We start from the raw sequence: 115,098 nt of genomic DNA on the forward strand, positions 1-115,098 counted from the left end.
ACGGCCGGGACCCTTCACCTACCGCTGGCCCTGGCACGTCCGACGTTGTCACTCGTTACCCGTTCACTACCTGACTGCTGTGGCAGCGCGTCCACGGCCTGGACCCTTCAACCGCTCGACCCTGGCACGTCCGACCTTCTGCCTGTGTACTCCTTGCCGCAGCTGCTTTGTCCACGGCCGGGACCCTTCACCTACCGCTGGCCCTGGCACGTCCGACGTTGTCACTCGTTACCCGTTCACTACCTGACTGCTGTGGCAGCGCGTCCACGGCCGGGACCCTTCAACCGCTCGGCCCTGGCACGTCCGACCTTCTGCCCCTCTTCACTGCGTCGTCTTTGTCTCCAGCTATCCACGCTCGTCCGGGCAGTTCGTCGTGATGCCTACGTCCTGCTCTGCCCTGGTGGATTCGTTCCTTGCGATGTCAGGAACACTACTGCCACCCGTCACGGATGTCTACTTCAGCCACTACAGATTTTCGGTGCCGGGGACGTGAAGGGTTGAGTGTTAGGTCGTCGGGAGCAGCTCGGCGAGGTCGAACCTCCCATCGACGGGTACACGCTCCGGCTGCTCACCAGGCAGAACGCGCGCTGCCCGCTCTGCGGAGACCACCTGCTGACCGCCGAGTCCCGGGCCGTGTCGCGGGGGCGGGGCCCAAGGAGAGGTCAGGTGGTTTATTTCCCCCGGGCGGCGGAGGGTTGGCGGAGGCCGTCGAAGGCTATTTTGCTGATGGTTTCGGCGAGGGCGTCGGCGCCCAGGCCGCCGCGGGGTTTGTACCACTCGGTGAGCGAGTTGACCAGGCCGAACAGCAGGCGGCTCGCGATGGCGGGGTCCACGTCGGGACGGACGTCCCCCTCGGCCTCGGCCTGCCGCACCAGCTCGCTCACCATGTGGTCGAACTCGCGGCGGCGAGCCAGCGCCCGGCGCTCCACCTTGGTGTTGCCCCGCACCCGCAGCAGCAGCGTGACGAACGGGAGGCGCTCGACCAGCACGTGCACGCTGCGGCGCACGAGGTGCTCGAGCCTGTCGATGGCGCGGCCCTCCATGGCGGCGGTCTCCCGCGCCGCCTCGGACAGGCCGTCGAGCGCGCGGTCGACGGCCAGGCGGAGCAACTCGTCCTTGCCCGAGACATGGTGGTAGATCGCCGACTTGGTGATGCCGAGCCTGCGGGAGAGGTCTTCCATGCTGGTGGCCTCGTACCCTCGCTCGTTGAACACCTTGACCGCGACGGCCAGCAGCGACTCGAGGTCGTAGCCGGGACGGCCCCGGCGGGGCGGCGTGACGCGGGCGGTGGTCATCGCTGGAAGTATCTCAGAAGGCCGCGCCTCGGCCCTTCCCGTCGTCAGGCTTGAGCGCGTCCGACGGCGCGGTGTTCTCGTGGCGGCGGTCGAACACGCGGCGCAGCTTGCCGACCGAGCGTTCCAGGGTCTCGGGGTCGACCACCGCGCACTCCACGCCGACGCCGATGGTGTTCCGTACGGTCGCCACCACCTCGGCGGCCGCGAGGTCGCGGCGCTCGGCCGGGCAGTCGGGACGGGCCTCGACCCGCACGGTCATGTGGTCCAGGCGGCCCCGGCGGGTGAGCAGGAGCTGGAAGTGCGGGGACAGCCCCGGGACGCGCAGGACGATCTCCTCGATCTGGGTCGGGAAGACGTTCACCCCCCGCAGGATGATCATGTCGTCGCTGCGGCCGGTGACCTTCTCCATCCGCCGGAACGGCCGCGCGGTGCCGGGCAGCAGCCGGGTCAGGTCGCGGGTGCGGTAGCGGATGATCGGCAGGGCCTCCTTGGTGAGGGAGGTGAACAGCAGCTCGCCCTTCTCGCCGTCCGGCAGCGCCTCGTCGGTGAACGGGTCGACCACCTCGGGGTAGAAGTGGTCCTCCCAGATGTGCAGGCCGTCCTTGGTCTCCACGCACTCCTGGGAGACGCCGGGACCCATGACCTCCGACAGTCCGTAGATGTCCAGCGCGTCGATGTCCAGGCGCTCTTCGATCTCCTGGCGCATCCGCTCGGTCCACGGCTCGGCGCCGAACAGCCCGATGCGCAGCGAGGTGGAACGCGGGTCGACGCCTTGCCGTTCGAACTCGTCGACCAGGGCCAGCATGTAGCTGGGCGTGACCATGATGACGCCGGGTTCGAAGTCCATGATCAGCTGCACCTGGCGGGCCGTCATGCCGCCCGACACCGGCACCACCGTGCAGCCGAGTCGTTCGGCCCCGTAGTGCGCGCCGAGGCCGCCGGTGAACAGCCCGTACCCATAGGCGACGTGGACGATGTCGCCGGGCCGGCCGCCGGCGGCGCGTATCGAGCGGGCGACGAGGTCGGCCCAGGTGGACAGGTCGCGTTCGGTGTAGCCGACCACCGTCGGACGGCCGGTCGTGCCGCTGGAGGCGTGGATGCGCCGCACCTGCTCACGGGGGACGGCGAACATGCCGAAGGGGTAGTTGTCCCGCAGGTCGTGCTTGGTGGTCATCGGGAATCGGGCGAGGTCGGCCAGTGTGCGGCAGTCCTCCGGGCGCACCCCGGCGCGGTCGAACGAGCGGCGGTAGAACGGCACGTTGTCGTAGGCGTGCCGGAGCGTGCACCGGAGGCGTTCCAGCTGGAGCGCGCGCAGCTCGTCCTGGCCGATGCGCTCGACCGGCTCCAGGCGTCCGGGGTCGTCGGGGCCCGCCGTGTGTCGAAGGCTGCTCACCGAGCCCGCTCCGTTCGTCCGTTCGTCCGGTCGCCACCGTGTCGAAGGTTCCCGGCCGCCCGGAGCGTCCTGTGGGCGCCGCCGTCCTGCGGGCGCCGCGAGCCGTCACCGCCCACGGTACTGACCGAATGGCCGGTTGATGCGGATTTGTCGTCAGTTAAGGGTTACAGCTCACCTGCTGTCAAGAGTGTCGTGCGGCTCGGAGAGTGGGTAGGAGCCCATGGGTCGCCGTGCCGTCACGGCTCCCTGCGCCCGGGCGGCGCGGGGTTACCATCCTGGCGAACGGCCCGCATGGTGTTCCTCGATGGGGAGGTCGGCTATGGCCCCGCTCAGCAGCTATGTCACCGGTTCCTGGCACGTCTCGCGCGACGAGGGGGCCCCGCTGCACGACGCGGTCACCGGGGAGGAGGTCGCCAGGATCTCCTCGGCGGGCGTCGACTTCCGCGCCGCGCTGGAGTACGGACGCCGCACGGGCGGCCCCGCCCTGCGCGAGCTGACCTTCCATCAGCGCGCCGCGCTGCTCAAGGCGCTGGCCTCCCACCTGCGCGGACACCGGGACGAGCTGTACGCGCTGTCGCTGCGCACGGGCGCGACGCTGAACGACTCCCGCTTCGACGTGGACGGCGGCATCGGCGCGCTGTTCTCCTATTCGAGCAAGGGCCGCCGCGAGCTGCCCAACGCGACCGTCCACCTGGACGGCGGCGTCGAGCCGCTGAGCAAGGGCGGGTCGTTCGCAGGCCAGCACGTCTACACGCCCTTGCGAGGGGTGGCCGTGCAGATCAACGCCTTCAACTTCCCCGTCTGGGGGCCGCTGGAGAAGCTCGCTCCCGCGTTCGTGGCCGGCATGCCGTCGCTGGTCAAGCCGGCCGGGCAGACCGCCTACGTCACCGCGCGGCTGGTGGAGCTGATCATCGCCTCCGGCATCCTGCCCGAGGGCGCGCTGCAACTGGTGTGCGGCAGCGCGGGCGACCTGTTCGAGCACCTGACCGAGCAGGACGTGGTCGCCTTCACCGGCTCGGCGTCCACCGCCCAGAAGCTGCGCACCCACCCGGTCGTCGCCGCCCGGTCGGTCCGCTTCAACGCCGAGGCCGACTCGCTGAACTGCTCGATCCTGGGCCCGGACGCCGCGCCGGGCGGCGCCGAGTTCGACCTGTTCGTCGAGCAGCTCGTGACCGAGATGACCGTCAAGGCCGGGCAGAAGTGCACGGCCATCCGGCGCGCCCTCGTCCCGGCCGAGTCGCTGGACGCGGTGGCCGAGGCCGTCGCCGCGCGGCTGGCGAAGGTCACGGTCGGCGACCCGGCCGACCCGTCGGTGCGCATGGGCGCGCTCGCGAGCGTCGGACAGCGCGAGGAGGTCCGCCGCGCGCTCAAGGCCCTGATCCCGGCCGGCTCGGTGGTGTACGGCGATCCCGAGCGGGTGGAGGTCGTCGGCGCGGACGCCGAGCGGGGGGCGTTCATCTCGCCGCTGCTGCTGCGGGTGGACGACGCCGACCGCCCCGAGCCGCACGAGGTGGAGGCGTTCGGCCCGGTCAGCACGCTCATGCCCTATGACTCGGCCGCGCGGGCGGTCGAGCTGGCCGCGCGGGGCCAGGGCAGCCTGGTCGGCTCGGTGGTGACCGGCGACCGCGACTTCGCCCGCGAGGTGGTGCTCGGCGCCGCCCCCTGGCACGGACGCCTGCTCGTGCTGGACGCCGAGGCCGCCAAGGAGTCCACCGGGCACGGGTCCCCGCTGCCGGTGCTGGTCCACGGAGGCCCCGGGCGGGCCGGCGGCGGCGAGGAGATGGGCGGCGTCCGCGGGGTGCTGCACCACATGAACCGCACCGCCGTCCAGGCGAGCCCGTCCATGCTCGGCGCGATCACCGGCCGCTGGGTGCCCGGCGGCGAGCGCACGGTGACCGACGTCCACCCGTTTCGCAAGCACCTTGAGGACCTGCGCCCCGGCGACACGGTGGTCGCGGGGCCGCGCCGCGTGGACCTGGCCGACATCGAGCACTTCGCCGAGTTCACCGGCGACACCTTCTACGCCCACATGGACGAGGAGGCCGCCAGGGCCAACCCGTTCTTCGACGGCAGGGTCGCCCACGGGTACCTGATCGTCTCGCTGGCCGCGGGCCTGTTCGTCGACCCCGACCCCGGGCCGGTGCTGGCCAACTACGGGCTGGAGAACCTGCGCTTCCTCACCCCGGTCTATCCCGGGGACGAGCTGACGGTCACCCTGACCGCCAAGCAGATCGACCCGCGCGAGGGCGCCGGGCACGGCGAGGTGCGCTGGGACGCCGACGTGACCAAGCAGGACGGCTCGTCGGTGGCCAAGTACGACGTGCTCACGCTGGTCGCCCGGCGCGATGGCTGATCGCCTGCCGGTGCCGGGCATGCCCGCCCCGAGGTGCGGCCTTGCGCGTGACGGATCGCTGAGCGAGACTGATAACTGACCGAATGTTCGGTAAAGGGGTGGCGGTAGATGGCTGACCTCCAACGGCATTTCGACCGGACGATCGAGCAGGACCGCCGCGTCGAGCCGCGCGACTGGATGCCCGACGGCTACCGCGCGACCATGATCCGGCAGATCGCCCAGCACGCCCACTCGGAGATCATCGGCATGCAGCCCGAGGGCGAGTGGATCACCCGCGCGCCGACGCTGCGGCGCAAGGCCATCCTGCTCGCCAAGGTGCAGGACGAGGCCGGGCACGGGCTCTACCTTTACTCCGCCGCCGAGACGCTCGGCGCCGACCGCTCCGAGCTGACCGCGATGCTCATCGAGGGGCGGCAGAAGTACTCCTCGATCTTCAACTACCCGACGCTGGGCTACGCCGACGTCGGGGTGATCGGCTGGCTGGTCGACGGCGCGGCCATCTGCAACCAGGTGCCGCTGTGCCGCAGCTCGTACGGCCCCTACGCGCGGGCCATGATCCGCATCTGCAAGGAGGAGTCCTTCCACCAGAGGCAGGGATACGAGCTGCTGCTCACCATGATGAAGGGCACCCCCGCCCAGCGCGACATGGTGCAGGACGCGGTGGACCGGTGGTGGTGGCCGTCCCTGATGATGTTCGGGCCGCCGGACGACGCCTCGCCCAACACCGCGCGGTCCATGGCCTGGAAGATCAAGCGGCACACCAACGACGAGCTGCGCCAGAGGTTCGTCGACATGACCGTGCCCCAGGCCGAGGTGCTCGGCGTCACCCTGCCCGACCCCGAGCTGCGCTGGAACCCCGAGCGGGGCCACCACGACTTCGGTCCGGTCGACTGGTCGGAGCTCAAGCGGGTGATCAGCGGCGACGGGCCCTGCAACGCGCGGCGCGTCGCCGTACGCCGCTCCGCGCACGAGGACGGCGCCTGGGTCCGCGAGGCCGCCGTCGCCCACGCCCGCAAGACCGCACGCCGCACCGCCCCGGACGCCGGGACGACGAGCGCGGACGCCGGGACGGCCGCGGGGGCGGAGGCGAGGGCATGAGCGACTGGCCGCTGTACGAGGTGTTCGTGCGCAGCAAGCGAGGGCTCAACCACGTCCACGTCGGCTCGCTGCACGCCGCCGACGACGAGACGGCGCTGCGCCACGCCCGCGACCTCTACACCCGCCGCAACGAGGGCGTGAGCATCTGGGTCGTCCGGTCCGACCACATCGCCGCCACCAGCCCCGACGAGAAGGACCCGTTCTTCGCGCCGAGCGGCGACAAGGTCTACCGGCATCCGACCTTCTACACCCTGCCCGACGACGTCCCGCACATGTGAGGCCACGATGTCCTCCGAAGCCTCCGCCACGCCGGACCCTCGTGGATCCGCCACGCCGGACCCTCGTGAACCCTCCGCGCCCGACGTCCGCGTCCCGTCCGCGTCCGATGTGCGCGTCCCGTCCGTGTCCGATGTGCGCGTCCCGTCGTCGGCGGACGTCCGCGCTCCGTCGTCGGCCGGCGTTCACGAGCCGTTTCCGGGCGATCCTCGCGAGCCGTCCCTGGCCGACGCCTATGAGGCGATCAACGACGCGGACGACCCCCGCTGGGCGTACGGGACCGGGTTCGCCGACCCGCTGGCCGGTGTGGACACCCGGCTGCCCGGCGGTGTGGACGCCGGCGACCTGTCGGCCTACTGCCTGATGCTCGGCGACGACGCGCTGGTCATGTCGCACCGGCTCCAGGAGTGGTGCACGCACGCCCCCGAGCTGGAGGAGGAGGTGGCGCTGGCCAACATCGCGCTGGACCTCCTCGGGCAGGCCCGCCTGCTGCTGTCCCGCGCGGGCGCCGCCGACGGCTCCGGACGCGACGAGGACGCGCTGGCCTTCCTGCGCGGCCCGGAGGAGTTCCGCAACGTCCGGCTCGCCGAGGCGGAGAACGGCGACTTCGGGCAGGAGATGGCCCGCCTGCTGGTCTTCGCGACCTGGCGGCTGGCGTTGCTCGACCGGCTCGCGAGCTCTCGCGACCCGGTGCTGGCCGCGGTCGCCGCCAAGGGCGTGAAGGAGGTCGCCTACCACCGCGACTACGCCGCCGGCTGGGTGGTCAGGCTCGGCGACGGCACGCCGTACTCCCGCGAGCGCGTCACCGAGGGGCTCGCGGCCGTGTGGCCGGATGTGGCGGAGCTGTTCGTCCCGCACGAGGTCGAGGCGCGGCTCGCGCGGGCGGGCGCCGGCGTCGACCCCGCCACCCTCCGCGAGGAGTTCGACGACGTCATCGGCCAGGTCCTCACGGCCGCCACCCTCACCCGGCCCTCCACCACGGTCGCAGGTTCCGGGCTCGGGCGGGGGCGCGACGGAGATCACACTCCGGCCCTGACCCGCCTGCTCGACGAACTGCAGAGCGTCGCCCGCGCCCACCAGGGGGCGACATGGTGAGCCCGCGAGCCAGGTCAGGGGCGCCGGGACGGGGAGCGCCGAGCGCGTGGGAGGTCGCGCGGGCCGTTCTGGACCCGGAGCTGCCCATGCTCACTCTGGACGACCTCGGCATCCTGCGCGGCGTCGATGAGACCGGTGACGGAAGCGTCGTCGTCACCGTCACCCCCACCTACAGCGGCTGCCCGGCGATGGCGGCCATCAGGGCCGACCTGTCCGCCGCTCTGCGCGCCGCCGGATACGCCGATGTCGAGGTGCGCACCGTCCTCACCCCGGCCTGGACCACCGACTGGATCACCGAGGAGGGCAGGCGCAGGCTCGCCGACGCGGGCGTCGCGCCGCCCGGCCAGGCCCCTGCGCGGCGGAGCGGGCCGGTGCCGCTGACCCTCGGCCCGGTCCGGCGGCGCGTCGGCTGCCCGCGCTGCGGGTCCGGCGACACCGAGGAGGTGTCCCGGTTCGGGTCCACCGCCTGCAAGGACCTGTGGCGGTGCCGCACGTGCCGGGAGCCCTTCGAGCACGTCAAGGAGCTGTGACATGCCCGGCAGCGGAGCGGCCGGAGACGGCGGGCGGCGGCGGCGCAGGGGGCGGTTCGCCGCTTTGCGGGTGGCACGGGTGGATCGCTTGTGCGAGGACGCCGCCGCGATCACCTTCGACGTGCCCGGCGAACTGGCGGAGGAGTTCGCCTTCCTCCCCGGCCAGTCCCTCACGCTGCGCGCGTTCGTGGACGGACGCGAGGAGCGGCGTTCGTACTCCATCTGCGCGCCGGCGGGCGGCCCGCTGCGCATAGGGGTCAGGGAGATCCCCGACGGGCTGTTCTCCACCCGGCTGGTGCGCCGCCTGAGGCCGGGGGAACAGGTGGAGGTGCTGCCGCCCACCGGGGGCTTCACCGCCGACCTGTCCCGCCCGGCGGACCACGTGTTCGTCGCCGCCGGTTCCGGGATCACCCCCGTGCTGTCGATCGCGTCGTCCGTGCTCACGGTGCCTGGGTCGTCGGTGACGCTGTTCTACGGGAACCGCACGACGCGAACGGTGATGTTCGGGGAGGAACTGGCCGATCTGAAGGACTCCGCGCCCGCCCGCGTCCAGGTCGTGCACGTCCTGTCCAGGGAGCCCAGAGAGCCCGAGCTGTTCACCGGCCGCCTGGACCGTCCGAAGCTCCGCCTGCTGCTCCCCGCCCTGACCGACGTGCCGGCCGTCGCCCACTGGTGGCTCTGCGGCCCGTACGGGCTGGTCAAGGACGCCAAGGCGGTGCTCGCCGAGCTGGGCGTCGCTCCGGAGCGCGTCCACCACGAGCTGTTCTACGTGGACGAGCCGCCGCCACCGCCGGCCCGCCGGGTCGCGGGGGTCCCCGAGGAGGCGGTCGCCAAGGTGACGGTCGTCCTGGGCGGCCGGGCCACGTCCATGCCGCTGCCGCCGGGCCTCACCGTGCTGGAGGGGGCGCAGCGCGTCCGGCCCGACCTGCCGTTCGCCTGCAAGGGAGGCGTGTGCGGCACCTGCCGCGCCAAGGTGACCGACGGGACGGTGGAGATGCGCCGTAACTTCGCCCTCGAACCCGCCGAGGTGGCGGCAGGCTACGTGCTGACCTGCCAGTCCATCCCGCTGTCCCCCGACGTCACCGTCGACTTCGACGCTTGAGTCCGCGCGGCGCCTGGGGATTTCCACGGATCGCGGGGTGGGCTGAGGCGGCCGTTCGGGAGGTGGGGCGGTGCGGTCTGTCAGGCCGGGCGGGGGAGGCGGAGGCGCCAGCGGCCGGCGTGGGAGGTGAGGCGGACGCTGGTGAGCGGCTCGGCGTCGATGCGCCAGAACGTCTCCGGGGGCGCGCCGAGCACGTGCACGAGGGCGGCCCTGATCACGTCCGGATGGGTGACCGCGATGATCCTCCCGCCGCCGCCATCACCGCCACCGCCACCGCCATCACCGCCACCGCCATCACCGCCAGCGCCACCGCCCTCGCCGTGCGCCGTGCGCAGCCAGGCGGTGACCCGCTCGATCAGGGCGAGCACCGATTCCCCGTCGTGCGGGGCGGCGGCGGGGTCGGTCAGCCAGGCCACCAGTTCCTCGGGCTCCCGGGCCTGGATCTCGGCCAGCGTCCGCCCCGCCCACCGGCCGGCGTCACGGTCGCGCAGCCCGTGGTCGACCACGGCGGTCAGGCCGAGCCCGGCCGCCGTCTGCCGGCACCGCACCGCCGGGCCGCACAGCACGACGTCCCGCCGGCGTGCCGCAGGGCCGCGCAGGGGAGCGGTCGTGCCCGGGACGGCCTCGGTGGTCGTGCCCGAACTGCTCTCGGTGGTCGCGCCCGAAAGCCTCTCGGTGGTCGCCCCTGAGGCCGTATCAGAGGTGACCTCGATGGCTGTGCCCGGGGCGGCTCCGGCGGTCGTGCCCGGGACGGTCCCGGGGGTCGTACCTGGGGCGATCCCGGCGGCGTCGCTCGGGTTGGGGAGGGTGCCGGTCTGGGTGAGGAGGGGGACGGCGCGGGTCACTTCCTGTCGTCCGCGGGCGTTGAGTTCCTCGTCGTCGAGAGGGAACGCGGCTCGCTGGAGCGAGTCCGTGAAACCATGACAAATCAGGATAAGTCGGGATGACACTGCATCCTCTCTGTGGCATAAGAGGGGCGATTGTCACTCTTCGCCCCATTGACGGGACCATGGTTCACGCGTAGCGTCCAACCGACATTGTTGACGGTGTGGGGAAGCCAGCGAGACTCTGGCACGGCCGCGCCACTGTGACCGGTCCCTTCGGGCCGGGAGTCAGACCCTCCGTCGTCACCGCCACCCCGCATGGGACGCGTGATCCCGAGGAGGCACGACAAATGGCTCAGGCCGTTTCGCATTCCCCGTCCGCTCCGCTGAGCATCCCCGTTCGCATTCCCCTCCGGGAGTTGCTGCCGTGGGCCGTCTTCGCCGGAGTGCTCGCCCTCGCCCTGCTGTACTTCGTCGGCGCGGAGCAGGGGGCCACCTCCCTGATCTCCGGCAACACCGTCCACGAGTTCGTGCACGACGGTCGTCACCTGCTCGGCTTCCCCTGCCACTGACACGGGAACCGGCAACGGCATGGTGAAGAACCTGCTGGTCCGCGGCATGCTCGCGGGCCTCGTCGCCGCCGCCCTCGCCCTGGTGTTCGCCTGGATCTTCGGCGAGCCCCAGGTGGGGGCCGCGGTCGCCCTGGAGGGGCACGCCCACGCGGGTCAGGCCGGCCACGCGCTCGCGCCGGCCGCCGGAGCCCTCCCCGCGCCGGACCTCGCTCCGCACGCGCACGCCGATGCGGCCGGGGACACCGACCACGGAGAACCGTTCAGCCGGGCCGTCCAGTCGACCGTGGGCCTGGCCACGGCGGTCGGCGTCTACGGCCTGGCCGTCGGAGGCGTCTTCGCGCTCGTGTTCGCCTTCGCCTACGGACGGCTCGGGGCGTTCACGCCCAGGGTCACGGCCGGTCTGCTGGCCGCGGCCGGGTTCGTCGCGGTCGAGCTGGTCCCGTTCCTGAAGTACCCGGCGAACCCGCCGGCCGTCGGCGATCCCGCCACCATCGGGCGACGTACCGCGCTGTACTTCGTGTTCGTCCTGATCGCCGTGCTCCTCGCGGTCGCGGCGGTGTCGCTGGGCCGGAGGCTGGCCCCTCGCTTCGGGAACGGCGACGCGACGGTGCTGGCCGTGGTCGCCTTCCTGGTCGCGGTCACCGCCGCCGGACTGCTGATGCCCGGGGTCGAGGAGGTGCCCGCTGACTTCCCCGCCGTGTTGCTGTGGAGGTTCCGGCTGGCGTCCGTCGGCATCCAGGCCGTCCTGTGGAGCGGCCTCGGGCTCGCGTTCGGCCTGCTCGCCGACCGGGTGCTCGCTCCGCGTCGCGCGCCCGCGCTGTAGTCGACGAGAACGACAAGCGCCGACCCGAGCCGGCGGCCCGCTGGGGCGCGCCGCCGAAAGGACACCGACACATGCCGGACCGGCCCATGACGGCCGAGGGACTCCTCCACTACCCGTTCACCGCGGTCGTGGGGCACGAGGACCTCAAGCTGGCCCTGATCCTCAACGCGGTGTCCCCGCGCACGGGCGGCGTGCTCATCCGCGGGGAGAAGGGGACGGCCAAGTCCACGATCGTGCGGGCCCTGGCGGCGCTGCTGCCCCCGGTCGCGGTCGTCGCGGGATGCCGCTTCTCCTGCGACCCGGCCGCGCCTGACCCCGGCTGCCCCGACGGGCCGCACGACACCGACCGGCCGCACGACACAGAAGGAGTGCATGACACCGAAGGGCCGCGCGACGACGGGGGGCACGACGACGAAGGGCCGCGCGACAACGGGCGGCGCGACGACGAAGGGACGCCGGACGTCGAAGGGCCGGGCGCGCTCGTGCGGGCCGCCCGGCTCGCGGAGCTGCCGGTCGGCGCCTCCGAGGACCGGCTCGTCGGATCGCTGGACCTCGAACGCGCGCTGACCGAAGGGGTGAAGGCATTCGACCCGGGCCTGCTCGCGACGGCGCACCGGGGCGTCCTGTACGTCGACGAGGTCAACCTGCTGCACGACCACCTCGTGGACCTGCTGCTGGACGCCGCGGCGCTCGGCACCTGCTACGTCGAGCGCGACACCGTGTCGGTCCGGCACGCGGCCCGGTTCATCCTCGTCGGCACGATGAACCCGGAGGAGGGGGAACTGCGTCCCCAGCTTCTCGACCGGTTCGGACTGACCGTTGAGGTCGTGGCCTCCCGGGACCCGGCCGAGCGGGCCGAGGTGGTGCGCCGGCGGCTGGCGTACGAGGAGGACCCCGAGGGCTTCGCCGCACGATGGCGGGAGGCGGAGCGGGCGCTCGCCGCGCGCGTCGCCGAGGCCCGCGACCGCCTGGGGCGGGTCACGCTCACCGATGCCGCTCTGCGGAGGATCGCCACCGTCTGCGCCGGCCTGGAAGTGGACGGGATGCGCGCCGACCTGATCACCGCCCACGCCGCCGTGGCGCACGCGGCCTGGCGGGGGGACACCCGGGTCACCGAGCAGGACATCCGGCAGGCCGCGCGGCTCGCCCTGCCGCACCGCCGCCGGCGCGACCCGTTCGACGCTCCCGGCCTGGACGAGGCCGAACTCGACGACCTGCTCCGCCGCGCGGCGGCCGCCGACGCGGACCCCGACCCGAATCCGGACCCGGACCCGGACCGCGATCCCGACCCGGGCTCCGCGTTCGATCCCGACTCCGACCCGGACCTCGACCCCGATCCCGGCGCCGGCCCGGATGGCGGCTCCGGCCCGGATCCCGCCGCCCGTCCGGACGGCGACTACGGCCCGGATCCCGGCGCCGGACCGGCTCACCGTGCCGATCCCCGCCAGGACGGCTACGGCGCCGACCACGCGTCCCGTCCCGACCAGGGATCGGGGTTCGACCGGGAGACCGCCTCCGACCTCGATGACTCGGGGCGGCAGGACGTCAGTACCGGAATGGCCGGTACGGGGTCCGCCTCCGAGCACCCGGACGGGCAGGAAGCGCCTGGGCGGTCCGGACGCGGTGCGACCGGAGAGCAGCGGACGACGCCGGCGGGTGAGCCGTACCGGGTACGGGCGCTGACCGTGCCGGGCCTCGGCACAGGCGCTCCCGGACGCCGGTCCCGCGCCCGCACATCGCACGGACGCGTCACCGGATCGCGCGCGCCGTCCGGCCGGCTCGGCACGCCGCACCTGACGGCGACCCTCCGCGCCGCGGCGCCCTACCAGCGGGAACGCGGCAGGACCGGGCCGGGTCTGGTCGTGCGGCCCGCCGACCTGCGCGAGGTGGTGCGCGAGGGCCGCGAGGGCAATCTCGTGCTGTTCGTCGTGGACGCGAGCGGCTCGATGGCCGCCCGCCGCCGTATGGGCGCGGTCAAGGGAGCCGTGCTCAGCCTGCTGCTGGACGCCTACCAGCGCCGCGACAAGGTCGGCCTGGTCACCTTCCGCGGCGCCGGAGCCGAGCTCGTGCTGCCCCCGACCTCGTCGGTGGAGGCCGGGGCGGCCCGCCTGCGCGATCTGCCGACCGGGGGACGCACCCCGCTCGGCGCAGGGCTGCGCCGGGCCGCCGGAGTGGTGCGCGCCGAACGACTGCGCGACCCCTCGCGCCGGCCGCTGCTGGTGATCGTCACCGACGGCCGGGCCACCAGCGGCACGGACGCCGACGTGCGGCGGTCCGCGGCGCTGCTCAAGGGCGTCGCCGCCGTGGTGGTGGACTGCGAGACCGGCCCGGTGCGGCTCGGGCTCGCCGTGCGCCTCGCGGGGCTGCTCGGCGGCGAGGCCGTACGGCTGGAGGACCTGGCGGCCGGAGGGCTGCGGGATCTGGTCCGTGAACGACGCAGGGCCGCCTGACATGCGGCGCCGGGCAAGCGGCGGGCGGGCGGAGAACACCCGCTCCGTGGCCGCGACGACCGTGGCCGCGACGGCCGGAAAGGTGGCATGAGGTGCCTCAGGGGAAGCCGGAGCGCGTGCCGGACGACGGCCTGACCACGCGGCAGCGCCGCGCCCGGCCGCTCGTGCTCCTCCACACCGGCCCCGGCAAGGGGAAGTCCACGGCCGCCTTCGGGCTGGCACTGCGGGCATGGAACCAGGGCTGGCCGATCGGCGTGTTCCAGTTCGTCAAGTCCGCCAAGTGGCGCGTCGGGGAGGAGCGCGCCCTGACGGTGCTCGGCGCCTCCGGCGAGGGCGGCACGGTGGCGTGGCACAAGATGGGCGACGGCTGGTCCTGGGTCAGAAAGCCCGGCGCCGAGGAGGACCACGCCGCCGACGCCCGCGAGGGTTGGGAGCAGATCAAACGGGATCTCGCCGCCGAGACCTACCGGCTGTACGTGCTGGACGAGTTCACCTACCCGCTCACGTGGGGCTGGATCGACGCCGAGGACGTCGCCGCCGCGCTCGCCGCGCGGCCGGGCACGCAGCACGTCGTGATCACCGGCAGGAACGCCCATCCGCGCCTGGTGGAGATCGCCGACCTGGTCACCGAGATGGGCAAGGTCCGGCACCCGATGGACGCGGGACAGAAGGGCCAGAAGGGCATCGAATGGTGACCGCGCTCCCGCGTCTGGTGATCGGGGCTCCGTCCTCGGGCGCGGGCAAGACCACGGTGGCGACCGGGCTGATGGCGGCGTTCACCGCCAAGGGCCTGGTGGTCTCCCCGCACAAGGTCGGACCTGACTACATCGACCCCGGCTACCACGCCCTCGCGGCGGGGCGGCCCGGGCGCAACCTGGACCCGTGGCTGGTGGGGGAGGACCTGATCGCCCCTCTGCTGCTCCACGGGGCCGCCGGGGCGGACATCGCCGTCATCGAAGGCGTGATGGGCCTGTTCGACGGCTCCGCCACACCCGGCGCCGGCCCTGCCACTCCCGGCGCCGGCACGGCCACCGCCACGGGTACGGGTGTGGGCACGGCCACAGGCCTGGGAACGGGTGTGGGCACGGCCACAGGTGTGGGAACTGGCGCAGGCACGGGCGCGGGCACGGATCTCATGACCGGCGTGGGCGGTGGGAGGGGCCCTATGGCCGTGGCCGGCGCGGATACGGATCTGGCGTCGACGGCGCATGTCGCCCGGCTGCTGGACGCGCCGGTCGTGCTGGTGGTGGACGTGTCCGGGCAGGGCAGGTCCGTCGCGGCGCTGGTCCACGGCTTCATGTCCTTCGACACGCGGGTGCGGGTCGGCGGGGTGGTACTCAACCGGGTCGGCTCCCCGCGCCACGAGCGGATCTGCCGGGACGCGCTCGCCGAGACCGGCGTGGAGGTGTTCGGGGCCATCCCGCGCACCGGCGTGGTGGCGACGCCCGCGCGGCACCTCGGCCTGATCCCCCCGGCCGAACGGGCCGGCGCCGCCACCGAGGCCGTGGCCGCGATGGGCGAACTGGTCGCCGCCACCTGCGACCTCGCCGCGCTGGTCCGCCTCGCCCACACCGCGCCCCGGCTCACCGCCTCCCCATGGAACCCCCACGAAGCTCTCGCCGCGAACCTCCACGAAGCGCTCGCCGCACGACCTCATCCCTCGCACGTGGACGCGTCCCGGGACGTGATCCGCGACGTGGCATCAGCGCGGGGCGGGGTGCGCGACGTGGACGGGGTGCCGGGCGTAGCGGGCGGCCTGCACGGGGTGCCGGCGCCGGGCGTCATGCGCGGCCAGGACGGGGCGCCGGCCCCGGAGGTGGTGGTCGCGGTGGCCGGGGGGAAGGCGTTCACGTTCGGGTACGCCGAGCAGGCGGAGCTGGTCCAGGCGGCGGGCGGCATCGTCGTCCCCTTCGACCCGTTGCGTGACGAGCGCCTGCCGGCGGGCACGCGGGCGGTGCTGCTGCCCGGCGGCTTCCCCGAGGTGTACGCGGCGGAGCTGTCGGCCAACGAGCCGCTCCGGCGCGCGATCTCCGCGTTCGCCGGGCCCATCGTCGCCGAGTGCGCGGGGCTGCTCTACCTGTGCCGCGAACTGGACGGGCGTCCCATGTGCGGGCTGGTGGACGCGACCGCCGCGATGACCGACCGGCTGACGCTCGGCTACCGCGCCGCCGTGGCCGTGCGGGACTCGGTGGTGACCCGCGAGGGCGAACGCTACCGGGGGCACGAGTTCCACCGCACACGGATCACCCCCGCCGCCGGCCCGGTGACCTCGGCGGACTCCTCCCCGAAGGGGGCGACGCCCACCCCTCTCTCCGGGATGGCGTCCGCGCCTCTCCCCGGCGCGGCGCGCGAGCCCTTGTTCCGGTGGCGGGGTGGCGCCGACGGGTACGGCGGTCCCCGGCTGGCGGCCTCCTACCTGCACCTGCACTGGGCCGGCAGTCCGTACCTGGCCGCGAGGCTGGTGGCCGGTGCCCGCCGCTAGCGTGCCGCCGGTCGTCGTGGTGGGCGTCGGCGCCGACGGCTGGGACGGGCTGTCACCCGCCGCGCGGGCCGAGGTGGCCGCCGCCGAAGTGCTCATCGGCAGCGTCCGGCAGCTCGCGCTCATCCCGGACACCGGCGCCGAGCGCGTCGCCTGGCCCTCGCCGATGCTGCCCGCCGTTCCTGGGGTCCTGTCGCGGCGCGCCGGCCGGAAGGTGTGCGTGCTGGCCAGCGGCGATCCGATGTTCCACGGGGTCGGCACGACGCTCGTCCGGCTGCTCGGCGCCGGCCGGGTGCGCGTGCTGCCGCATCCCTCGTCGGTCTCGCTGGCCTGCGCCCGGATGGGCTGGCCGGTCGAGGACACCGGTGTCGTCAGCCTCGTCGGCCGGCCGGTGGAGTCGCTGAACCGCTCTTTGTGGCCGGGCGGGCGCGTGCTGGTGCTCAGCGCGGACGGGGCGACCCCGCGCCTGGTCGCGCGCCTGCTCCGCGACCGCGGGTACGGCGCGACCGTGATGACCGTCCTCGAACGGCTCGGCGGTCCCGCGGAGCGCACCCTCACCGGCACAGCGACCGAGGCAGCCGGCGCGGGCGGGTGGTGCACCGTCGTGGACGCGCTGAACATCGTCGCTCTAGAAGTACGAGCCGATCCGGACGCGGCCCCGCCGGTGCCCCTCTCCCCGGTCGCCGGCCTGCCCGACGAGGCGTACGAGCACGATGGGCAGCTCACCAAGCGGGAGGTCCGCGCGGTGACGCTGGCGCTGCTCGCCCCGCTGCCGGGACGGCTGCTCTGGGACGTGGGCGCGGGCGCGGGCAGCGTGGCGATCGAGTGGAGCCGCGCCGCCCCAGGCTGCGAGGCCGTCGCGGTGGAGGCCCGGGCCGACCGTGCCGCGCGCATCGCGCGCAACGCCGCGTCGCTGGGCGTGCCCGGCCTGCGGATCGTCACCGGCACGGCGCCGGCCGCCCTGGCAGGGCTCGACCCGCCGGACGCGGTGTTCGTCGGCGGCGGCGCGACCGTCCCGGGCATGGTCGAGACGTGCTGGGCCGCGCTGCGTCCCGGCGGGCGGATCGTGGTCACCGCGGTGACCGTCGAGTCGGAGGCGGTGGTGGCGTCCTGGCACGCGAAGGTGGGCGGCGAGCTGACGCGCATCGCCGTCCAGCGCGCCGGGGGGCTCGGCGGATTCACCGCCTGGCGGCCCGCCCTCCCGGTCACCCTGTGGACGGCCGTCCGCCCATGACCGCGCGAGGGGGCGTGGCCGCGGGTGGGGAGCCACGGGCGACGGCCGGCGGCCGGGCGAGGAAGAGCGCGAAGACCACACAGATGTCCGGCTCCGGCCGGGAAGGAAAGGAAACGACGGCGTGACGGTGCATTTCATCGGAGCCGGGCCCGGTGCGGCCGACCTCATCACCGTGCGCGGGCGCGACCTGATCGCCGCTTCACCGGTGTGCCTGTACGCCGGTTCCCTGGTGCCCAAGGAGCTCCTCGCGTACGCGCCCACCGGGGCCCGGCTGGTCGACACGGCCCGGCTCACGCTGGACGACATCGTGGCCGAGATGCTGAGCGCCCACGCGGCGGGACTGGACGTCGCGAGGTTGCAGTCGGGCGATCCGTCGATCTACAGCGCGATGGCCGAGCAGATGCGCCGCCTGGACGCCGCGGGCGTGCCGTACGACGTGACCCCCGGCGTCCCCGCGTTCGCCGCCGCCGCCGCTTCGCTCAGGCGCGAGCTGACGGTGCCCGGCGTCGGGCAGACGATCGTGCTGACCCGCACGTCCGCCCGCGCGACCCCGATGCCCGAAGGGGAGGATCTGGCCACCCTGGGGCGCAGCCGCGCCACGATGGTGCTGCACCTCGCCGTCCAGCGGATCGCCGCCGTGGTGGAGGAGCTGATCCCCGCCTACGGCGCCGCCTGCCCGGTGGCCGTGGTCGCCCGGGCGAGCCGCGACGACGAACTCGTCCTGCGCGGCACCCTGGTCGATATCGCCGCGAAGGTGACCGAAGCGGGGGTCGTCCGCACCGCCGTGATCGTCGTGGGCGGTGTCCTGACCGCCTCCGAGTTCCCCGACAGCCACCTGTACTCCGCCGGCCGCGACCGCGGCCCGGAGCACGGCGACGCCGACCGGCACGCTGACGGCGGCCCGTCCGACAGCCGAAGCGAGAGCAGGGACGAAAAGGGAAATAGCGCCCCATACGCGCACGTAAACGGGAAGGGCAGCTCGGACGGGGATGGGAACGGCGGCCCGGGCGCGGACGGTGGGGGTCGGTCGTGATCGAGTATGTGCGGGACGGGGCCGAGATCTACCGGCGGTCGTTCGCGACGATCCGGGCGGAGGCCCGCCTGGCCGGACTGCCCGGGGACGTCGCCCGCGTGGCCGTCCGCATGATCCACGCCTGCGGCATGGTCGATCTGGTCGACGACCTGGCCTGGTCCCCGGGCGTCGTGGCCCGCGCCAGGGCGGCCCTGCTCGCCGGGGCGCCGGTGCTGTGCGACGCCGCCATGGTGGCCTCCGGGGTGACCCGCCGGCGCCTGCCCGCCGGCAACGAGGTGATCTGCACGCTCGGCGACGCCCGGGTGCCTGAACTGGCCGTTCGGCTCGGCACCACGCGCAGTGCCGCGGCACTGGAGCTGTGGCGCGACCGGCTCGACGGCGCCGTGGTGGCCGTCGGCAACGCTCCGACGGCGCTGTTCCGGCTGCTCGAACTGCTGCGGGAGGGGGCGGGCCGGCCCGCCGCCGTGCTCGGCGTCCCCGTCGGGTTCATCGGCGCGGCCGAGTCCAAACAGGCCCTGACGGAGTACGGCGGCGACCTCGCGTACCTGGTCGTGCACGGCCGCAGGGGTGGAAGCGCGATGGCGGCGGCCGCCGTCAACGCGATCGCGAGCAAGGAAGAGTGAGCTGCGCATGAACGACTCCGGCCCATCGCGGGACGCCGCACCGGCGGCACCCGGGCGCCTGTGGGGCGTGGGGCTCGGCCCCGGCGACCCTGAGCTGGTGACGGTGAAGGCCGCCCGGCTGGTGCGCGAGGCCGACGTGGTCGCCTACCACAGCGCGCGCCACGGCCGCAGCATCGCCCGCGGCGTCGCCGAGCCGTACCTGCGCGGCGACCAGGTCGAGGAACCGCTGATCTACCCGGTCACCACCGAGACCACCGACCACCCCGGCGGCTACCGGGGCGCCATCGACGACTTCTACGCCGTCTGCGCCGAACGGCTGGCTGCGCACCTCGACGCGGGACGCGACGTCGTCGTCCTGTGCGAGGGCGACCCGCTCTTCTACGGCTCCTACATGCACCTGCACAAGCGGCTGGCCCACCGTTACCTCACCGAGGTGGTCCCCGGCGTGACGTCGATGAGCGGGGCGGCGGCGGCGCTCGGCCGTCCGCTGGTCGAGGGGGAGGAGGCCCTGACCGTCCTGCCGGGCACCCTGCCGCCGGACGTCCTCGCCGAGCGGCTCGCCGCCAGCGAGTCGGCCGCGATCCTCAAGCTCGGGCGCACCTTCCCCGCCGTGCGTGAGGCGCTCGACCGGGCCGGGCGGCTGGGCGAGGCCTGGTACGTCGAGCGGGCCAGCACCGACCGGCAGCGGATCGCTCCGCTCGCCGAGGTGGATCCGGCCGAGGTGCCCTACTTCTCCATCGCCGTCATCCCCAGCCGCGCCAGCGCCTCCCTCACCCGGACCACCGAACGGGGCCACACCGTGAGCCCGGGCACCGGTACCCATGCTCGCGCCGCCGGAGCGTCCGCGCCAGAGGCGCCCCATGGGGAGGCGGTTCGCGGAGAGGTGGTCGTGGTCGGGCTGGGGCCGGCGGGACGGTCGTGGCTGACGCCGGAGGCGCAGGACGCGCTGGCCACCGCGGACGACCTGGTCGGCTACGGCCCCTACCTGGACCGCGTCCCGCCGAACCCGCGCCAGCGCCGTCACCCCACCGACAACCGTGCCGAGGCCGAACGCGCCGCGCACGCCCTGGAGATGGCGCGGTCCGGCGCCCGGGTCGCGGTGGTGTCCTCCGGCGACCCCGGCGTGTTCGCCATGGCGAGCGCGGTGCTGGAGGTGGCGTGCGAACCCCGGTTCGCGGGGGTGCGGGTGCGCGTGGTCCCCGGGCTGACGGCCGCGCAGGCGGTCGCCGCCAGGGCCGGCGCGCCGCTCGGGCACGACTACTGCGTGCTCTCGCTTTCCGACCGGCTCAAGCCGTGGGAGGTGATCGCCGGGCGCGTCACCGCCGCGGCGCGCGCCGATCTGGTGCTGGCGATCTACAACCCGGCCTCGCGCAGCCGCACCTGGCAGGTGGGCGCGGCCCGCGACCTGCTGCTGGAGCACCGCGCGCCCGACACCCCCGTGGTGGTCGGGCGGGACGTCGGCGGGCCTGGCGAGAGCCTGCGCGTCACCACGCTGGCCAAACTGGACCCGGCCGACGTCGACATGCGCTGCCTGCTGGTGGTCGGCTCCTCCACCACCCGGATCGCCGAGCGGGACGGTCGCCCGGTGGTGTTCACCCCACGCCGCTACCCCGCCTGAGCCGGGAAGCCGGAGCCGGAGCGGACAGCCGGGCGGGTGCGGTCCGGTCCGGGTCACTTCTCGGTGTCACTCGGCCTGAGCTCCTGAGCCAGCGGCGAGGAGGGGGGCGAGCGTCGTCGTCGCGGGGTGGTCAGTGTTCGGTTTCACCCGGACCGGGATCGGGGAGGTCGTCGAGCCAGGTCATGGCCTCTTCCACGGTCCCGGTGACCTGCGTGTCACCGGCCGGGAGGGGCAGGGGAGGGCGCCGTACCACGACGACGGGCAACCGCAGTTCGCGGGCGGCCGCGAGCTTGGCCATGGTCATGGTCCCCCCGCTGTCCTTGGTGACCAGGACCTCGACGCGGTGGGCGCGCATCAGGGAGAGCTCGCCGTCCAGGCTGTAGGGGCCGCGGTCGAGCAGGAGGTGATGGTGGCGGGGGAGCGGCGGCTCGGGCGGGTCCACGGTGCGGATGAGGAACCACAGCTCGTCCAGGCCCGCGAAGGCCGGCAACCCCTGCCGGCCCGAGGTGAGGAAGACGCGCCCGCCGAGGGCCGGCAGCGTCCCGGCCGCTTCCTCCAGCGACGCCACCCAGTGCCAGTCGTCCCCCGGGCCCTCGATCCATCCCGGACGCCGGAGCACCAGCAGCGGCACGCCCGCCGCCGCGCATGCCTGAACGGCCGAGGCGGTGATCCGGGCGGCGAACGGGTGCGTGGCGTCCACCACGGCGCCGATCCGCCGCTCGCGCAGCCAGGCGGCCATGCGCTCGGGTCCGCCGAACCCACCGACCCGCACCTCGCCCTCGGGCAGCTTGGGATCGCTCACGCGTCCGGCCAGGGACGACACCACCCGCGTCCCCGGCCTGCCGGCCAGTTCGGCCGCCAGCCCCCGCGCCTCCCCGGTCCCGCCCAGGACCAGCACCGTCGGCCCCCCATGCCCGCGTCCACCGTCCACCGGCCGTCCCCTCCCTCACCCGAAGACCATTGTCGGCCCCGCGACGCGACGCCCTCGTCAGGCCTCTCGGACGGCGTCCTTGGGCGGGTTCCTCTTGTCACGCGGAGACCATTTCGGCTCCGCGACGCGACGTCCGTGTCAGGCGTCTCGGAGGGCGTTTGTGGGTGGGTTCCTCTCGTCGCGCGGAGACCGTTGTCGGTCCGGCGACAGGACGTTGACGTCACGCTTCTTCGGGGGCGTCCTGTTGCCAGATCCAGTTCCGCCGGTGATAGACCGGCCGCAGCCCGGCGCGCAGCATGTTGTTCAGGGAGGGGTTGCTCTCGCCCTCTCCAGGACGTCCGGCTTCGGCGATCAGCCATCGGCAGCCGGCGGCCGCGGCCTGCTCGGCGCGGGCCGCCATCAGGGCCGACTGCGCTCCCCGGCCGCGGTACTCCGGCAGCGTCGCCCCGGCGTTGAGCGCGCCGACGTCGCCGTGCAGGTAGAGGTTCGCGCCCGCGACGACGCGGTCGCCGTCCCACACTGCGAACGGCCGGAAGCGCGGGTGCCCGACCGTGGCCGTCATCATCCGCATCAACCCTTGGTCGAGCATGCCGAACACCGACAGCACGACCGTGGCCCATTCTTCCGCGTCCTGCGGGCCGACCGGCCCGACCCGCAGTTGTGTGCTTCCGGGGACGAAGGCGTCGACCGGTCCGCACACCTTGACGATTTCGCCTCCCGGGCGCAGGCCGTGCCGGGCGCGGATGTCCTCCCAGTCCGGCGGCAGCACGGACGGAGCGATCTGCAGCACCGCACGGCCGGCGCCCTCGCCGCGGTAGAAGTCCAGCACGCGGCCGATGAGCTCGTCGGTGACCGGCTCCTCGAAGCCGAATCCGAGCGCCTTGCTCCAGTATCCTGACCGATCGCCGCGCATCGACAGCACGACGCCGCCCCCGATGCGGGCCGTCGCGACGTGCAGCGTCGCGCTCGCGTCCGCCGGCGTGCCCACCTCGTACTGGTACATGAACTCCGCCTCGGCGGCTTCCAGCACGGCGGCCGGCGGTGTGTTCGACATGATCTTTCCTTGCTGGTGACATAGGTGCCGACATGGGTGCTGACATTGCAGAAGGACACGAGATCGTGCCCCGATGACGCTGATAATCACCAAACGCATCGATCATGCGCTTTTGTTCAGATCTGTGGAGAAGTACCGCTTGGATGCCGCGGCGGCCCGGCAGATGCATGCGCCCAATTCAGGCCGGTACGGAAACGAGGGCCCGCTTCGGCCGCGCGCACCCCGGCGGGCACTGTGCGGGATGGCGGGCATCGTGCGGGACGGCGGGGCATCTGACACGCACCGCGCCAGGGGGCGCGAGCGGTGCGGGACCGGGGGCGCAGGAGGCGGAACGCAAAATATGGGGGCTTCGCCCCCATGTCGGGTGCCGGGCGGGGAAGCGATACTCGGGCGCTGTGACCCCTATGAGCCCGTCCGTCGCCGCGCCGCCCCGGACCCGCGCCGTGGTTCACGGGCAGACGCCTCCCGCTCCCTCGGCTCCGGAGGCCGTCGCCCGCGTACCGGGCGGCTCCACGGGGCCGGCCGCCAGCCTGTCCGACGCCGTACAGCCGCTCGTCCGCCGCGCGGCGGACCGGCTGGTGGCCGGCGGATCGCACATCGAGGGCATCGAGGGCAGCAAGGGCGGCCGAAGCGCCGATGGCGCCGGACTCGTCCTCGCCTCGATCCGCGAACGGTTCGCGGCCGACCTGACGGCCGCGCTGACGCGCATCGCGGCCCGCGTCCTGGTGTACGAGCTGAACGCGCGGCGCGCCGGGGGTCGGCTGCCGGGCGGCACGCCGGCCGAGCGGTTCGCCGGCTTCGTGCGCCAGGTGGGCACCGGGGACGGGCTGGCGGCACTGCTGAAGGACTACCCCGTGCTGGCTCGCCTCCTGGACCAGGCCGCCGACCAGGCGGTGGAGACCGGGCTGGAACTGCTGACCCGCTACACCGGGGACGGCGCGCACCTGCGGGAACTCCTGGGAGGCGATCCGGGCGGCCTGGTGGAGTTCTCCGCGGCGGGCGACGGCCATGCCGGCGGTCGCGCGGTCGCCCTGGTGACGCTGGCCGGCGGAGCGAAGGTCGTCTACCGTCCGCGACCGGTCGAGGCGCACGTCTGTTTCGGCGAGGTGGCCGGCTGGCTCAACGAACGCGTGCCCGGCCTCGGCCTGCGCACGCCGCGAGTGGCGTGCCGGGACGGCTACGGCTGGACCGAGTTCGTGCCCGCCGAGCCGTGCGCCGACGCCGCCGAGGTGGAGCGGTTCTACGTGCGGGCCGGCGCGCTGCTGGCCCTGCTGTACGCGCTGAACGCCGTGGACGTCCACTACGAGAACCTCATCGCCTGCGGAGGGCAGCCGGTGCTGGTCGACGTCGAGACGCTGTTCCATCCGGCGCTGCCGGTGGAGGCGTCCGCCGACCCGGCGCTGCACGCGCTGCGGGACTCGGTGCAGCGCACCGCCCTGCTGCCGAAGCTGATGGTCGGCGAGCTCGGCGCCCTGGACATCTCCGGGCTGGGCGGCGACAAGGACGAGGTGTACCCCTTCCTGGCCGCCCAGTGGGAGGAGGCCGGGACCGACACCATGCGGCTGGTGCGCGGCGTCGCCCGATTCGCCGGGGCGGCCAACCGTCCCCGTCTGGACGGGGTGGACGCCGACCCGGCCGACCACGTGCCGAGCCTGCTCGCCGGATTCCGTCGGGCCTACGACGCCATCGCGGCCGGGCGCGACGATCTGCTCCGCGGGCCGCTGTCGCGGTTCGGCCGGGCCCAGGTGCGCGTGCTGCTGCGGCCGACGCGGTTCTACGGCGAACTGATGATCGAGTCGACCCACCCGGACGTGGTCAGGACGGCCGCCGACAGGGACGAGGTGTTCGGCCTGCTGGAGACCGTGTCCGCCGGCGATCCGGCGCGCACGGCGGCGGTGCCGTCCGAGCGTGCCGACCTGTGGGCGGGGGACATCCCCTACTTCAGCGCGGTCCCGGGTTCACCGGAGATCCGCGACAGCCGGGGCGAACCGTTGTCGTGGCGGCCGGCGGAGTGCGGGTTGGACACCGTGGCTGCCAAGCTGTCCCGGCTCGGCACGGCCGACCGGGAGAACCAGGAATGGCTCATCGAGGCCTCGATGGCGGCCCGGTCGGCCGCCGGACCACGCGTGCCAGTGGACGGGACGACGGGCGGATCGCCGGAGCCGGGGAACGAGGCGTCCACGACACGGCGAGCGCAGGGAGACGGCACGGCTCACGCGCGACGAGCGCCCGAGGACGGCATGGCTCACGGGCGTCGAGCGTCCGAGGAGGGTATGGCTCATGCGCGGCCGGGGCCGGGGAGCCGGGGGGCCGGTGGGCGGCACGTGCCGGGGGAGTCGCCGGGGGCGCCGTCCCAGGCGATGGTGCCCCATCCTGAGGCGCTCGTCGCCGCGGCGCGCGGCATCGCGGACCGCCTGTGCGCGACCGCCCACCGCGACGGCGGCACGGTGAACTGGCTCGGCCTGGAGCCCGTCGAAGACGGCCGCTGGATGGTCATGCCGCTGGGCGGCGGGCTGGCCGGCGGTTACCTCGGCGTCGCGCTGTTCCTGGCCGAGGCGAGCCGCGCGACCGGGATCTCCCGCTACATGGACGTCGCCCGGATGGCGGTGCGTCCCATCCCGCGGCTGCTGGAGCAGATCGGCGCGAACCCGGAGCTGCTCCGGGCGGTGGGGTGCGGCGGTTTCGGCGGGCTCGGCGGCATCGCGTTCGGCCTGTCACAGCTCGGCCTCCTGCTCGGCGACTCCGAGGTGACGAGCTGGGTCGCGCCCGCGGTGGAGGCCGCTGGTGCGGCGGTCACCGACGAGGCGCCGCTGGACGTCCACGACGGCCTGGCGGGATGCCTGGCCGCGATGCTCGCCGTCCGGCAGACCACGGGTTCGACGTCGGCCGACCGCGTGGCGGCGGCGTGCGCCGAGCGCCTGACCTCGGCGGCGCCCTCGGCGGACCTGCCGCCCGGGTTCGCCTTCGGCGCCGCCGGCGTCGGATGGGCGCTGGCCAGGTACGGGCGCGGCGATGCGGGGGGCAAGGTGGGGGCTCGCCTGCTCGCGGACGCCCGGGCACGGGCGCCCGAAGAGAACACCTGGTGCCACGGCGCGGCGGGTGTGCGCCTCGCCCTGGCGGACACCGCCGACACCCCGGACATCCCGGCGGATGCCGCGGAGGCCGCGCCCACCACGCTCACCACGGTCACCGCGGACGCCGCTCTCGCGGGCGGCTCCCCATCCCCCATGGGCGCGGGGGTCTCGCCGGGCGGGCGCACAGGCGCCGGCGTCCCGGCGGGCGGCCCCTCAAGGTCGGCCGGGAGGACGCTGGGCGGCCATGGTCTGTGCCATGGCGAGACGGGGCGGTTGGAGACGTTGAGTGCGCCGGCGCGGCGGGGAGACGCTTCGGCGCGGCGTGAGCTGCGCCGGGACGCCGGCAGGTTGCTGGCCTCGCTGGACACTCATGGAGCGCGGTGCGGCACTCCCCGCCACGCTCCGACCCCGGGCCTGCTCGACGGCCTGGCCGGCATCGGCCATGGACTGCTCAGGCTGGCCCTTCCGGAAACAACGACGTCGGTGCTGCTGCTGCGGCCCGCTGATGTAGGAGAGATCCGTGGAATGTGACAACCGTGAGACCGTCGGGGGGCCGGCCGTGTCCTGGCAGGAGCGGGTGGGCCGTCCGGCCGGCTCGATCATGATCAGGCTGGCGGGGGTCTCCCCGGTGACCCGTGCTCTGGTGCTGGCCGGGCTGACGGCCGGGACGACGCTCGTGCTGGGCTCGCCCGACACCGCGGCGGGCGTCGTGCTGGCCGCCGGCGGGGACGACACCGTCCTCCCGGTCACCGTCAGCACCTGCTAAAAGCCCATATTTCGTGACATGGCGGCAGATAACCTGTCGTCATGTCATTCACCTCCCCCATTCTGGTCGGGCGTGAGCGCGAAACCGAACAACTCGACCGGTGCCTGTCCGCCGCCCGTCAGGGCCGGGGCGGCGCGGTCTTTCTGCTCGGCGACCCCGGGATAGGCAAATCCCGCCTCTCCGCCGAATGCGCGTATCGCGCATTCGACACCGGAATGACAGTGTTACGGGGACGCGGCGGGAACGTCAGCGCGGACATCCCGTTCAAACCGTTATGCGAGGCGCTGCTCTCCTACAGCAGGACCAACCCCCCGCCCGACGACCCCGCGCTGGCGCCCTACCTGCCGGCGCTGACCCGGCTGGTCCCGGAGTGGCGGCGGGCGGGGATCGCCGGCCACCTGGAGTCGGTGGTGGTCCTGGCCGAGGCCATCCTGCGCCTGCTGGCGGTGATCGGGCGGGACGGCGGCTGCCTGCTCATCCTGGAGGACCTGCACGAGGCGGACGCCGACACGCTCGCCGTCGTGGAGTACCTGGCCGACAACCTCGCCGAGACGCCCGCCCTCCTGCTGGCCAACCTGCGCAGCCACGCGGGACCCGCCCGCGCCGTCGCGGAGTCGTGCCACCTGCGGCGCACCGCGGGCCTCATCGACCTGGCGCCGCTGCCGCCCGACCAGCTCGCACGCCTGACGGCCGCCTGCCTGGACGTCTCGCCGGAGGACCTGCCCCGCCAGTTGGTCGGTCGTTTGGAACGTGACACCGCGGGCGTCCCGTTCATCGTCGAGGAACTGCTCGCCGCCATGGCCGGCGTCGGCGCCCTGGAGCGCGACGGCCGGCGCTGGCGGCTGAACGGCGACCCCGCGATCGACGTGCCGACCACGCTGGTCCGCAGCATCACGCTGCGCGCCGCGCACCTGGGCCCCTCGGCCCGGGATCTGCTGCACACGGCGGCGATCTTCGGCTCCCGCTTCCCGGTCCCGGTGATCCAGGAGGCCGCCGGCCTGGACGACCGCGAGGTCATGGCCTTCCTGCGGTCGGCGACCGACGCGCGGCTCATCACACCGGACGACTCCGCCAGCGACTGGTACGCCTTCCGCCACGCGCTGATGGCCGAGGCCCTGCTGTCCGCGCTGATCCCGGCCGAGCGCAAGCTGATCGCGCGCGGCGCGGCCGACGCGCTGGAGCGTCTGCACCCCGGGCTGCCCGGGGAGTGGTGCCAGATGGCGGCCACCCTGCGCCTGAGCGCGGGAGACGCGCTCGGCGCGGCCGGTCTGCTGGCCGACGCCGGTCGCCGCCTGCTGGGCGACGGCGCCGCCGATCTCGCCGTCACGCTGCTGGACCGCGCCTACGGCATGCTCGGCTCCGCCCCCGCCGACCTGCGGGCGAGCGCCATCCAGGGGTTGCTGCACGCGCTGACCGAGAGCGGGGAGGCCGACCGCGCCTACGCGCTCGCCAAGGACCTGCCGATCACCGGCGACCTGGCGATGACCATCCCGCACGAGATCGACCTGCGCACCAAGCTGGCGTGGGTGGCCGCCGAGATCGGCCAGACCGCCGACGGCCTCGCGCACGTCGCCGCGGTCCGCAGGCTGCTCGACATCGGCCCCGACGAGGCCAGGGCCGCCGCCATCGACGTGATCGAGGCCCAGCTCATCGTCCCCGACCACGGCGTGCTGCAGCAGAGCCCCCAGCGGATGGCCGCCGCGGAGACCCTCGTGCGGCGGGCGGCCGAGGTCGCCGAGCGCGTCCCGCTCCCCGAGGTGGCCTGCCAGGCGTGGGAGCGGATGGCGCTGTTCTCCCGGGTCCGCGGGTTCGACGAGCCCGACCGGTGCCTGACCCGGGTGCTGACCATCGCCGACGCCCACGGGCTGAGGCTGTGGAAGCTGCGGGCGATGGTGCGCCTGGCCGCCAACCACGCCCTGCGCACCGGCGAACGGGACCGGCTGGAGGAGGTCGGCAGGGCGGCGGAGCGGGCCGGCGCGATCAGCCTGGTCCACACCGCCCAGGCCTCCCTGGTGATGATGGCGGTCCTGCGCGGCGAGTACGGCGAGGCCCACGAGCTGGCCGTGCCGTGCGTCGAGACGACCATCCGCCTCGGCCACACCGCCTACACCCAGTACCTTCTGCTCGCCCAGGCCACGCTCGCCGCCCATCAGGCCAAGCGCGCGGACATGGAGCTGGCGCTGGAGCGGTTCCGCCGGTGGGGAGGGGAGAACAGCCTGCACATGCCGGTCGTCCACGGCCTGTGCCAGGCCACGTGCGCCCTGCTGGAAGAGGACCGCGACCTGTGCGCCGAGATGCTGGCCAAGGCGCGGGACTGGGAGGAGCGCAACCCCACCGTCTACTACCTGACCGGCAGGTACGGCATCGGCGTGCTCATGGAGGTGCTGGCCGGGCGGGCGGGCCGCGCCGAATGGCGGGCCGCGGACGTCACCTCGGCCGCCGAGCTGGCCTGGAACCGGCACTTCCTCCACCTGGCGGACGCGGTGCTGCTGGGCCGCGACGGCGACGCGGACGGCGCGCTCGCCGCGTTCGCGGCGGCCGCGGAGAACGGCCGGCCGTTCCCGCTCGCCCGGCACCTCGGGCTGCGGCTGGTCGCCGAGGCCGCCCTGGCCGACGGCTGGGGAGAGCCGCTGGTCTGGCTGCGCACCGCCGAGGAGTACTTCCACCAGGCCGGCATCCCCGCCGTCACCGGGGCCTGCCGGGCCATGTTGCGCCAGGCGGGGGCAGCGGTGTCGCAGCGTCGCACCGGACGCGAGCAGGTGCCGAGCCGGCTGCGCGGCCAGGGCGTCAGCGTGCGGGAGTACCAGGTGCTGACCCTGCTCGCCGAACGGCGCGGCAACGTCGACATCGGCAAGCGGCTGTTCATCTCACCCCGGACGGTGGAGAAGCACGTCGCGAGCCTGCTGCACAAGACGGGCCTGCCCGACCGCGCCGCCCTGTACGAGCACGCCGCCGAGCTGATGCGCCGAGCTGATGCGCCGAGCTGATGCGCCGAGCTGACGCGGCCGACGCCCCCATGACGCCCCCGTGAGCCCCCACCGCGCCCCCATGAGGCCCCGGGAATTTGGGGGCGCCGCCCGCATGTGACGCGCGCCGCGGATCGGCACAGTGCTTGTCATGAGCGGACACGGAAAGACGTCGCGGGCGGCGCCCGCCGGGCTCGGCCCGGCGTGGTGGGCGGACGGCCTGACGCTGGCGGAGCGGCTGGACCAGGACGGCGGGCACCTCCCCGCCGGCCGGCCACCGGAGACGACGGGGGAGACCGCGCGCTGGCGGCTGCGGGAGTGGCGCGACGCCCACGGGCCGCTGGACGACGGACGGTTCGAGCGGCGGCTGGCCGCGGCCGGGCTGAGCGTCGAGGAGCTGGCCGCGCTGCTCGACGAGGAGCCCGCCGCGCTGGCGGGCCGCGCCGGCCGTCCCGCCTGGGCCGGGCAGGCCGCCGAGGCGGTCGCCGCCGCGGACACGGCGCCGGCCGGGGAGGGGTTCACGGCGGTCGTGGCGCCGTTCGCCGAGAGCGCGCTGCGGCACTTGGCCGCCGCGCTGGCCCAATGCGGACCGGCCGTCGAAGCCGAGGCCCTGCTGGCGGGCTGGGGCGGGGAGCTGCGGCAGCGGCTGGCCGCGCTGGCGGCGCGGACGCTGGTCCTGGAGCTCAACGTCATGCGCGTCGCCCGGCGACTGTCGGGTGAGACGCCCGAGGAGCGGTTCGCCGGGTTCGTCCGGCACTTCCGGCGGCCCGAGGCGCTGGCGGCGCTGTGCGAGGAGTACCCGGTGCTGGCCAGGCTGCTGGCCGAGACCGCCGACCGGTTCGCCGCCACCCGCGGCGAGATGCTCGCACGCTTCGCGGCCGACCGCGACGAGATCGTCCGCACGCTGCTGGGCGGGGCCGACCCCGGCCCGCTGACCACGGCCGCCGCCGGCGGTGACACCCACCAGGGCGGCCGGTCGGTGAGCGTCCTGGGCTTCGACGGCGGCGCGCGGGTGGTGTACAAGCCGCGCCCGCAGGCCGTCCACCGCCACTTCAACGACGCGCTGGGCCGGCTCAACGAACGCGTCGCCGGCCTCGGCCTCACCCGCCTGGCGGTGCTGGACCGCGGCGCGTACGGCTGGGTGGAGTTCGCACCGCACCTGCCGTGCCGCGACCAGGAGGAGGTCGGCCGCTACTACCACCGGCTCGGCGCGCTGCTCGCGCTGCTGCACGCGCTGGACGGCGCCGACTTCCACTGCGAGAACCTGATCGCATGCGGGGACCAGCCCGTGCTGGTCGACCTGGAGGCGCTGCTGCACCCCGTGGTGCCGGGCGCGGGATTCGACGGCCTGATGGCGGACCCGGCGGCGCGGGCACTGGAGGCCTCGGTGAGCCGCAGCGGCCTGCTACCGGACCTGATGCTCGGCGAGAACGGCGTGATCGACCTGTCCGGGATGGGCGGCGACAAGGACGCCACCATGCCCGTCAAGAGCCCCGCGTGGGCAGGCCAGGGCACCGACGAGATGCGGCTGGTCCGCGACCACGCGACCTTCCCGGGAGTGAGCAACCGCCCGCGCGTCGGCGACGACGAGGCCGACCCCGCCGACCACGTCGAGGACATCCTGGCCGGGTTCGGGCGGGCCTACGAGGCCATCGTCGCGGACGCCGACGGCCTGACCGGGCTGCTGGCCGTCTTCGCCGACGACGAGGTGCGGGTCGTCCCGCGCGCCACCCGGACCTACGGCAAGCTGATGATGGAGTCCACCCACCCGGACGTGCTGCGTCACGGCCTCGACCGCGACCGCGTCCTGGACCACCTCTGGGCGCTGTCCGGCGGCGACCCGCTCCGCGAGCGGATGACCGAGTACGAGACCGCGGACCTCTGGGCCGGCGACATCCCGATCTTCACGACCCGGCCCGGCGGCCGCGACCTGTGGACCTCCGGCGGCGTCCGGCTCCGCGGCGTGCTGCCCGAGTCCGGCCTGAGCCGCGCCGTCCGCAAGATCCAAGGCATGGGCGAGGCCGACCGGCGCCGTCAGGAATGGGTGATCCGCGCGTCGATGGCCTCCCGCGACCGCACCGGCCTGGCCGGCGTCATCACCGGCGTCGTCACCGGGGCTGCGTCCGCGGCGCCCGCCGGCGGTGGTCCGGAGGACCGGGACCGGCTGGTCGCCGCCGCCCAGGACATCGCCGACCTGATCGACCGGCACGCCTGCGCCGACGACGGCCGGGTCAACTGGCTCGGGCTGGACCTGGTGGAGGACAAGTACTGGATGCCCCGGCCGCTGTCCTTCGAGCTGTACGGCGGCTACACGGGGGTGGCGCTGTTCCTGGCGCAGTGCGCCGCCGTCACCGGCCGGGAGCGGTACGCCGGCCTGGCCCGCCGCGCGGTCGTCCCCCTCGCCCGGCTCGCGCAGGACCCGCCGGAACAGGGCGTCATGGGGGCGTTCACCGGGCTGGGCGGCGTGGCGTACGCGTTGCTGCACCTTGCCGGCCTGCTCGGCGAGCCCGGCCTGGCGGGGCCGGTGGAGGACCTGGTGGAGGCGTGCGCCAAGGCGGCCGGCCACGACGAGGTCCTGGACGTCATCGGCGGCGCCGCCGGCACCCTGGCGACGATGCTCGCGATCCACCGGGCCACCGGATCGGACGCGGCCTGGCGGACGGCGGAGGCGTGCGCCGAGCGCCTGCTCACCACCGCGATCCCCATCGGAGCGGGCATGGCCTGGCGGACGCCCATGTGCGGCGACCTGCCGCTGACCGGCTTCTCGCACGGCGCGGCCGGCATCGGGTGGGCGCTGTGCCGCTACGCCGAGGCGGGCGGCGACCCGCGCGCCCGCGAGATGGCCCTGGCCGCCTTCGCCTACGAGAGCGAGCACTACCGGCCGGACCTGCGGGGCTGGCCCGACTTCCGCACGGGGCAGGGCCCCGGCGACACCCTCCACGCCTGGTGCCACGGCGCCCCCGGCATCGGCCTGTCCCGGACGTCCGCCTTGACCCCCGCCGCCCGGGCGTTCTCCGACCTGACGTCCACCGACCTGACGTCCACCGACCTGACGTCCACCGACCTGACGTCCACCGGCCTGACGTCCACCGGCCTGACGACCACCGGCCTGACGACCGCCGGCCGGGTGCCCGCCGATCCGACGCACGTCGATCAGGTGCGGGCCGACCTCGGCCTCGCGCTGGCCGCCGAGGCGGCGCACGGGCCCATGGCCAACCACAGCCTCTGCCACGGCGAGCTGGGCAACCTCGAACTGCTGATCCGGACCCGCGACCGGCCGGAGGTGGCCGGCCTGCTGACGGCCCGCACGGCTCGCGTGCTCGACGACCTGGAGCGCCACGGCCCGCGCTGCGGCGCGCCCGGCCCGCACACGCCCGGCCTGATGAACGGGCTGGCCGGCATCGGGCACGGGCTGCTCCGGCTCGCCCTGCCCGACCAGATCCCCTCCGTGCTCCTGTTCGAGGCCCCCGCCGGAAAGGACCAGCGATGACCAGGTCGCCGTACGAGGCGCCCCGCCGGGAGCGGGCGCCGATGGCCGGGGCGCCGTGCGAACCGCCGGTCGGGAGGGATCGCTGATGGCCAGGGTTCCGCTGCGACACCAGCTCACCTCGACCGAATGCGCCGCGGCCTGCCTGGCCATGATCGCCAGCTTCCACGGCCGCGACACCAGGGTCGCCGAATGCCGTGAACTGCTCGGCATCGGCCGCGACGGGGTGTCGGCCGCCCACCTGATCGCCGCCGCCCCCCGCATGGGCCTGCACGCGCGGACCGAGCGGGTGGCGCACCTGGACGGCACCGACGAGCCGGTCATCGCCTACCTCGCCGACCACCACTTCGTCGTCGTCGAACGGGTCACCGCGCGGCGCGTCCGCATCGCCGACCCCGGAGCCGGCCGCCTCTGGCAGAGCATGGAGGACTTCGACCGGCGCTACGGCGGCGTGCTGGTCCGCGTGACGCCGGGACCGGACTTCACGCGGCGGCGCACGCCCATGCGCGAGTGGCTCATGCTGCGCTACCTGCGCGACTTCGTGGCGCTGCCCGGCAGCCGCGGCCTGCTCGGCGTCGTGCTGGCCTGCGCGGTCGTGCTCAAGACGCTCGCGCTGGTGCTGCCGATCGCCACCCAGCAGGTCGTCGACACCTTCGTCCCCGACCGGCGGGCCGACATCCTGCCCGTGTTCGCCATCGTGGTGGCCGGCACCACGGTCCTGGCCGGCGCCATGACCCTGCTGCGCGAGCTGGTGGTGCTCGGCCTGCGCGTCCGGGCCGAGGCGACGCTCGGGCGGCGGCTGATCCGCCACATGCTGCGGCTGCCGCTGTCGTTCTTCATCCAGCGCCGCAGGGGCGACCTGCTCGCCCGGCTCGGCAGCGTCTCCACCACGCGCGAGACCGTCACCCAGCGGCTGCTGACGATGGTGCTGGACGCCGCGCTGCTCACCGGCTACCTGATCGGCCTGGCCGTGCTCGCCCCCGGGTACGTGCCGGTCGTCGTCGTGCTGGGCGGCGTCCACGTGCTGCTGGTGGTGCGGCTCTCCCCGCGGACGGCGGCGGTGTACCAGCGCGAACTGTCGGCCAAGGCCGAGGAGCAGAGCTACCTCACCGAGACGCTGGAGGCCGTGATCCCGGTCAAGGCCAACGGGGTGGAGGAGCGGGCCGAGCAGCACTGGGCCGGCCTGTTCGACCGGTACCGCGCGGCCCTGGCCGTCCGCGGCCGGATCACCGCCGGCCTGGAGGCCCTGCACCAGGCCCTCACCACCGCGGCCCCCCTGCTCCTGCTGCTCACCGGGCTGGCGCTGGTCCTGAACGGGTCCATGACCATCGGCACGGCGCTCGCCGCCAGTACGGTGGCGCTCGCGGTGCTGGCCCCGATCCAGGGACTGGCCGGCGCCGGCCAGAGCTATCCGATGCTGCGCAGCCAGATCGAGCGGGTGTACGACATCGTCGACGCCGACGAGGAGCCCAGCGGTCAGGTGCGCCTTGCGCCGGACGCCCCGAGCGGCGTTGAGGTCGAGGGGCTGGTCTTCCACTACCAGTCCGACGGCCCGCCGGTCCTGTCCGGCCTCGCCTTCGCCGTCCAGCCCGGCGACAAGCTCGGCATCGTCGGCCGCACGGGGTCGGGCAAGAGCACCATCGCTTTGCTGGTCCTCGGCCTGCTGCGCCCCACCGCGGGCACGGTGCGCCACGGCGGGCACGACCTTTCCGACCTGGACGTCCACGACCTGCGATCACGCTGCGGCGCCGTCCTGCAGGACCTCAACCTCTTCAACGGCTCGATCAGGGAGAACCTCACCCTGGGCCGGGAGGACGCCACCGAGGCGGAGGTGGTGCGCGCCGCCCGCATCGCGGGACTGCACGACGACGTGGTCGCCATGCCCATGGGATACGGCACGCTCGTCGGCGAGGCCGGAGCCGCGCTGTCGGCCGGGCAGCGGCAGCGGGTCGCCCTGGCCCGCGCCCTGGTCCACAAGCCCCGTCTGCTCATCCTCGACGAGGCCACCAGCCACCTCGACCCCGAGACCGAACGCCGCGTCGACGCGGCGCTGTCCGGGCTCGAGGTCACGCGGATCGTCATCTCGCACCGCCTGAGCGCGATCCGCGACGCCCACCAGATCCTCGTGCTCGACCGCGGCCGCGTCGTCGAGCGCGGCAGGCACGAGGAGCTCATCGCACGAGAGGGGACCTACCGGGAGCTGTTCGCACTGGACGCCGAGCCCCGTCCGCGGGTCGAGGCCCTGAACGCGTGAAGCGCGTCGGATGGCCCCGGCGCGCCCGTACACACACCAACGAACTGGAGAGTACGTCATGTCCGACAACGAGCTGATCCGTCAGTGGAAGAACCCGCAGGCCCGCACCGCCGGCCTCGACCACCCGGCCGGGGAGATCGCCCTCACCGAGGAGCAGGTGGTCGGCGGCCGGCCGCCGGTGACCGAGTGGATCGCCTCCCTGGGCTGCTGCCCCACCGGTCTGTGGTGCGGCGGAATCTGAGCCGCCCCTGGGCCCGCGGCACCGCGGGCCCGTCCCGCCGGCACCGTCCGGCGCGGTCCCCCTCCACCGAAATCTGAACGAAGGAGTCACACCATGTCCGACAACGAGCTGATCCGTCAGTGGAAGAACCCGCAGGCCCGCGTCGCCGGCCTCGTCCACCCCGCCGGGGAGATCGCCCTGGACGACACCCGCGTGGTCGGCGGCCGGCCGCCGAGGACCGAGTACGCCTTCTCCCTCGGCTGCTGCCCCACCGACGCATTCTGCGCCGGCGGCTTCTGATCGCCACGACGTAGCCGAAGGAGTCATGAGATGTCCGGCAACGAGCTGATCCGTCAGTGGAAGAACCCGCAGGCCCGTACCGGCGACCTGGTCCACCCCGCGGGTGAGATCAGCCTGGACGAGCTGGTCGGCGGCATGCCGCCCGCGACGGAGGCGATCGCCTCCTGGGGCTGCTGCCCCACCGGCGTCTACTGCGGCTGATCCGAGTACCGAAGGAGTCGCGCGATGTCGTCCGACGACGAACTGATCCGTCAGTGGAAGGACCCCCGGGTCCGCACCAGGGGGATCGCGCACCCGGCCGGTGAGATCGACGTCGACGAGGGCCTCGCGCACGTCGTCGGCGGCATGCCGCAGGAGACCTGGCCGCCGGTGATCTCCCACAAATGCTGCACCGTGGACCTCTGCTAGCAGGCCCACACCCCGTTCATCCCCACCGATTCATCGACAAGGAGTTCCCTCATGTCCGACAACGAGCTGATCCGTCAGTGGAAGAACCCGCAGGACCGCGTCGCAGGCCTCGACCACCCGGCCGGTGAGATCGCCCTGCAGGAGGAGGTGGTCGGCGGGATGCCTCCGCAGACCGAGTTCTTCATCAGCATCGGCTGCTGCGCCACCCGCACTCTCTCCTGCCCGGTGTAGGCGTCACCGCATCTCGGCCTCGTCATCGAAGGAGTCATGAAATGTCCGACAACGAGCTGATCCGTCAGTGGAAGAACCCGCAGGCCCGCGTCGCCGGTCTCGATCACCCGGCCGGCGAGATCACGCTGGACGAGCGGATCGTCGGCGGCCGGGAACCCGCCACCGAGGGCGCGTTCACCTGGGGCTGCTGCAAGCCGACCTGGGGCTTCTGCATCTGACCCAGCCCTGTGCCGATCCCGCCCGGTCCGCTCACCGGGCGGGATCCGGCATGTGCCCTGGCGAACCGGGAGAAGCCGGCCCGGCTGGCCCTGCGCGGCGGGCCCGTTCGCGGGATGTGCATTCTTGACCCATGAGCACTGGGCTGCGGTACGGGTGGACGACCGGCGCGTGCGCGACGGCGGCGGTCACCGCCGCCTACACCGCACTGCTCACCGGGACGTTCCCCGACCCGGTGGAGATCGTCCTGCCCCGAGGGCAGCGCCCGTCGTTCGCGCTGGCCACCGAGGAACTCATCCCCGCTCACGTGACACCCCCGCAGGACGGACATCCCCCGCAGCACGGCGAGGCGGCCAGACGGGGCGGGACCGCCGCCCCTGGGGAGACGGCGGAGCGACGTGGGACCGCCGGCCTTGAGGAGGCGACGGGGCAACATGGGCCCGCCGCCCCTGGGGAGGCGACGGGGCGACGTGGGACCGCCGGCCTTGGAGAGACGGCGGGGCGACAGGGGACGGCGGAGCCTCGACGGACCGCGGGGGGGCTGGATGCCCGGCCGTATCGGGAGGCCAGGGCCGGGGTGGTCAAGGACGCGGGGGACGACCCGGACGTCACGCACGGCGCGCTGATCCGCGCCGCCGTGCGGCGAGGCGCCCCCGGAACCGGGGTCACCTTCCGCGCGGGGCCGGGCGTCGGCACCGTGACCAAGCCGGGCCTTCCGCTGGAGGTGGGCGAGCCCGCCATCAACCCGGTGCCCCGCGAGATGATGCGCGCCCACGTGGCGCGCGTCGCCGCCGCGCACGGAGTCGCTGGCGACGTGGTCGTCGAGATCTCCGTGGACGGCGGCGAGGAGCTTGCGCGCCGCACCTGGAACCCCCGGCTCGGCATCCTCGGTGGCCTGTCCATCCTCGGCACCACGGGCGTCGTGGTGCCCTACTCGTGCTCGGCGTGGATCGACAGCATCCGGCGCGGCGTGGACGTCGCCCGCGCCGCAGGGCACCGCCACGTGGCGGCGTGCACCGGCAGCACCTCCGAGCGGGTCGCCGCCGAGCTGTACGGGCTGCCGGAGGACGCGCTGCTCGACATGGGCGACTTCGCGGGCGCCGTCCTGAAGTACCTGCGCCGCCACCCCGTCCCCCGGCTCACCGTGGCCGGGGGCGTCGGCAAACTGTCCAAGCTCGCCGACGGGCATCTCGACCTGCACTCGGGCCGCTCGCAGGTCAGCACCGAGGCGCTGGCGGCGATGGTGCTCGGCGCGGGCGGCGACGAGGCGCTGGCGGCCCGGGTGCGGGACGCCAACACCGCCCTCCAGGCCCTCACCCTCTGCCGGGAGGCGGGGGTGCCCCTCGGCGACCTGATCGCCGCCCGCGCCCGCGCCACCGCCCTGGACGTCCTGCGCGGCGCCCCGGTGGAGGTCGACGTCATCGTCATCGACAGAGCCGGCACCATCGTCGGCCGCACCTAGGCGTCACCTCTGTCACGTGCTATCGATGGTCGCCGGTGCGTGCTCCGGCGACCGCGGTGGCCGTGGCCGGGAGGGTGGTGTGGTGTTCGGCCGTGCCTGGGGACTCGACGTGGTAGCCGTCGGGGGTGGCGGTCACCAGTACGGCCGGGCCGGCGGGGCGTCCGCAGTGGCGCTCGCATCCCGCCCAGTGCACGGGGAGCGGCCGGTGTCCGGTCAGGGCCGGTCCGGTGGCGGGGTGCGGGTGCGAGGTGGCCTGGGTCGCGTCGGACCGGACGTCGGCGAGCGATTTGGCGCAGCCCGGCAGGCCCGTGCAGGCCGTGACTCCGGCCCATGGGGATGCCGCGTCGGTCACCAGCCCGGCGGCCGCCAGGCGGGATGTCCACGCCGCGGCCTCGGCAGGCGCGATGCCGGGGATCACGAGGGTGCGCCACGGGGTCAGCCGGACCTCCGCGCTTCCCGCGTCGGCCGCCTCGGCCACCGCGTGCGCCTGGGCGGCGGTGAGCCGGCCCAGCGCGGCCAGGACGACCAGCGCCACCCGCCCGTCCGCCATGGCGACGATCCCGGGAGATTTCCCGGTGTCCGTACGCCCGGCCGTATCCGTCGTCGCGGCGTCCGGGCCGGTGCGGATGGCGGAGAAGACCTGGGGAGTGCCGGTGGTGAGCCGGGCGGTGATCGCGGCGGGGCCGTCGGTGAGTTCGGCGACGCGCCATGCGCCGGTGCCCTGGGCGGTCCGCTCGGCCAGGAACGCCTCGGCGGCGGCCACCATCACGGGCACCGCGTCGGCAAGGGGGAACCGCAGCCCGGTGTCCTGCCCGGCGAGTAGCAGCACGCATCCGGCGATGCCCGCCCCGTGCCCCGGGTCCCGGGCCTCTATGGACCCGCCCGGACCGGGTTCGTTCCCGGCCCCTGTGTAGCCGGCGACGGGGGAGGGCCGGGTGGGAAGGAGGGTGAGGTCGGCGTGGAGGGGGAGCAGGTCGTGGCGGCCGTCGTCGAGGGCGAAAAGGAAACGGCCCGGCAGCTCCGCGAGGGCGGGCCGGGCGAGCACGGCGTCGTCCAGCGCGCGGACGAGGGGGATGACGTCGGCGAGGCCGCGCCCGTCGAGGCCGGACAGCGGGCCGGCGACGATGTTGCGCACCCGCTCGTGGGTGGCCGAGGGCAGCAGCCCGGCGGCGGCCATCCGGTCCGCGAACGCCTGGCCGTCCGCCTCGCCGAGCCCGCGCACCTGCACGTTCGCACGGGAGGTCAGTTCGATCACGCCCGATCCCCACGTGGTGGCGGCGTCCGCGATGACGCGCAGCCGGTCGGGGGTGAGCAGGCCGCCCGGCGTCCGGAGGCGGGCGACCGCGCCGTCCGCCGCCGTGTGGGTCTGCAGGGCCCCGGGGCATGCGTCCGGCCGCGACCGGGCCGGGGAGCCGGCGCCGCCGATCGACCGGGACGGGGAAGCGGCGCCGCCGTCCGGGCGGGCAGGGGGGACGGCGCTGTCGGTCGGGCGGGCCGGGGAACCGGCGCCGCCGGGAGGGACTTGGCCAGGCGGGCGGGTTGTTTCGTTCGCGCTCGCGGGGGTGGAGAAGTCGGCGGCGGCCACGGTGAGGATGGTAACCCCGGCTGATCGCAATAACGACATCTCGCAATAAGTCGGACGACATGATCTGATGGAGGGCGACGGTACTGGAGGAAGCCGGTGTGAGTCCGGCGCGGTCCCGCCACTGTCACCGGGGAGTCAACCCCACCAAGGCCACGGCCCGGCAACGGGCGGGAAGGCCGGGGTGATGCGTCGATCCGGAAGCCAGGAGACTCCAGGCCGCCGTGTGGACCCACGACCCGGGGCGCGGACCCCGAGTGAGGATGTGCCGTGCGCCATCTCCCCCTGCTCCTGCTGTCGACCTCCGACACCGACCTGCTCAGCGCCCGCGCGTGCGGCCTGCCGTACCGGCTCGGCAACCCCGCCCGGCTCACCGCCGCCGGCCTCCCCGAGCTGCTGGACGGCGTGGAACTGGTCGTCGTCCGCCTGCTCGGCGGGCGGCGGGTCTGGCAGGAGGGCCTGGACGCCCTGCTCGCCGGCCCCCGCCCGGTGGTGGTGCTCGGCGGCGAGCAGGCCCCCGACGCCGAGCTGATGGAGCTGTCCACCGTCCCCGGAGGAGTGTGCGCCGAGGCGCACGCCTACCTGGCGCACGGCGGTCCGGCGAACCTGGCCGAGCTGCACCGCTTCCTGTGCGACACCGTGCTGCTCACCGGCCACGGCTTCGCCCCGCCCGAGGCCACCCCCGCCTGGGGCGTCCTGGAACGCCCGGAGCCCGAACCTCCGGCGGGGCAGGACGCAGGCACGGGCGGGGAGGTGACCGCCGATCCTCCCGTCGAGGGGAGGCGGGAGGCGGCCGGTATCCCGGCCACGAACGGGGACCAGAGCGCCCCGGTCACGATCGCGGACGGACGGACCGGCGCGCGGCCGGTGGTGGGGGTGTTGTACTACCGCGCCCACCACGTCGCGGGGAACACCGGGTTCGTGCACGCGCTGTGCGACGCCATCGAGGACGCCGGAGGCCGCCCGCTGCCCGTCTACTGCGCCTCGCTGCGCACGGCGGAGCCGGAACTGCTCCAAGTGCTCGGCGAGGTGGACGCGCTGGTCGTCACCGTGCTCGCCGCCGGAGGGACGCGCCCGGCGACCGCCTCGGCCGGCGGGGACGACGAGGCGTGGGACGTGGGCGCGCTGGCCGGGCTCGACGTGCCGATCCTGCAGGGCCTGTGCCTGACGAGCGGCCGGCGGGCGTGGGAGGAGAGCGACGAGGGCCTTTCCCCGCTGGACGCGGCCTCCCAGGTGGCCATCCCCGAGTTCGACGGCCGGATCATCACCGTCCCGTTCTCCTTCAAGGAGGTCGACCAGGACGGGCTGACGGTCTACGTCGCCGACCCCGAGCGCGCCGCCCGCGTCGCCGGGATCGCCGTGCGGCACGCCGTCCTGCGGCACGTACCCCGCGAGGAGCGGCGGATCGTCGTGATGCTGTCGGCCTACCCGACCAAGCACGCCCGGGTCGGCAACGCGGTCGGCCTGGACACCCCGGCCAGCGTCGTCCGTCTCCTGGCCGCTCTGCGCGCGGACGGGTACGACATCGGCCCCGACGGCGAGGACGGGCTTCCCGGCGTGGCCGACCTGGACGGTGACGCGCTGATCCACGCGCTGATCGCCGCCGGCGGCCAGGACCAGGACTGGCTCACCGAGGAGCAGCTCGCCGGCAACCCGGTGCGGATCTCCGCCGCCCGCTACCGTGCCTGGTACGCGACCCTCCCGGGGGACCTGCGCGCCCGCGTCGAGCGGCACTGGGGCCCGCCGCCCGGCGAGCTGTTCGTCGACCGCTCCCGCGACCCAGGCGGGGAGATCGTGCTGGCGGCGCTGCGCGCGGGCAACGTCGTGGTGATGGTCCAGCCGCCGCGCGGGTTCGGCGAGAACCCGATCGCGATCTACCACGACCCGGACCTGCCGCCGAGCCACCACTACCTGGCCGCCTACCGCTGGCTGCGGGACGAGGAGGGTTTCGGCGCGCACGCCGTCGTGCACGTCGGCAAGCACGGCAACCTGGAGTGGCTGCCCGGCAAGTCGGCCGGGATGTCGGCCTCCTGCGGCCCGGACGCCGCGCTCGGCGACCTGCCGCTGATCTACCCGTTCCTGGTGAACGACCCCGGGGAGGGCACCCAGGCCAAGCGCCGCGCCCACGCCACCCTGGTGGACCACCTGGTGCCGCCGATGGCGCGGGCCGACACCTACGGCGACATGGCCCGGCTGGAGCAGTTGCTGGACGAGCACGCCTCGATCGCCGCCATGGACCCGGCCAAGCTGCCCGCGATCCGCGCGCAGATCTGGACGCTCATCCAGGCCGCCCGGCTGGACCACGACCTCGGCGTCGCCGACCGGCCGCACGACGCCGAGTTCGACGACTTCCTGCTGCACGTGGACGGCTGGCTGTGCGAGGTCAAGGACGTGCAGATCCGCGACGGCCTGCACGTGCTGGGCCAGGCACCCAGGGGACGGGCCCGGGTGGACCTGGTGCTGGCGATGCTGCGCGCCCGGCAGATGTGGGCGGGCGACCAGGCGCTGCCGGGCCTGCGCGAGGCGCTTGGCCTGGCCGAGGACGGCACCGCCGGGCGCACGGACACCGACGAGGCCGAGGAGATCGCCGCCGCGCTCGTCGAAGGCATGGAGGCCCGCGACTGGGACCCGGCCGCCGTCCCGGAGGTCTGCGCCGCCGTCTTCGCCGCCCGCCCGGCGCCCGCGACGACCGTCGGCACAGCGGACGGGGCGGCCGACGTCCCCCAGGACTCCCGAGCCGAACCGCCGGCGCTGCCGGAGGACGCCGGACGACCGGAGGCGGGGAAGCCCGAGGCCGAGGCGGCGATGGCCGAGGGGGCGGAGGCCGAGGAGGCGGAGACCGGGAAGCCGGAGGCCGAGGAGGCGGAGGCCGGGAAGGCCGCGGTCAGAGGGCCGGAGGCCGGACGACCGGCGGCCGGAGGAGCGGAGGCCAGGCAGGTGGCGGTGCCGCCGATGGTGGCGTCGATCCTGGGGTTCGCGGCCACGGAGATCGTGCCGCGGCTGGACAGGACGGGGGACGAGATCGGCGCCGTCCTGCACGCCCTGGACGGCGGGTACGTCCCGGCCGGGCCGAGCGGCTCGCCGCTGCGCGGGCTGGTCAACGTGCTGCCGACCGGCCGGAACTTCTACTCGGTGGACCCCAAGGCGGTGCCGAGCCGCCTGGCCTGGGAGACCGGCCAGGCGATGGCCGCCTCGCTGCTCGCCCGCTACCGGGCCGACACCGGCGACTGGCCCCGCTCGGTGGGCCTGTCGATCTGGGGCACCAGCGCCATGCGGACGGCCGGGGACGACGTGGCCGAGGTGCTCGCCCTGCTGGGCGTCCGCCCGGTGTGGGACGAGGCGTCCCGCCGGGTCACCGGGCTCGCGCCGATCGCTCCCGACGAGCTGGGACGGCCCCGCGTGGACGTCACCGTCCGCATCAGCGGCTTCTTCCGCGACGCCTTCCCGCACGTCGTGGTCATGCTGGACGACGCGGTGCGACTGGTCGCCGCGCTGGAGGAGCCCGAGGAGGTGAACTACGTCCGGGCGCACGCCCAGGCCGACCTCGCCGCGCACGGGGACGAGCGGCGGGCCACCATGCGCGTGTTCGGCTCGCGGCCGGGCGCCTACGGGGCGGGGCTGCTGCCGCTGATCGACAGCCGCGACTGGCGCGACGACGCCGACCTCGCGGAGGTGTACGCGGTGTGGGGCGGCTTCGCCTACGGCAGGGACCTGGACGGCACGCCCGCCCGGGCCGACATGGAGGCCGCCTACCGGCGCATCGCCGTGGCCGCCAAGAACGTCGACACCCGCGAGCACGACATCGCCGACTCCGACGACTACTTCCAGTACCACGGCGGCATGGTCGCCACCGTGCGGGCCCTGACCGGCCGCGCCCCCGCGGCCTACATCGGCGACAGCACGCGGCCTGACGCGGTGCGCACCCGCAGCCTGGCGGAGGAGACGGCGCGCGTCTTCCGCGCCCGGGTGGTGAACCCGCGCTGGGTGGAGGCCATGCGGCGCCACGGCTACAAGGGCGCGTTCGAGCTGGCCGCGACCGTGGACTACCTGTTCGGCTACGACGCGACGACCGGCGTGGTGGCCGACTGGATGTACGACACGCTGGCCGCGACGTACGTGCTGGACCCGGAGAACCGCCGTTTCCTCGCCGAGTCCAACCCGTGGGCGCTGCACGGCATGGCCGAACGCCTGCTGGAGGCCGCGAGCCGCGGCATGTGGGCCCGCCCCGACCCCGCGGTGCTGAACGCCCTGCAGGAGATCTACCTGAAGGTGGAGGGCGACATCGAGGCCGGCGCGGAGGACGGCTGATCGCTCGCCTCGCCCCGATGCGGGTATGGGCCTAGAAGCGAGGCCACCGGGGAGGGCCAGAAGCGAGGCCACCGGGGAGGGGCGGTGTGAGGCGACCATGACGAGGACACCCATCGCCGGATACGCGCTGCTGTCGGACCGGCACTCGGCCGCGCTGGTCGGCACGGGCGGATCGGTGGACTGGCTGTGCCTGCCCCGGTTCGACAGCCCGTCGCTGTTCGCGGCGATGCTCGACGACCGGGCGGGGTCGTGGTCGATCCGCCCGGCCGGCCCGTACGCGGTGACGCGCCGTTACCTGCCGCAGACCATGGTGCTGGAGACGACGTTCGAGACCGCCACCGGCGTCCTGGTGCTCACCGACGCGCTCCTGGTCGGCGAGGACCCCGACGTCCACCGGCTCGGCGCCGACGCCCCGCACGTGCTGGCACGGTGCGCCACGTGCGCGCGCGGGTCGGTCGAGCTGGAGGTCCGCTGCGTGCCGAGGCCGGAGTACGGGCTGGTCATGCCGCTGCTGACGGCCGTGCCCGGCGGCGTGCGCGCCCGGGGCGGGCCCGACCAGGTCGCGCTGTCCACGCCGATCTCGCACTCGGTCATGGCCGAGGAGGCTGCCGGCGCGGCGACGCTGGAGGAGGGCACGACGCTGCGCTTCGCCCTGCACTGGAGCATGGCGTCGGAGCCGCCGCCCGACCTGTGGGACGACCAGCGCATCGCCGCGGGCATGGAGACCACCGTTGCCCGCTGGCGGGAGTGGTCGCGGGCCCACCAGGCCTACGAGGGGCCGTACCGCGAACTGGTCGCGCACTCCGGCAGGGTGCTGTACGCGCTGTCCTACCAGCCCACCGGCGCGGTGGTGGCGGCGCCCACCACCTCGCTGCCGGAGGCGCCCGGCGGGGAGCGCAACTGGGACTACCGCTACTCGTGGGTGCGGGACGCGAGCTTCACGATGAACGCGCTGTGGGTCGCGGCCTGCCCGGACGAGGCCGACCAGTTCCTCGCCTGCATGACGACCGCCGCCGCGACCTACGAGCCGGCGCGGGCGTTGCAGATCGTCTTCGGCGTCGGCTGCGAGCACGACCTGTCCGAGCGGGAGCTCCCGCATCTGAGCGGATGGCGCGGCAGCCGGCCGGTCCGGGTGGGCAACGACGCGTGGCGGCAGCAGCAGGTCGACGTCTACGGGGAACTGCTGGACGCCGTCCATTGCGTTTCCAGTCAGCTCGGGGACTTCGACCGGCCGGTGCGCGCGTTCCTGACCGCGCTGGCCGACGCGGCGATCGCGCAGTGGCGCGAGCCCGACCACGGCATCTGGGAGATCCGGGGCGAGCGCCGGCACTACCTGCATTCCAAGGCGATGTGCTGGGTCGCGGTCGACCGCGCCATCAGGCTGGCCGGGCGCCTCGGGGCCCGGCACCGCGTCGGCGAGTGGCGGGCGGCGGCCGAGGAGATCAGGGACACCATCCTGCGCGAGGGGTGGAGCCGGAAGGCCGGCGCCTACACCCAGGCGTTCGGCTCCGCCGACCTGGACGCCTCGGTGCTGATGCTGCCGATCATCGGGCTGGTGCCGGCGGACCATCCGCGGATGCTCGCCACCATCGACGCCATCGCCGAGCGGCTGGTCGACGAGCACGGGCTGGTCTACCGCTATCTGATGGACGACGGGCTGCCGGGGGACGAGGGGGCGTTCCTGCTGTGCACGTTCTGGCTGGCGCAGGCCCAGGCGCTGGCCGGACGGCACGAGGAAGCGCGGGCCGTCTTCGAGCGGGCGGGGACCTACATCAACGATGTCGGGCTGATGGCCGAGGAGGTCTGCCCGCGCACCGGGGAGTTCCTCGGCAACTTTCCTCAGGCGTTCAGTCACATCGGACTGATCAACGCCGCTTGGGCGCTGTCCCAGACCGAGCACGGCGGCCGCTTCGAGCCTGCCTGCCGATAGGGGCCCCTGAGTTCGCGAAGACTCCCACGGTGACGCTCCGCGCACGCGAAGATGACGGGCATGATGCGCCGGGAGACGCCGTGGGGCACATGGGACCCCGCGCCGTTGTCTGAAGTCGTGAACCTCTTCTCCGCCGCGGACGGCCGCTGGTGGATCGCCGGAGGCTACGCCATAGAACTCGCCGTGGGATACGGCTTCCGCGAGCACGGGGACATCGACGTCCTGCTGCTCCGCGACGACCAGCTCGCCGCCCAGCGGATCCTGCCCACCTGGGAGTGGTGGTGCGCCGACCCCCCGGGAGTGCTGCGCCCCTGGAAGCGGGAGGAGATCCTTCCCTCGACGGTGCACGACATCTGGTGCCGTCCCGGGGCCGACGCGCCGTGGCGCATCCAGGTCATGCTGGACGAGTCCGACGGCCCCGAGTGGGTGTCGCGGCGCGACTCCCGGGTGCGCCGCCCCGTGGAGCGGCTGGGGCTGGTGTCGCCGCGGGGCGTCCCCTACCTGCGCCCGGAGATCCAGCTGTTCTACAAGGCCAAACGCCCCCGCGCCAAGGACGAGCAGGACTTCGAGGAGGTCCTGCCGAAGCTGGGCGGCGACGAGCGGCGCTGGCTGGCCCGCACCATCGGCTTGGTGTACGGCGACCACCCGTGGCCTGACCGCCTGCTCGACGGAGAGCCCCGGAACGGCGGCTGACCGCGGGACGGCGGGCGGCCGAGCGGAGGGCGGACCGGGCGGCTGACCGGCGGAGGGCGGGCGGCCGACCGGCCGGTCGAGGGCGTCCAGGTCAGGAGCCGGAGGGGTCGTTGCGGTGGGCGGGGCCGTGCGGGTCGGCGCAGTGCGCCTCGGCCTGGCCGATGGTCAGCAGCTCGGGCGTCGCGTGGTCGACCTGCAGAGTGGTGTGGCCGATGTCGTACTCGTCGCGGACCAGGCGCTCGGCGGCCACCCGCACGGCGTGACAGTCGGCGCCCGGGGCCACCAGGATGTGCGCCGACAGCGCCGCGTACCCGGAGGTGACCTCCCAGATGTGCAGGTCGTGCACCTCCACGACGTGCTCCAGCGCGGCGGTCTTCCTGCCGATCTCCGCCGGGTTCATCCCGGCGGGGGCCGCCTCCATGAAGACCCTGCCGGAGTCGCGGACCAGCCCCCAGCCGGCCTTGAGCATCAGGCCGGCAACCACGAGCGCGGCGAGCGCGTCTGCGCGGTTCCAGCCGGTCAGCCAGATCACCAGTCCGGCGATCGTGGTGGCGACGAACGCGTAGAGGTCGCTGAGGATGTGCTGGAAGGCACCCTCGACGTTCAGGCTCGTCCGGTTCGCCTTGCTGAGCAACCACGTCGCGGCGAGGTTGACGGCGATGCCGGCCACGCCGGTGGCGACGACGAAAGCCCCGTGCACGACCGGCGGCGCGATGAGCCGGCCGACGCCCTCGTAGATGAAGTAGGCGCTCAGCAGCAGCAGCGTGATGCCGTTGATCTGGGCTGAGATGATCTCGGCGCGCTTGAGCCCGTAGGTGAACCCGCCCTGCGGGGGACGCTGGGCGATGCGCATGGCCACCAGGGCGAACACGATGGCGATGGCGTCGGTCAGCATGTGCCCGGCGTCCGACACCAGGGCCAGCGAGCGGGCGAGGAAGCCGATGACCACCTCGACGGCCATGAACCCGACGATCAGCGCGAGCGCCCCGGTGAGGTAGCGGCGGTCGGCCTCGGCGGCGACCGCGCCGTGGCCGTGACCGTGACCATGGCCGTGCCCGGCGCGCTCACCCATCGCCCAGCCCTCCTTCGGTGTGCCCGGCGTGGGCGATCGCCAGGTCGAACAGCATGCGCACGTGGGAGTCGGCGAGCTGGTAGTAGGCCATGCGCCCCGACCTGCGCACCTTGACCACCCGCCGCATCCGCAGCAACCGCAGGGCGTGCGAGGCCCCGGACATGCTCTGGCCGGTGGCGGCGGCCAGGTCGCACACGCACATCTCGCCCCCCTCCAGCAGCGCCGCCACCATGCGAAGCCGCCCCGGGTCGGCGAGCAGGCCGAACACCTGGGCCAGGTCCTCGATGGTGTCCTCGGAGGGCAGGGACCGGCGCACCGCGGAGACCCGTTCGGCGTCGACCATCGGCACCGAGCAGCCGTGGGGGTCGATCACGGCGACACTTGAACGATCCTTCATACATTGAAGTGTAGGAGGCTGGACCGGTCGCTGTCGACACCCGGGACCTGGCCGGTGGGCGGCGGAGGCCGCGATCGGACGGACTCCCGCCCACCGGCCCGTCATGGACGTGCCCGGCCGGAACCGGTCACGGGGCACCTGGTGGCGCGGGGGCTCAAAGGGGGGTGAAGGCGCCGGTGTCGGGCCGGTAGTTCGACACCACGCCGGTCTGGACCTCGTAGAACCAGCCGTGCAGGCGCAGGCGCCCGGCGGCCACCCGCCGGGCCACCCGGGGGTAGCGGCGCAGCTTGTCGAGCTGGGCGATCAGGTGGGCCCGCGCGGCGTCCTCGTCGGCGAGCACGGGGGCGTCCCGCCAGCGGTGGGTCTGCAGCAGCCACCACCGCGTGGTCGGCGCCGACCGCAGCGTCCAGGAACGCACCCGGCCCTGGACGGCGCCGCAGCGGGTGTGCCCGCACACGATGACGTCCTGGACGCCGAGGATGTTCACGGCGTACTCGATGGTGGCGGCCTCGGCCGTGAGCCGGCCCAGACGGTAGGGCGGGATGACGTTGCCCGCCGTGCGCAGCTCGAACAGCTCGCCCGGGCGGGCGCCGGTGATCAGGGACGGGATGACCTGCGCGTCGGAGCAGGTGACGAACATGGCCTGCGGCGAGACCCCGTCGCCCGGGCCGGCCGCCTGTTCTCGGCCGCCGCTGACCTTCTGGTGGAACGTGCGGGCATGGTCGATCAACGATTGCATGGGTGTGACTCCTTCGTGCTGATGAGGGCATGGAGCGTCGGCCGGGCGCGCGGTGCGCGGCCCGGTACCGGCGACCGGTGATCAGCAACGGAAGACGGGCAGCCGCGGCCCCGAGGGCCGCGTCCATCGCAGGGCGGAGGCTCCCGCTGCGGGAGCGCCCGCCCGAAACGCCGTCTCGGTGACGGCCTTCGGCCGCTGCGACGGATGCCCGCCGTGACGGGACGGCGGGAGGGGAGGCTTGACCCAGCCGGCGGCGCAGGGGTTCTCCCACGGTCTGGGACACCCGTCGTGGTCGGCGTCCTCGGGGCCCGGCATGGGAGCGGCCTCGGCCCGCGTCTCCGCGGCCGGGGCAACGACCGGGGTCGCGGTGATCGCGGGCAGGGCGGGCGGGCTCTCGTGGGAGCCGACGCCGGTGACGAGCAGGATGACGGCGGCCGTGGCAAGGAAGAGGTGAACGGCCGCCCGCACCGCCGATCGTCGCTCCGTCAACGCATCGCCCCACTACCTGTAGCATGCAGTCGATTACCGATAGTAGTCGAGGTGTGCTGTCCAGTACATGGGGAGTTTGGCAAAGATGCTGGTCACGCCATGGAGATGGGAGATCTATGACGCGCGGCGCCTCCACCGCCGGGGTTCGCGCCCCGGCGCCGCCCCGCTCACAACCTGGGCACCCGCGGGTCATCCGGTGTTGTGCCCCGATTAATCGGGCATCCCTAACGTGACGGCCATGAGAAAAACCATGATCGGGTTGGGCGCCGTCGCGGTGGCGCTGAGCCTTTCCGCCCCCGCCCTCGCCGACGGGCACGACGGCCACGGCGGCCACCAGTCCCACGACGGCGGGTACGGCCGGGCGACGCTCACCGGATGGGCCTCCCTTCCCGCGCAGACCTACGTGCCGGGCAGCGAGCCGTCGGGCGCCCAGCTCGGCACGGATCCGATCAACGGCGTCACCCCGCCGTTCCCGGGCCAGCCCGTGCAGGGCTTCAGCGGCGTCGCCCGCCGCCGCGACGGCAGCTATGACGTGCTGTCCGACAACGGCTACGGCAACAAGGCCAACAGCGGCGACTTCCTGCTGCGCATCCAGCGCGTCAAGCCCGACCTGCGCTCCGGCGTGGTCACGGCCGTGGGCGGGGTGGACCTGAGCGACCCGTTCAAGCGCGTGCCCTTCCCGCTGACCCGCGCCGACCGCAGGCTCACCGGCGCCGACTTCGACGTCGAGTCGATCGTCCGCCGGCCCGACGGCACCTACTGGATCGGCGACGAGTTCGGCCCGTGGCTGCTGCACTTCTCGGCCACCGGCGCGCTGCTGGACAAGCCGGTCGCACTGCCCGGCGTCCAGGCGCCCGAGAACCCCTACCTCAACGGCGGCACGCCGAACCTGGGCAGCAGCAAGGGCTTCGAGGGCATGGCGAGCGGGCTCGACGGCCGCCACCTGTACCCGATGCTGGAGGGCACCGTCGCCGGCGACCCCGCGGGCACCCTGCGCATCAACGAGTTCGACCTGCGCGACCGCGCCTACACCGGCCGCCGCTGGACCTACAAGCTCGAGGCGCCGGGCAACTCCATCGGCGACATGGTCTCGGTGGACCGCGACCGGTTCCTGATCATCGAGCGCGACAACGAGCAGGGCGACGCGGCCAAGCTCAAGCGCGTCTACCTGGCCGACACGCGCGACCGCGACAAGGACGGCGCCGTGGACAAGACGCAGGTGGCCGACCTGCTGGACCTGGCCGACCCCAAGGGCCTGGGCGGCTTCGGCCCGACGTTCAGGTTCCCGTTCCAGACGATCGAGGACGTCGTGATCCTTGACGACTCGACGATCGCCCTGCTGAACGACAACAACTTCCCCTTCTCCGCGGGCCGCACCCCGGGCAGGCCGGACAACGACGAGTTCATCACCGTGCGGCTGTCGCGTCCCCTGGACGCCGACCCGCGCGCCTACCGCCGCTACTGATCCGGCGCCGGCCGGTACCACCCGGCCGGCATCGCCGGACTCCGCCACCCCGTCGCGTGCCGATACGGGCACGTGGCACGCCGCGCCCCGGCGACCGGACGGTCGCCGGGGCGCGGCGGCTTCGTCAAGCCACCGGCACGGTCGAAGGCGGCGGCCTCATCTCGGGGTCAGGTGGCCGGCGCCGATGACGGCCCGGCTGCCGCGCAGGAACGAGGCGGCGACGGTCGCCGGCCGGTCGAGGTATCCGGCGACCATGGCGCCGTCGCGGATCAGCATCAGGTCGTCGGCGACCTCGCCGGAATTGCTGATGCCGAGCGGGGCGATGAGCTGCTCGAAGGTCGTCTTGTTCCACTGGCGATGCGCCTCGACGGCCTTGCGGACCCGGCTGCCGGGGTCGGGGTACTCGGCCGCGGCGTTGATGAAGGGGCAGCCGCGGAAGCCGGGTGCGCAGGCGATGACCCCGACCGCCTCGGAGATCACCCGCAGGGTGGCGTCGACATCGCCGTCGCCCTGCTTGATCGCCGCGCCGATGCCGTCCCGCTCGAGCGCGGCGCGGCGTTCGAGGTAGGCGAGGACGAGGTCGTCCTTGCTCTTGAAGTGGCGGTAGAACGTCACCTTCGTCGTGCCGGCGAGGTCGATGACCTTGTCGACGCTCACCGCACGCAGCCCCTGCGCGTAGAACAGCTCGGTCGCCGCCTCAAGGACGCGCTCACGCATGGGGCTGCTCATGCTCGAGATCATACGCGTCCCTCCTGTTCACCCCTTGCGCCCGACTTCCTCGCGGGGCTACTGTCAGCCTCGGTAGAGTTACTAGTCATTCTACCTACATCCCCGCCGAGAAGAGGCAGACAATGACCACCGTCGCTGATCTGAACGCCGGTCGCACCGCCGTGGCGTTGCGGAACCTGTACCTGGTGCGCTTCGCGTTCGCCGTCATCTGGGCGGTCCTGCTGTTCCTGGCCGGGGGCACCCCCGGCCCGGTGCGCGTGGCACTGCTCGTGATCTACCCGCTGTTCGACGTCGCCGCGGCCGTCGTCGACCTGCGCTCCTCGCGGACCGCGCGCCCCGCCGCGGCCCTGTACGTCAACCTGGCCCTCAGCCTGCTCGCCGCCGTCGGCCTGGCCGCCACGGCCGCCTCGGGCGTGCCCGCGGCGCTGCGCGTCTGGGGCGCCTGGGCGATCACCGCCGGAATCGTGCAGCTCATCGTGGCCGTCAGCCGCCGCCGGCTCGGCGGCCAATGGGCGATGATCTTCAGTGGGGGGCTCTCCGCGGTCGCCGGGACGGCGTTCGTCCTCCAGGCCGGCACGCCGGCCGCATCGCTGACCAACCTCGCCGGGTACGCGACCGTCGGCGGCGTCTTCTTCCTCATCTCCGCCCTGCGTCTGCGGCGCACCGCGAAGAGCACCCGCGTCCCGGCCACCGCCGGGACCGCCGGTCGCTGACCGCGATGTTTCCCGAACGGCGTGGCTGGGACGCTCAGGCCGGAGGGGTCTTCCCCCGGACGGCGCGGCCGGGACGCTCAGGCCGGAGCGGTGTTCCCCGTACGGCGCGGCCGAGGCGCGCGCTCAGGCGGGAGGAGTGGCGGTGACGCGGGTCCACTCGACGCGGGCCGCCGCGGCGTTGCCGCCCGCCGTGCCGGTCACCCAGTGCGCCACCTGCGGGCTATCCCGGCTGTCCTGCACGACCCAGGTCGCCCCGGTGTCGGCGCCGTCGCGCCACAGCCGCGCCACCCCCGCGCTGTCCACCGTCACCCGCCACGTGGAGAGGGCCGCCGCAGTGGCCGAGGAGTAGACCTTCTCCCACACCGCCGACCCCTTGCGCATCGTCCACACCCCGCTCTTCTGGACGGCCAGCATCAGCCGGCGCTGCCCGTTGGCCACCTTGGCGCCCAGGCTGACGCCGTCGCCGGTGGCCGGGTTCAGGGCGCTGTCGTCCTCCACCCGCCCGCGGAACTCCAGGGTGAAGTCGCAGCCGCGGGTGACGTCCAGGCCGAGCGAGGCGCTGGAGGCCCGGCGGGAGGCGCTGCGGAGCAGCAGGGCCCCTCCGGACAGCAGGGCAGTGCCGCCCGCCCCGTCGAGCGTCCAGTCGCCGAAGGCGTCCCAGGTGCTGCCGGCGACGTCGTCGACCACCTCCAGCAGGTCCACCACGGCCTCGGCGGGGGCGGCGACCGTTCCCGAACACCACAGCGCCACCTGCGGCGCCTCGCCGGAGGCGGCGACGACCCACGAGGCCCCGGTCTCGGCGCCGTCGAGCATGAGCGTCGCGGCGCCGTGCGTGCCGACGGCCACCCGCCACACATGGGCGGTCGCCGTGTCGCCGGGCGCGGGGTGCACCCGGGTCCACCCGCCCCTGCCCTGGACGAAGGAGTACACGCCGTCCGGCTGGAGCGCCAGCATGAGCCGCATGGTGCCGGTGGCGACCTTCAGCGCCAGGCCGGCGCCCGCCCCGGTGCCCGGATCCAGCCGGGAGTGGGCGGCCACCCTGGCCCCGAGGGTGACGACGAACCCGCCGGACGGGCCGTTGCGCTGGGTGACCCCGGAGAAGCCGGGCGGGCTCCCCGGGGTGGCGTCGGTGAGGCGCAGCCGGCCCGAGGCGTCGACCTCCACCGTGCCGTCGCCGGCCGTCACCGTCCACGCCGACAGATCGCCCCACCCGCCGCCGACCCCGGTGAACGACCGGGAGAGGTCCAGTTCGGCGACCTTGATGGCGATCTGGTTGTGCTCCCAGACCACGAAGAACCGGCCGGGCGCGTACTCGTCGGCGCTCGCGTACACGTCCCAGCCGCGGGCCGCGCCCTCGGTCAGCCGCGCGCCGTCGGCGAACAGCCGGCCCGGGCCCCACGGCGCGCCCGGCCGCTTGACCTTGTAGCACAGGACCTCGCGGTACTGGTCGGGCTTGCTCGCGCCCGAGCCGGTGAACGGCCCGGCGAGGGTGTTGTAGATCGTCAGATACCGCCCGCCGGAGTCCTTGGCGAACAGGCCCTTGACGTAGTAGTTCGGCAGCGCCGGGTCCAGTCGCATGGCCGACCAGGTCAGGCCGCCGTCGGTGCTGGCCGCCGTCGCGGCGTGGGCGGCGTGGGTGCGGTAGTAGGCGTCGCGGGCGGCGGCGGAGGCGCCCCCGGTGAGGTCGAGGGTGCGGGCCACCAGCACCAGCGTGCCGGGGTCGGCCTGCGAGACGGCGAGCTGCGGTTCCTCGATCGACACGCCGGACGGGTTGGCGGCCAGGGCTCCGGGCGTCCAGGTGGACAGGTCGGACGAGCGGAGCACCCCCGCCTTGGTGGTGCCGCCGGAGGCCTGCCAGTAGGGGAGCAGCCAGACCCCTTCGTGCTTCAGCGGCTTGCCCGCGACGACCACGCCCCTGCTGTTGGCCGGGACGTTCACGGTGACCGGAAAGTCGGTCCAGGTGCGCCCGGCGTCGGTGCTGCGCCTGGCCACCATCGCCACCGGGAAGCCGTCCACCTCGCCCGCGCCGTCGCGGTCGGCGGAGACGGTGATCCGGCCGAGGAAGGCGTACAGCGTGCCGCCGTCGTTCAGGAAGATCACGTAGTGGTAGCGGTGCGTCGCGGTCGCCGCGGCCAGCGTGCGGGTCGTCCAGGTGGCTCCTGCGTCGGCGGAGGTGGCGCACATGATCGACCCCTGGTCGGTCGGCGCGGGGTCGCGGTCGTCGCGCGCCCCGGCACGCCAGCCCACCACCAGCCGGCGCGCGTCGAGCGCGGCGATGTCCGGCACGCGGTTGCCCTCGTGCGCCAGCTCTCCCCGCGCGTCCAGCTCGACCGTGCGGTAGACGGTCACGGGGGTGCCGACGGCGGCTCCGACGACGTCCGCCTGCGGCCAGGTGCGGACGCGGTCCGGGGTGGGGCTCATGGTCGAAGCGAACACGAGCGGGGCCCGCGCGCGCAGCCGATCCTCCGTCCCTTCACCCGGTGTTCATCCCGGGCGCCGCGGCGGCCCGGCGCCCGGTGACCCGCGTACGCCTCGCCGCCCGGACAGGGGAGCCTGTACGGCGAATGGGCGGCGCCGCGCCGCCGGCCTTCCGGCCGGTGCGCGCCGCCGCCCAGGGCAGTCGCCGTTACCCTCGATCGCCGCCGAGGTGTCCGGTCAGGTGCTGGTGCAGGTCAGCGTCGGGCTGCCCGGCGAGCCTTGCGCCACGTATCCGAAGGTCGTGGAGGCGTTGGCTCCGAGGCTGCCGTTGTAGTTGGCGTTCTTCACCGTGATGTTCGACCCGCTCACGGTGTAGGTGCCGCTCCACAGGCTGTTGATGGTCGTGCCGCTCTGCAGCGCCCAGTTGACCGTCCAGCTGTTGATCGCGCTGGAGCCGGAGTTGCGCACGGTCACCTCGGCCTGGTAGCCGCCGTTCCAGGTGCTGGTGGTGTGGAAGCTCGCGGCGCAGCCGCCGGGGCCGCTGCTCGGCGTCGGCGTCGGCGTCGGGGTGGGCTTCGGCGTGGGGGTCGGCGTCGGCGTCTGGTTGCCGGTCGGGGTGGGGGTCGGGGTCGGGGTCGGGTCGCCGCCGCCACCCTCGCCGACGCCGGTCACCTGGCCGTTGCCGCCGTCGAAGACGACGTCGGAGCAGTTGTAGAAGGTCTCCTGGCTGTCGGACCGCTGCCACACCGAGTAGATGATGTGCCGGCCGCTCTTGCCGGACGGGAGCGTCGCATTCCAGTAGTAGTAGGAGTCGGCGTTACCCGGGCTGCCGACGCTCGGCGGGTCCTGGGCGGTGTAGAACGGGGTGCTCTCCAGGTCGCTCCAGGCGAGCGCGCGGGTGGGGCTCCAGCTGTCCTTGGTGATGTAGGTGCGGAACGACCCGGGGTGCGCGGCCCACTTGTTGTACCGGAACTGGATGTTCGCCCCGGAGGTCAGGTGGGTCACCGGCCAGTCGTTGCGGGCCAGGTCGAAGCCGCTGAAGTTGTACACGACGGCGCCGCCGCTGCACAGCTTGCCGTCCGGGATGAAGCCGGAGGTGCGGCCGCCGCCGTCCGAGCGCAGCACGGCGAACCAGTTGTAGATCGAGTTGGTGCCGCTCTGGGCGATCGCGGCGGCGCAGGCGGGGTTGTGCGGGGTGACGGCGCCGGTGGTGCCGACGCTGTCCTTCCAGCAGAGGTAGGTTCGGCTGCCGGGGATCATCATCGCGCCGTGGGCCGATGCCGACCCGGGCAGCAACGCGACCAACATGAGGGTCGCGATCGCGGCGGCGGCGCCGGCGATCGAGATCTTACGTCGCTTTCTCATGAAACACCTTTCGAGGGGTTACGACGTAGGTCCTCGGCGCAGCCGGGACGTCCATCGCGGCAGCGCGTCCGGCACGCTCGAGCACGGCACGGACGCTATGCACGTCAAGGAGTCACCAAGGACCTGGTGAAGTAACCGGTCGTCGCCGTGGGGCGAACAGCCGTCGACTGCCGACCAGCATGCGAAAGCGCTTACGCGTCAAGAACTGTAGGTCGCGGGCGCCGAGCTGGGAAACGCCCGAAAGTATCGGCCGGACCCCTACCTGATGATCACCTGTCCTGTCGCAGGTGGCGGCCATGACCGCGTGGGCGGGCGGCGGGCGGCCCGATGAAACACGATGAAACTTTCGCCTACTTCCGCGCGCCGTCCGCGGACCGGCCCGGCCGTCGCGGGGTCAGGTCGCGGCCCGGCGTCGGCGAGGATGAGGGGATGGACGTACGCCCCATCTCACCCTCGGCTCTGGTGGAGGAGCTCGCCGACCGCATCGCCGGCGCCCCCAGGTCCTCCTGGGTGCGCGTGGCCCTGGACGGCGCCCCGGCGGCGCGGCCGGGTGAGCTGGCCGACGCGCTGGCCGGCCCGCTGCGCCTGCGCGGACGCGAGGTTCTGCGGGTCCCGGCCGGCGGCTTCCTGCGCCCGGCCTCGCTCCGCTACGAGTACGGCCGCACCGACCCCGACGCCTTCTACGACGGCTGGCTGGACTACGGGGCGCTGTCGCGCGAGGTGCTCGCCCCCCTGGACCCGGGCGGGCCGGGGAAGGTGTTGCCCAACCTGTGGGACGCCGCCACCGACCGCGCCACGCGCGCCCCGTACGTGACCCTGCCGCCGGGCGCGGTGGTGCTCATGGACGGCGCCCTGCTGCTCGGCCGCTGGCTGCCGTTCGAGTTCACCGTGCACCTGTGGCTGTCGCCCGGCGCGCTCGCCCGCCGCACCGCCGAGGAGTGGCGGTGGACCCTGCCCGCCTACGCCCGGTACGAGGAGGAGGTCGCGCCGCGCGAGACCGCCGATGTCGTGGTCCGCGTGGACGACCCCCGCCACCCGGCGATCATCGCCGCCCTCGGCGCCTGATCATCGGCCATCGGGTCGGCGGGATCGCACGAGAGGCGACATCGCTCCTGTGGCCGCGGACGCCATGGGGTGTGCGTCGGAGGAGCGTGTCCGCGCGCCACGGAGCGCGTCAGCGGTAGGGGGGCGGGGCACACCCACCTTACGAGGGCATATGTGCCGGCCAGCGGCCGTTGACCTGGGAGAAATGCCGTTCTCTGCTGGGGGCAGGCGGGCGGTGTTACCCGATTCTGCTTCCGGTGAGACGTGGGGGCGTCGAGATGTGTGGAATCTGCGGATGGGTGGACTTCGAGGGTGACCTTCGGGAGTCACGCGACACGCTCAGTGACATGACCGAGACGATGGCCTGCCGCGGGCCCGACGACGAAGGGATGTGGATCTCCGAGCACGGGGCCCTGGGGCACCGGCGGCTGGCGATCATCGACCTCGCGGGAGGCCGCCAGCCCATGGTCGCGGACGAGGACGGCGAGGTGCTCGCCGCGCTCACCTACAGCGGGGAGGTCTACAACTTCCAGGAGCTGCGCGCCGAGCTCGCCGCCCGGGGCCACCGGTTCCGCACGCGCAGCGACACCGAGGTGGTGCTGCGCGCCTACCTCGAATGGGGCGAGGACCTCGCCGAACGCCTGAACGGCATGTACGCCTTCGGCATCTGGGACGCCCGCCGCGAAGAGCTCGTCCTCGTGCGCGACCGCCTCGGCATCAAGCCGCTCTACTACTACCCGACGCCGACGGGCGTGCTGTTCGGCTCCGAACCCAAGGCGATCCTCGCCAACCCCGTGCTGTCGGACCGCGCGGTGGACGCCGACGGCCTTCGTGAGCTGCTGGTGTTCGTCAAGACCCCCGAGTGCGGCATCTTCCGGGGCATGCACGAGGTGCGCCCCGGCGGCATCGTCAGGGTCGGCAGGGAGGGGATCACCAAGCGCCGGTACTGGCAGCTCGAGTCCCACGAGCACCCCGACGACCTGCCCACCACCATCCGCACCGTCCGCGACCTGCTGGACGACATCATCCAGCGCCAGCTGATCTCGGACGTGCCGCTGTGCACCCTGCTGTCCGGCGGCCTGGACTCCAGCGCGGTCACCGCCCTGGCCGGGGAGGCCCTGCGACGGCACGGTGAGGGCAAGCTGCGGTCGTTCGCCGTGGACTTCACCGGCTACACCGAGCACTTCAGTCCCGACGCGATGCGCGACACCCCCGACGCCCCCTTCGTCCGTGATCTCGTCCGGCACCTGGAGCACCTGGGCGTCGAGCACAACGACATCGTGCTGGACTCGGCCGACCTGATGGACCCCGCGGTCCGCGCCGCGGTGCTGCGGGCGCGCGACCTGCCGACCGGGATCGGCGACATGGACACCTCGCTGTACCTGCTGTTCCGGGCCGTGCGGGCACACTCGACGGTCGCGCTGTCGGGGGAGTCGGCCGACGAGGTCTTCGGCGGGTACCGGTGGTTCCACGACCCCGCCGCCGTCAACGCCGGCACCTTCCCCTGGCTGGCCTCCGGCACCCGCCTGGTCGCCCTGGACCAGGTGCTGGCCCCCGACCTGCTGCGCCTGCTGGACGTCCCCGGGTACCGCGACGAGCGCTACCGGCAGGCCCTGGACGAGGTGCCGCGCCTGCCGGGCGAGACCGGCATGGAGGCCCGCATGCGCGAGGTGAGCTATCTGCACCTCACCCGGTTCGTGCAGATGCTCCTCGACCGCAAGGACCGCATGAGCATGGCCGTGGGACTGGAGGTGCGGGTGCCGTTCTGCGACCACCGGCTGGTGGAGTACGTGTTCAACGCGCCCTGGTCGATGAAGACCTTCGACGGGCGGGAGAAGAGCCTGCTGCGCGCCGCCGCCGCCGACGTGCTCCCCGAGTCGGTGCTGGCCCGCAGGAAGAGCCCCTACCCCTCCACGCAGGACCCCGCCTACGAGAAGGCGCTCAGGGACGAGACCGCCCGGCTGCTCGACAGCGCCGAGTTCCCGGCCGCGTCCATGATCGACGTCCCCAAGGTGCGGGAGATGATCGACCAGCCGCAGGAGACGGTCAGCCGCCACGACGTGCGCGCCGCGCTGGAGGGCCTGCTCCAGTTCAACGCCTGGCTGGACCGCTACCGGGTGCGGGTCGTCCTGTAGGCCGTCAGCTGTTCGCGGAGGCGCAGGGCGGGCACACGCCGAAGATCTCGACGGTGTGGTCGACGTCGACGAACCCGGCCTCGGCCGCGACGCGCTCGGCCCACCGCTCGACGTCCCTGCCCTCCACCTCGACGCTGCGCCCGCACGCACGGCAGGTGACGTGGTGGTGGTGCCCGCCGGTGGCGCAGCGGCGGTACAGCGTCTCGCCGCTCTCGTCGCGGATGGCGTCGACCGCCTCGTCCTGGCTGAGCACCTGCAGGTGGCGGTAGACCGTGGTCAGGCCGACGCGTTCTCCGCGGCGGCGCAGCTCGGCGTGGATCTCCTGGGCGCTGTGGAACCCCGACAGCGTGCCGAGCACGGCCATCAGCGCCTCGGCCTGCCGGGTGCCCCGGACGCGCGTGCCCCGGGACGGGGGCCGGTCGAGATGCGAGGACGGCTCGGCCGATCGCGACGTCATGCTGGACCCTCCCCGTCTCGGCGTCCCCCGCGCACGGCCGCCTTCCCGTCACCACGAAGACTAGCAACCGGCACGCCCGCCGCCCGCCTCATGCGCCACCCGCGTCCGCCGCCCGCCCATGCGGTGCACGGCTGGTGCGCCACTCGCGTCCGCCGCCCGCCTCATGCGGCGCCCGCGTTGGGCGCGCATAATTGCCTGGCCCGCTGATTGCCCGCCCGTGCGGCCGGCAGGCCCCGACACAGGGGGCCGTGGCCGGACGCCGGGCCCCGACGAAGGAGCCGACGAGCGTGTCCTGGCGTCACCTGCCCAAGCCCGCGCGTGCCGTCGCCGAGGCGGCCGAGGGGGCGGTGGAGGCCGCCCGCGCCCGCGACCTGCCGGCCTTCGAGCGCGCCGCCGCGGCGCAGGCCGCGCTGGACTCCGAGCACGTCGCCCTGGTGCTCGGCACCGTGACGCGGACGCTGCTGGAAGACCTGCACCCGGGCGGGCTCACCGCCGACGACGTGCGGGCGCTGGTCGGGCGCTGCGCGCGGGAGGCGGCGGGGTGGTTCCCCGCCGTGGACGCCGATGTCCTGGTGATGCTGGTGGCCGGCGCCCTGGGCGTCCACCAGCCGCAGGCGGAGGCGTTCCCGCTGGACGGGGAGGTCGTCGCGCGGCACGCCACGCTGCTGGTCACCGATCTGCTCGCGGTGTCCGGCCATCCGCTCGGCGCGTGCCTGGAGGCCGCGTTCGCAGACATCGCCCTGGTCCAGATCGCGGACACGCCATAGGCGGGGGGCTCAGTACGGCAGGGCCCAATACGGGCGGTTCCGTACGGCAGGCTGTACGGATGGGCTCCATACGGTATGGCTCAGTATGGGCGGTTTTCTACGGCAGGCAGTCCGGCCTCTACGTCCTGGACCGCGCCGACCCGGTCGGCCTGCCGTACGGCAGGGCTCGGTAGGGGCGGCCGAGGTTCGGGCGGGCTCAGTAGAGGTGCGCGGCCGAGCCGGCGAACGCGGGGTGGCGCAGGTGCTCGCGGGTGACCCGCACCCCGGTGGCGCGTTCGGCCAGGGCCATCACGGTGAGGATGGGGTCGTAGTCGTCATCGTCGAGCGCGGCGTCGGCCTCCTCATCCTTGGTGGGCATGCCCAGGTCGAGCATCTGGGGGAGCAGGCGGTCGGGGTCGTCGCCCCAGCGCTCGTCGGAGCCGTCGGGCTCGAAGCCGGTGACCAGACGGCCGTCGGCGGCGAAGACGAACTGCTGGTCGGCGTTGACGTTGAGGAACACCGCGGCCATGACCGTGCCGGGGGAGAGGCGGCGGACCACCTCGGCCAGCGTTCCGGCGAAGCCGTTGTACTCCAGCAGGGCGGTGCCGCCGATGGCGGGGCAGGCGGCGATCGGGAAGTCGGACATCTCTTCGAGATCCATCCCAGGGAGAGGGGTGACGCCGATGCGGCGTAACGCCTCCTCGGGGTCGACGTCCTTCACCAGGGTCAGGCAGAAGGGCCACCCCTCGTACTCCTCGTCGAACCAGGCATAGTCGGCCGCCGTCGCACCGCTCATCGGGGGGTCCTCTCCAGTGCCGTTCCAGGAACATGATCTTGCCAGCGGGCACCGACAGAATCGGGGTTCTCCACAGACTTGGACGGACTGGGACCGGGTTTTCCACAGACCCGGAGTGACTGGCACGGGGTGCCGCGTGCGTCCGGGACAATGGAGGCGTCAGGCTTTCACGGAAGGAAGTACCGATCGTGGCTATGAGCGCTGAGGCCGACTGGGTCTCACGGTTCGCGGACGAGGTCATCGCCGAGGCTGAGCGTCGCGCGCCCGGCAAAGCGATCGTCTGCGCGTCGGGCCTCAGCCCTTCGGGCCCCATCCACCTGGGCAACCTGCGCGAGGTCATGACGCCCCACCTGGTCGCCGACGAGATTCGCCGGCGCGGCCACGAGGCCGTCCACATCATCTCCTGGGACGACTACGACCGCTTCCGCAAGGTGCCCGCGGGCATCGACTCCTCCTGGTCGGAGCACATCGGCAAGCCGCTGACCTCGGTGCCCGCGCCGCCCGGCAGCGAGCACCCCAACTGGGCCGAGCACTTCAAGGCGCAGATGATCGCCGCGCTGGCCGAGCTCGGCGTGGAGTACCGCGGCATCAGCCAGACCGCGCAGTACACCTCGGGCGTCTACCGCGAGCAGATCCTGCTGGCGATGCGCGAGCGCGCCCGCATCGACGCGATCCTCGACCGCCACCGCACCAAGGGCAAGACCGCCAAGGCCCTCAAGCAGCAGGGCTCCCTGGACGAGGCCGACGCCGCGGCGGCGGAGGCCGCGGCCGAGGGCTCGGGCGCCGCCTCCGAGGACGACGGCTCGGCCGCGGGCGGCTACTTCCCCTACAAGCCCTACTGCTCGGTCTGCGAACGCGACACCACCACGGTCACCGCCTACGACGACGCCACCACCGAGCTGACCTACACCTGCGCGTGCGGCCACACCGAGACGGTGCTGCTGTCGGAGCACAACCAGGGCAAGCTGGTCTGGAAGGTCGACTGGCCGATGCGCTGGGCCTTCGAAGGGGTGATCTTCGAGCCGTCGGGCGTCGACCACCAGTCGCCCGGCTCGTCCTGGACGGTGGGCGCCCCCATCGTCAAGGAGGTCTTCGGCGCCGAGCGCCCGATCGGGCCGATGTACGCCTTCGTCGGCATCAGCGGCATGGCCAAGATGAGCAGCTCCAAGGGCGCCGTGCCCACCCCGTCGGACGCCCTGGAGATCATGGAGGCGCCGCTGCTGCGCTGGCTGTACGCGCGGCGCAAGCCGAACCAGTCGTTCAAGGTCGCCTTCGACCAGGAGATCCAGCGGCTCTACGACGAGTGGGACGCCCTCGAGCGCAAGATCGACGACGGCACGGCGCTGCCCGCCGACGTCGCCGCCTACACCCGGGCGGTCGGCACCGCCTCCGGCGCGCTGCCCGAGACCCCGCGCCCGCTGCCCTACCGCACGCTGGCCTCGATCGTCGACATCACCACCGGGCACGACGAGCAGACGCTGCGCATCCTGCGCGATCTCGACCCCGGCCACCCGATCACCTCGCTGGAGGAGGCCCGGCCGCGGCTCGACCGCGCGGCGCGGTGGGTCACCACGCAGGTCCCGGCCGAGCAGCGCACCCGCGTCCGCGACGAGCCGGACACCGCACTGCTGGCCTCGCTGAGCGAGCGCGACCGCGAGTCGCTGCGGCTGATGCTCGACGGCCTTTCCGAGCAGTGGTCGCTCGACGGGCTCACCACGCTGGTGTACGGCGTGCCGAAGGTTCAGGCAGGGCTGGCGCCGGACGCCAAGCCGACCCCCGAGCTGAAGGTCGCCCAGCGCGAGTTCTTCGCCCTGCTCTACACCCTGCTGGTCGGCCGGGACACCGGCCCGCGCCTGCCCACGCTGCTGCTCGCCGTGGGGGTCGACCGCGTCCGCAAGCTGCTGGGAGGCTGACCGCCGGCGCACCCGCCCCGCCCCCGCCGCCACGATCGGCGTCCGGCCGCTTGACCTCGTCACCACCGGTCGCCGCCGATCGGCGTCCCGGTTGCCCGTCCTGGTCGCCGGCAGTCGGCGTCCCGGTCGCCTGACCTTGTCACCCCCGGTGGCCACCGGTCGGCGTCCCGCTCGCCCGTCCTGGTCGCCGGCAGTCGGCGTCCCGGGCGTCTGACCTCGTCACCGCCGGTCGGTGTCCTGATCGCTGAGGGGCGCCTGTCCTGGTCGTCGGCGGCCGCCGTTCCGCCTGGGGACGGCGGGCCCGAGATCGCCTACCATCCTGAGCAGGACGAGTGAGCGGCAAGGAGCGGTGTGAGCGATATCAAGGCGCCAACGGGGGTCGATCCGTCGATCCCCAGCGTCGCGCGGATCTACGACTACTACCTGGGCGGCAAGGACAACTTCGCCTCCGACCGCGCGGCCGCCGAGAAGATCATCGAGCTTCTGCCCAACGTGCGCGACGTCGCCAGGGAGAACCGCGAGTTCCTGGTCCGCACGGTGACGCATCTCACCCGCCAGGGTGTGCGCCAGTTCCTCGACATCGGCGCGGGCCTGCCGACGCAGCGCAACGTGCACCAGGTCGCGCAGGAGCTCGCGCCCGAGTCGCGGGTGGTGTACGTCGACAACGACCCCATCGTGATGGCCCACGCCCGGGCGCTGCTCGCCGAGAACGACCGCGTGATCGCCGTCGGCGCCGACATGCGCGACACCAAGGCGCTCCTCGACCGCCTGGAGATCGTCGAGCATCTCGACTTCTCCCGGCCGGTGGCGATCCTGATGCTCGGCGTCCTGCACTTCATCCCGGACGACGACGAGGCCATGAAGATCGTCACGGTGCTGCGGTCGGCGCTCGTGCCGGGCGGTCATCTGGTCATCTCGCACGGTTCGGTGGGCGAGGTCGACGAGGACAAGGCCCGCGAGGGGCAGCGGGTGTTCAGCCGCACCGCCGCGCCCGGCGTCACCTCCAGGTCGCCCGAGCAGGTGCGGGCCTTCTTCGACGGCCTGGAGCTGGCCGAGCCCGGAGTGGTGCCGCTGCGCGAGTGGCGGCCGGAGCAGGAGCCGGTGCTCGCGCTTCCGGGGGAGGCAGGGGCGGTCGGCGGCGTGGGCCGCGTGCGCTGACCCCGGCAGGAAGCGACCCCGGCAGGAAGCGACCCCGGCGGGAAGCGGCACAGGCACAGGGACGCCATGGAGCGCGCGGCGACGTAGAGAGTGTCACAGGGGACGTACAGAGGGACACAGGGACGTAGGGAGGGCCCCGGCGTGACGCCGGGGCCCTCTCGCATGTCATGGGGTGCCCCTGCGGAAGTATCCGCAGGTAGAAGGGGGGTTAAAAAGAAACTTCATGCTAACCTGCATGGAGGAAAAAAATCGACCACCCTGCCCTCGAGCCCGTATGGTCCTGGCAATCGGGCCCCTGGAGACCACTACATGAAGCGACTCGCAGCGATCGCCGCCGTCGCGGCCCTCGCCGCCGTCACCGCCTGCGGCACTACGGAGACGGCCGGCACGGCCGGGGCGGGCGGTGTCTACACCACGATCGACGGTGCCAAGCAGATCGACGCCACCGCGCCGATCAATCCCTTCAACCCGCAGGGAAGCACGTTCGTCGGGTACGACGCCATGTCGCTGGCCTGGCCGAAGAACAGCCTGACCGATCCCAACCAGTTCTATCCGGGCATCGCCCGCAGCTGGACCGCCACGCCCGACCAGGGCGAGGTCGTGGTTCACCTGCAGCCGCAGGCCCGCTGGTCGGACGGTAAGCCCGTCACCAGCGAGGACATCCGCACCTCGATCGGCCTGGCCTACACCCAGGGCGGCAGCGCCTACACCGTCAACGCCGGCGCGGCGGGCGCGGCGGCCGACATCACGATCGTCGACGCCAAGACCGTCAAGGTCACCCAGGGGGCCAACCGCAGCAACGTGTTCCTGCGCAACGTCCTTTCCACGGTGGTCGTCCCCGCGCACGTCTACGGCAAGCTGCTCCCCGCCGACTTCTGGACGACCCTCCAGGCCGCCAGGGGTACCGGCCCGGCCGCCGACAAGGCCAAGGCCGCGATCACCGGGCTGTCGCAGAAAGTCATCACCTTCGCCCCGCCCGAGGACGTCTCCGCCGGGCCGTTCGTCCTGGAAAGGGTCAACCCCGGCGCGGCGCTGCTGAAGAAGAACCCGTACTTCTACGACGCGGCCCGCATCGCGCCCGACAAGGTCAAGGTGCTCAACTACACCGGCAACGAGCAGATCTGGAACTACCTGGTCACCGGCACGCTGGACAGCGCGCCGTTCACCGCCGTGCCCGCCGCGGTCATGCGCAAGATCAAGCAGACCCCGGGCAATGCGATCCGCAAGGGTTACTCTCCGGTGGCGGCGTCGATGGCGTTCAACCAGGCGCGCAAGCCCTACGACAACGTGCACGTGCGCCGCGCGCTCGCCTACCTCGTCGACCGCGCCCAGGTCACCAAGATCGCCTCACCGGAGGCGGGGACGCCGTCGCTCACCACCACCGGCATCCACGGCGACTCGGCCAAGGCGTGGCTCGGCGACCGGCTCGCCGCGCTGGACCCCTACAAGGTTGACCCGGCCAAGGCGGACGCCGAGCTCAAGGCCGCCGGCATGGTCAAGAAGGGCGGCGTGTGGGCGATGCCGGACGGCAGCCCGTGGAAGGTGGAGGTTCACGTGCCCGCGTCGTTCTCCGACTGGGTCGCCGCGGCGAAGTCGATCACCAGTCAGCTCAACGACCACGGCATCGAGGCGAGCGTCACCACTTCGGCGGACTACATCCTCTACCTCGACGAGCTGGCCTCGGGCAAGTTCGACATCGGCTTCTGGCTGATGGCGCTCGGGCCCTCGCCGTACAACATCTACCAGCGCCTGTACGGCTCGGCCAACGGCTGGTCGCTGCTCGCCGGGCGGCTGACGCACTCTCCGCCGGGCAAGGACGGAAACTGGATGGGGGGCCCCGAGACGATCGGCGGGGTGAACCCCGGCGAGCTCACCAACCGGCTCAATTTGGCCGCCCCGGACGAACAGAAGCGCATCGTCGCCACGCTGGCCACGCTGACCAACCAGCAGCTGCCGGTGATCCAGATCTACGACTACGTCAACACCCAGTTCATCAACACCGACCGCTACACCGGCTGGCCGCCGGCCGGGAGCGAGGCGCTGCGCCTGCCCGCGGGAGTGTGGATGCAACTCGGGATGATCAAGAAGAAGTAGCCTATGACGACTCTCACGACCCGGCGGACTCCCCGGGTGAACGCAGTGACACGACGGCTCACCGGGCACGTCGTCCGCGGCCTCGTCATGATCTGGGTGGTCACCACCATCAGCTTCGTGATCATCCGCAACATCCCCGGCAACCCGGTGCTCGGCCAGTACGAGACGCTGATCGAGAAGGGCATGTCGCCCGACCAGGCCGAGCGGGCCACCGCCGCCCTGTACGGGTTCCTGCCCACGGGCAGCCTCTGGGAGCAGTACACCGGATACATGAAGGCGCTGCTGCACCTGGACCTCGGCCAGTCGATCAGCACGCCCGGCACCGAGGTGACGACCCTGCTCACCTCGGCCGCCAAGTGGACCATCCTGCCGGTGCTCGGCGGCACGCTGCTGAGCTTCCTGCTCGGCGTCACGCTCGGGGTGTACGCGGGCATCAAGCGGTCGGGCAAGCTCGGCGACCTGCTGTCGATCTCGGGCTCGCTGCTGCACGGCGTGCCGCAGTACGTCATCGGCCTGCTCATGCTGGCGATCTTCACGACGCTGTGGCCGATCCTGCCGGCGGGCGGCCCGGTCGACGTCGAGTTCGTCCCCGGGCTCAACGCCGGCTACCTGGCCTCGCTGGTCCAGCACGCCACGCTGCCGGTGCTGACCTACGCCCTGGCCAGCTACGGCGGCTGGGTGCTGGCGATGAAGTCCAGCGTGGCGACCGTGCTCGGCGACGACTTCATCCTCGCCGCCGAACTGCGAGGCCTCACCCGGGGTGTGCTGTTCCGCTACATCGCCCGCAACGCGATTCTGCCGTTGTTCACGATCCTCGCGCTGTCGCTCGGCATGCTGTTCGGCGGCGCCATCTTCATCGAGCGGATCTTCAACTATCCGGGGCTCGGGCTGCTGCTGGTCAACAGCATCGGCGCCCGCGACTACGCGCTCATGGGAGGAACGTTCCTGGTGACCACGGTGGCCATCATCGTCGCCAACATCGCGGCCGACCTGCTGTACACCGTGATCGACCCGCGGGTGCGGACGGGAGGCGCGGCATGAGCGTAACGGTTCCCCAGACGGCGCTCGGCGACACCCGGGCGGCCCTGCGGCGCAACTTCTGGCGGGGCGTCGCGCGCGTGCTGCGCCGCAAGCCGAGCCGCCTGGCCGGCGTGGTGATCGTCGCCATGTTCCTGCTCATGGCGGCGTTCGGGCCGATGCTGTACCCGGCGCACCTGCCGCGCGACGACAACGCCCTCTACGCCCCGCCGAGCTTCGCCCACCCGTTCGGCACCGACTTCGAGGGCACCGACGTGCTCGCGCTGGTGGTCACCGGCGCCCGGTACGTCATCCTCACCGGCCTGGCCACGGCGGTCATCACCGTCGCGGCGGGCACGGTGCTCGGCCTGCTCGCCGGGTTCCACCGGGGACGGTGGGACACCGTGCTCATGCGGATCACCGACCTGCAGCTCACCATCCCCGGCCTGCCGCTGCTGCTGGTGCTGTCGACGGTCTGGAAGTTCCAGGGGCCGCTGGAGATGGGCCTGGTGCTCGGCCTGCTGGGCTGGGGCGGCATCGCCCGCGCCGTGCGCTCGCAGACGCTGTCCCTGCGCGAACGGGGGTTCATCGAGGCGGCCCGGGGGCTCGGGCTGTCCACCGCCCACATCGTCGGGCGCGAGCTGCTGCCCAGCATGGCGCCCTACATCGCGATGAACATGCTCATCGCCGTCACCGGCGCCATCTACGCCCAGGTCGGCCTGTTCTTCCTCGGCGTGCTGCCCTTCGACTCCAACAACTGGGGTGTGATGCTCAACCTGGCCGTCTTCGGCGGCGGGGCGCTGACCAGCACCGCCGCGCTGCCGTACCTGCTGGCGCCGCTGCTGGCGATCCTGCTGCTCACGCTCGGCATCGTGCTCATCGTCGACGCGATGGACGAGATCTTCAACCCGCGCTTGCGTGAGGAGTAACCGGTGACCACCATCTCCCACGGGGTCGGGGAGTCTCCCCGCCCCGAGTCATCCGCCGTCCCCGGCCTGGTCGTGGGCACCGCCGCGGCGACGGCGCCCGGGGTGCGGGTCCGCGACCTCACGGTGGTCTACCGGACGCCGCTCGGGGAGCTGCCCGCCATCGGCGGCGTCAGCCTCACGATCGAGCCGGGCACCATCACCGGCATCGTGGGGGAGTCCGGCTCCGGCAAGTCCACGCTGGCGCTCTCGCTGCTCAACGCCGTCCAGCCGCCCGGCCGCATCGCCGGCGGCAGCGTGGAGATCGACGGGCTCGGCGACGTCGTGGACCTGGCGGGCGACCGGCTGCGCCGGGCGCGCGGCCGGCACCTCGGGTACGTGTTCCAGGCCGCCCAGAACTCCCTGAACCCGCTCAAGACGATCGGCAAGCAGCTGCTGGACCTCGGCCGTTCGCACGACGTGGACGACCTTCCCGCCCTCGTGCGGGACGCCAAGAGCCTGCTGGAGCGGATGGGCCTGGACGGCGCCCGCGTGCTGGACTCCCACCAGCACGAGCTGTCCGGCGGCATGCGCCAGCGGGTGGGCATCATGCTCGCGCTGGTGCTCAACGCCCGGCTGGTCATCCTCGACGAGCCCACCACCGCGCTCGACATGATCACCCAGGCGACCATCCTGCGCATCGTCCGCGAGATCCACCAGGAGCGCGGGCTGACCACGCTGATGGTCACCCACGACATGGGCGTGGCCGCCGAGGTCACCGACCGGCTCGCCGTCATGTACGGCGGGCGGGTGGTGGAGCACGGCCCGACCATGGAGGTGCTCGGCTCGCCCCGCCACCCCTACACCCGCGGGCTGATCCAGGCGATCCCCCGCCTGTCGGGCGACATCACCCAGTCGCGCGCGCTGCCCGGACGCCCGCCCACGCTCGGCACCGTGCCCAAGCGGGGATGCGTCTTCCAGGAGCGCTGCCCGCTCCGCATGGAGGTCTGCGAGACCGTGGAACCGCCGTCCGTCATCGAGAACGGCAGGACCGTCGCCTGTCACGCCGCCGAGGCGGCCAGGCCCGCCGAACGCCGCAAGGAGCATGCGTGATCACCGGGACCGGCATCACCAGGACCTACAAACAGCGCGGCGACGTCCTCGGCGCTCGCGAGGTCAAGGCGCTGCGCGGCATCGACTTCACCGTCCCCAAGGGCGGCGCGGTGTCGTTCATCGGCGAGTCCGGATGCGGCAAGACCACTCTCGGCCGCATCGTCGCCGGGCTGGAGACCTACGACTCCGGCGAGATCGTCATCGACGGCACGCCGATGACGCCGCTCAGCCCGCGCCGCCGCCGGCCGTACTTCCGGCGCATCCAGCTCATCCACCAGGACCCCTACTCCGCGCTCAACCCGACCCGCACGATCCACCAGACCCTGCGGGCGCCGCTCGCGCTGCGCGCCTCGCAGACCGGCCGCCCCTCGTCCTGGATCGACGCCCGCGCGGAGGAACTGCTCGCGCTGGTGGGCATCGACCCGGGCTACGTGCTCGGCCGCTACCCCCACCAGCTCTCGGGCGGCATGCGCCAGCGCGTCGTCATCGCCCGCGCGCTCACCGTGGACCCCGAGATGCTGGTCGCCGACGAGTCGGTCTCCATGATCGACGTGTCGATGCGGCTGAGCATCCTCGCCCTGCTCAAGGACCTGCGCGAGCGGCTCGGGGTGAGCCTGCTGTTCATCACCCACGACATCGCCACCGCCCGGTACATCGGCGGCCAGGGGGAGCTGTACGTGCTCTACCGGGGGCAGGTGGTGGAGCGCGGGCTCACCGAGACCGTCATCACCGGGCCCGTCCACCCCTACACCCAGGCGCTGCTGTCGGCGATCCCCGTGCTGCACGGGCTGGAGCGGCCCGGGCACGAGCGCGTCGTGCCGACCGAGGCGCTGAACGAGCGCCACGCCGACGAGGGGTGCCTGTTCGCTCCCCGGTGCCCGTTCCGCACCGAGCGGTGTGAGAAGGAACGGCCGATCCTGGCCGGCTGCGTGGAGAGCACGCACGAGCACGCCTGCTTCCACCCGCAGCGCCGCGAGGTCATCCCCGTGGAGGCCGTGGCGTGAGCGGCGTCCCCGAGAGCCCCGGCCCCCAGAACGGCCCCCAGAACGGCCCCCCGAACAGTTCCGAGAACGGCTCTGTGCCCGGCTCCCCGGTCGCGGGTCTCGCGGGCGGCTTCGAGGGCGCCGAGCTCGCGAACGGCCTGCACGGGGCCGGGCCCGCGCACGGGCCCGCGGGCGTCCGTCCTGTGCTGCCGACCGAGCTGGCGATCGTCGGGGAGGTGGCCCGCGAGGCGCTCGTCTTCGACGCCGAGGACGCGTCGCTGATCGTGTCCCGGCTGGCCGCGCCGCCCGAGGGCCGCGAGTGGACGGCGCTCACCCTGCCGTGCCTGGACGGGGTCGTGTTCGTCTCGTTGTCGACCACCGAGGGGGTCGGGCACGTGGACCTGCTGGCCGTGCGGCCCGCGGCGCGGGGACGCGGGCTCGGCAGGACTCTGCTGCGCGCCGCCGAGGAGTGGCTGCGCGAGCGCGGCGTGCGGGAGGTCCGGCTGGCCGGCAACCCGCCCTGCTACGCCTGGCCGGGCATCGACGTGCGCTACACCCCGGCGGTCTGCCTGGCCGAGAGCCTGGGCTATGAGCGTCACCGCACCGCCTGGAACATGACCGCCGACCTGGCGCCGTTCGCGCCCGGCGCCACACAGGACCAGGAGGCCGGGCGGCTCGCGGCGGCCGGGGTCGCGGTGCGCACGGCCGCTCCGGGGGAGCGGGGCGAGGTGGCCGCGTTCGTCCGGCGGCACTGGAACGACGCCTGGGCCTGGGAGGTCGAGCAGGCGACCGGCTGCCACTACGCCGTCCGCGACGGCGAGATCCTCGGCTTCGCCGCCTGGGGCGCCCGGCCCGGGTGGTTCGGCCCGATGGGCACCGACGAAGCGGCCCGCGGGCTCGGCGTCGGCCGCGTCCTGCTGCGGCGCTGCCTGGCAGAACAGGCCGCCGCCGGCCTGCGCACCACACAGATCGGCTGGGTGGGCCCGGTCCGCTTCTACGCCAGGGCCGTCGGCGCGCGCGTGGAGCGGGTGTTCTGGCTCTACCACCGCCACCTCGACTGAACCCGCCGCGCCCGGGCCGCGGCCCCGGCGAGCATCAGCACGACCCCCGGAAGATGAGGAGAGCCACGATGCGACCATTCGCCCCGCCGGCCACGACGGAGCAGATAGATCCGCGCTACCGCCAGATCGACCGCCTGCCGACCGACGAGATCGCGCGGCTGATGAACGCGGCCGACTCCACGGTGCCGGCGGCGGTGGCCAGGGCTGTGCCGGAGATCTCCGCCGCGATCGACGGCATCGTCGCCCGCATGCGCGGCGGCGGGCGGCTGCTGTACGTGGGCGCGGGGACCTCGGGGCGGCTCGCGGTGCTGGACGCCTCGGAGTGCCCGCCGACGTTCGGCACCGATCCCGGGACGGTGCGCGGGATCATCGCCGGCGGGACGCCCGCGCTGACCCGGTCGGTCGAGGGGGCCGAGGACGACGCGGAGGCGGGCGCCGCCGCCATGCGCGAGCACGGCGTCGGTCCGGCGGACGCGGTGGTGGGCCTGTCCGCCAGCGGGCGCGCGCCGTTCGTCGTCGCCGCCGTCGCGCAGGCCCGCCGGCTGGGCGCGCTGACGGCGGGGCTGTCGTGCAACGTCGGCACGCCGCTGTCGGAGGCGGCCGACCACGCGATCGAGGTCATCGTCGGCCCCGAGGTGGTGGCCGGCTCGACGCGCCTGAAGGCCGGCACGGCGCAGAAGCTCGTGCTCAACATGATCTCGACCATCTCCATGATCAAGTGCGGCCGGACCTTCGGGAACTACATGGTCGAGGTGTCGGCGAGCAACACCAAGCTCGTCGCGCGGGCGGCGCGCATCGTCGCCGAGATCACCGGCGCCGACATCGCCGTGGCCCGCCGGGCTCTGGAGGAGGCCGGGCACCAGGTCAAGACCGCCGTCGTCATGGTGCGCCGCGGCCTGGCCGCCGACGAGGCCCGCCTGCTGCTGGCCGCCTACGACGACCGCCTCGACCTCGTCCTGGACGCCCGCCCCGCGTGACCTCTCCGCACGCGGGCAGCCCGCGGAGGCCGGGCGCGACAGGGCGCGGCGGCCGCCCGGGTAAGGCCCGCGAAGCCCCGGTCCGGCCGGTCTCGCCGGGCTGCCGCGGGGCTGTCCGGGGTGGATGGGCATAATTCACAGACATGTCTCCCCGCATCGACCTGACCTGGCCGTCCGTGCCCGACGACGCGCTCCTCGAACAGGTGCACCGCGTGATCCATGCGGTCGTGGCGGCCGGCGGCGCGGTCGGTTACCTCACCCCGCCCGGCAGGCGGGAGACCGACCTGCTGGTGGAGGAGGTCCTCGCCGACGCCCGGCACGGCCGGGCGGCCCTGGCCCTGGCCCGGGTGGACGGCGTGGTCCAGGCGATGGGCCTGTGGAAGCGCGCCTCCGCCCAGGTGTTCGCGCACTCCGGCGAGATCGGCAAGGTCATGGCGCACCCGGCGGCGCGCGGCCTCGGCCTCGGCCGCCTGGTCCTCGCCGGCCTGGTCGACAGCGCGCGTGCCGCCGGGCTGGAGACCCTGACCCTCGGGGCGCGCGGCAACAACCACGGGGCCATCGAACTGTACGAGGAGATGGGCTTTCGCGAGTGGGGACGGCTGCCGAACGTCATCGAGGTCGGCATGGAGCGCTTCGACGAGGTCCGGATGTACCTCGACCTGGGCACCCGCGATCCCCGGGTCGTGCTGCGCGGCTCGCCTCCCGGCGGCGCGGGCTCCTCACCGCGGCGGCGGCTGCGCGCCGGCGGCCGGGGTGAGGGCCACAGAAACGGGCATATCTCCCAGTGACCCGCGGTCGGCCCGGACGTCCTCCGGGCATCCGGCCGAGCTCCGGCGATGGGAGGGCGCGGATGCCGGTACAGGTGCGCCGCGTCTACGACGCCCCGGACCCCGAGGACGGCGCCCGCCTGCTGGTGGACCGCCTGTGGCCGCGCGGCGTGGCCAAGGAGGCGGCCCACGTGGACGAGTGGCTCAAGGACGTGGCGCCGTCCGGCGAGCTGCGCACGTGGTACGGCCACGATCCCGCGAAGTTCGATGCCTTCCGCGACCGCTACCTCACCGAGCTGGACGACCCGGCCCGCCGCCGCGCCCTGGACCGCATCGCGGAGCTGGCGCGGGAAGGCCCGGTGACGCTGCTGACCGCCACCCGGGACGCCGGGCGCAGCCACGCCGCCGTCCTGGCCGGCCTGCTCGGCGAGGCCAGGAGCGGCGCGAAGGCGCCCAGGTGAGGGACGGGCCGGCTCAACGGGTACACCCGTCCCTCACGTCGGGCGGCCACAGGCCGTCAGGTGTGCTGGGCACCTGACGGCCTCGGGGGCCGTCAGGGGGTGAGCAGGACCTTCACGGCGCCGTCCCGCTTCTTCTGGAAGATCTCGTACCCGTGCGGGGCCTGGTCCAGCGGCAGGCGGTGGGTGGCCAGGTCCATGACGCCCAGCGGGTCGGTGTCGTCGCTCACCAGCGGCAGCACGTCGTCGATCCAGCGCCTGACGTGGGCCTGTCCCATGCGCAGGGTCACGCCCTTGTCGAACAGGCGCAGCATCGGCATCGGGTCGGCCATGCCTCCGTAGACGCCGGAGATCGAGATGGTCCCGGCGCGCCGCACGGTCTCGATGGCCTGGTTCAGCGCGGCCAGCCGGTCGACGCCCGCGTTGCGCATGAACGGGGCGGCCACCGCGTCGGGCAGCAGCCCGGTGGCGCTCTGGGCCAGCTTGGCCAGTGGCGAGCCGTGCGCCTCCATGCCGACCGCGTCGATCACCGAGTCGGTGCCCCGCCCGCCGGTCAGCTCGCGGACCGCCTCGGGGACGTCGTCGCACTCGCGCGCGTCGATGACCTCGACGCCGTGGCGGCGGGCCATCGCCAGGCGCTCGGGCACGCCGTCCACCGCGATCACCCGGTGCCCGAGGTGCCGGGCCACGCGCGCGGACATCTGCCCGATCGGCCCGAGGCCGAACACCGTGACGCTGCCCCCTTCAGGGATGTCCGCCCAGGCCACGGCCTGCCAGGCCGTGGGCAGCACGTCCGACAGATAGACGAACCGCTCGTCGGGCGGGCCCTGCGGCACCTTGATCGGGCCGAACTGCGCCTGCGGCACCCGGAGGTACTCGGCCTGCCCGCCGGGCACCTGGCCGTACAGCTTGGTGTAGCCGAACAGCGCGGCGCCGGTGCCGTGCTCGCGCACCTGCGTCGTCTCACACTGCGCGTACAGCTTCATGCCGCACATGTGGCAGTGGCCGCAGGAGATGTTGAAGGGGATGACCACGCGGTCGCCGGGGGCGATGTGGGTCACCTCGGCGCCGACCTCCTGGACGATGCCCATGGGCTCATGGCCGAGGATGTCGCCCTCGGTCATGAACGGGCCCATGATCTCGTACAGGTGCAGGTCGGAGCCGCAGATGCCGGTGGAGGTCACCTTGATGACCGCGTCGGTCGGTTCCTTGATCGCCGGGTCGGGGACCTCCTCGACCCGTACGTCGCGCTTGCCGTGCCAGGTGACGGCTTTCATGGTCTGCTTCCTCCACCCCGATGGTCCCAGTTGCTGTCGGTTCTGTCATGGCCGCCCGTGGCGGCCGGTCCGCCGGCGGCCGTTCCGCGAAAGCCGTCCGCGATGCCCGCCGGGGCCGTCACAACCGGCCGGCGGTGACCGACCGGCGGCCGAGCGCGAAGCCCAGCGCGATCATGCCGAGGCCGAGGAGCAGGTGCAGCCAGTTGTCGGCGCCGTTGACCGGGACGAAGTTGGCCGCGGTGTCGTGGCCGACGAGCATGCCGTACACCCACAGCAGCAGGTAGATCGCGCCGCCGCCGATGAGGAAGGCGCGCGCGCCCTGCCACGTGCGGGCCAGGACGATGCCGGCGACGCCGAACAGCAGGTGCACGATGTTGTGCAGGATCGACACCTCGAAGACGCCGAGGAGCATCGCGTCCGAGTGATGGCCCGCGAACTGCAGGTCGTCCAGGTTCGTGGTGACACCGGGGATGAAGCCCAGCACGCCGACGACGAGGAACACCACTCCCACCACGAGCGAGGCCGTCTGCAGCGGCGTGCGCGCGGTTCGCGTGTGGATCGCGTTCATGGGCCCTCCAGTTGCAATACACGGGCGTGGTCGCCCAGACCCCCGCTACCCCTGTCCGCCGTGCCTATACAAGGTCGTTCACCTGACGCTGACTTCGGCGGTCGCGGAGCCCGCGAATATCCTGCAAAAGGGCCTTTTATTTTTTGCGAATTCTTTTCCCGGCGCCGGGTCGCCCGGCCGCCCCGCATCTTCCGTCGAGGTCAGGGCGCATGCGGCGGGCGCCGGGCCGGGAAAGGGCGGTTCGCGCGCGCGCGACGGGGTACATGCCGCGGTCCACATCGAAAGGACACGTCAATGAACCTGGAACGCGGCAGTGACAAGCACGGTCCGCGCCTCGATGAGGAGATCAAGCACGAGACCGCCGGCCTCACGCGAGGGGGCGTCACCGGGCACGCCGAGGAATGGCGGGAGCCCGAGCCGGTGAGCGACGCCGAGGACGACCTGCGCCCGCAGGGGTACGCGCCCGGCCACGAGCCCGGGGTCGCGCCCGGGATGACGCAGAACGACGTCGACCAGCGCAGCAACCTCGCCCGATGGCTCGTCGAGGTCCACTACCCGGCCGGCCGCGACGAGATCCTCGCCCACGCGGAGGGGAACCCGGCGGTGCCGGACGCGGTGGTGCGGGCGCTGCGCGACCTGCCCGACGGCTCCTTCCGCAACATCGCGGACATGGCCGAGGCGCTGGGGCTGGGACGGGAGCGCCGCTCCGGCGACTAGGGGGGCGCCCGTCCACCCGCGTTCTCCATGGCCACGGCGGTTTCCCGTCGCCCGCACCGGGTAACCGCCGACGACATCGGCAGAGTTCGGTGCAGTGCGAGGAGGAAGCATGATGAAGCACGGCGGTGACGCGATCACCGTCCTCACCATGGACCATCGGGAGGTGGAGGAGACCTTCGCGGAGCTGGAGCGCCTGCGCGGCACGGGACAGGACGACCGCCGCAGGGAGCTGACCGAGAAGGTGATCATCGAGCTGGTCGGGCACTCGGTCGCCGAGGAGGCGTACCTGTACCCGGCCGCCCGCGCGTTCATCCCGGACGGCGACCGGCTGGCCGACCGCGAGATCGCCGAGCACGCCCAGGCCGAGCGCCTGATGAAGCAGCTGGAGAAGGCACTTGACGACGGGGTCGCCGACCCGGCCTTCGAGGGTCTGCTCGACGACCTGATGGCCACCATCAGGGAGCACATCAAGGACGAGGAGGCGCACCTGTTCCCCGAGCTGGTGCGGTACGCCGACGCGGAGGAACTGGCCGCCCTGGGCAAGAAGATCACGATGATGAAGAAGCTCGCCCCTACCCGGCCGCATCCCGCCGCGCCGGACCGGCCGCCGGCCAACAAGCTGCTGGCTCCCGGCGCCGGCCTGGTGGACCGCATCCACGACCTGTTCACCGGCCGGGGCAAGACCTGACCCAACCGGGTCAAATGCCTGTCCCAACCGGGTCAGATGATCGCGTCTGCCCGCGTTTGGGCCGGTAGGGCGGGGGCAGCAGCGTTCTATGAGAGTCATCGTGGTGGGCGCGACCGGCAATGTCGGAACGAGCGTGATGTCCGCGCTCGAGTCGGATCCCGACGTCACCTCGATCGTCGGGGTCGCCCGGCGGCTGCCCGCCCGCCGCCCCGGCGCCGGCGCGGACGTGCCGGGCAGGATTCAGTGGCGCTCGGCCGACATCACCACGAGCGACCTCACCGGCCTGTTCGCCCGCGCCGACGCCGTGGTCAACCTCGCCTGGCTGTTCCAGCCGACCCGTGACCCGGTCACGACGTGGCGGGCGAACGTCCTGGGAGGCATGCGCCTCTTCCGCGCCGTGGCCGAGGCGGGGGCGCAGATCCTGGTGCACGCCTCCTCGGTCGGCGCGTACTCGCCGGGGCCGAAGGACGGCGCGGTGGACGAGAGCTGGCCGACCCACGGATGGCCGGGCGCCGCCTACTCGCGGGAGAAGGCCTACCTGGAGCGGGTCCTCGACGTGTTCGAGAACGACCACCCGAGCATCCGCGTCGTGCGGATGCGCCCGGGGTTCATCTTCAAGCGGGGAGCGGCCGCCGAGCAGCGCCGTCTGTTCGCCGGCCCCTTCCTGCCCGGCCGGCTGCTGCGCGCGGGCCGGATCCCGTTCGTGCCGGACATCCCGGGCCTGCGCGTGCAGGCGCTGCACTCCCTGGACGTGGGGCGGGCCTACCGGCTGGCCGTGACCCGCTCGGTCGTCGGCGCGTTCAACCTCGCCGCCGAGCCGGTGCTGGACGCCGCCGCCCTTGCCAGGCTGCTCGGCGCGCGCCTGGTGCCGGTCTCGCCGATGATGGCGCGGACCGCGGTCGCGGCGGCCTGGCATCTGCGCCTGATCCCCGCCTCTCCCGGGCTGATGGAGATGGCGCTGCGCATCCCGGTCATGGACACCACGCGGGCGCGCACCGTCCTCGGCTGGCGGCCGGAACACACCGCGATCGAGGCGGTCGGCGATCTGCTGGAGGGCCTGCGCACCGGGGCGGGCATGCCGACCCCCGTGCTGGACGCCCACGCCGGCGGCCCCGCCCGGGTCGGCGAACTCGCGACCGGCGTCGGCCGGCGTCCCTGACGCCCTCCGGCGGGGCTCCGCCTTCGCCGACGGCACGCTCGGCGGCTCGTAGCGGCGACCGGCCGCATTCCTGACGGTGACCGGCCGCCCGCTTCCTGAGGGGGGCGCGTGGGGGCCGGTCAGCGGGGGACGTGGTTGCGCAGCCCCAGTTCGTCCGGGTAGAGCGAGAAGTAGGTCTGCTCGGCCAGGTACGCCATGCCCGTGCCCTTGACGTGGTGGCGCAGCAAGGCGAGCGGCACGCTGAGGGCGACCCGGTGCGCCCGGTAGGCGTCGATCACCTCCACCAGGTCGGCGCGCCGCGCCCCGTCCAGGTCGTCGCTCACCATGCCGAGGCAGTGCTGCAGCACGTTGACGTTGCGGCCGACGCTCGCCCGGGTGGCCAGGGCCACGCGGAAGGCCCGGCCGTAGGCGGAGGCGAGCCGTTCCGGCGCGTTGGTGCCCGCCTCGGCGACCAGCCGGCCCATCCGGCGGTACTCCGCCGGGTCGTGCGCGAGGATCTGCATCTTGTGCCGGGAGTGGAACGCCACCAGGTCACCCGCCCGCCACTGGCCCTCCAGCAGCGCCCGGAGGCGGGCGTGGGCGAAGATCCGTTCCACGAACGCCTCGCGCAGCACGTCGTCGTGCAGCCGGCCCTCGTCCTCCACCGGCAGCAGCGGATGCGCCGCGATCATCGCCTCCGCGTACAGCCCCCGCCCGCGCCGTCCCGAGCCGTGCACGGGGACGCCGTGCAGGCCGCAGGTCGGGCTCTTGGCCTTGAAGACGTAGCCGTCCACCCGCAGCGCCGCCGCGCGCGCCTTGGCCAGCGCGGTCATCGGCTCGGTGAGGTCCCTGCGCGAGGCGCGGGTCATCAGGCGCGTCCCGCCGGGCGCCGCCTCCAGGCGGAGCGTTTCGCGGGGGGCGCCCAGGCCGATCTCGATCTCCGGGCAGATCGGTATCCAGTCGACCCAGGGGGCCAGGGCGCCGGACACGAAGCGGTCGCGGCTGTGGCCGCCGTTGAACCGCACGGGCTCCCCGAGCAGGCAGCTCGACACCGCGATCCGCGGCCGTGGCCGCCGCTCGGCGTTCACCGGAGGATTTGCGTTGTCTGTTGGCATTGGTCCGATCGATCCTTTGGCGAGTGCCGTGTCCCTTACTGTCCCTTCGGCAGCGCTCCCCTCCGCGGATGCGTCCGACGCATGTGGACGAGGTGTCCACATGTGGATAGGCTGGCCCCACTAACTGGACATGGTGTCCGGTTGAAGGGGACGGATCGTCATGAGCCATCTGCTGCACCTGGACGCCAGTGCCCGGAACACCTCGGTCTCCCGAGACCTCTCCCGGGCGTTCGCCGAGGTCTGGCGCGCGGCCCACCCGGAGGGCCGCTACACCTACCGCGACCTGGCGGCCGACCCCGTCCCGCACATCGGGCAGCCGTGGACCGAGCTGTGCGACTACGTGCTGGCACACGGGATCACCGACATCGCCCGCTACCGGGAGGCCGTGCGCACCCCCGCCCAGCAGGAGGCGTGGGCGACCCTCGCCCCGCTGCTGGGAGAGCTGACCGCCGCCGACGTGGTGCTGATCGGGACGCCGATGTACAACTTCTCCATCCCCTCGGCGCTCAAAGCCTGGCTCGACCAGGTGACCTTCCCCAAGATGTCGCTGGCCGGCCGCCGGTTCGTGGTCACCGGCGCCCGTGGCGGCGCGTACGGGCCGGGCACTCCGCGCGAGCCGTTCGACCACCAGGAGCGCTATCTGCGCGACTTCTTCGCGGGCCACTTCGGTGTCGAGGACGTCACCTTCGTCCACGCCGAGCTGACCAACGCGCGGGTCGACCCAGGCCTGGCGCACCTGCGCGAGCGGCAGGCCGCCTCCCTGGCCGCGGCCCGCTCACGCGTCCTCGCCGAGGCGGAGCGCTGACCGGCCGGGCGGACCGCCGGCCCTCCGGTCCGCCCTCCGGTGCGCCCTCCGCGGTCCGCCCTCCGCGGTCCGCCCTCCGCGGTGCGCGCCGCCGCGGACCGCGGGGTCGGCCGCGACGGGGGTGGCCACCCGCGCCAGAACCGAGCGGTTCACGGCCGCCGGCGCAGCGCCTTGTCCGCCAGGGCCGGCGGCACGTAGTAGCTGTCCGCCCGGTTGAGGTCGGTGCCCGGCGGCACGATCTCGTCGATCCGGTCCAGCATGTCCTCGGTCAGCACCGTGTCCGCGCCGGCCAGCAGGTCGTCGAGCTGCTCCATGGTGCGCGGGCCGATGATCACCGAGGTGATCGCCGGGTGGGCCAGGACGAACCCGACCGCCATGTGCGCCAGCGACAGGCCGGCCCCCGCCGCGAGCTTCGACAGCTCGCCGACGGCCTGGAGCTTGGCCGCGTTCCCGGGCAGCGAGGGGTCGAACTTGTGCCGTTCGACGGCCGCGCGGCCGGTGCTCGCCAGGTCGATGTCCGCGGCCTGGGTGTAGCGGCCGGACAGCCAGCCCGCCGACAGCGGACCCCAGCTCAGCACGCCCATCCCGTACTTCTGCGCCGTCGGCAGCACCGCCGCCTCCACGCCGCGCGCCAGGATCGAGTACGGCGGCTGCTCGGTGCGGAAGCGGACGTGGCCGCGCCGCTCGGAGACCCACTGCGCCTCCACGATCTGCTCCGCCGGGAAGGTGGAGCTGCCCACGGCCAGCACCTTGCCCGCCCGCACCAGGTCGGTGAGCGCGGAGAGGGTCTCGTCGATGTCGGTGGCCGGGTCGGGCCGGTGGATCTGGTAGAGGTCGATGTGGTCGGTGCCCAGCCGGCGCAGGCTGTTCTCGACCTCACGGACGAGCCAGCGCCTGGAGTTCCCGCCGTGGTTGGCGTCCGGGCCCATCAAGCCGTGGGCCTTGGTCGCCAGGACGACGTCGTCGCGGCGTCCCTTGAGCGCCTTGCCGACGATCTCCTCCGACTCTCCCTGCGAGTAGATGTCGGCGGTGTCGACGAAGTTGACGCCGGCGTCGAGGGCGCGGTGGATGATGCGCACGCAGTCGTCGACGTCCTTGTTGGCGAGGGCGCCGAACATCATCGCGCCGAGTGCGTACCGGCTGACCGAGATGCCGGTCCCACCGAGGGTGCTGCGCTTCACGAGGTACCGCCTCCTGCGGATCGTTGCTGTTGACACGTCGTCTCGTGCCCACATCCTTCGCGGACACGTCGTTCCGCGGATACGGAGTCCAGTCTCCGTTTCGCGCCGGGACGGCGCCAGGTCAGGCGCAACCTGGGTCCGGCAGAACCCCCCAGCGACCCGGCCGCCGCATAATGACTGGCATGGGGCATGCCGAGGACGAGATCACTCCATTTCTGAAGGCACGACGGGCCGCGCTGGACGCCGCGTCCCTGGGGCTGCCCGACGGCCTCGCACGGCGGCGGGTGCGCGGACTGCGCCGCGAGGAGGTCGCACGGCTCGCCGGGGTGAGCGTCGACTACTACACGCGCATCGAACAGGGGCGGGCGCACGCCGTCTCCGACGCGGTGATCGACGCGATCGCGCGGGCGCTGCGGCTGACCCCCGACGAGCACGCCTTCCTGCGCAACATCTCCCACGGCCGACGGGGCGCCCACACCGAGGTCTGCGACGCCGGCGCCGGCCCGCGCCCGCGCGTACGGCCGCAGCTCCTGGAACTGCTGGAGGCCATGGGGGACACCGTCCCCGCCGTCGTCTACGGCCCCGGCACCGACCTGCTGGCCTGGAACACGATCATCGGCCGCATCTGGTTCGACCTCGACGCGCTCCCGGAGGCAGAGCTCAACGGCGCCCGGCTGATGTTCCTGCACCCCGACGCCAAGGCGCTGCATCCCGACTGGGAGGCGGAGGCGGAGGAGACCGTCGCGAGCCTGCGGGCGCAGATCGGCCGCCGCGAGGCCGAGGCCCGGGTGCAGCGGGTCGTCTGCGACCTGCGGGAACAGAGCGAGGAGTTCCGGCACTACTGGGACGTCCAGGCGGTCAGAGAACGAACCCAGGGCATCAAGCGCATCCTCCACCCGCAGGTGGGCGAACTGGTGCTGACCTACGAGGCGTTCTCCCTGCCGACCGACCCCGGCCAGCGCCTGTGCACCTACACGGCCCCCAAAGGCTCCCCCACAGCGGCCAAACTTCGCACCCTCGCCGAACCCGCCACCGCGACCGCCTGATCCCCGTCACCTTCCGGGGCAGGAGCGTGCCCGGAACTCGGCTCGTGTCCTCGTCGTTGATCGACCGACCATTTCCTTTCGACCTGGCGAGGACGACGTGACCAAGTCACGATTAGCCCGCACGGCGACCTCGATATTGGCGGTCGCCGCATGCGCCGCGTCGGCATGCAGTCCGGCCCGTAGTGAGTCCCCGTCTGCGTTCGACTCGCAGCCGGTTCCGGGAAGGCAATATGACGAACCCGATGACACCGAGGCGGTCACGGGCCACATAGAGATCTGCGTCACCACGAAGACGCGGACGCGGGTCGATTACCGGGGGTGCGACGACGCGCAGCCCACGGTCACCTGGTACTACCTCCCGCTGAGCGCCAGGGTGCCGGCCGTCGGCTCGACGGCCGAGCGCGGCTCGTCCAAGCGGCCGAAGGGCGACCTCTACCGGGCGCCCGCGAAAGGCGGCGTCGGCACGAAGGTGATGATCGCCGACGTCGAGGATCGTGTCGAGATATGCGTACTGAGGAGCACCCGGATCCGGGTCTCCGAGATCAGGTGCGACGACGGCGAGAAGGGCTACGGCTGGTACTACATCCGGATCGACGGCCGGGTGCCGCGGGTGGGGAAGAAGGCCGAGGACGGTTCCTTCCGCAAGCCGTACGGCGACACCTACCGCGCCCGCAGAAGGGGCGGGGACGCGGCCGAGGCGGCGATCGACTACGAGGACCCGGACGCGATCGAGACCGACGACGGCGAAGAAGAGGAGGAGAACTGCACTATGACGATCACTGGGGAGTGCGTGGCCGCCAGCGATTGCACGGAGACGGTGAACGGCGTCTGCACCGATGACGACGACGATTCCTGGGGATCATCCAACTCCGAGACCTGCCATCAGACCTACATGCACAAACGATGGATCCGCCGCTGCCACTGACCATCGGCCACGCCGGATCCGGCTGGGCGGGGAACGCGTCGAGTGGGTCAGGGACATCGTAAGTGACAGGGCGAAAGGGGAGCGAGAGGAACACGTAGTGGGTCAGGCAATTCGCCCAGCCGATGGTCACACTTATGGAGGCGTGATATGGACCCTCTTGTAGGGCTCGTTTGATCGACTTCCTCCGTGGGGGAGCCGGTCGACTGGAGGCGACGGGTGGCTGATGTTCCGTAGGATCGCGCGAGCTTATTACTTGTCCGGCCAGAACCAGCAGCAGGCAGCCGAAGAGGACGCGTGTGCTTACGGAACTCTGCTGCTGCAGGAAACCCGCGAGGAGTTGAACCGGGCCGATACCAAGGCGCAGGTACTCCTCGGGATCGTGGGAATCGGGCTCGGCGCCATCGCGGGCGGTCTGCTGGCCGGGAGCTGGTCGCCGTTCAGTTTGTCCAACGCCATTGAGTGGCTGTGGTGGGCAGGAGCGGCCACTGCTCTGACATCGGTGGTGGTGCTCGCCCGTGCGGTGTATCCGCGTCTGGATCGCAGGAAGGAGAGCGGCGCTGTCATGTACTACGCCGATGTGCTCCGCTTCGGGTCCGCTGTGGCCGTCTCCGGGGCGCTGATCCGTTCATCGACGCTGGACCTGGAACGCGTCGCCGATCAGCTCTACAGGATCAGCCGGATCGTCGGCCAGAAGTACCGCCTCATCCGGTGGGGGTTCTGGCTCCTGCTCGGCGGGATGTCCGCCACCCTGGCGGCGGTCCTGATCAATGTCGTGCTCAGCGCGCCTCCTCCATGAGCGGGAAGGGGGAGTCGGGATCCGGCTCTGGCAACGGGACGCCCAACCGCTCGAACGCGGCCCGCAACGCCGACTCGCTGGCGATGACCAGCTCGAAGGCGTTCGCGTGCCGTTGTGCGTCCACGACCTTGGCCAAGGTCGCAAGGAGTCGCTCGGCCTTCTTCTCCCGTTCGTCGAGCATGCTGTCGGTGATGTCCGCCACCTTCTCGACCGCTTGTGTGAGCCGTACCGCATGCCGCGCCGTCGCGGTGTCCATCGCTTCGGTCAGGAATTGCTCGCAGAGCGTGCGGGACGCGCGCAGCTTGTTCACCTGGAGTGAGATCTCAGCGGCCTTCGCCTCGACCCGGAACAGCTCGCTTTCGTGCGCGCGACGAAGTCTCCTGACCTCCTCGGGTACGTCGACTTCGATGGTCGCGCGCCAGGTGCCCGTCACCGAGCCGGACGGTGGCTCCCTGAGCCAGCGCTGGAAGTGGTCGTTCGCGGCCTGCTCCGCCGCTGCCGCATCGAAGATGCTGTACTGTCGCAGCAAGTCACGGACGATCTCTCTCACGTAATCCTTGATCGAGTGTTCCTGGTCCTCTCTCAGCTCCTTCCAGGGACGGAAGACGAGGGAACCGGTCGCCGAACGCCGCCAGAGCCACGCGCTCACCATGAACTTGAAGCCATCACCTCGGGACGGCGTGGTGAAGACATAAGAGGCGGGATCCTCGCGGGTCGCCACCGGCTCTTGCCCCGTCGCCGGATCGCCATTGGCCTTGGTCCCACCCGGAAGCCTCGTCCAGCGCTGTACGAGCATGGGTCGTCTGATGCATTTCGCGAACGGCATTGTCATCCTTCCTTGACCAGCCGGATATACCTGGTGAACTGGGCGACTGTGATAGACCGCCGCTGGCGCCACAGGTGGAGATGGAAGACCCAGGAGGGCCGAAGCCGCTTCGTGGCTCCGGAGAGAACCTGCTCAAGGACGGCGCCTGCCGCCGGCACGGTCGCCGCTTGTTCCGCCCATTCGGCCATGAGGAGCCAGGCGGACGGCGTGTAGGCGGGCACTCGTGCGTCTCTGCGTGCCACGGACAGGCCGCAGTTGAGTGCATTGGTCCATAGCGCCGACAGGTCGCGAACCGTCCCGTGGCGCCATAGAGGCGGGTGGGAGTCATCTTTCTGCCCGGCGGTCGCCAGGCGCACGAATGCCAGAGCGGCGGCCACTTGTTCTCCCGCATGTTCTCCGGTCGCCCAACGCGCCAGCTCCCGCAGCACGGCCGGGGCTGTCTGCGGGGTGTAGACCTCGGCTACCGAACGGGCGACGCCGTCACAGGTGTCCAAGATCACCGTCGCCGCCGCGACGGTGTGCAGAGTGCTGAGTGCCTCATCGATGTGCCGGACGCCGAGGGCGGAGCCATAGCCCATCGCCGCGGAGAGACGCTGCAGGTAGGTGCCCGTCGTCCATTCCTTCAGTCGTCCGCGCACCAGCTTCCCCACATCGGGATCGGCGAGCGCGGCTGATTCCAGAGCCCATCCGAGGACCTTCGCCCGGCCTTTCTCTCTGCTCCAGCGTGTGAAGAACTGTTTGTCGATGACTCGGAAATCGCAGGTCGCGAGCCTGCCCACCGCATAGGCTGCTTTGAGTCGGACGCGCCAGTCGTCATGGCGGACGAGATCGGCGAGCCAGTCATAGAGCGCCGGTCGGACGGCGGGTAGCTGCTCCCAGATCGTGGTCAAAAGCCGATCGGCCATGCCGGGTCTCACCTCGATGCGCTGGCCCTCCCCGCCCCGGGGCGCTGCTGTCGCGTTCAGTCCCGGATGGTCGACCCACTCGCTGAGCCGCTCCCACACCGGCAGGCCTTGGTCTTCCTCGTCCACCGAATCCCGCTGCTCGTCCTGCCTGATCCGATGGGCAAGGGACAGCGCGGCCTCGGACACGACGGCTTCGGGAAGCCCATAAAGCACTGCGCTGCTGACCAGGAAGTGCCGGCTGAGGGCCGGATCCTCCTTCTTCGGGCTCATCGACAGCCGGGAAAGCGCCGTGTAGGGCAGCTCGTTGATCATGGAGGCAAGGGATCTTCCCTGCCGGCGGCCCTCCGCGAGTTGCCGGGCCGCGTCGACGGCCTCCCACGGGCGGCACCCGATAACGTGTTCGTCGAGTGATTCCCCTGCGGTGTCGAGCTCCTGCTCGACCCCGGGGGAGAGGTGGACGAGCCAACGGCGGATGATCTCGCTTGCCGTGGGGGCTTGGTGCGTGACGACGAACTTCGTGGTCGCGCTGTCGTGCGGGACCACCGCGACGATCATGCTCCCGCTGTCGCGAGCCACGGAGCAGAGCTGGTCCAGCACCGCCTCGGGACTACGAGGCCAGGGCTCGTCCTCAACGCGCAGCACGTAACCGTTGCCGGGTCGCAGATCGTCCGACCGGAGCTTCCTCGGATCTTTGAGTCGCAGGTGGTTGCAGATAAGGCCAAGTTGTAGCAACGCGTGCAGCGCCGTGGTGCCCCGTCCGGTGTGCGGGTCACCTCTCAACAGGGCCACGGGGGCATTCGCCAGCCGGGCCACCAGCTCCCGCTGTGACGATGTCTCGATCAAGCACAAGCGGGCCTCTTCGATCCTCTCGATGGAGACGGGGTGTGTGTGGACCGGAGGTTCTTCGCCGCCGAAATACTGAATGATGTCGCGCCCGGCCCCATTGAGCGTCCCGCCCTTGTCGACCTGGTAGGTCGAGCCGCCATACCAGTTCCGGCCCACGTCGATGATCTCGGAGCGTAGTCGGCGTTCCTTCCGCTCCTGTTCGATGCGCTCGGTCAAGGGCGGCGCCGGCTGCGGAGCCTCGTCCGTCCCGGATGCGTCGTCGCCGCTCGCGGCCGCGGGGATGCGGTAAGGCATCTCTTCGGTCATGGTCGGCGCTTCCGCCGGGTCTGGTCGATGGTGAGGTCGCGGCCGGCGAAGTTGTTGCCGTCTCCTGAGACCTGATAGTCGTTGCCGCCGTACCAGTCCCCGCCGACGCTGATCCGGCGGTCGGGAGTCCCTTCTGCCTCGGTCTTCTGGTGATCGCCTTCGGCATCGAAGTCACCCAGTTGCGGGATGGCGTGCACGTTGTGTCCTGGCAGATGGACGTACGCGATGTACTCCTGCTGTTTGACCTTGGCTTTGACGCGCCGGAACTGGTCGGCGGGCGGCCCTCCGTAACCTTGACCGACGTAGTCGTCGTAGAAGGTGTCGGAGACGATCACACCGAGGCTCGCCTTCTTGACGGCTCGAAGAGCGGTCCGCAAGGCGTCGGCGTTGACCAGTCTTCCGCTCTCCACGGCACGCCTGCCCGGCGATCCGGCGGGCCCGTCCACGTGGATCGGGCCCGCGTGGACGGCCAGGCGCAGACGCAGGTGTGGCTGCGGGGAGGTGTTGTGAGCGTCGATGGCCTGGCTCAGCGTGTCCGTGAAGGAGCCGAGCAGCCGTGCGGGGTGGACGGCGGGTGGAAGGACGACGAATTCCCCATCGCCCTGTGGCTGCCGCTTCCACTCCAGCAGGCCCAGTCCGGCCGATCCGGCGGCAAGATCTAGTAGCCGGATCATGGCCGACTGCAGCGCGTACTGTTCGGTGTTGTTGCGAGTGCTGTAGTCCTCGATGTCGTAGGTCAACATCGCTCGGTACTGCGGGGTGTCGTGCATCTCGCTCCTGTCGTCGCCGTACGACAACGTTCGCGGGCCACGTCAGAGGACGACCGGGATTTTTATGGGTTTCGCCGAACGCAATCGGCGAACTTCGCCAGCCCGTCCAAGTCCTGGATGACCACACGGCGAGGGCCGCGTAAGACCAGGCCACGCGCCGCCAGTGAGCGCAGGGCCTTCTGTGCCGTGGGTTCCTTGGCGCCGATCAGACTGCCGAGTTCCGCCCGTGTCAGTGCGACTCCGATGTCCGTGCCCTCTCGTACGGTGCGGCCGTGCGTTGTGGCGAGCGCGAGGATGATTCTGGCGAGGCAGACCTCCGCGTCGTACCCGGCGAATTCGAGGCGTCGCTGGTTGGCCCACTGCAACCGGTCGCTGAGGAGCCCGGAAAGTGCCAATGCGGCGTTCGGATGGCGCTGTAAGTAGCCAGTGAAGGCATTGCCTTTGATCGCGCACAACGTGGTTCGACCACAGGTCGTGACGTCTGCGCTTCGCCTGCCTTCCCGCAGGATCGCCATCTCTCCGATGACGTCGCCGCTGACCCGAACGGCGAGGAGCGCCTGCTCACCGTTCTCCGCCCATGTGGTGATCTTCACCAGTCCATGGAGAATGAGATAGACCAGCGTGCCCGGTTCGCCCTGCCGAATGAGTCGTGTGTCACCCGACACGGTGAGCATGGTGCCGAGTTCGATGAGCTGGGCGGGCATTGTCCCGGGCAGTCGAGCAAGGAACGTTCCCATCGGCCACTTCGCCACCGGAAGCCTCCAGTGACCGGTTCGATTTACTCCACTCGCAATATGACACCGATCACGAGGCGAGCCAACCGCCTCGTGGACATTCCTCTATCTCGGACCTTGTGCCGGGCACGCGAGGTAGCTGAAGATTCGGGCTTTGTCCGCTACACGCCACTCTCGACCGGCGCTAGTGGGCGCGGATTCACTGTCCGGTCGCCGTGGCGCCCCCGGGGCGGTGGTGGGCGTTAGAAAAATTTTCAGACATTTGGATCTTGATGAAGGGAACTTTCAGGGTTATGTTCATGATCGTCCCGTCCTTCTCTACAGGCGGTGAGATGTCGAGGCGTTTCCCTGACGGCGGTCTTCTTCGTGCGCCGAGGTCGAACTCGGTGTCGCCGGCGTAGTCCCGCCGCACGCTCATCGACATCAGGGAACCGGGCGTTTCGCCGTAACCCCCCGTACGCACCTGTTCAGAGAGGTGAGCATGCCCGTTCCCGGCAGGCCGACCTGGCCGAAGACCCTCAGATCCGCGCTCACTGCCCTCGTGGTCACCCTCGCGGCGGCGTCGCTTCCGCAGGCGGCCTCGGCGCAGGGCTCAAGCGTCCTGGCCCTGTCCCACAAGAGCCCGTTCAACTGCGGCAAGACCTTCTACGCCAACAACTGGTCCCCCGGCCACAGCCCGTCGGGCGCCATCGACTGGCAGGACTACGGGGGCGACGACATCAACGGTGAGACCGTGCGCGCCACCGCCGCGGGCACCGCGTACTTCAACGACGCGGGGAGCACGAGCTACGGCAAGTGGGTGGAGGTCCGGCACAGCGACGGCACCAGCACCCGCTACGCCCACCTGTCGACCATGGTGAAGGCGGCCGGCGGCTCCCTGAGCGTCAGCCAGGGCACCACGATCGGGACCGTCGGCTCGACGGGCGGCTCCACGGCCCCGCACCTGCACTACGAACAGCGGACCTCCGGCGGTGCGGTGGACACCAGCCCGACCGTGGAGGGCGTGACCGTGTCCCTAGGCCAGAAGAAGGCCATAACCAGCACCAACACCTGCGGCGGAAGCAGCAACCCCTACACCCCCGAGGAGGTCTGCGGCAGCGGTTACGCGGTCATCGACTCGGCGGCCCTCACCGGTGGCCGCACCTACCTGCTCTACAACTCCGGCAACGGCTACAACTGCGTCACCACGCTGAAGACCACGAACCTCGGCTCGGCGTCGGCGGTGTCGGCCTTCCTGGAGCCGCAGGGCGAGAGCCGGACCACCGACTCGGGCAGCTACGGCTACTACGCGGGCCCCGTCAAACGCGACGCGGCGGCACAGTGCGTCAGGTGGGGCGGCTCGGTCGGCAGCAGCTCCTACACCAGCCCCTTCGAACACTGCGGCTGACCCGGCCGCGATCGCCGCGGCCCGGCCGGTGAGAAGCCTGGACGGCGCCACTTCACCGACCGGTCCTCCCGGCACGGCACGACGTCGAAGGCCGCCACCCGTCACGGGAGGCGGCCTTCGGCCTCGCCGCGCCGGAGGCCCCCCGGTGGGCCGGTCAGGAAACGCCGACGACGGGCGCCTCCCGCGGCGGAAGGGCCTGCCGGCCGGGCAGGCCCTCCTGGCCGGGCACGACGCTCTGGCCGGCCGGGGTGTTCGCATGCTGGGGGAGCAGGGCGTCGAACACCGCGGCGCGGTCGAAGCGCATCGCCCGGGCGCGGGCGCGATGCTCCAGGTCCTGCCGCTCGGCGGCGGACATGTCCAGAACCACCCGGTCCACCGTCGCGGCCAGGCCGGCGACGTCCCCGGCCTCGACGATGACGGCGGTGTCGCCCACCGCCTCCGACGTCCCGCCCGTCAGGGTGGTGACGATCGGCCCGCCACCGGCCAGCATCTTCTCGGCCAGCGCGATGCCGAACGTCTCGACGAAGTCGGGCTCGGGCTTGGTGGGCAGGACGTAGGCGGCGCAGCCGCGCATGAGCAGCGGCTTCTCGTTGTCGTCGACATCGGTGAGGAAGACCACCCGCTCGTCCTGCCGGGCCATCTCCCGCACCTGCTCCAGCGCCGGTCCCGTCCCGGCGACCACCAGTTTCACCCGTGACCGGCAGCGCATCTTCCCGAAGGCGTCCAGCAGATCGTGGATCCCCTTGGCCGCGGTCACCCGGGACAGGAACAGGATGTACCCGTCGCGCTCCAGGCCGCGGCGCGCGAGCGCGGCGTCCACCTGCGCCGGATCCAGGTCGAGGAAGGCGGCGGAGTCGATCGGCGGGTAGCTGACCGTCACGCGGCGCCGGCACTGTTCGGCGAACGTGGTGCCGCAGTGGGCGTCCACCTGCTCGGCCGAGGCGATGATCTCCTCGCGGGTGTACTCGGAGACCGCGACGACCTCGTCGCCCGACAGGAACGTGGTGAACAGCACGGTCGCCGCGCCGAACCGCCCTTCCCGCAGACACGACCGGATCACGTTGGTCACGTCCGACCCGACCGCCTTGGCGATGGTGTGCACGTCCGGCGCGAACCCGGCCGCCCGCGCGGCGGCGACCGCGTCCATCACCACCGTGGTGTGCGGGACGAGGTACATCGACAGGCAGGTCGTGGGGACCGGTTCGGCGAGCAGTTCGACCAGGCGGCCGGTGAGGCCGGCCTGGTGGCGGCCGTCCGGCACCCGGTAGTCCCCGACCGGCTCCGGCCGTTCCACGGTGATGCCGGGGCTGTAGGGCAGCAGCCGGTCCAGCGGCTTCAGCGGCAGCCCGGCCGCCTGCAGCGCCGGAATCGGCCAGGTCAGCAGCCGTACGTCGTCGAAGCCGCGGGTCAGCGCCACCTCGGCGAGGTTGCGGGCCTCGCCTGAGTGCCCGCAGATGACCGGGTCGGCCCTGACCACGATGACGAGACGGCGACGGGGATGGGTCATCATGCTTCCTCTGGTGTCTCGGGACGATCGGAACAGAACGGCCTGCAGATCGGAACAGAACGGCTGGCAGATCGGGACGGGACGGGCCGGCGGATCGTCAGGGGGGCGGGACCGCGGATCGGACGGGATGGAACGACGGATCAACTACGGGCAATCGGGCGGATCGGCTGGGAACGAACGGGCGGTGCAGCTGGGGACGGCGGGCGGATCGGCGGGTGACGGCGGGGGATCAGCCGGGCGAGGGCGGCCGATCAGAGCGGGACTCCGGGCGGATCGGACAGCGACGGCGGGCGGATCCTGCGCCCCCACGCCGAGGGCTCCGGGCCCAGCCGCAGGTGCAACCGGCCGCCGCGGTGCACGGTGGCGGCGCTCAGGTGCGTCGCGTGCAGCGGTTCACCGTTGAGGGTGGCCGACTGGACGTACTGCGCCGGCGGCTCACGATCGACGCCGTCGACGCCGATCGGCGTCTCGCGGTGCCCACTGGTCTCGATGACGAACTCCCCGCCGCCGGCCCGGAGAACGGCCCGGGGGAACGCGGGCGCGTTGACCAGGAACAGGTTCTGCCCGGCGATCGGGAACAGCCCGAGCGACGCCCACACGTACCACGAGCTGAGGCCGCCGGAGTCGTCGTTGCCCGGCAGCCCGCCAGGGCCGGTGCCGAACTGCCAGGTCAGCGCCGCGTGCACCACCTCGGAGGTGCGGTCGGGCCGGCCCGCGTAGTGGTAGGCCCACGGGGCCTCCATGTCGGGCTCGTTGTTCAACCCCTCGAACCGGTTCAGGGCGTATCCGGCCGCCATCTCGGCCGCCCGAGGGCGGCGGCCGGGCTGCGTCACCGGGGCGGCGTCGAAGCCGAAGAACCTGTCCAGCTTGCCGGCGAAGGCCGCGTCACCGCCGGCCAGGGCGATGCGCGCGGCCATGTCGTGCAGCAGCCGAAAGGAGTAGTTCCACTTGCCGCCCTCGTAGAACTCCGAGTCGCGCAGCAGTCCGGTGCTGGAGTCGAAGGCGTTGGACCACTGGCGGCCGCGGTCCTCCAGGTCCTCGGCCAGATGCCGGTCGTTCAGCGCCCGGGCGACCTGCGCCGTGCAGTGGTGGGCGTAGGCCAGGTCCAGGGTGTGGGTGATCGGGTGCACCACCCCGTGCTCGAAGAAGTCCTCGCCGTACAGGCGGCGCAGGTCGTCGACCATGTGCACCAGCGCCCAGTTCCAGTCCAGGCCCGTGCGGCCCAGAGCGTGGGCGTCCGCCAGCGCGGTGTGCGCGAGCGCGCTGGCCTGGCGGAAGAACCGGTCGGCGCCGCGGGCCATCCGGTACCCGATCGGGAAGTTGCCCTCCTCCTCGCACACCCGGATCAGCGACTCCAGCAGGTCCATGGCCCGGTCCGGCGCGATGACCGCGAGCAGCGGCAACTGCGTCTTGTAGATGTCCCACATGGTGCACACGTCGAACGCGTACGGCCCAGGAGTCGGCCAGAACGGGCTCTCGTCGTCGGCGAAGCACGGCTTGATCAGTGAATGGTAGAGCGCCGTCGCGAACACGGTGCGGCGCGCCGGCGTGCCCCCCTCGACCTGGACCCGGTCGAGGTGATCGCCCCAGCGGGCCCGAGTGCGCGAACGCACCTCGTCGAACGCCGGCTGCCCGTGCCCGCACTCGCGCTCCAGGTTCTCCCGCGCCTGGTCGCACCCGCGCAGCGAGAACCCCAGCCGCACCTCGATGGTCTGCCCCGCGGCGGCCGGGCCCATGAAGAGCATGCCGAAGGGCCGCAGCGTGGTGTGCCGGATGCTGTCGAAGTCCAGGCGGGTGCCGCCGTCGATGAGCCGCCGGTCGTACCACAGCATCTGCCGCCAGCCTGGACTGTCCACCTCCAGGTGCACCGACAGCGGGACGCCCTCCATCACGACCGTGCCCTGCGCCCGGCCGTGGCCGATGCTCTCGACCTGCGCCCGCAAGGGCACGGTGCGACCCAGCTCGATGGCCAGGCCGCCGCAGGACAGATCGACCACGACGCGGGCGCTGCGGTGCTCGGGGAAGGTGTACCGGTGCACGGCCACCTTGGCCCCCACGGTGAGCTCGCAGCGGACCCCGGTGTCCAGGGTGGCCGCGTAGTACCCGGCCTCCGCCACCTCCTCGCGCAGCCCCCAGGCCTCGCCGAGCGCGTCCAGCGGCTGCACCATCGGCGTGACCCGGACGTAGTTGTAGTACTTACGGATCGCCCCGGTGCCCGACTGCTGGAAGTGGGTGAACCCGGACGCCTCCAGCCGTTCGAACATCTCCTCGGGCACGCCCTCGGTGTTCTTCGCGTATCGCCCGTAGCCGGTCGGATACGCGCCGGAGTAGGCGCAGGCCGACACCATGCCGAGCGGTGAGGTGGCCCCCGGGTGGGTGTTGCCCACCTGCGGTTTCGGCCACCACCAAGTAGCGGCCAGACCGTGCCCTCGAGGCAGGTCGGTCGCCGCGGTGCCGATGAAGGGGTCGATGTCGTCGAGGATGGCCGGACTCTATCCGGCCAGCCCCCACCTGCGGGTTTCGCGGAGATGAACTGCTTGTTCCAGACGTGTCAACCTGATCGCGGCGGCGCGCTCAGAAGCGGTACGACCCCACGATGGCCGCCTCGGTCCGTGCGAGGGTGCCGGGAACCACGCGCTCGCCGATGCCTCGCTGGAATGCCTTGAACGCGGTGGAGTGCGCCAGCGGCTCGCGGTCGTCCTCACTGACCACGATGTGGACGAAGCTCACCCCGTCGCCGAGCCGGAACGCGGCGTAGCGCAGCCCGCCCGGATCGTCGTGCGCGAGCTCGGACATGACGTCCTCGACCAGCCGCTGGTTCTCGTCAGCGGATTCGGGACGGGTCTCGTACTGTACGATCACTACCTTGCTCATCGTGCCTCCTATTTGCTGGAGATGGATTTTCGCTTCGCTTGGACCTGTCGGCGCCATGACGGCGCCTGGGCCGCCTATCCGGCGGCGTCGAGCCGCGTCGCGCGGCGCACGGTGCGGGCGAGGGCGATCCCGCCGATGACGCCGGCGAGGCTCAGCGCCGCCATCCACTCCGCCGCCGTGGACATCGCGTGCGCCGACACGTGCTCCCGCAACGGCGGAAGCGACGGTAACGGCGTGGCCTGGGAAAGGTAGACGGCGCCGAACACGGCGACCCCGACGACCTGCCCGAGTTGCATCGTGGTGGTGAGCAGGCCGCTCGCGTCCGCCGCCCTGGCGGGCGGCACGTGGACCAGTGCCTGGGAGAGCAGCGGGCTGAGGGTCAGGCCCATCCCGGCCCCGCAGACGACCAGAGCCGTCCACATCAGCGGGCCGCCCTGAGTACCGTCCTGGAGTCCGGCGGCGATACCCAGGTAGGCGAGAGCGGAGATCACCATGCCGGCCGGCGGCAGTAGGTGGTGGACGCGTGCGGGCAGCCTCCGCCAGAAGAAGCCGGCCACCCCGAACACCCCCGCGAGCGGGGCGAAGGTCAGCCCGGCACGCAGCGCGCCGTCGCCCAGTCCCTGCTGCAGGTGCAGCGCGAGGGTGAACATCAGCCCGCCGTAGGCGACCTGCATGCAGATCAGAGTGCCGATGCCCGACGCCGTCCCCGGGGCCCGCAGCACCGCCAGGTCGAGCAACGGGTCGCCCCCGCGGGCCGCGACACCCCGTTCGACCAGGACGAAGACCCCGGCCAGCACGATCCCGGCGGCGACGCACCCGAACGTCCAGGCCGGCCGGCCGGTTTCGTGTCCGAGCACCAGCGGCAGCACGACCAGGACCACCGCCGGCACCGCGACGACCAGGCCGGCGAAGTCGAGCCGCCGGGTACCGCGCGGCTCGTCCGCCGGCACCAGCCGGGGGACCAGCGCCACCAGCAAGATCCCCAGGGGCACGTTGACCAGGAAGACCGGCCGCCACGAGGCGCCCGCCAAGTTCGCCTCGACCAGCACGCCGCCCAGGACCAGCCCCGCCAGCGCCCCCACCGACAGGACGACCCCGTAGGCCGACAGCGCCTTGGCCCGCGCCGCGCCCCTGGAACCGCGTCTGGATGACGCTCATGATCTGTGGCACCATCACCGCCGCTCCGGCCCCCTGTACGGAACGGGCGATGACCAGCGTCGCGCCGTCCGGCGCGATACCGCAGACCAGCGAGGCCAGGGTGAAGACGACGGCGCCGAGCAGATACATGCGCCGCCGGCCATGGAGATCACCGAGCCGGGCCCCGGTGATCAGCAGCATCGCGTACGCGACCGTGTACCCGCCGGCCACCAGTTGCAGGGACGCTCCGGAGGCGTGCAGGTCCGCCCCGATCGACGGCAGTGCCACGTTGACGATGGTGACGTCGAGCAGGCCCATGAACTGACCGAGCAACAGCACGGCCAGCATCAGCCAGAGCCGCCCTCCCCGCCGGTCCGCCGAGCCTGCCGGCCTGGTCCTGACGTCCGGACTGACCATGTCGGTTCCTTTCGGCACCTTCGCCGCCCGGGAAGGGGAGCGTCGATGCGATAGCGCTGAGCCGTGCCGAGCCGAGGCCGTCCATCACGACGCCTCTCCGGACCACGGCGACATCCCGGCCGCGCGACCTGGGACGATCGTGCGCGGTCACCGGTACAGATCCGGCCGGCCACCGTAACTCATCGGCCGGTCATCCAGACCTCAGGTACGCGGTGGTGCCGCGGGCCGGTCCCGCCTGGACGCCACGCCGGCGACCGCTGATTTCCGGCCCCTGCCGGGATCTGTACAGGTGAAGGGTGACGCGGGTGCGACACACTTGTCCGACGACGGTTGGGAGAAGGCGATGGACCGCGAGGAGCCGATGACCTCGGGCGGCGAGGACTTCGCCCGTCTCACCGACCCGTTCCGTCACGAACTGCTGGCCTACTGCTATCGCATGTCCGGTTCGGTGCACGATGCCGAGGACCTCGTGCAGGAGACCCTGCTCCGTGCATGGCGCTCGTACTCCGGCTTCCAGGGCCGGGCGTCGCTGCGTACCTGGCTGTACCGGATCGCGACCAACGTGTGCCTGAGAGCGCTCGAGAACCGCGGCCGGCGTCCACTCCCGTCCGGCCTGAACGGCCCGGCCGAAGATCTGGACACGCCTGTGGCCGTCGCGTCGCCCGAAGTGGCGTGGTTGCAGCCGATGCCCGACGTGCTGTTCGTCAGCGCGGCACCCGACCCCGCCTCGGTCGTCGCCTCCCGCGCGGGGATGCGCCTGGCCCTGATCGCCGCCCTGCAGTACCTCCCCGCCAGGCAACGCGCCGTGCTGATCCTGCGCGACGTGCTGGGGTGGCGGGCGTCCGAGGTCGCCGAGCTGTTCGAGGTCTCGATCGCGGCGGTCAACAGCCTGCTGCAACGCGCCCGGGTACGCCTCGAACAGGACACGCCGGGCGAGGACGAGCTCTTCGAGCCGACCGATCCCGGCCGGCGCGCGCTGCTCGACCGGTACGCCACCGCGTTCCAGAACGCCGACATCGCCGAGCTCATGCGACTCCTCACGGCCGACGCGGTGTTCGAGATGCCCCCGATCCCCACCTGGTTCGCCGGCCGCCGGACGATCGGGCGCTTCCTCGCCACCCGCGTACCCGCGACGCCCGCGGACCTCCGCATGGTCCCGGCCGCCGCCAACGGGCAGCCGGCGCTGGCCACCTACCGGCGCCACGATGACGGACTGCACCACGCGCACTCGATCCAGGTCTTCACCCTCGCCGAGGCATACATCGCCCGAGTGACCTCTTTTCATGACCTGACCCTTTTCGCGACGTTCGGCCTGCCCGGCGCCTTGCCCGAAGCGGGTCCTGTCGCGCCGACCGGGGCCGGGAACCGGACGAGCAGCCGCCCGGTGCGGCCGTGCGTCATCGCTTCGTCAGAGCGCCGACGCTGAGCAGGAAGTCTCCGCCGTTCTCGTCGGCTCCGGCCATGACCGACGCCTGGCGCAGGCCGTCGCTCGCGATCGCCCAGAAGGTGAGTTGGACGGTTCCCCGCGCGGTCCGGCAGGTCTGGACGGCCGGGTCGAGCTCGGCGGTGTTGCCGCGTGCAGTCAGCGTCCAGTCGCACCCGTCGGCGGTGCGGGCCGTCACGGTGTTCCTTCGGCCGCTCGTGAACGTGACGAGCCCCTGCTGCGGTGTCTGCACGGATCGCACCTGGCCGTCGGGGTCGGTGTAGCGCGTGGTGAGGACGTTCACGCGCGACCGCGGGTCGGACGCGTCGTACTGCCAGGATCCCGGGAAGACCTTCCGCGCCTGCGCCCACGCGTGGCCTGCGACCTTGGTACGGCTGCCCTGGTCGAGGCGGAACTCGTAGTCGCCGGTCGGCTGGTGGCTGACGGCCACGATGCTCTCCCGCTCACGGTCCCCGGACAGGGAGACCGACCACTTGGTGATGGTGTACGCCGAGCCGATGACGTGGTTGAAGCAGTACTGGGACGGGGAGTCGAGCTCCAGCGAGGTGGGGAGCACCGCGAACGTCCACGTGCACCCCTGGTCGGTGTGGCCCGTGATCCTGCCGTCGGCCGCCTTGAAGAACACGATGGTCCCGATCTGCGGGACCTGGATCGCCGGGCCCGGACGGCAGGTCGTGCTCGTGTCCGGGCAGCTGATGACCGCGATGTTCCGCATGCTCTCGCGTACGGGCTGGTCGTAGTTCCACGTTCCCAGGTACTCGCGCCCGCTCCGCGCCTGCGCCTGTGTCTGTGCCTGTGTTTGTGCTTGTGCCGGCCCGGGTGCCGCCACGCCGATCGCGGTCCATGTCGCCAAGCCCAGGGCCATCAGCGGTGCCAGGGCGGTGAAACGCCTGATGAGCATGATTTCCTCCTCTGTGTTGAGGCTGCTGTGTTCGAGGCTGCTGTGTTCGGGGCTGCCCAGGAACCTACGGCCGGCCGGTGATGTGCTTCGTCGCCCCTGCGTCCCCTTCGGAGCTACTCCCGGCGTCGTAGATCCGCCGATCCTCATCCCCGCGACGTACGCACCCGCCGAGCCTGGCCCGCCGTCACCGGGGGCATCCGCCGATCCTCATCCCCGGGACGTACGGACCTGCCGTCGCCCGTGGCCATCCGCTACTTTGGGAGGCGGACCGATTCGTCGATGGCCCGGGCGTGCCGCTGAAAGCGCCCATCGTGATGTGCCTTCATCTCCTCCGCGCCGGAGCGCCCCGCACCCTGCGGTGAGCGGGCGCGCCGTACGGGTCCGCACCCGTGAAGACCTGCGAACCGAGCGGCGGCGACGCCCGCCGCGCTGCCTGGGACACCTGACCGCCGCGCCCCTCTGGCCGCTGCACGGGGTCAATCTCGGGACCCTGCTCCGCACGTGTGACGCCGTCGGCGCCTGCCTGGCCGTACCGCGTCTGCCATGGGTGCCGGAGGCGCTCCGCCGCGGGAACACGCTGCGCCACCCGGCCTGCGTGCACTGGGTGGGCGACCCGCTGGACTGGCTCGCCCGGCAGCGGTCGGCCGGAACCCGAGTGCTCGGTGTCGAACTGGCCGAAGACGCGATACGGCTGGCGGATCTGCCCATGTCACGTCAGCCGACCATCGCGCTCCTCGGCCACGAGAGCGACGGCATCCCGCCTGAGGCCCTCGACCTCCTCGACCAGGTGGTGGAGATCCCGATGATCGGCACCGGAGCCAGCCTCAACGTCGCGGTCGCCGCCTCCCTCGTCCTGTACAAACTGGCCGGCTTCGCCTGACACGCCCGATCGGTTCGTCTGGTGGTCGGCGCCGGCTCGTCAGCGTCGAATCTCGCGGACCCGTTGAAGGGAGAAGGCGGGCTGACCAGGGGTTTTGTCACATATCTCGGCGCTGTCCGGTCTGAGCTGGTGCACGGCCGGAACGAGCCGGCCACCGTCACGCGAAGGAAGCCTGATGAGCACCGATCACGCCCACGCCCACCACCTCGAGAACCCCGACAAGAGCGGGCCGCCGCCGAAGATCGACGTGGTCGCCGCCGTGCCGGGGGCGCCGCCCGCGCCGGAGGGGGCCGAGGCGATGACCATCCTGGTCACGTTGCCGCCGAACAGCCCCGGCGCGCCGCCGCACCGGCACTCCGGGCCCGCCTTCGGATACGTGGTCAAGGGAGCCATCAATTTCGAGCTCGAAGGCGAGCCCGTGCGGGTCGTCCCGGCCGGCGAGGCGTTCTGGGAGCCCGGCGGAGACGTGATCCACTACCAGGACGGCAACCACCTCGCCGACGAGGAGTCGGCGTTCGTGGTGACGATGTTCTGCGCGCCCGGGCAGCCGATGCTGACCGTGGTCGAGCCGGAGGAACTGGAAGCCCGGCGCGACCGCCGCGCGCCGCGGTCATGACGAAGATCTCGCTCAACGCGGTCGTCCGCGACCTGCTCACCCACGCCCGTGCGGCCGGCAGCGGTCGCGACGCCACCACCGTCCACGGCGGGCGCGACCGTTCGCTGCGGCAGACCGTCATCGCACTGCGGCAGGGCGAGCACATCCACGAGCACGAGCATCCCGGCGAGGTCACCGTGCACGTGCTGTACGGATGGGCGCGGCTCGTGGCCGGGCCCATCTCGTGGGACGGGCAGCCGGGCGACCTGCTGGTCATGCCCCGACGCCGCCACCGCGTGGAGGCCGTACAGGACTGCGCGCTCCTGTTCACCACCGCACGCTGAACCTGGCGTCAAAGGCGGGAACCGGTCTCGGTTCCCGCCTCGGTGTTCCCGAGCGGTCAGGCCCTCGGCGGCGGCGTGAGGCAGAGGATGATCAGCGCGCGAGCCACTCCCGGTAGGTGGTCGTGGTGATCACGGCGCCGTCCTTGGCGAGGAGGGCGTCGCCACGCGCGGCGGCGTACATGCCGGCGCTGTCATCGATGACGACGGCGCGGCGGTCGCCGCGGGCGGCGAGGGCGATCCGGCCCAGCTCGTCGAGCGGGAAGACCTCCGGGCCGGCGATGTCCCGGGTGCCGCGCAGCGGGGCGTTCACGCTGACGTCGGCCACGACCCGGGCGACGTCGTCCGCGGCGATGGGCTGCATGAGCGTGGCGGGCAGGCGGACGGTGTGCTCGTCGGAGGTCCAGGACATCACCGTGTCGATGAACTCGAAGAACTGCGTGGCACGCACGATCGAGTACGGCACGGGGCCGGCCTTCAGGATCTCCTCCTCCAGCACCTTCGCCTGGTAGTAGACCAAGTCGGGCACCAGGTCGACGCCCACGATGGACAGGATGACCGCGTGCCCGGCACCGGCCGCCTCGGCCGCCTTCAGCAGGTTGCCCATGGTCGTCTCGAAGAAGGCGGGGGAGGCGTCGCCGAAGGTCCGCGGCTTGGTCAGGTTGACCACGACGTCAGCGCCGGCCAGCGCCTCCGGCAGGCCCTGCCCGCTGAGCAGGTCCACCCCGCTGGACCTCGCGTGCGACACCGCCTCATGCCCGTCCGCGTTCAGGATCTTGACCACCCGGGCCCCGATGAGGCCGGTCCCCCCGATGACAGCGATCTTCATTTCCCCCGGCCTTCCTCTGGCTCTCGAACTTCTCGTACCCAACTGCCCGCGCCGGCTCGCGTACGCGCTCGAACCCGAAGTGCTCCTGTTACCCGATGACCCCCGTCGGATCCGCGTACGCGATCGTCCGCGAAGTGCTCCTGGTAGCCGACGACCCCACGGCCGACCCGCGTACGCGCTCGGACGTGCAGGGTCGTCCCGTCCGCGGAATCGGACGTGCAGTGCCGTCTCGCCCGCGGAATCGGACGTGCAGTGCCGTCTCGCCCGCGGAATCGGACGTGCAGGATCGTCTCGTCCCCTCAACCGGACGATCACGCGGTCGGTAACGGTTTCGAGCTAGTATCAATCGATACCGTATCGAACGAACAGATGCCAGGTAGTGTTCTCCCATGGCCGCCGACAAGCCCCACGGTCCCACCGCCCCGCGTGCCACCGGCCGTCCTGGGGACGCCTCGCCTTTCGCCCTCGGCCTGGTGCTGCGCCGTGCGCACTGGCGCGCCGCCGTGGCGGCCACGGAGGCGCTCCGGCCGCTCGGCATCGAGCTGCGGCATTTCGCCGTCCTGCTGGTGCTGGTCGACCACGGCCCCACCCTGCAGAAGGACCTGGTGACGGCGACCGGCTCGGACAAGGCGGGCATCATGCGCGTGGTGGACGACCTTGAGCAAAGGGGGCTGGCCGTACGCAAGACCGTCCCGGGCGACCGGCGGGTACGAGCCGTCGAGATCACCCCCCAGGGCCTCGAACTCTTCGACGCAGCCCACGTGGCGGCGCAGTCCCTGACCGAACGCCTGGTCGCCGAACTGACCCCCGAAGAGGCCGACCAACTCAAGCACCTGCTAACCCGCATCGCCTACCCCGGCGGCGACCAGACCTGAGCGCGCCACGCGGGTGACCTGCTCCAGGGCGCACGCACCACAGGCTCACCGACCTGGCCTGAGAGCCCAAGATTCTGCGGGCGGTTTGCCCATGAGGGAGTGTCTCCGCGTCAGGGCAGGGCCTTAGCGAAGCCGCGACTGTTGCCTCGGCCGAGTTGGAACGGTCATCCTTGCTTCGCGAGAGTGGCGTTCACCGCGTCGAACCAGGCATCGGCGTGGGGGCAGGCATTCCTGATGGCGTCGATGCCGATTTCGGCGATGACGAGTGGGCCGTCGGATGTCTTGCGGTAGCGCGGGTAGAGGCGCAGGAGCCGTTTGGACGGGGCGGTGGCGGCTCCGTCATTGACAAGTTCAGCGCCCTGGGCGTCGATCACGATCGCCTTTGCGGCGTTGGCCAAGGCGGCATCGCCGGTGAGTTCGCCGAGGGCCTCATGACCGAGGAGCACCCATGCTTCGATCTCGTGTAGGACCAGGTGAGGCACGAAACGATGGTCACCGACGGCTTCGGTCATGGCACGCTCGACGTAGCACACCCGGTCGTATGGCGAACCGGGCGGGCGTGTCGCCATCCCGGGAACGTCGGCAGGGAGCCCGTAGTAGTCCAGCAGGGTCGTCAGCACGGTGATGGAGGAGTCGCGCAAGAGCAGGCGGATCTCCGCATCGAGCTTGCCCCATGTGGACAATCCACCCTTGTGGGAAGCGCCACCCGCGGGGCGTTTGGTGGTGAAGATGGATCGCGTGACGAAGAGGTCAGTGCGCTGCAGGTAAGGTTCGATGACCTCGCGGGTGACGGTCTCTTCGGTCTGGCCCTCGCACAGGATGTGCAGCCGGCGGAACCCGCTCACCGGGACTCGGCCTGTGGCCTGCCGCCGAGCAGGTTCTTCTCCCACAACTCGCCCAGGGAGTAGTCGGCCAGCCAGTCGCGCAGTCGCTCTGGATCAGGGCGGTCGAATACCGAGGCCCCGCCGGAGCGTTCGACGACGATCAGGTCGTCGAGTTCGAACTGGTTCATCAGCGTCACGGACTGGGTGGCGATGAGGACCTGGCTGGCGTGGCTCGCGGCGCGCAGCATGTCGGCCAGTTGAACGATGGCGTACGGATGCAGGCCGAGTTCAGGCTCGTCCAGGACGACGAGGTTGGGCAGGTCGGGCAGGCTCAGCAGGGTGGTCAGGCAGATGAATCGCAGCGTTCCGTCCGACAGCGCGTCGGCAGGGAAGACGATGTCGGAGCCTTCCTGCTGCCAGCGCAGCCGCAATCGGCCGTTTTCCTCGATGAGCACGAAGTCCCGGAAGAACGGGGCGACCTGGCGGACGGTGCGCACGATCCTCCGGTAGGAGGCGGTGTCGGCCTTCTGCAGGCGGAGCAGGACGGCGGCCAGGTTCCCTGCATCGGGGTGGAGCGCGATGTTGTCGGCGGCATATCCCGTCTGCTTGACGGGGGCGTTCGTGCCGGTGTCGTGGAAGTGGAAGACGCGGCAACCGCGCAGCATGTCCACCACGTGCCCGGCGACGGAGTTCCATCCGCGCTGGCCGATCTCGTCCAGCAGGCGGGTCTCCCGGTGTCCTCGTCCCAGGGAGGCGTCGAACGGCGTGGCGTGGCCTTCGCCGTGGAGCCAGATGCGTTCCTCTCCGAAGATCAGCTCGTCACGGGCGGCGGGGATGAGCGTCGCTTCGTACCCGTTGGGCGCGAAGTCCAGGCGCAATGCGATGCGCGTGTCACCCTTAGGGCCGCCGTGGAGCAGGGCGGAGGCGCCGCCGGCCTGGCCGACGAAGAGGTTGAGCTCTCCGTCGACGATGCGGCCCATCAGGGCGAGCGCGGAGATGAAGTTGCTCTTGCCCGCGCCGTTGGCGCCGACCAGGACGTTGAGATCACGCAGCTCGACCTGCGCCGACCGGATCGAGGTGTATCCCTCGACCGTGATCGACTGCAGTCTCCGGCGCGCCATGAAGCCAGCTTAGATCGGCCCGGACCAACCGATCACCGGAACGGTGGTGATGCAGCCGCTGGACGAGGCGTTCGGCCGCGAATGTGCAGGTCGAGAGGGGGGTGATCTCTAGCCGCTTCGCCGTCGAGCGGCCCTGGATCGCATGGAACGTCCGCCGCGCAAAGATGACCTGTGCGGTAGGAAGGCATCGTGACGAACGTTCACGGCACCGGCATGGAGTGGTGCTACCGCTGGCGCGCTCGCCTTGCTTGCGGCCACGGCCGCCTACAGCATCGTGGACACCGTCCGTAGCGGCGGGCAGGTCCCCTGGTACCAGTCCGAACCGGCCCTGTGGTGGGTCGCCAGTGTCGTCTGCGGTGCACCCTTGGGTGCCGTTGGCGCATGGGTCAAGCGACCGGGAGCGATCGGGTTGCTCGCGAGATCGACCGTGCCGGTCGGCGCCGCCGTACAGATGGTCGTGCTCCCGCCCGGCAGGAACGAGGTAGTCCAGACCGTAGGCAAGACGATCGTGTGGACAGTGGCCGCCGCGAGTATCGGCTTCATCGTCGTCCGCCTCCGCCTCGGGCAGGGACGTCGGCGTTTCCCGGCAGGTGCGGAGTCGTCGTAGGCGCAGTGGAGCGCTTCCGCGACTCGTGCGCGTCGACGTCCCCGAGGCAAGGGGCGAGTGAGTGGTGGCCAGGTACACCGATGAGCAGGTGGACTGACCGGGAACCGCGGATGTTCAGCGGGATACCGCATCGGGCGTTAGTCTGGCAGATTTTGCCTGATCAACATCACTCGGCATTCATAATCTGAGCTCGCCGGGGCCTGTGAGCGTTACATGACGGTGTCGCCCATCCCGGCATAGCGATGAGGGTCTGTGAACGCCAGAGAAGTGGCAGACATGCTGGAGAACGTGGGACTGTTCGAGCAGTTCTGCGGGACGTGGGTCCGTAATCTTCAGAGCGACGACGTAGCCCGCCTTCTCGGTGCGGACGCGTCGTCCGTGACTCTCCACACCATGCATGAGCTCAACGCCGAACGCTGGCGCGTACCCGGTGACCAGCCCATCCTCCTCATCGGGCCCATCGGCGACGCTCACACCCTCGTCGTCGAACCACAGAGCTATCTAGGAGCGGAGCCAAATAGGCTCCGCTCCTTGTCCTCCGGCGGAGGGCAGGCGATGAACATCCACTGGACTGTCAATCTCGACAGCGGCGTGACCTTAGCTCGAGATGGCGTAATTGTGACGGCATTGTCGCTGACCGCCCCACATCTCGATCGAGAGGGAATCGACCCAGCACATCTGGATCACGACTTGCAGGTGGCCGGACTCACCACCGGGCAGAACTTCGACGAGCGTGTGGCGGTGGCCTTCACCGTGGCAGGTCGGCTGAGCGGTACGACACTTGACGATGAGTGGTTCGGCATTCCGCAGAGGCGGTATCTCGCAGCCAGACGCCGCCGTTGAGTCCGGATGTCTCTCGGTGGACGATTCTGGCCTGCTGTTTCACGGCATCACACAGACGCAGTCACGGTCGGCGTCGGAAACGGGGTGTGCTTCACTTCATCCCTTCCCTTCGCCCACGACAAAGCGCCTGGGTCCCATCGATGGCGTGGATGTTCACAGGAACCTCCATCTCCTCGACATCCGCTGCGGCGGTTTGTCGGTGGGGGGATCTACTGTCCCGGCCATGATCTCAGCGACGCAGGCGTACACCTACGCCGCGCCTTCCTCTCTTGTCGACGGTCGTCTCGGGTTGGCGACCTCCGGTGGGCGTGCCCTGTCCGGCGCGGCCGTGGCGCCCCGGTTCTTCAGCGGCGTGGTGACCCAGGCGGCCCCCGCCGCGGCGGGCCTGCTCGGCGTCGCCGATGTGGCGCTGGCCCGCTACCACCAGCCCCAGGCGCGGCCCGGCTGGGTGCGGGACCCGGTGGTGACGTGCGACGGAGACCGGTTGCGGTTGGAATCCTTCTCGGCCTGCGGCGGGGTGTACGCCCGGCTCGACCTGCTGAGCGGTGCGCTCGACGGCGAGGTGTTCGACCGGGGCACCACCAACGTCGACGTGAACGCGCCGCTCCGCGAGGCGCTGGCGCGCATCGGCGCGCGCGACCCGTTGCACCTGGGGGTGGGCCTCGACGAGTTGGTCGTGACCACGATGGACGGCGCGGTGGTGGAGAAGAAGGTCCCGCTGCCTGAGCGCTGGCTACGCGGGTTCGCCGAGGTGCAGGTCATCGCCTCGGGCATGGACCAGCGCGGTGAGCTGACCGGCATGGCGGCGGTGCGGTTCCTGCGCGGGCTGCCCAAGAAGGGCACGGTGTGGGTGGCGCAGGCGGGGCGTGAGCTGAAGGTGTCCGACCGTCAGGTGCCGGGCTCGGTCCAGCTCGCCGGCCCCAACCGGCTCGGCACCCTCCTGCCGTTGCTCCGCTTCGCGAAGTCCCTCCGGGTGTACGGCCCGGCCGACTCGGCCTCCAGCGCCTGGGAGCTGGAGCTTCCCGGGATGCGGTACACCCTCACCCTCTCGCCCGAGCGCTGGCGCGGCTTCTCCGGCGAGGGCGCGGTGCTCGACGACCTGGCCACCGATGAGGCCGAGAACGACGCCGACGTCGTGGGCATGCTGCTCAACTTCGAGCCGGAGGTCGAGATCGGCCTGCTCGCCGACCGTGCGGGCATCCCCGCCGCCCGGGTGCGGGCCGCGCTGACGCGGCTCGGCGCCGCCGGCCGGGTCGGCTACGACTTGGCCGAGGCCGCCCACTTCCACCGTGAGCTGCCCTACGACAAGGACAACGTGATCCTGCTCAACCCGCGGCTGGCCAAGGCGCGCAAGCTCGTCGACGCGGGTGCCGTTCGCCTCGAAGGCGAGTCGGCCACCGTCCACACCTCGGGCGGCGCGCGCCGGGTCTCGCTGGCCGACGGCTCCTGCACCTGCGAGTGGTGGTGGGACCATCGCGGCTCCCGCGGGCCGTGCAAACACGTACTGGCCGCCCGCATCGTCGCCAGCGCCGCCGTGGAGGTCTCCCGATGACCCTCTGGACAGAGATCCGCGAGCTGGTCACGCGCAACCAGGTCACCCGCCTGGCCGACCGTCTGGTCACGCTCAGCGAGGAGGAACGCGCGGAGCTGGGCGGGCGGTTGCCCGGCCTGGTCAAGGAGCTGCGCCGCGTCCGCACCGAGCAGGTGCGCGCCGAGCATCCCGACGACTTCGAGGAGATGGCCTCCTGGGAGGTCGGCGACCTGCTCGACGAACTGGCCGGCGCGCTGCTGCTGACCGGTGTCGGCGTCATCACCGGCCCGGCGGCCGCGGTGACGTGGATGACGAGCCGCGACGTCAACCGCCGCTGGGCCGAGGAGATCGACGTGGCCCAGGTGTGCAGGGTGGCGGCGAGCCGCCCCCTGGAGTGGCGTCGTGACGTCGCGGTCCGGCTGGCCCAGCGGGTGCGCCGTCCCGCCGACCGCATCGCGCCGCCGGCCGTGGCGCTGCTGCGTGCCTCCGGCGCCGTTCCGCCCGACCACGACCCGCTGGTGGCGGCCTGGCTGGCCGCGCCGAGCGTGGCCGGTGACCCGCTGACCCCCGTGCTGCTGCCTCGCGTCTTCGCCGCCGACGGCGCGGGCCGCGCCCTTCGTGACGAGCGGCTGGAGCCCCGGCCGACCCGCTGGCTGGCCGCCGCCGTGCGCGAGCTGCCCAGAGATCAGGCGCTCGACGGTTGCGTGAGCCGTTTCCTGCGCGGCGGCGAGGCGCAGGACCTGCGGTTCTTCGTCCGGCTGCACACGCTCCTCGACCCCACGCCGGCGGAGTCCGCTTCCCGCCTGCGCGACTACCTGCGGTTGTTGCCGTCGGCTCCGGGCACGGTGGCCGAGCTGGCCGCCGGGCAGGTGCGCGGAGCGATGCCGCTCGACCAGGCCGACCTGGTCGAGGCGGTCGACGCGCTCACCTTCCGGGAGGAGGCCAAGCTCGCCGCCACGGGCCTGCGCTGGCTCGACCAGGCGATCAAGGCCACGCCCGGGACGGCCGGCGACTTCGTGACCGCGCTGACCACGGCGTACGCGCACAAGTCCTTCGACGTGCGCAACCGCGCGGCCGAGCTGACCCTGAAATACGCCGGCCTGCTCACCGGCCACGCCGAGACCATCCTCGACGGCGCCCGCCACCTGCCCGCCCACCTGGGCGCGAAGCTGGCCGAGCGGTTCGGCGGACAGACCCCGGTCGAGGAAGCGCCGGCACGGAAGGAGTTCCCGCCGCTGCCCGAGCTTCCGGAGATGCGGCGGTTCCCCGAGCCATCGATCAACCCCAACTACCACGAGCGCTGGGTCGGCCAGGAACGCTGGCTGGCGGCCTTCGTCGCCGGCATCGCCGACGACCGGGCGGAGCTGCGGCGCAGGCTCAGGCTACGCGTTGATCACGACCACGGCCGCTGGCGGTCCAGGCAGGTGCGCGTCAACCCCGCCGACTGGCAGTCGGCTCTGTCCGCCGAGCTCGTCACCCCCGGCAGCGTGCCGGTGCCACCGCCGATCGCGCCGGAGAAGTTCTGGGACGACGCCCACCACTCCGTGCGCGTGCGCGCCCTCACCCGTGGCGAGGAGCCCGAGCCCGAGCCGTCGCCCCGGCGGATCACGATGATCGGCGCCTACCGGCAGGGCCGCTATCTCGACGACGACGCCCCGCTCCGCGCGTTCTCCCTCACCTGGACCAGCGACGACGGTCCGGACAAGGCGGAGGCCCACGAGGGTGACCGGCAGATCCCCTTCGCCCGGGGCCGCATCCACCTATATGACGCCCCCACCGACGCCGAGCAACCGCGGCACCACGGCGCCGAGGGATGGATACGCGGAGTGCCGTCCAGCCCTCATCCGGTGCGGACGAAGCCCGGCGTCCTGTACGACGACTCCGTGGAAGCCATGCCGTCGTTCATCCTCGACGGCGCCTACGAGCGTATGGCCGAGCTCGGCGTGGACTCCGCGCGGATCGCGGCGATGCGGGCGGGGGAGCAGGTGCCTCCGCCGAAGCCGGGCGAGCCGCTCGTGCAGGTGACCGTCGTCTTCGTCCCGCCCCGGCTGCGTTCCTACATGCCCAGGGAACTGCCCGAGCACGACGAGTGGGGGCGGCGCAACCACCTGCCCCATCCCAATCGCGTCTCTCCGCCGCACGAGTTCCTGCTGCACCGCTACGCCGAACTCGCCGAGGCCCTCCGCGACGGCGCCCTTCCGCCGGTGCTGCTGGCCACCCCGACCTGGATGAGCGGCCACCTCGACCCCGACGTGCTGGTCGACCGGCTGGAGACCTGCGCGGCCGCCGGCGTGGAGCCACTCCCGGCCGACCTGGCGCAGGCACTGCTGCGGTTGCCCCGAGGCTCCCACCCGGCTGCGGCCGACCGGGCCGCCAAGGTCGACTCGGACGCGGCGCGTTCGGCCGCCCGCTGGCTCGCCGGCGACGGCATGGCCGATCCCGAGTGCGGCCACGTGTGGCGCCACATGGTCGGCGCGTCCATGGTCGACTTCGGCGACGGCGAACCGGACCACTTCACCGAGGTGCGACTGCAGCCCGTGCTACGGGTGACGACCCCGACCGGGCACCGGTTGATCGACGAGGTGCTGCTGCGCCAGCCGTTCGACTGGAGGGTCGACGAGTCCAGCGGCACGCTCGCAGCATGGCCCGCCATGCTGCCCTCGCACCGGGAAGTCGTGGCCGTCAACTTCCTGCCCTTCCTGCTACGCGACCACTGGGGCATGTGGACGACTCCGGCGGAGCTCAGCGGCCTGGAGATCACCCAGGGCCCGCTGGGCGAGTCCACGGCGGTGATCCTCGCCTTCCTCCTGGCCGGCGGCGTGCCCGGCGTCATCCCGCTCATCCTGAGTATGGCCGCGAGGGGCGACCTCCCCGCCGAGGCGATCGGCCGCCAACTCGCCCTGGTGCTACGCCGCACCTGGCGCGAGACCCGCCCCGCCATCGCCGCCCTCACCGAACTCGCCGAAGCCGGCGCCCACCACGAGGTATGGCGCATCCTCCGCGCCCTGCTCCCCGAAATGCTGCCGCGCGAGGGCCAGCGCATCACCGCGACCCACGCCGACCTCGTGGCCTTCGCCACCGACGTGGCCCACTGGACGGGCGCCCGCGGCGAGATCCCGGTAATCGCCGACTTCGCCCAGAGCCGCCGGACCATCCGCTTCGTCCACGAGTGCAAACGCCTCCACGCCCGGCTCACCGCAGCCGCGCCATGACGTGGCCGATGCCCTGTTCCTCACCGGCTCAGGCCGCCCAGCCCAGAGGGGGCTGGGGCGGCCTGACCTTCTACAAGATCATGCACATGCTCCAGGTCCTGCCGGCCACCTGGACAGCCGATGCCCCACTGCCGTCAACTAGGACGACGGGCCGGGCACGAGGGTGGGGGAGACGTAGTTCTCACCCGGGGTGCGGTCGTCGGCCAGGAGGTTGGCGGCGGCCAGCTCTCCCAAGGCCCTGAGTTCGAGGTCGATCGTGGTCAGCCGCCGGATGCCCTGGTCGACGATGATCCCCTCCCAGTTGTCGACGCCGACGATCGCCACGTCCTCCGGCACTCGGAGCCCCATGGCCTCGCAGACCTCGAGCACCCCGCGGGCGATGTGGTCGTTTCCGCAGAACACCGCGTCGATCTCCGCGCCGGAGTCGAGTAGTTCCCGCATGGCCCTGACCCCCGAGCCCTCAGCCCAGGAGCCGAAACGGGTCGGGGCGGCGGGACGGAGCCCGGCCTCCTGCAACGCGGTGAGCATGCCGCGCTCTCGCAGGCGTACGGCGATGCTCGACGGATCGCCGGTGACGTGGGCGATGCGGGAGCGCCCGCGCTCGAGCAGATGGCGGGTGGCGAGCACCCCCGCGCCTTCGTTGTCGGGCAGGTAGACGACGTCCTCGGGGTTGTCGGAGGCCGCGAAGGCGTACGTCACCGGCACGGTGAAATGGTGCGTGATCGAGGGCGACCGGCGCTCGTGGCCGTCGCCGATGACCAGAAGCCCGTCGATCTGGCGGGCCTGGAACTGGCGGATGCTCTCGGTGATCTCGCGGTGCACGAGAACGTCCTCGTCGAAGACGAGGGCGGCCTGCTGGAGTTTCCCGAGTTGCACCACCGCGCCGATGACCACGGGGCCGGAGAACGTGCTCGTCGCACGATGGGTGAGCACGCCGATCGTGCGGCTGCGGCCCAGCGCGAAGGAACGCGCGAGCGCGTTCGGCCTGAAGTCGAGGCGCTCTGCCACGGCGAGCACCCGCGCACGCGTCGCCTCGGAAATCCGGTCCGTTCCGTTGAGGACTTTCGAGGCGGTCGAGATCGACACGCCTGCGATCGCAGCCACATCGCTCAGCCGAACACTGCCATTGGGTTTGGACGGCACCGGCCGATTGTATCGAAGGCGGGTGAATGAGCCCGCCCGGGCCGGATACACCCTCTTGACAGCGGCCTGTACCGCAACTCACACTGCGCCCAGTGCGAAAGCGGTTTCGCTAATTGGGAGCGAGGAGAGCGAGCATGTCGACGGGCCCCATCCGCGCAGGCCGATCCACAGCGAGTCCATTACCGAAACGGGTCGTCTCCGGGCTGGTCGCGATCGCCGCGGCCATGACGGGACTTCTCGCGCCGGCCGCACCGGCGCGGGCCGCAGCCGGTGACGTGGCGGGCGACACCGTGCTGGGTGACTTCGAGAGCGGCGTCACCCCGTGGTTCACGGCGACCAGCGGCGCCACGACCGTGTCGCTGGCCGTGACCCCGGACGCGCCCGCGACCGGGAGCGGCGCCGCCCGGCTGCAGGTGAACGCGCCCAGTGGGACCGCCGAGCTGGTACGCGGCGTGCCCTCGACCGACGCCCGCTCGCTGAGCTTCGCCATCCGCAGCACCCAGTTGAAGGGCGTCGTCGTCCGTATGGTCGACGGCACCGGGCAGGCACACCAGCAGACCCGCCCGCTCACGCCCGGCACGCGGTGGCAGACCGTCACCGTGAACGACTTCGCCCCGGCGGGACAGGCCGAGTACGTCCACTGGGGCGGCGCGAACGACGGCGTCTGGCACGGCCCGCTCAAGCGGCTGTCGCTCCTGGTCGACGCGTTCCGCCTGGTCGACGGTCCGGCCGCGACGATCGACGTGGACGACGTGACCGTGCAGGGCCCGCCGCCCGACCTCGCGGTCGTCCCTACGGCGACCGGCAACGCGTTCAGCACCGGCGAGGAGGTGTCGTTCGGCATCAGGACCGCGGCCACGTCCGTGGAGTGGGCCGTACGCGACGCCCGGAACGCCGTGGTGGCCTCCGGCGCCCGGGACGCCGCTGAGCTGGGCGGCAGCCTGGCGCTGGGCGAGCTGCCCACCGGCTGGTACGCGGTCGACCTGGTGGCGGTGCAGCCCGACGGCCGCCGTGTCACGGGCGGCACGGACGTGTCGGTGCTGCCCGCGTCCGGCGCGCGCGAGGACCGAATCGGGGTCGCGACCCATTACGGCCAGGCGTGGTCCACCGACACGATTCCGCTGATCGCCGACGCGGGCGTCGGCTTCGCCAGGGACGAGGCGTACTGGGCCGAGGCGGAGAAGGTCAAGGGCACGATCGACTTCCCGGCCAGGGTGGACGCCTACACCGCCGCCCTGTCGGCGAACCACCTCGAGTTCTTCGACATCCTCGCGTACGGCAACGGCCTCTACCACCAGGGCGAGGCCCCGGCCACGGACGCCGGACGGGCCGGGTTCGCGAACTACGCCGACGTCTCGGCCGCCACGTTCGGCACCGACGACACCTTCTACGAGGTGTGGAACGAGTGGAACCTGCGCGACAGGAACGGCCCGGCCGGCGCGACCGCGGAGAACTACGCGGCGCTGCTGGCCAGGACCGCCGAGCGGGTCCGCGCGGCGCATCCGGGGGTGAAGCTGGCCGGCCCGGCGCTGGCCCCGATGGACGACTGGCCGGGCTGGGTGGACAGGTTCATCGCGGCAGGCGGCCTGGACGACCTCGACGCGTTCACCACGCACCCCTACGACTTCGACTCCGAGCCGGAGGAGTTCACGAACCACGTCGCCGTGATCCGCGCGAAACTCGACGCCGCCGGCCACCGCGACCTGCCGATCTGGCTCAGCGAGCAGGGCTGGCACACCTCCGACACCCCGCTCGGCGCCGACGAGAAGGCACAGGCGCGCGACCTCTCCCGGGCGCAGCTGCTGGCCCTGGGCAAGGGGATCGGCCGGTACACCGTCTACGACTTCAAGGACGACGGCACCGACCCGAAGAACCCCGAACACCGCTTCGGCATGATCCGCAACGATAACGATCCCCGCGGCGCCTACACTCCGAAACCGGCCTTCGTCGCGCAGGGCATCCTCACGCGCCAGACCTCCGGCCGCGCGGTCCGGCAGGTCCTGGACCTGGGCGGCGGCCGGTACGGCGTGGAGTTCGGCGCCCGCTCCGGCGAGCCCGCCACCACCCGCATGCAGGCCCTGTGGGCGCTGAAGCCGGAGACCTGGAGCATCAAGGCGACGGGCGACGCCGTCGTCACCGACCTCTACGGCACCCGTACGACCCTGCGGCCGGACGCCGACGGCCGGGTCCACGTCGCCGTCGGCAAGGACCCCATCTACCTCACCGGAGAGCTGGGGGAGGTGCAGGCGCGGTCGCCGTACGCGCTCACGGTCGACAAGGCCGTCGAGGCCGTCGCGCCCGCCGCGACGTGGACGGTCACCGCCGCGGACCGGGCACTGGAGGTGTCGCTGCGCACCGGAACCGGCACGACATCAGCGCAGGTCCTGGCCGGGGAGACCCGGTCGGTGGCCGTCACGCTGCCCGCGGCGGGCGTGGGCGCGCATACCTGGACCGCCGAGGTCCGCGCGGGCGACCGCACGATCGGGCTGCTCACGGCGACCGCCGACGTGGTGGCCCGGCTCGGGCTCACCGGCGCGCACGCGCTGGACGCCGCCGGCGCCGGCCTGCTGCGGCTCACCCTCGTGAACCGCGGCACCGAACCCGTGAAGCTGGACGGGATCGACTGGACCGTGGGCTCCTCGCACGGCCGTGCGCTGCCCGGCACGAGTGTGCCCGGGGACGGAAGCGTCTCGGTCGATATACCGGTGCCCGAGCCGGGCGCCTGGTCCGCCACGGCCACCGGGGACGCGACCGCAACCGCGCAGGGGACTCTCGTGGACGCGGATCCGGTCGATGTGCCGTACCGGCCGGTGCAGGTGGACGGCAAGATCGACGCGGCCGTGTCCGCCCTTCCCGCGCAGACGCTCGGCGCGGCCGAGCAGGTCATCACCGGCTGGGCGGGAGACGCCGACCACAGCGGCCGCCTCTGGCTCACCCACGACACCGGACGCCTCTACCTGAGCGCCGTGATCACCGACAACGCGCACGCCCAGCCCGCGCGGGGCGCCGACATGTGGCAGGGGGACAGCGTCCAGCTCGGCGTGACGCCGGGCTGGCCGGGCGAAGGCGGCCGGCCGGTCAGCGAGATCGGCACGGCCCTGACGGGCGCCGGTCCGGTGGATCTCGCGCGCTGGTTGCCCGCGAACGCCACCACCGAGGGGCTGACGTCGGCGGTGACGCGTGACGAGGCCGCGAAGACCACCACGTACGAACTGTCCGTCCCGTTCGGTGCGATCGGCGTCACGCCGGCGGACAGGGTGCTTTCGGCGACCGTCGCCGTCAACGAGAACGACGGCACCGGACGGCGCGGATGGAGTACGTGGGGCAAGGGAGTGGCGGAGTCGAAGGACCCCGCCAAGTTCCGGCCGCTGCGCCTGCTGGCGGCCACACCTGGCAAGGTCGGGGTGACGGCCACGGCGCTGTCGTCCTGCCTGTTCTCCCCGGGCCTGACCGTCATGGCGGTGAACCGGGAAAGGGAGGCGATCGACCTGCGCCTGGTCACCCCTCTCGGCGAGAGGACCTACACGGGGGTCGCGCCGGGGCGTGCGGTTCTGCACACGTTCCCGGGGTCGGGCAGGAAGCTCGCCGGGGGGACCGCGGTGGTCTCCGCGGGGTACCTGGACGGCGGCGGGAACTTCGTCCTCCAGGACCGCGAGCTGCACTACCGGGCCGCCACCTGCCGCAGGTGAACGGATGGTCCCGGGTTCGCCTCGGCAGCCGTGAACCCGGGACCTTTCGTCACCGCAGGTGAGCTGCGCCGGTCAATAAAAGCGACAATTGACACAATTTGCGATCTTGTGGTCTTCTTGCGAAAGCGGTTTCGTTGCTGTTCAACGCTAGCCATTTAGGACTGCTCTTGACTGATTCCGCCCCGCCGGCGAATCCCACGCGCGTGCTGGTCACCGGTGCCGACGGCACCATCGGCCGGCCCGTGGTGAACGCACTGCTGGCCGCCGGCATCTCGGTGACGGCGCTCTCGGTCGCGTGGTCGGCGCCGTCGCCGGCCGACCGGGTGTTCACCGGTGACGCCGCCGACGAGAGCCTCGTACGCCGGGCGTTCGAGGACGTGGACGCGGTCGTGCACCTCGCCGCGATCCCGCACCCCGGGCTGGGGACGGCGCGTGAGGTCTTCGTGGGCAACACCTCGGCCACCTTCACCGTCCTGGACGCCGCCGGCGAGCTCGGCGTGCGCCGCGCGGTCATCGCCAGCTCGATCAACGCGTTCGGCGTGCCCCTGAACCGGCACGACCTGACCCCCGCCTACTACCCGCTCGACGAGCTGTCGCCGGTCGCGCA

Annotated in this window: 97 protein-coding genes, 1 pseudogene and 2 riboswitches (1 of these 100 only partly in view); of the genes and pseudogenes, 64 read left to right on the forward strand and 34 right to left on the reverse strand. The window is 72.5% G+C overall.

What is annotated here, in order from left to right:
- Window positions 1-671: 671 nt before the first annotated feature.
- Complete coding sequence (locus ABZT47_RS14940; protein WP_354841064.1) at window positions 672-1,295, reverse strand: TetR/AcrR family transcriptional regulator; 624 nt, start codon at window positions 1,293-1,295, stop codon at window positions 672-674.
- Window positions 1,296-1,308: 13 nt separating this feature from the next.
- Window positions 1,309-2,688, reverse strand: coding sequence for a phenylacetate--CoA ligase PaaK (paaK, locus tag ABZT47_RS14945; RefSeq protein WP_354841067.1), 1,380 nt, complete (start codon window positions 2,686-2,688; stop codon window positions 1,309-1,311).
- Window positions 2,689-3,007: 319 nt separating this feature from the next.
- Here paaK and paaZ point away from each other — a divergent pair, with 319 nt between their 5' ends.
- The 6 genes from paaZ (at window position 3,008) to paaE (ending at window position 9,142) form a co-directional block, all read left to right on the forward strand.
- Window positions 3,008-5,041 (forward strand): phenylacetic acid degradation bifunctional protein PaaZ, encoded by a 2,034-nt coding sequence (gene paaZ, locus ABZT47_RS14950; RefSeq protein ID WP_354841069.1) that lies wholly within the window; start codon window positions 3,008-3,010, stop codon window positions 5,039-5,041.
- A gap of 108 nt (window positions 5,042-5,149) precedes the next feature.
- On the forward strand, window positions 5,150-6,139 hold the full coding sequence (gene paaA / locus ABZT47_RS14955; RefSeq protein ID WP_354841072.1) for a 1,2-phenylacetyl-CoA epoxidase subunit PaaA: 990 nt from the start codon (window positions 5,150-5,152) through the stop codon (window positions 6,137-6,139).
- Window positions 6,136-6,417, forward strand: a complete 282-nt coding sequence (gene paaB, locus ABZT47_RS14960; RefSeq protein WP_354841075.1) for a 1,2-phenylacetyl-CoA epoxidase subunit PaaB — start codon at window positions 6,136-6,138, stop codon at window positions 6,415-6,417. The genes paaA and paaB overlap by 4 nt, the downstream gene beginning before the upstream one ends.
- A gap of 220 nt (window positions 6,418-6,637) precedes the next feature.
- Window positions 6,638-7,510 carry a 1,2-phenylacetyl-CoA epoxidase subunit PaaC gene (gene paaC / locus ABZT47_RS14965; RefSeq protein WP_354841484.1) on the forward strand — a complete coding sequence of 291 codons (873 nt, stop codon included), beginning with the start codon at window positions 6,638-6,640 and terminating at the stop codon, window positions 7,508-7,510.
- Window positions 7,504-8,040, forward strand: coding sequence for a 1,2-phenylacetyl-CoA epoxidase subunit PaaD (gene paaD, locus ABZT47_RS14970; RefSeq protein ID WP_354841078.1), 537 nt, complete (start codon window positions 7,504-7,506; stop codon window positions 8,038-8,040). Before paaC ends, paaD begins: the two co-directional genes overlap by 7 nt.
- A gap of 1 nt (window position 8,041) precedes the next feature.
- Window positions 8,042-9,142: a 1,2-phenylacetyl-CoA epoxidase subunit PaaE gene (paaE, locus tag ABZT47_RS14975; protein ID WP_354841081.1), complete on the forward strand. Its 1,101-nt coding sequence runs from the start codon at window positions 8,042-8,044 to the stop codon at window positions 9,140-9,142.
- An 80-nt stretch (window positions 9,143-9,222) separates the two neighbouring features.
- On the opposite strand, the gene ABZT47_RS14980 is transcribed toward paaE, so the two are convergent.
- Complete coding sequence (locus tag ABZT47_RS14980) at window positions 9,223-9,987, reverse strand: histidine phosphatase family protein (RefSeq protein ID WP_354841084.1); 765 nt, start codon at window positions 9,985-9,987, stop codon at window positions 9,223-9,225.
- Between the two features lie 148 nt (window positions 9,988-10,135).
- A riboswitch (cobalamin riboswitch) is annotated at window positions 10,136-10,283 on the forward strand.
- Window positions 10,284-10,316: 33 nt separating this feature from the next.
- Between ABZT47_RS14980 and ABZT47_RS14985 the strand changes: the two genes are divergently transcribed.
- The 9 genes from ABZT47_RS14985 to ABZT47_RS15025 all read left to right on the forward strand — a co-directional run bounded on the left by ABZT47_RS14985 (window position 10,317) and on the right by ABZT47_RS15025 (window position 20,798).
- Complete coding sequence (locus ABZT47_RS14985; protein ID WP_354841087.1) at window positions 10,317-10,538, forward strand: CbtB domain-containing protein; 222 nt, start codon at window positions 10,317-10,319, stop codon at window positions 10,536-10,538.
- 19 nt (window positions 10,539-10,557) lie between these two features.
- Window positions 10,558-11,361: a CbtA family protein gene (locus ABZT47_RS14990; protein ID WP_354841090.1), complete on the forward strand. Its 804-nt coding sequence runs from the start codon at window positions 10,558-10,560 to the stop codon at window positions 11,359-11,361.
- A 71-nt stretch (window positions 11,362-11,432) separates the two neighbouring features.
- Window positions 11,433-13,811: a VWA domain-containing protein gene (locus tag ABZT47_RS14995; RefSeq protein ID WP_354841093.1), complete on the forward strand. Its 2,379-nt coding sequence runs from the start codon at window positions 11,433-11,435 to the stop codon at window positions 13,809-13,811.
- A 92-nt stretch (window positions 13,812-13,903) separates the two neighbouring features.
- Entirely contained in the window at window positions 13,904-14,506 is a 603-nt protein-coding gene (gene cobO / locus ABZT47_RS15000) for a cob(I)yrinic acid a,c-diamide adenosyltransferase (RefSeq protein WP_354841096.1), read from the forward strand.
- A complete protein-coding gene (locus ABZT47_RS15005; protein WP_354841099.1) occupies window positions 14,500-16,293 on the forward strand; it encodes a cobyrinate a,c-diamide synthase in 1,794 nt (597 codons plus the stop codon). The genes cobO and ABZT47_RS15005 overlap by 7 nt, the downstream gene beginning before the upstream one ends.
- Window positions 16,280-17,524, forward strand: coding sequence for a precorrin-6y C5,15-methyltransferase (decarboxylating) subunit CbiE (gene cbiE, locus ABZT47_RS15010; RefSeq protein ID WP_354841101.1), 1,245 nt, complete (start codon window positions 16,280-16,282; stop codon window positions 17,522-17,524). Before ABZT47_RS15005 ends, cbiE begins: the two co-directional genes overlap by 14 nt.
- A gap of 121 nt (window positions 17,525-17,645) precedes the next feature.
- Window positions 17,646-18,557 (forward strand): precorrin-4 C(11)-methyltransferase, encoded by a 912-nt coding sequence (gene cobM, locus ABZT47_RS15015; protein ID WP_354841104.1) that lies wholly within the window; start codon window positions 17,646-17,648, stop codon window positions 18,555-18,557.
- The gene (locus ABZT47_RS15020) at window positions 18,554-19,180 is read left to right on the forward strand and encodes a precorrin-8X methylmutase (RefSeq protein WP_354841107.1); all 627 of its coding nucleotides are present in this window, start codon (window positions 18,554-18,556) and stop codon (window positions 19,178-19,180) included. The genes cobM and ABZT47_RS15020 overlap by 4 nt, the downstream gene beginning before the upstream one ends.
- A gap of 7 nt (window positions 19,181-19,187) precedes the next feature.
- Complete coding sequence (locus ABZT47_RS15025; protein ID WP_354841110.1) at window positions 19,188-20,798, forward strand: precorrin-2 C(20)-methyltransferase; 1,611 nt, start codon at window positions 19,188-19,190, stop codon at window positions 20,796-20,798.
- Window positions 20,799-20,928: 130 nt separating this feature from the next.
- Here the strand turns inward: ABZT47_RS15025 and ABZT47_RS15030 are convergent, their stop codons facing one another.
- Both ABZT47_RS15030 and ABZT47_RS15035 read right to left on the reverse strand, forming a co-directional pair.
- Complete coding sequence (locus ABZT47_RS15030) at window positions 20,929-21,729, reverse strand: cobalt-precorrin-6A reductase (protein ID WP_354841113.1); 801 nt, start codon at window positions 21,727-21,729, stop codon at window positions 20,929-20,931.
- Window positions 21,730-21,949: 220 nt separating this feature from the next.
- Window positions 21,950-22,783, reverse strand: a complete 834-nt coding sequence (locus tag ABZT47_RS15035) for a GNAT family N-acetyltransferase (RefSeq protein ID WP_354841116.1) — start codon at window positions 22,781-22,783, stop codon at window positions 21,950-21,952.
- Window positions 22,784-23,187: 404 nt separating this feature from the next.
- On the opposite strand from ABZT47_RS15035, the gene ABZT47_RS15040 reads away from it, so the two are divergent.
- The 12 genes from ABZT47_RS15040 to ABZT47_RS15095 all read left to right on the forward strand — a co-directional run bounded on the left by ABZT47_RS15040 (window position 23,188) and on the right by ABZT47_RS15095 (window position 38,167).
- On the forward strand, window positions 23,188-26,388 hold the full coding sequence (locus ABZT47_RS15040; protein WP_354841487.1) for a type 2 lanthipeptide synthetase LanM family protein: 3,201 nt from the start codon (window positions 23,188-23,190) through the stop codon (window positions 26,386-26,388).
- On the forward strand, window positions 26,378-26,623 hold the full coding sequence (locus tag ABZT47_RS15045) for a hypothetical protein (RefSeq protein ID WP_354841119.1): 246 nt from the start codon (window positions 26,378-26,380) through the stop codon (window positions 26,621-26,623). Before ABZT47_RS15040 ends, ABZT47_RS15045 begins: the two co-directional genes overlap by 11 nt.
- 41 nt (window positions 26,624-26,664) lie before the next feature.
- Window positions 26,665-29,610 carry an AAA family ATPase gene (locus ABZT47_RS15050; protein ID WP_354841122.1) on the forward strand — a complete coding sequence of 982 codons (2,946 nt, stop codon included), beginning with the start codon at window positions 26,665-26,667 and terminating at the stop codon, window positions 29,608-29,610.
- Window positions 29,611-29,740: 130 nt separating this feature from the next.
- Window positions 29,741-33,079: a type 2 lanthipeptide synthetase LanM family protein gene (locus tag ABZT47_RS15055; RefSeq protein WP_354841124.1), complete on the forward strand. Its 3,339-nt coding sequence runs from the start codon at window positions 29,741-29,743 to the stop codon at window positions 33,077-33,079.
- An 85-nt stretch (window positions 33,080-33,164) separates the two neighbouring features.
- A complete protein-coding gene (locus ABZT47_RS15060; RefSeq protein WP_354841127.1) occupies window positions 33,165-35,330 on the forward strand; it encodes a peptidase domain-containing ABC transporter in 2,166 nt (721 codons plus the stop codon).
- Window positions 35,331-35,388: 58 nt separating this feature from the next.
- Window positions 35,389-35,571, forward strand: a complete 183-nt coding sequence (locus ABZT47_RS15065; protein ID WP_354841130.1) for a hypothetical protein — start codon at window positions 35,389-35,391, stop codon at window positions 35,569-35,571.
- 93 nt (window positions 35,572-35,664) lie between these two features.
- Window positions 35,665-35,850, forward strand: coding sequence for a hypothetical protein (locus ABZT47_RS15070; RefSeq protein WP_354841132.1), 186 nt, complete (start codon window positions 35,665-35,667; stop codon window positions 35,848-35,850).
- Window positions 35,851-35,880: 30 nt separating this feature from the next.
- Window positions 35,881-36,051 (forward strand): hypothetical protein, encoded by a 171-nt coding sequence (locus ABZT47_RS15075; RefSeq protein WP_354841135.1) that lies wholly within the window; start codon window positions 35,881-35,883, stop codon window positions 36,049-36,051.
- Window positions 36,052-36,075: 24 nt separating this feature from the next.
- On the forward strand, window positions 36,076-36,258 hold the full coding sequence (locus ABZT47_RS15080) for a hypothetical protein (protein ID WP_354841138.1): 183 nt from the start codon (window positions 36,076-36,078) through the stop codon (window positions 36,256-36,258).
- Window positions 36,259-36,309: 51 nt separating this feature from the next.
- Window positions 36,310-36,489, forward strand: a complete 180-nt coding sequence (locus ABZT47_RS15085; protein ID WP_354841141.1) for a hypothetical protein — start codon at window positions 36,310-36,312, stop codon at window positions 36,487-36,489.
- Between the two features lie 41 nt (window positions 36,490-36,530).
- Window positions 36,531-36,707: a hypothetical protein gene (locus ABZT47_RS15090; protein ID WP_354841143.1), complete on the forward strand. Its 177-nt coding sequence runs from the start codon at window positions 36,531-36,533 to the stop codon at window positions 36,705-36,707.
- 131 nt (window positions 36,708-36,838) lie between these two features.
- Window positions 36,839-38,167: a cobalt-precorrin-5B (C(1))-methyltransferase gene (locus tag ABZT47_RS15095; RefSeq protein ID WP_354841146.1), complete on the forward strand. Its 1,329-nt coding sequence runs from the start codon at window positions 36,839-36,841 to the stop codon at window positions 38,165-38,167.
- Between the two features lie 19 nt (window positions 38,168-38,186).
- Here the strand turns inward: ABZT47_RS15095 and cobG are convergent, their stop codons facing one another.
- Window positions 38,187-39,752: a precorrin-3B synthase gene (gene cobG / locus ABZT47_RS15100; RefSeq protein ID WP_354841150.1), complete on the reverse strand. Its 1,566-nt coding sequence runs from the start codon at window positions 39,750-39,752 to the stop codon at window positions 38,187-38,189.
- 86 nt (window positions 39,753-39,838) lie between these two features.
- A riboswitch (cobalamin riboswitch) is annotated at window positions 39,839-39,964 on the forward strand.
- A gap of 55 nt (window positions 39,965-40,019) precedes the next feature.
- Between cobG and ABZT47_RS15105 the strand changes: the two genes are divergently transcribed.
- The 3 genes from ABZT47_RS15105 (at window position 40,020) to ABZT47_RS15115 (ending at window position 46,680) form a co-directional block, all read left to right on the forward strand.
- The gene (locus tag ABZT47_RS15105; protein WP_354841153.1) at window positions 40,020-44,057 is read left to right on the forward strand and encodes a cobaltochelatase subunit CobN; all 4,038 of its coding nucleotides are present in this window, start codon (window positions 40,020-40,022) and stop codon (window positions 44,055-44,057) included.
- Window positions 44,058-44,154: 97 nt separating this feature from the next.
- Window positions 44,155-45,987: a glycoside hydrolase family 15 protein gene (locus tag ABZT47_RS15110; RefSeq protein WP_354841156.1), complete on the forward strand. Its 1,833-nt coding sequence runs from the start codon at window positions 44,155-44,157 to the stop codon at window positions 45,985-45,987.
- Between the two features lie 117 nt (window positions 45,988-46,104).
- Window positions 46,105-46,680 carry an amino acid transporter gene (locus ABZT47_RS15115; RefSeq protein ID WP_354841159.1) on the forward strand — a complete coding sequence of 192 codons (576 nt, stop codon included), beginning with the start codon at window positions 46,105-46,107 and terminating at the stop codon, window positions 46,678-46,680.
- Window positions 46,681-46,771: 91 nt separating this feature from the next.
- On the opposite strand, the gene ABZT47_RS15120 is transcribed toward ABZT47_RS15115, so the two are convergent.
- The 4 genes from ABZT47_RS15120 to ABZT47_RS15135 all read right to left on the reverse strand — a co-directional run bounded on the left by ABZT47_RS15120 (window position 46,772) and on the right by ABZT47_RS15135 (window position 49,377).
- Window positions 46,772-47,752, reverse strand: a complete 981-nt coding sequence (locus tag ABZT47_RS15120; RefSeq protein WP_354841162.1) for a cation diffusion facilitator family transporter — start codon at window positions 47,750-47,752, stop codon at window positions 46,772-46,774.
- On the reverse strand, window positions 47,745-48,149 hold the full coding sequence (locus ABZT47_RS15125; RefSeq protein WP_354841165.1) for a metalloregulator ArsR/SmtB family transcription factor: 405 nt from the start codon (window positions 48,147-48,149) through the stop codon (window positions 47,745-47,747). Before ABZT47_RS15125 ends, ABZT47_RS15120 begins: the two co-directional genes overlap by 8 nt.
- Window positions 48,150-48,303: 154 nt before the next feature.
- Entirely contained in the window at window positions 48,304-48,888 is a 585-nt protein-coding gene (locus ABZT47_RS15130) for a carbonic anhydrase (RefSeq protein WP_354841168.1), read from the reverse strand.
- A gap of 81 nt (window positions 48,889-48,969) precedes the next feature.
- A complete protein-coding gene (locus ABZT47_RS15135; RefSeq protein ID WP_354841171.1) occupies window positions 48,970-49,377 on the reverse strand; it encodes a hypothetical protein in 408 nt (135 codons plus the stop codon).
- 238 nt (window positions 49,378-49,615) lie between these two features.
- Between ABZT47_RS15135 and ABZT47_RS15140 the strand changes: the two genes are divergently transcribed.
- Window positions 49,616-50,842 carry an esterase-like activity of phytase family protein gene (locus tag ABZT47_RS15140; RefSeq protein ID WP_354841173.1) on the forward strand — a complete coding sequence of 409 codons (1,227 nt, stop codon included), beginning with the start codon at window positions 49,616-49,618 and terminating at the stop codon, window positions 50,840-50,842.
- Between the two features lie 156 nt (window positions 50,843-50,998).
- Here the strand turns inward: ABZT47_RS15140 and ABZT47_RS15145 are convergent, their stop codons facing one another.
- Window positions 50,999-51,571, reverse strand: a complete 573-nt coding sequence (locus tag ABZT47_RS15145) for a TetR/AcrR family transcriptional regulator (RefSeq protein WP_354841176.1) — start codon at window positions 51,569-51,571, stop codon at window positions 50,999-51,001.
- 122 nt (window positions 51,572-51,693) lie between these two features.
- Between ABZT47_RS15145 and ABZT47_RS15150 the strand changes: the two genes are divergently transcribed.
- Window positions 51,694-52,284: a hypothetical protein gene (locus ABZT47_RS15150; RefSeq protein WP_354841179.1), complete on the forward strand. Its 591-nt coding sequence runs from the start codon at window positions 51,694-51,696 to the stop codon at window positions 52,282-52,284.
- A 123-nt stretch (window positions 52,285-52,407) separates the two neighbouring features.
- Here ABZT47_RS15150 and ABZT47_RS15155 read toward each other — a convergent pair whose 3' ends face one another.
- Complete coding sequence (locus ABZT47_RS15155) at window positions 52,408-54,705, reverse strand: sialidase family protein (RefSeq protein ID WP_354841181.1); 2,298 nt, start codon at window positions 54,703-54,705, stop codon at window positions 52,408-52,410.
- A gap of 234 nt (window positions 54,706-54,939) precedes the next feature.
- Window positions 54,940-56,067 carry a lytic polysaccharide monooxygenase gene (locus ABZT47_RS15160; protein ID WP_354841184.1) on the reverse strand — a complete coding sequence of 376 codons (1,128 nt, stop codon included), beginning with the start codon at window positions 56,065-56,067 and terminating at the stop codon, window positions 54,940-54,942.
- 429 nt (window positions 56,068-56,496) lie between these two features.
- Between ABZT47_RS15160 and ABZT47_RS15165 the strand changes: the two genes are divergently transcribed.
- Both ABZT47_RS15165 and asnB read left to right on the forward strand, forming a co-directional pair.
- Window positions 56,497-57,132 (forward strand): uridine kinase, encoded by a 636-nt coding sequence (locus ABZT47_RS15165; RefSeq protein ID WP_354841187.1) that lies wholly within the window; start codon window positions 56,497-56,499, stop codon window positions 57,130-57,132.
- Window positions 57,133-57,389: 257 nt separating this feature from the next.
- Entirely contained in the window at window positions 57,390-59,246 is a 1,857-nt protein-coding gene (gene asnB / locus ABZT47_RS15170; RefSeq protein WP_354841490.1) for an asparagine synthase (glutamine-hydrolyzing), read from the forward strand.
- Between the two features lie 4 nt (window positions 59,247-59,250).
- On the opposite strand, the gene ABZT47_RS15175 is transcribed toward asnB, so the two are convergent.
- The gene (locus tag ABZT47_RS15175; RefSeq protein WP_354841190.1) at window positions 59,251-59,703 is read right to left on the reverse strand and encodes a Fur family transcriptional regulator; all 453 of its coding nucleotides are present in this window, start codon (window positions 59,701-59,703) and stop codon (window positions 59,251-59,253) included.
- A 287-nt stretch (window positions 59,704-59,990) separates the two neighbouring features.
- On the opposite strand from ABZT47_RS15175, the gene ABZT47_RS15180 reads away from it, so the two are divergent.
- A complete protein-coding gene (locus tag ABZT47_RS15180; protein WP_354841193.1) occupies window positions 59,991-60,470 on the forward strand; it encodes a hypothetical protein in 480 nt (159 codons plus the stop codon).
- A gap of 196 nt (window positions 60,471-60,666) precedes the next feature.
- Here ABZT47_RS15180 and ABZT47_RS15185 read toward each other — a convergent pair whose 3' ends face one another.
- Entirely contained in the window at window positions 60,667-61,245 is a 579-nt protein-coding gene (locus ABZT47_RS15185) for a DUF6461 domain-containing protein (protein WP_354841196.1), read from the reverse strand.
- Between the two features lie 194 nt (window positions 61,246-61,439).
- On the opposite strand from ABZT47_RS15185, the gene lysS reads away from it, so the two are divergent.
- The 11 genes from lysS to ABZT47_RS15240 all read left to right on the forward strand — a co-directional run bounded on the left by lysS (window position 61,440) and on the right by ABZT47_RS15240 (window position 73,694).
- Window positions 61,440-63,158: a lysine--tRNA ligase gene (gene lysS / locus ABZT47_RS15190; protein ID WP_354841493.1), complete on the forward strand. Its 1,719-nt coding sequence runs from the start codon at window positions 61,440-61,442 to the stop codon at window positions 63,156-63,158.
- Window positions 63,159-63,509: 351 nt separating this feature from the next.
- Window positions 63,510-64,316 (forward strand): SAM-dependent methyltransferase, encoded by an 807-nt coding sequence (locus tag ABZT47_RS15195; protein WP_354841199.1) that lies wholly within the window; start codon window positions 63,510-63,512, stop codon window positions 64,314-64,316.
- Between the two features lie 309 nt (window positions 64,317-64,625).
- A complete protein-coding gene (locus ABZT47_RS15200; protein WP_354841202.1) occupies window positions 64,626-66,410 on the forward strand; it encodes an ABC transporter substrate-binding protein in 1,785 nt (594 codons plus the stop codon).
- Between the two features lie 3 nt (window positions 66,411-66,413).
- Complete coding sequence (locus ABZT47_RS15205) at window positions 66,414-67,451, forward strand: ABC transporter permease (RefSeq protein WP_354841205.1); 1,038 nt, start codon at window positions 66,414-66,416, stop codon at window positions 67,449-67,451.
- Window positions 67,448-68,356, forward strand: coding sequence for an ABC transporter permease (locus ABZT47_RS15210; RefSeq protein WP_354841207.1), 909 nt, complete (start codon window positions 67,448-67,450; stop codon window positions 68,354-68,356). Before ABZT47_RS15205 ends, ABZT47_RS15210 begins: the two co-directional genes overlap by 4 nt.
- Before the next feature lie 3 nt (window positions 68,357-68,359).
- Window positions 68,360-69,445 carry an ABC transporter ATP-binding protein gene (locus tag ABZT47_RS15215; RefSeq protein WP_354841210.1) on the forward strand — a complete coding sequence of 362 codons (1,086 nt, stop codon included), beginning with the start codon at window positions 68,360-68,362 and terminating at the stop codon, window positions 69,443-69,445.
- A complete protein-coding gene (locus ABZT47_RS15220) occupies window positions 69,442-70,449 on the forward strand; it encodes an ABC transporter ATP-binding protein (RefSeq protein WP_354841213.1) in 1,008 nt (335 codons plus the stop codon). The genes ABZT47_RS15215 and ABZT47_RS15220 overlap by 4 nt, the downstream gene beginning before the upstream one ends.
- The gene (locus ABZT47_RS15225; RefSeq protein ID WP_354841216.1) at window positions 70,446-71,489 is read left to right on the forward strand and encodes a GNAT family N-acetyltransferase; all 1,044 of its coding nucleotides are present in this window, start codon (window positions 70,446-70,448) and stop codon (window positions 71,487-71,489) included. Before ABZT47_RS15220 ends, ABZT47_RS15225 begins: the two co-directional genes overlap by 4 nt.
- 68 nt (window positions 71,490-71,557) lie before the next feature.
- Window positions 71,558-72,466 carry an N-acetylmuramic acid 6-phosphate etherase gene (murQ, locus tag ABZT47_RS15230; protein ID WP_354841219.1) on the forward strand — a complete coding sequence of 303 codons (909 nt, stop codon included), beginning with the start codon at window positions 71,558-71,560 and terminating at the stop codon, window positions 72,464-72,466.
- Window positions 72,467-72,609: 143 nt separating this feature from the next.
- Complete coding sequence (locus tag ABZT47_RS15235) at window positions 72,610-73,254, forward strand: GNAT family N-acetyltransferase (RefSeq protein WP_354841221.1); 645 nt, start codon at window positions 72,610-72,612, stop codon at window positions 73,252-73,254.
- 62 nt (window positions 73,255-73,316) lie between these two features.
- Window positions 73,317-73,694, forward strand: coding sequence for a DUF488 family protein (locus ABZT47_RS15240; protein WP_354841223.1), 378 nt, complete (start codon window positions 73,317-73,319; stop codon window positions 73,692-73,694).
- Between the two features lie 92 nt (window positions 73,695-73,786).
- Here ABZT47_RS15240 and ABZT47_RS15245 read toward each other — a convergent pair whose 3' ends face one another.
- Both ABZT47_RS15245 and ABZT47_RS15250 read right to left on the reverse strand, forming a co-directional pair.
- A complete protein-coding gene (locus ABZT47_RS15245; protein ID WP_354841226.1) occupies window positions 73,787-74,968 on the reverse strand; it encodes a zinc-dependent alcohol dehydrogenase in 1,182 nt (393 codons plus the stop codon).
- A gap of 118 nt (window positions 74,969-75,086) precedes the next feature.
- On the reverse strand, window positions 75,087-75,536 hold the full coding sequence (locus ABZT47_RS15250) for a DUF4383 domain-containing protein (RefSeq protein ID WP_354841228.1): 450 nt from the start codon (window positions 75,534-75,536) through the stop codon (window positions 75,087-75,089).
- A 294-nt stretch (window positions 75,537-75,830) separates the two neighbouring features.
- Between ABZT47_RS15250 and ABZT47_RS15255 the strand changes: the two genes are divergently transcribed.
- The 3 genes from ABZT47_RS15255 (at window position 75,831) to ABZT47_RS15265 (ending at window position 78,100) form a co-directional block, all read left to right on the forward strand.
- Window positions 75,831-76,253, forward strand: coding sequence for a DUF2795 domain-containing protein (locus ABZT47_RS15255; RefSeq protein ID WP_354841231.1), 423 nt, complete (start codon window positions 75,831-75,833; stop codon window positions 76,251-76,253).
- Window positions 76,254-76,362: 109 nt separating this feature from the next.
- Window positions 76,363-76,941: a hemerythrin domain-containing protein gene (locus ABZT47_RS15260; RefSeq protein WP_354841233.1), complete on the forward strand. Its 579-nt coding sequence runs from the start codon at window positions 76,363-76,365 to the stop codon at window positions 76,939-76,941.
- A gap of 88 nt (window positions 76,942-77,029) precedes the next feature.
- Window positions 77,030-78,100: an NAD-dependent epimerase/dehydratase family protein gene (locus tag ABZT47_RS15265; protein ID WP_354841235.1), complete on the forward strand. Its 1,071-nt coding sequence runs from the start codon at window positions 77,030-77,032 to the stop codon at window positions 78,098-78,100.
- A 119-nt stretch (window positions 78,101-78,219) separates the two neighbouring features.
- Here the strand turns inward: ABZT47_RS15265 and ABZT47_RS15270 are convergent, their stop codons facing one another.
- A complete protein-coding gene (locus tag ABZT47_RS15270) occupies window positions 78,220-79,194 on the reverse strand; it encodes a DUF523 and DUF1722 domain-containing protein (RefSeq protein WP_354841237.1) in 975 nt (324 codons plus the stop codon).
- Window positions 79,195-79,354: 160 nt separating this feature from the next.
- Here ABZT47_RS15270 and ABZT47_RS15275 point away from each other — a divergent pair, with 160 nt between their 5' ends.
- Complete coding sequence (locus ABZT47_RS15275; RefSeq protein WP_354841240.1) at window positions 79,355-79,999, forward strand: NAD(P)H-dependent oxidoreductase; 645 nt, start codon at window positions 79,355-79,357, stop codon at window positions 79,997-79,999.
- A 149-nt stretch (window positions 80,000-80,148) separates the two neighbouring features.
- Here the strand turns inward: ABZT47_RS15275 and ABZT47_RS15280 are convergent, their stop codons facing one another.
- Complete coding sequence (locus tag ABZT47_RS15280; RefSeq protein ID WP_354841243.1) at window positions 80,149-81,180, reverse strand: aldo/keto reductase; 1,032 nt, start codon at window positions 81,178-81,180, stop codon at window positions 80,149-80,151.
- 182 nt (window positions 81,181-81,362) lie between these two features.
- Here ABZT47_RS15280 and ABZT47_RS15285 point away from each other — a divergent pair, with 182 nt between their 5' ends.
- From ABZT47_RS15285 to ABZT47_RS15295, 3 genes are all read left to right on the forward strand, one after another.
- Entirely contained in the window at window positions 81,363-82,226 is an 864-nt protein-coding gene (locus ABZT47_RS15285) for a helix-turn-helix transcriptional regulator (RefSeq protein WP_354841246.1), read from the forward strand.
- A gap of 472 nt (window positions 82,227-82,698) precedes the next feature.
- Complete coding sequence (locus tag ABZT47_RS15290) at window positions 82,699-83,151, forward strand: hypothetical protein (RefSeq protein ID WP_354841248.1); 453 nt, start codon at window positions 82,699-82,701, stop codon at window positions 83,149-83,151.
- Between the two features lie 253 nt (window positions 83,152-83,404).
- Window positions 83,405-83,947: a Pycsar system effector family protein gene (locus ABZT47_RS15295; protein ID WP_354841251.1), complete on the forward strand. Its 543-nt coding sequence runs from the start codon at window positions 83,405-83,407 to the stop codon at window positions 83,945-83,947.
- Here the strand turns inward: ABZT47_RS15295 and ABZT47_RS15300 are convergent.
- The 5 genes from ABZT47_RS15300 to ABZT47_RS15320 form a co-directional block, all read right to left on the reverse strand.
- On the reverse strand, window positions 83,928-84,743 hold the full coding sequence (locus tag ABZT47_RS15300) for a hypothetical protein (RefSeq protein ID WP_354841254.1): 816 nt from the start codon (window positions 84,741-84,743) through the stop codon (window positions 83,928-83,930). The two genes, ABZT47_RS15295 and ABZT47_RS15300, sit on opposite strands and share 20 nt — an antisense overlap.
- Before the next feature lie 32 nt (window positions 84,744-84,775).
- A complete protein-coding gene (locus tag ABZT47_RS15305) occupies window positions 84,776-86,830 on the reverse strand; it encodes a hypothetical protein (RefSeq protein WP_354841257.1) in 2,055 nt (684 codons plus the stop codon).
- Window positions 86,827-87,600 (reverse strand): hypothetical protein, encoded by a 774-nt coding sequence (locus ABZT47_RS15310; protein ID WP_354841259.1) that lies wholly within the window; start codon window positions 87,598-87,600, stop codon window positions 86,827-86,829. Before ABZT47_RS15310 ends, ABZT47_RS15305 begins: the two co-directional genes overlap by 4 nt.
- 62 nt (window positions 87,601-87,662) lie before the next feature.
- Complete coding sequence (locus ABZT47_RS15315; RefSeq protein WP_354841262.1) at window positions 87,663-88,352, reverse strand: Crp/Fnr family transcriptional regulator; 690 nt, start codon at window positions 88,350-88,352, stop codon at window positions 87,663-87,665.
- Window positions 88,353-88,533: 181 nt separating this feature from the next.
- A complete protein-coding gene (locus ABZT47_RS15320; RefSeq protein WP_354841264.1) occupies window positions 88,534-88,752 on the reverse strand; it encodes a hypothetical protein in 219 nt (72 codons plus the stop codon).
- Window positions 88,753-88,815: 63 nt separating this feature from the next.
- On the opposite strand from ABZT47_RS15320, the gene ABZT47_RS15325 reads away from it, so the two are divergent.
- Window positions 88,816-89,721, forward strand: a complete 906-nt coding sequence (locus tag ABZT47_RS15325; RefSeq protein ID WP_354841267.1) for a M23 family metallopeptidase — start codon at window positions 88,816-88,818, stop codon at window positions 89,719-89,721.
- A gap of 154 nt (window positions 89,722-89,875) precedes the next feature.
- Here the strand turns inward: ABZT47_RS15325 and ABZT47_RS15330 are convergent, their stop codons facing one another.
- The 5 genes and pseudogenes from ABZT47_RS15330 to ABZT47_RS15350 all read right to left on the reverse strand — a co-directional run.
- Complete coding sequence (locus tag ABZT47_RS15330; RefSeq protein WP_354841270.1) at window positions 89,876-91,228, reverse strand: glycosyltransferase; 1,353 nt, start codon at window positions 91,226-91,228, stop codon at window positions 89,876-89,878.
- A gap of 251 nt (window positions 91,229-91,479) precedes the next feature.
- Window positions 91,480-93,711, reverse strand: a complete 2,232-nt coding sequence (locus tag ABZT47_RS15335) for a glycoside hydrolase domain-containing protein (protein ID WP_354841496.1) — start codon at window positions 93,709-93,711, stop codon at window positions 91,480-91,482.
- A gap of 91 nt (window positions 93,712-93,802) precedes the next feature.
- Complete coding sequence (locus ABZT47_RS15340; RefSeq protein WP_354841507.1) at window positions 93,803-94,102, reverse strand: antibiotic biosynthesis monooxygenase; 300 nt, start codon at window positions 94,100-94,102, stop codon at window positions 93,803-93,805.
- A 74-nt stretch (window positions 94,103-94,176) separates the two neighbouring features.
- Window positions 94,177-95,184 (reverse strand): MFS transporter, encoded by a 1,008-nt coding sequence (locus ABZT47_RS15345; RefSeq protein WP_354841273.1) that lies wholly within the window; start codon window positions 95,182-95,184, stop codon window positions 94,177-94,179.
- Between the two features lie 28 nt (window positions 95,185-95,212).
- Window positions 95,213-95,656, reverse strand: a pseudogene (locus ABZT47_RS15350) (MFS transporter); the annotation flags it as partial.
- A gap of 316 nt (window positions 95,657-95,972) precedes the next feature.
- On the opposite strand from ABZT47_RS15350, the gene ABZT47_RS15355 reads away from it, so the two are divergent.
- Window positions 95,973-97,082, forward strand: coding sequence for a sigma-70 family RNA polymerase sigma factor (locus ABZT47_RS15355; RefSeq protein ID WP_354841276.1), 1,110 nt, complete (start codon window positions 95,973-95,975; stop codon window positions 97,080-97,082).
- Here the strand turns inward: ABZT47_RS15355 and ABZT47_RS15360 are convergent.
- Window positions 97,054-98,001: a hypothetical protein gene (locus tag ABZT47_RS15360; protein ID WP_354841278.1), complete on the reverse strand. Its 948-nt coding sequence runs from the start codon at window positions 97,999-98,001 to the stop codon at window positions 97,054-97,056. The two genes, ABZT47_RS15355 and ABZT47_RS15360, sit on opposite strands and share 29 nt — an antisense overlap.
- Window positions 98,002-98,359: 358 nt before the next feature.
- Between ABZT47_RS15360 and ABZT47_RS15365 the strand changes: the two genes are divergently transcribed.
- From ABZT47_RS15365 to ABZT47_RS15375, 3 genes are all read left to right on the forward strand, one after another.
- On the forward strand, window positions 98,360-98,881 hold the full coding sequence (locus tag ABZT47_RS15365; RefSeq protein WP_354841281.1) for a TrmH family RNA methyltransferase: 522 nt from the start codon (window positions 98,360-98,362) through the stop codon (window positions 98,879-98,881).
- Between the two features lie 175 nt (window positions 98,882-99,056).
- Window positions 99,057-99,497, forward strand: a complete 441-nt coding sequence (locus ABZT47_RS15370) for a cupin domain-containing protein (protein ID WP_354841284.1) — start codon at window positions 99,057-99,059, stop codon at window positions 99,495-99,497.
- Window positions 99,494-99,820: a LuxR family transcriptional regulator gene (locus ABZT47_RS15375; RefSeq protein WP_354841287.1), complete on the forward strand. Its 327-nt coding sequence runs from the start codon at window positions 99,494-99,496 to the stop codon at window positions 99,818-99,820. The genes ABZT47_RS15370 and ABZT47_RS15375 overlap by 4 nt, the downstream gene beginning before the upstream one ends.
- Window positions 99,821-99,911: 91 nt before the next feature.
- On the opposite strand, the gene ABZT47_RS15380 is transcribed toward ABZT47_RS15375, so the two are convergent.
- Window positions 99,912-100,646 carry an NAD(P)H-binding protein gene (locus ABZT47_RS15380; protein WP_354841290.1) on the reverse strand — a complete coding sequence of 245 codons (735 nt, stop codon included), beginning with the start codon at window positions 100,644-100,646 and terminating at the stop codon, window positions 99,912-99,914.
- Between the two features lie 389 nt (window positions 100,647-101,035).
- Between ABZT47_RS15380 and ABZT47_RS15385 the strand changes: the two genes are divergently transcribed.
- Window positions 101,036-101,521 carry a MarR family transcriptional regulator gene (locus ABZT47_RS15385; protein WP_354841292.1) on the forward strand — a complete coding sequence of 162 codons (486 nt, stop codon included), beginning with the start codon at window positions 101,036-101,038 and terminating at the stop codon, window positions 101,519-101,521.
- A gap of 164 nt (window positions 101,522-101,685) precedes the next feature.
- Here ABZT47_RS15385 and ABZT47_RS15390 read toward each other — a convergent pair whose 3' ends face one another.
- Together ABZT47_RS15390 and ABZT47_RS15395 are read right to left on the reverse strand one after the other, a co-directional pair.
- Window positions 101,686-102,366: a DUF4276 family protein gene (locus tag ABZT47_RS15390; RefSeq protein ID WP_354841294.1), complete on the reverse strand. Its 681-nt coding sequence runs from the start codon at window positions 102,364-102,366 to the stop codon at window positions 101,686-101,688.
- Window positions 102,363-103,466: an AAA family ATPase gene (locus ABZT47_RS15395; protein ID WP_354841297.1), complete on the reverse strand. Its 1,104-nt coding sequence runs from the start codon at window positions 103,464-103,466 to the stop codon at window positions 102,363-102,365. The genes ABZT47_RS15390 and ABZT47_RS15395 overlap by 4 nt, the downstream gene beginning before the upstream one ends.
- Before the next feature lie 859 nt (window positions 103,467-104,325).
- Between ABZT47_RS15395 and ABZT47_RS15400 the strand changes: the two genes are divergently transcribed.
- The 3 genes from ABZT47_RS15400 to ABZT47_RS15410 all read left to right on the forward strand — a co-directional run bounded on the left by ABZT47_RS15400 (window position 104,326) and on the right by ABZT47_RS15410 (window position 109,659).
- The gene (locus ABZT47_RS15400; RefSeq protein ID WP_354841300.1) at window positions 104,326-104,916 is read left to right on the forward strand and encodes a DUF6461 domain-containing protein; all 591 of its coding nucleotides are present in this window, start codon (window positions 104,326-104,328) and stop codon (window positions 104,914-104,916) included.
- A gap of 223 nt (window positions 104,917-105,139) precedes the next feature.
- On the forward strand, window positions 105,140-106,468 hold the full coding sequence (locus tag ABZT47_RS15405) for an SWIM zinc finger family protein (RefSeq protein WP_354841303.1): 1,329 nt from the start codon (window positions 105,140-105,142) through the stop codon (window positions 106,466-106,468).
- Window positions 106,465-109,659, forward strand: a complete 3,195-nt coding sequence (locus ABZT47_RS15410; protein WP_354841305.1) for a hypothetical protein — start codon at window positions 106,465-106,467, stop codon at window positions 109,657-109,659. Before ABZT47_RS15405 ends, ABZT47_RS15410 begins: the two co-directional genes overlap by 4 nt.
- Window positions 109,660-109,797: 138 nt before the next feature.
- Here the strand turns inward: ABZT47_RS15410 and ABZT47_RS15415 are convergent, their stop codons facing one another.
- Window positions 109,798-110,853 (reverse strand): LacI family DNA-binding transcriptional regulator, encoded by a 1,056-nt coding sequence (locus ABZT47_RS15415; protein ID WP_354841308.1) that lies wholly within the window; start codon window positions 110,851-110,853, stop codon window positions 109,798-109,800.
- Window positions 110,854-111,026: 173 nt separating this feature from the next.
- On the opposite strand from ABZT47_RS15415, the gene ABZT47_RS15420 reads away from it, so the two are divergent.
- Window positions 111,027-114,491 (forward strand): sugar-binding protein, encoded by a 3,465-nt coding sequence (locus ABZT47_RS15420; RefSeq protein ID WP_354841310.1) that lies wholly within the window; start codon window positions 111,027-111,029, stop codon window positions 114,489-114,491.
- 167 nt (window positions 114,492-114,658) lie between these two features.
- Window positions 114,659-115,098 carry the start of an NAD(P)-dependent oxidoreductase gene (locus ABZT47_RS15425; RefSeq protein ID WP_354841311.1) on the forward strand. It continues 469 nt past the right edge of the window, so 440 of the gene's 909 nt are visible here — the first part of the coding sequence; it begins with the start codon at window positions 114,659-114,661; its stop codon lies beyond the right edge, outside the window.

The sequence above is a fragment of the Sphaerisporangium sp. NPDC005289 genome (assembly GCF_040607455.1).
GTDB lineage: Bacteria > Actinomycetota > Actinomycetes > Streptosporangiales > Streptosporangiaceae > Sphaerisporangium > Sphaerisporangium rhizosphaerae.

Bases quoted from the DNA above. Each gene is read 5' to 3' on its own strand.
- ABZT47_RS15035 (WP_354841116.1), bottom strand. From the start codon at position 22,783: ATGTCGAACACACCGCCGGCCGCCGTGCTGGAAGCCGCCGAGGCGGAG.
- paaZ (WP_354841069.1), top strand. From the start codon at position 3,008: ATGGCCCCGCTCAGCAGCTATGTCACCGGTTCCTGGCACGTCTCGCGC.
- ABZT47_RS15205 (WP_354841205.1), top strand. From the start codon at position 66,414: ATGACGACTCTCACGACCCGGCGGACTCCCCGGGTGAACGCAGTGACA.
- ABZT47_RS15065 (WP_354841130.1), top strand. From the start codon at position 35,389: ATGTCCGACAACGAGCTGATCCGTCAGTGGAAGAACCCGCAGGCCCGC.
- paaB (WP_354841075.1), top strand. From the start codon at position 6,136: ATGAGCGACTGGCCGCTGTACGAGGTGTTCGTGCGCAGCAAGCGAGGG.
- ABZT47_RS14995 (WP_354841093.1), top strand. From the start codon at position 11,433: ATGCCGGACCGGCCCATGACGGCCGAGGGACTCCTCCACTACCCGTTC.
- ABZT47_RS15360 (WP_354841278.1), bottom strand. From the start codon at position 98,001: ATGCTCATCAGGCGTTTCACCGCCCTGGCACCGCTGATGGCCCTGGGC.
- ABZT47_RS15040 (WP_354841487.1), top strand. From the start codon at position 23,188: ATGAGCCCGTCCGTCGCCGCGCCGCCCCGGACCCGCGCCGTGGTTCAC.
- ABZT47_RS15025 (WP_354841110.1), top strand. From the start codon at position 19,188: ATGAACGACTCCGGCCCATCGCGGGACGCCGCACCGGCGGCACCCGGG.
- ABZT47_RS14990 (WP_354841090.1), top strand. From the start codon at position 10,558: ATGGTGAAGAACCTGCTGGTCCGCGGCATGCTCGCGGGCCTCGTCGCC.
- ABZT47_RS15260 (WP_354841233.1), top strand. From the start codon at position 76,363: ATGATGAAGCACGGCGGTGACGCGATCACCGTCCTCACCATGGACCAT.
- ABZT47_RS15405 (WP_354841303.1), top strand. From the start codon at position 105,140: ATGATCTCAGCGACGCAGGCGTACACCTACGCCGCGCCTTCCTCTCTT.
- ABZT47_RS15060 (WP_354841127.1), top strand. From the start codon at position 33,165: ATGGCCAGGGTTCCGCTGCGACACCAGCTCACCTCGACCGAATGCGCC.
- ABZT47_RS15410 (WP_354841305.1), top strand. From the start codon at position 106,465: ATGACCCTCTGGACAGAGATCCGCGAGCTGGTCACGCGCAACCAGGTC.
- ABZT47_RS15150 (WP_354841179.1), top strand. From the start codon at position 51,694: ATGACCACCGTCGCTGATCTGAACGCCGGTCGCACCGCCGTGGCGTTG.
- ABZT47_RS15200 (WP_354841202.1), top strand. From the start codon at position 64,626: ATGAAGCGACTCGCAGCGATCGCCGCCGTCGCGGCCCTCGCCGCCGTC.
- murQ (WP_354841219.1), top strand. From the start codon at position 71,558: ATGCGACCATTCGCCCCGCCGGCCACGACGGAGCAGATAGATCCGCGC.
- ABZT47_RS15210 (WP_354841207.1), top strand. From the start codon at position 67,448: ATGAGCGTAACGGTTCCCCAGACGGCGCTCGGCGACACCCGGGCGGCC.
- ABZT47_RS15285 (WP_354841246.1), top strand. From the start codon at position 81,363: ATGGGGCATGCCGAGGACGAGATCACTCCATTTCTGAAGGCACGACGG.
- ABZT47_RS15265 (WP_354841235.1), top strand. From the start codon at position 77,030: ATGAGAGTCATCGTGGTGGGCGCGACCGGCAATGTCGGAACGAGCGTG.
- ABZT47_RS15160 (WP_354841184.1), bottom strand. From the start codon at position 56,067: ATGAGAAAGCGACGTAAGATCTCGATCGCCGGCGCCGCCGCCGCGATC.
- ABZT47_RS15330 (WP_354841270.1), bottom strand. From the start codon at position 91,228: ATGACCCATCCCCGTCGCCGTCTCGTCATCGTGGTCAGGGCCGACCCG.
- ABZT47_RS15305 (WP_354841257.1), bottom strand. From the start codon at position 86,830: ATGACCGAAGAGATGCCTTACCGCATCCCCGCGGCCGCGAGCGGCGAC.
- ABZT47_RS15290 (WP_354841248.1), top strand. From the start codon at position 82,699: ATGATCGCCGACGTCGAGGATCGTGTCGAGATATGCGTACTGAGGAGC.
- ABZT47_RS15235 (WP_354841221.1), top strand. From the start codon at position 72,610: ATGTCTCCCCGCATCGACCTGACCTGGCCGTCCGTGCCCGACGACGCG.
- ABZT47_RS15090 (WP_354841143.1), top strand. From the start codon at position 36,531: ATGTCCGACAACGAGCTGATCCGTCAGTGGAAGAACCCGCAGGCCCGC.
- ABZT47_RS15325 (WP_354841267.1), top strand. From the start codon at position 88,816: ATGCCCGTTCCCGGCAGGCCGACCTGGCCGAAGACCCTCAGATCCGCG.
- ABZT47_RS15270 (WP_354841237.1), bottom strand. From the start codon at position 79,194: ATGCCAACAGACAACGCAAATCCTCCGGTGAACGCCGAGCGGCGGCCA.
- ABZT47_RS15250 (WP_354841228.1), bottom strand. From the start codon at position 75,536: ATGAACGCGATCCACACGCGAACCGCGCGCACGCCGCTGCAGACGGCC.
- ABZT47_RS15375 (WP_354841287.1), top strand. From the start codon at position 99,494: ATGACGAAGATCTCGCTCAACGCGGTCGTCCGCGACCTGCTCACCCAC.
- ABZT47_RS15005 (WP_354841099.1), top strand. From the start codon at position 14,500: ATGGTGACCGCGCTCCCGCGTCTGGTGATCGGGGCTCCGTCCTCGGGC.
- ABZT47_RS15110 (WP_354841156.1), top strand. From the start codon at position 44,155: ATGACGAGGACACCCATCGCCGGATACGCGCTGCTGTCGGACCGGCAC.
- ABZT47_RS15125 (WP_354841165.1), bottom strand. From the start codon at position 48,149: ATGAAGGATCGTTCAAGTGTCGCCGTGATCGACCCCCACGGCTGCTCG.
- paaE (WP_354841081.1), top strand. From the start codon at position 8,042: ATGCCCGGCAGCGGAGCGGCCGGAGACGGCGGGCGGCGGCGGCGCAGG.
- ABZT47_RS15140 (WP_354841173.1), top strand. From the start codon at position 49,616: ATGAGAAAAACCATGATCGGGTTGGGCGCCGTCGCGGTGGCGCTGAGC.
- asnB (WP_354841490.1), top strand. From the start codon at position 57,390: ATGTGTGGAATCTGCGGATGGGTGGACTTCGAGGGTGACCTTCGGGAG.
- ABZT47_RS15255 (WP_354841231.1), top strand. From the start codon at position 75,831: ATGAACCTGGAACGCGGCAGTGACAAGCACGGTCCGCGCCTCGATGAG.
- ABZT47_RS15385 (WP_354841292.1), top strand. From the start codon at position 101,036: ATGGCCGCCGACAAGCCCCACGGTCCCACCGCCCCGCGTGCCACCGGC.
- ABZT47_RS14940 (WP_354841064.1), bottom strand. From the start codon at position 1,295: ATGACCACCGCCCGCGTCACGCCGCCCCGCCGGGGCCGTCCCGGCTAC.
- ABZT47_RS15185 (WP_354841196.1), bottom strand. From the start codon at position 61,245: ATGAGCGGTGCGACGGCGGCCGACTATGCCTGGTTCGACGAGGAGTAC.
- ABZT47_RS15120 (WP_354841162.1), bottom strand. From the start codon at position 47,752: ATGGGTGAGCGCGCCGGGCACGGCCATGGTCACGGTCACGGCCACGGC.
- ABZT47_RS15055 (WP_354841124.1), top strand. From the start codon at position 29,741: ATGAGCGGACACGGAAAGACGTCGCGGGCGGCGCCCGCCGGGCTCGGC.
- ABZT47_RS15070 (WP_354841132.1), top strand. From the start codon at position 35,665: ATGTCCGACAACGAGCTGATCCGTCAGTGGAAGAACCCGCAGGCCCGC.
- ABZT47_RS15145 (WP_354841176.1), bottom strand. From the start codon at position 51,571: ATGAGCAGCCCCATGCGTGAGCGCGTCCTTGAGGCGGCGACCGAGCTG.
- ABZT47_RS15310 (WP_354841259.1), bottom strand. From the start codon at position 87,600: ATGCACGACACCCCGCAGTACCGAGCGATGTTGACCTACGACATCGAG.
- ABZT47_RS15240 (WP_354841223.1), top strand. From the start codon at position 73,317: ATGCCGGTACAGGTGCGCCGCGTCTACGACGCCCCGGACCCCGAGGAC.
- paaD (WP_354841078.1), top strand. From the start codon at position 7,504: ATGGTGAGCCCGCGAGCCAGGTCAGGGGCGCCGGGACGGGGAGCGCCG.
- ABZT47_RS15130 (WP_354841168.1), bottom strand. From the start codon at position 48,888: ATGCAATCGTTGATCGACCATGCCCGCACGTTCCACCAGAAGGTCAGC.
- ABZT47_RS15370 (WP_354841284.1), top strand. From the start codon at position 99,057: ATGAGCACCGATCACGCCCACGCCCACCACCTCGAGAACCCCGACAAG.
- ABZT47_RS15085 (WP_354841141.1), top strand. From the start codon at position 36,310: ATGTCCGACAACGAGCTGATCCGTCAGTGGAAGAACCCGCAGGACCGC.
- ABZT47_RS15080 (WP_354841138.1), top strand. From the start codon at position 36,076: ATGTCGTCCGACGACGAACTGATCCGTCAGTGGAAGGACCCCCGGGTC.
- ABZT47_RS15245 (WP_354841226.1), bottom strand. From the start codon at position 74,968: ATGAAAGCCGTCACCTGGCACGGCAAGCGCGACGTACGGGTCGAGGAG.
- ABZT47_RS15420 (WP_354841310.1), top strand. From the start codon at position 111,027: ATGACGGGACTTCTCGCGCCGGCCGCACCGGCGCGGGCCGCAGCCGGT.
- ABZT47_RS15155 (WP_354841181.1), bottom strand. From the start codon at position 54,705: ATGAGCCCCACCCCGGACCGCGTCCGCACCTGGCCGCAGGCGGACGTC.
- ABZT47_RS15095 (WP_354841146.1), top strand. From the start codon at position 36,839: ATGAGCACTGGGCTGCGGTACGGGTGGACGACCGGCGCGTGCGCGACG.
- paaA (WP_354841072.1), top strand. From the start codon at position 5,150: ATGGCTGACCTCCAACGGCATTTCGACCGGACGATCGAGCAGGACCGC.
- ABZT47_RS15075 (WP_354841135.1), top strand. From the start codon at position 35,881: ATGTCCGGCAACGAGCTGATCCGTCAGTGGAAGAACCCGCAGGCCCGT.
- ABZT47_RS15320 (WP_354841264.1), bottom strand. From the start codon at position 88,752: ATGAGCGTGCGGCGGGACTACGCCGGCGACACCGAGTTCGACCTCGGC.
- ABZT47_RS15175 (WP_354841190.1), bottom strand. From the start codon at position 59,703: ATGACGTCGCGATCGGCCGAGCCGTCCTCGCATCTCGACCGGCCCCCG.
- lysS (WP_354841493.1), top strand. From the start codon at position 61,440: ATGAGCGCTGAGGCCGACTGGGTCTCACGGTTCGCGGACGAGGTCATC.
- ABZT47_RS15165 (WP_354841187.1), top strand. From the start codon at position 56,497: ATGGACGTACGCCCCATCTCACCCTCGGCTCTGGTGGAGGAGCTCGCC.
- ABZT47_RS14985 (WP_354841087.1), top strand. From the start codon at position 10,317: ATGGCTCAGGCCGTTTCGCATTCCCCGTCCGCTCCGCTGAGCATCCCC.
- ABZT47_RS15340 (WP_354841507.1), bottom strand. From the start codon at position 94,102: ATGAGCAAGGTAGTGATCGTACAGTACGAGACCCGTCCCGAATCCGCT.
- ABZT47_RS15380 (WP_354841290.1), bottom strand. From the start codon at position 100,646: ATGAAGATCGCTGTCATCGGGGGGACCGGCCTCATCGGGGCCCGGGTG.
- ABZT47_RS15300 (WP_354841254.1), bottom strand. From the start codon at position 84,743: ATGCTCGTACAGCGCTGGACGAGGCTTCCGGGTGGGACCAAGGCCAAT.
- ABZT47_RS15395 (WP_354841297.1), bottom strand. From the start codon at position 103,466: ATGGCGCGCCGGAGACTGCAGTCGATCACGGTCGAGGGATACACCTCG.
- ABZT47_RS15050 (WP_354841122.1), top strand. From the start codon at position 26,665: ATGTCATTCACCTCCCCCATTCTGGTCGGGCGTGAGCGCGAAACCGAA.
- ABZT47_RS15275 (WP_354841240.1), top strand. From the start codon at position 79,355: ATGAGCCATCTGCTGCACCTGGACGCCAGTGCCCGGAACACCTCGGTC.